Consider the following 112895-nt stretch of genomic DNA (forward strand, 5'->3'; position numbering starts at 1 on the left):
CACCGGAGGCGGCGTCTTCGACGGACGGGCACGATTCAGCCTTGACACCTACGACCAGGTGTGGAGGGACACCTGCCTCGGAGCCACCCAGGCGGTGGACGTCTATGGCGGTGTCCTCTACGCCGCCAGCCACGAGCACGACTGCTCGACCATGAATGAAATGGCTGACGGCGTCCGGCAGCACCTGACGGCACAGAGCGTCAACGCCCCGGCACCCCAATTGGGGTGGAGCCCTGATACCAACGACGGGATTGGTGAAGGCATTGGCCCCAGGGCCATCGTCCACACGAATCGGGGTTCGGGCGACATGCTCTGGGTCGCCGGCGAATTCACCACCACCAACGGCACCGCCCAGCAGGGCCTGACCAGGTTCGGCCCCGGCCCGGGAACTGTGGCACCTTCCTCGCCCAGCAACGTCAGCGCGGAAAGCCTCAAGGCCGGCGAAAACCAGATCCGGTGGCGGGCCAGCCTCGACAACGACGACTCGGAGCTGAGCTACAGCGTCTACCGGAACGGCTCTTCGACCCCGCTGGGAACTGTTAATGCCAGCTCGCTGTGGTGGTCGACAGGCCAGGTGTCCTTCACGGACAAGACAGCCGTACCCGGAACGCAGTACAGCTACCGCGTCCGGGCGACTGACGGCACCAACACCGGTCCGCTCTCGGCCTCGGTGGCCGTCACAACAGCGAGGAACACCGCAGCCTACCCGGCCGCTGTCCTTGGGGCAGGTGCCAGTACGTACTGGCGGCTTGACGGCAACGGTCCGACGGTCGGCGCCGACAGCTCTGCGGGCAACAACCTGGAACTGAGCTATGGCGGACCGGCATTTGCCGGCGACACCGGAGCCATTGCCAATGACACCAGCCGCTCGACGACGTTCAATGGCACGAGCGCATTCGCCTACGGCCAGAATCGGGGCAATGCGCCCACCGTCTACAGCGCGGAGGTGTGGTTCAAGACGAACACGACCCGGGGCGGGAAGATCTTCGGCTTCGGCAGTGGCCAGCCCAACCGGCACGGTACCAATCCCGGACTCAGCAGCAGTTACGACCGGAACCTCTACATGACGAACGCGGGCACGCTGATCTACGGTGTCTACGTCAACGGCACAAGGACGGTTAGCTCGGTTCTGCCCTACAACGACAACGCCTGGCACCACGCCGTGGCGACGCAGGGCAGCGACGGCATGCGGCTTTACGTGGATGGAACCCAGATCGGCGCGCTGCCGAACCAGACTGCAGCGCAGGGCTACTGGGGTTCGTGGAAGATTGGCGGAGACCAGCTGAACAGCTGGCCGTTGCGGCCTTCGAGCAACTACTTCGCCGGCTCCATCGACGAGTTCGCCGTGTACCCGACGGTGCTTTCGGCGGCTCAGGTCACCGACCACTTCAACATCGGCAAGGGAATCGGACAGCCGGTCCCCGACACACAAGCTCCCGCGGCCGTGACAGGAGTTGCGGCCGCGGTACATGCCAGTGATGTGGCCGTTTCCTGGAACGCAACCACCGACAACGTCGGGGTTACGGCATACCAGGTCCACCGTTCCGATACCAGCGGGTTCACCCCGTCAGCAGCCAGCCTCGTCGCCACGGTGAACGGGAGCACGCTCAGCTGGACTGACGCGGGCCGTCCGGCCGGAACGTCCTACTATCAGGTTCTCGCCGCCGACGAGGCCGGCAACATCAGCGGCCCGTCCAACGAAGCATCCGCAACGGTGGTCCCGCTCCCGCAGCCGGTCACGCTCACGCTGACACCGACCGCCGACACCTACGTGAATGCGGGAGCGCCGAATACCGCAACAGGGTCCTTCACGACCCTGGCCACCAGGGGTACGTCGGCTTACATCACCTACATGAGGTTCAATGCGTCCTCGCAGGTTCCTGCGGGCCAGCACCTCGTGTCGGCGACCTTGAAGTTCTCAACTACCGCGGACTCCTTTGCCGGGTCCGCCGATCCACAGCAGACGGTGGCGATGGCCGGTGACTGGTCCGAGGCGACGACGACCTACAACAACCGCCCACAAACCAGCAGCACCTTGCTGGGAACGCTGGCCGGTCCGACGGCACCGAACGCGTCGTACTCAATTTCGCTCGACGCGGCCGCAATCTCGGCAGCGCTCGCAGGTGACATCAACTTCTCGATGCAGAGCGCTGGAACCGACAACATGTGGTTCTTCTCGCGGGAAGCCACTGCTGCCAAACGTCCGGCCCTGGTCCTGAACTTCGAGCCGAATCCCTAGGTAAAAATAGCTCTCGAAAGAAAACATCCCATGTATAACGGTCTCTCGAAATCCCTGGGAATGGTGCTTCTGGCGGCTGCGGTCTTCGCAGCCGCCGGTTGCACCTCCCCCGGAAATCCCAACGCCACGTCCACGTCCGCCAACTCATCCTCCCCGTCCGCCTCAGCTTCTGAGGCTCCGGCCGCTCCTCCGGGGGCTTCCCCCTCGGCTCCCGCCACGGGAGCCAAGACAGCGGCACCTGCTAACACCCCCGCCGCCTCCGGCGAGGCGCAAACCCCGCAGGCTGCACCCAAGCCCACTTTTGCGCCTCCCGAGCAGCGGTATCTCGCTTCACGGGTCCCCCAGGGCACCGACCCGAACGCTGTCCTTCAAGTCGGACAGGAAAGCTGCGCCCAACTGGAAAATGTGAAAGCCACGGACCAGAAGGCCGTGGTGTCCCACTTGATCGAGAAGGTGGACGCGGAGGTGGTCGCTGCCATTAATGATCTCTGTCCCGGGCTCCAGCCCGAGCTCGATGCCGCGCGCCGCGGCTTCACCGACGGCGACTTCACCATCGGTGCGGCAGCGCCCAAGGAAGGCGGTGGTTCAATCTCCGCAGGTAAGTACGAGGCATGGAATCCCTCCTCGAACTGCACACTGGTGGCCTACGATGCAGCAGGCGGGTCGATTGCGCAATCGAACGGTACGTCGGCCTTCACCATCCCGGCCGGCACCGCCCGCGTCGTGTCGGATGGATGCTACACCTGGCTGGCCGCATGAAAACGCGCCGCTTCGCCTGGAATGCTGCAACCACCGCCTGTGAAAGGACCCGCAATGGACGTCCGTGAACAATTGCTTATTTTGCGCCGAAGCTGGCGCCTGATCACTGTCCTGGCGTTGCTGGGAACGATACTCGCGGGCGTGGCATCCTTGCTGACTCCCACGTCCTACACGGCATCGACGAGCCTTTTCGTTTCGACGCAGAACTCGGAAACGTCCGCGGAACTGCAACAGGGCAGTGTCTTCGCATTGGCGCGCGTCCAATCGTATGTGGACGTCACCTCAAAACCGACCGTGCTCCAACCCGTCATCGACAAGCTCAACCTCGGCATGACCCCGGAAGCCTTGGCCGCCAAGATCAAGACATCCACCGCGCGCAATACGGTGATCATCGAAATCGAAGCCAGGGACGGCTCCGCCCAGCGGAGCGCCGACATCGCCAACGCCGTCGCTGCCAGCCTCATCACGGCTGTCGCTGACCTGGAGCGGCCCACGAACGGAACGCCGACCCCGGTCCGGCTCAGCCCGGTGGACCACGCCACCACGCCGACCGAGCCGTCGAGCCCCAACGCGAAGCTGGACCTCGGCCTGGGCCTTTTGTACGGGCTCGCGGCCGGAATCGCGGCGGCCGTATTGCGCCATGTCCTGGACCGCAACATCCGGACGGAATCGGATTTGCGCAAGATGACTGATCTGCCGCTCTTGGCAGGAATCACTGAACAGACTGCCGGCCGTCTGCCAGGGGCCCCTCCCTCGGTCCTGGGCGGTTCGGGCGCGGAGGCGTTCCGCAAGCTTCGAACGAACCTCCAGTTCGCAGGTGTGAACCGGCCGATGCGCTCGATCGTTGTTACTTCCGCGTCAGCGGGGGAGGGGAAGAGCACGGTCGCGCTGAACCTTGCCGTCACGATCGCCAAGGGCGGCCAGAAGGTCATCCTCGTGGATGCGGATCTTCGTCTTCCCTCAGTTGCTTCAGCGACTGGAATCGAGGGGGGCATCGGACTCACCACTGTCCTTGTCGGAACGTCCAGCCTCGACGACAGCATCCAGTACTGGTCCGACGACGGTTTGGCGCTGCTGGCCTCGGGTCCTCTGCCGCCCAATCCCAGTGAACTGCTCGGTTCAGCAGCCATGAGCCGCCTTCTGGAGGAGTTGCAGAAAAAGTTCGACGTGATCATCGTCGATTCCCCGCCCATCCTCCCCGTCACCGACGCCAGTGTGCTGACCAAGAGCACCGACAGCGTGTTGCTGGTGGTCGGAACGAAGAGGGTGAGCCAACACAGCCTGGCCAAGGCAATCGACCAGCTCAATTTTGTCGACGCCAACATTCTCGGCGTCGTCCAAAACAGGATCCCCCGTCGGGGCCCCGACGCCAACACGGCGTACGTTGCCGGATACGGCGCCGAACATCCCGATCGCATCCCTCCCGTCGACAACCGCGACGACGGTTCCTTCCGGCCCGCCCACGTTCGCCGTGGCAAGTTCGCGAGTGTGGAAACCTGATGATGACTGCCGGGTTGTCCGGGCCCTGCCTTTGGCGGGGCCCTTTGGCGGGTCTTCTTTGGCGGGCCCCGCAGGGCGATGAGCGACGACCGCCCTGGGGTGGCCCCGTAACTCTTCGGTAAAGGACCTGGAGCCGCCGCGGTACTGGCGGTCCGGGCGAATATCCTGAATTGGTTAGCTGCAGTGTTGGGGGAAGCGGGCTACGCCCATTGCCGTCCGCCAAGCAAGGATTTTCGTGGCATTCGCAGAGTACGACGTCGTCATCCACCGTGACGCCATGAGCGTGTACAACTTCCTCCTGGACCCGGGCCACCTGCCACTCTGGCGGGAGGGGGTCCGGAGCGTGGAACTACACTCCGGTGCCGCCGGCGCCAAAGGTGCCGTGTACCGGCAGACGGTCGCCGGACCGGGCGGACGACCCGTGGCCGCAGACTTCGAAATTGTCGAAGCCCGGACGGGGGCTGAGATCCAGTACCAGGTCATCGTCGGGCCGGCCCGGCCGCACGGCGGCTACTACCTGAGCACCGAGGGTCCCAGCACCCGCGTCCGATTCGCCCTGAACTACGAGCCCAGGGGGTTCATTGTCCGCCTGACTAAACCCTTCCGCCGGCGGATGAAGGCCGAGGTCGGCCAACTCGAGCGGCTCAAGTCCCTCCTCGAAGATATGCCCGCTACGGAATAGACGCCCTGTTGGAGTAACACTTGGCGGCTGCACCCGTTCATGAAGCCGGGCAGGGCCCCGTGCGGTATTTTTGAACCTGTGCTGATCTCTGACCGCGACATTCGAACCGAAATTGACTCCCAGCGGATTGTCCTCGAACCCTTCGACCCCGACATGGTCCAGCCGTCCTCGGTGGACGTCAGGATCGACAAGTTCTTCCGGCTGTTCGACAACCACAAATACGCCCACATTGACCCGGCCGAGGAACAGCCCGAGCTGACCCGCCTGGTGGAAGTTGAGTCCGGCGAGCCGTTCATCCTGCACCCGGGGGAGTTCGTCCTTGGCTCCACGTACGAGACCGTGACGCTGCCGGATGACATCGCGGCCCGCCTCGAGGGCAAGTCCTCGCTCGGCCGGCTCGGCCTACTGACGCACTCGACGGCGGGTTTCATCGATCCCGGATTCTCCGGCCACGTCACGCTGGAACTGTCCAACATGGCCACGCTGCCCATCAAGCTCTGGCCCGGCATGAAGATCGGCCAGCTGTGCTTCTTCCGGCTGTCCTCGGCCGCGGAGCACCCGTACGGTTCGGGGGAATACGGTAACCGCTACCAGGGCCAGCGCGGGCCCACGGCCAGCCGCAGCCACCTGAATTTCCACCTCACCAACATCTAGGCGGGACGGCTGCCAGGCCGGACGGCCGCGCCGGCCAAGCCAGCCTCCTGGCCGGGCACCCAGTGCGCTGAGTCGCAGGGCGGCAGCGTTACGCCGGGCCCGGGGTCCGGAACGCGGGCCGCCGTGCCGGACGGCGCAGGAGCCGGACCAGCGGCTCCACAAAGCGGGCGGCCAGCGGCCCCACGATCGCCATGATCAGAACGTAGGCGGTGGCGAGGGCTGCCAGATCGGCGGGCACCACGCCGGAGGCAACGGCCAGGCCGGCGATGACAATCGAGAACTCGCCGCGTGCGATCAGGGCCGCGCCCGCGCGGTAGCGGCCGGGAATGCCAATCCCGGCCCGCTTGGCCGCCCAGTACCCGGTGACCACCTTGGTGGCTGCCGTCACCAGGGCCAGCAGCAGGGCCCAGCCCAGGACCGGGGGGATGGACCGGGGGTCGGTGTTGAGGCCAAAAACCACAAAGAAGATGGCTGCGAAGAGGTCACGGAGCGGTTCCAGGACGCGGGTGGCGCTGTGGGCCGTGGCGCCGGAAATCGCGATGCCGAGCATGAAGGCGCCCACTGCTGCGGAAACCTGCATCGCGGCCGCGAGCCCCGCGACCAGAAGTGCAGCGCCCAGCAGGTTGAGCAGGAAAACCTCGGAGTTTTCGCTGTGCACGGCCTTGGACACGTGGTGTCCGTGCCGCAGGGCCACCACCAGGACCAGGCTGACGACGGCCAGGGAGATCCCCACCGTCTGCAGCCCCAGCAGGATGCTGACGCCGGCCAGCGTGGCGGTCAGAACCGGCAGGTACACGGCCATGGCGAGGTCCTCGAACACCAGGATGGACAGGACCACCGGAGTTTCCCGGTTGCCGATCCGGCCAAGATCCGTGATGACCTTGGCGGCGATCCCGGAGGATGAAATGTAGGTGACGCCGCCCATCACCATGGCCCCCACGACGCCCCATCCCAGCATCACCGCGAGCCCGGCACCGGGCAGGAAATTGAGCAGCAGGTCCAGGACGCCGGCCTGCCAGGACCGCCGCAGGCCGGTGACGAGCTCGGACGCCGTATATTCCAGCCCAAGCATAAGCAGCAGGAGAATTACGCCGATCTCGCCGGAAAGGTGCGCGAACTCGTGCATGCCTTCGAGCTTGACCAGGCCCCCGGCCCCGAAGAACAGCCCGCCCACCAGATAGAGCGGGATGGGGGACATGCCGATCCGCCCGGCCAACCTGGCCAGCAGGCCGAGGCAGAAGACGACGGCCCCCAGCTCGATCAGGGTCAGCGCGAGCGGATCCATCCGGCTTATCCGTTGCGCAGGATGCCGGCCGCCGTGTCCAGGCCTTCTTGCGTACCCACCGCAACGAGGAGGTCACCGGGGTGGAGGACGACGTCGGGTCCCGGGGAGGGCACGACCTCGCCTTCGCGCATAATAGCCACGATCGAGACCCCGCTGCGGGTCCGGATGCACGCCTTCCCCATCGGCTGGTTCTGGAAGGGTGACTCAGCGCTGATCGAAAACTGGCGCGTGACAATACCCGGGATTTCCCGGTGGGCTTCCGAGAGCTGCATGGCGATGCGCTGGCCGCCCAGGAGGTTGCCCAGGGCGGCGGCCTCATCCGCAGTCAGCGGGACAGAGGCCTGGCAGGTGTCAGGATCGTCCCAGGTCGAGACGATGAGTTCCGTCTGGCCCTCGCGGTATTCGACAACGCCGATCCGGCGTCCGGAGGCAGTCATGAAGTCCTTGCGCCGGCCGAGGCCGGGGAGGTCCGTCTCATCCACGTTCATACCCTCAGCCTAGTGCGCGAACCGTTGATTCGGCCGCCTCAGGACTCGGGGACCACCGCGATTTCGGTCTGATCGGGGGCCTTGACCGGCAGGAGCACGAGCAGGCCCACGAGCAGCACCACCATGATGCCGAGGATGCCCCAGCGCTGGGCCTCGCCCTCCGCTACGAAGGGTGCGGCGACGGCGATGCACAGCGTGAAGAGCGCGGGGGCGAGGAAGCTTACGGCCCGGCCCGTGGTGGCGTAGAGGCCGAAGAGCTCGCCGGATTCGCCGTGCGGGGCGAGCCTGGCGAGGTAGGCGCGGGAGGACGACTGGGCCGGCCCCACGAAGAGGCACAGCAGCAGGCCGAAGACCCAGAACGTGGTGGTCCCTGCCCAGGCCATGCCAAAGAACTTGTAACTGCCGTTGCCGAGGACCAGGATCGCGGTACCCGCGACCAGCAGGCCGGCCAGAGACGCGATAATCACGGTCTTCGGCCCGATCCTGTCATCCAGGAAGCCGCCGAGGATGGCGCCGGCGGCCGCCACGACATTTCCGAAGATCGCGAAGAAGATGACGTCCTTGAGCTCGAAGCCAAAGGTGCCGGCCGCGATCACCCCGCCGAAGGTGAAGACAGCTGCCAGCCCGTCCCGGAAGATGGCGCTCGCGAGGAGAAAGTAGATGGTGTGCGGGCTGGTCCGGTAGATCGCCTTGATGCGCCGTACGAGCAGGCCGTAGGAGGCGAGGAACCCCAGTCCTGCGCCCCGGTCCGAGCGCGGCAGCTCCGGGACCGCGAACAGCACGGGCAGTGCAAAGACGAGGAACCACAGGGCCGAAAACACCGCCACCAGCCGGATGTTCAGGCTGTCCGCGGTGGAGGCGCCAAACCAGTTCACGCTGGGCTGGACGAAAAGCTGGAGCACAACCAGCAGCGCGACGATGCCGCCGAGATACCCCATTCCCCAGCCGAAGCCGCTCACTTTGCCGATGTTCCGCGGGGTGGAGATCTGGGTGAGCATGGCGTTGTAGTTGACCCCGGCAAACTCGAAGAAGACGTTGCCCAGCGCTATGAGCGTGACGCCCAGGATCAGGAAGTCCGGCCGCGGGAAGACAAAGAAGCACAACCCGGTCAGGACGACGACGGCGGCCGTGTTGACCCCTAGCCACATCTTCCGCCGGCCGCCCGTGTCCGAGCGCTGCCCGGTGACCGGGGCCAGGAGGGCAACGGCCACGCCGGCGACGGCCAGCGCGGCGCCCAGGACTGCCGAGGCCTGGTCCTCCCCGCCGAATGCCTTGGAGGTCAGGTAGACGGTGAAAACGAACGTTGTCATGACGGCATTGAAGGCTGACGAACCCCAGTCCCACGAGGCCCACGCGAGGATCCGGCCACGGTGCGGGACGGGACTTCCCGATTCCAGTTCCGAGGGGCGCATGGCCTCTGGGGCGGCGGCAGTGTTCATAGCCAGAATCGTAGCCGCCCCGGGCGTCCTCCGAGGGGGAGCGGCAGGGGGTTTTGCCAGGCAGGGTTTAGCCCCGGCTTCACATTTGCGTCGAATTGTTCAGTGACCGGTGTCTCGGCCAAAAGAATTTGTACACGCTTGGTAAACTGACGGCACCGAACCTAACAAATGACCCGCCTGCTCCAACTTGCTGACAATCGACTTTCTGACGTTGCGGAGATACCAGTGATCACAGTCCTTGCCGTGCACTTTGCGGTGGCTGCTGTGGCCCCGCTGCTGTTCCGAAAGTTTGGCAGGAATTCGTTCTTCGCCCTGGCCGCGGTCCCCGCGGCCTCCTTTATCTGGCTGCTGCTGCAGCACGACGCAGTCTATTCAGGCACAGTCTATTCAGGTTCTGACGGGGCGATTACCGAAGTCATCCCCTGGATTCCCGGGCTGCAGCTCGAACTCGCGTTCCGGATGGACGCCCTGGCCTGGGTCATGTCCCTGCTGGTGCTGGGGGTGGGCGCGCTGGTGCTGGTCTATTGCGCCCGCTACTTCAAGGACAAGGACGACTACCTCGGCGGTTTCGGCGCCCAGCTCCTGGCCTTCGCCGGGGCGATGTTCGGCCTCGTTACCGCTGATGACCTTCTGCTGCTGTTCATCTTCTGGGAACTGACCACAGTGCTGTCCTACCTGCTGATCGGCTACGCCCGCACCCGGCTGTCCGCGCGGCGCTCGGCGTTGCAGGCACTCGTGGTGACCACCGCCGGCGGCCTGGCCATGCTCGTGGGGCTCATCATGCTCGGTTCGACGGCCGGAACCTACCGGATCCAGGCCATCATGGACCTGGCTCCCACCCTGGTCGCCGGCCCCGCAGGCGGGGTCGTGAACGCCGCCGTCGTCCTCATCCTGATCGGTGCGATCACCAAATCCGCCCTGGTGCCGTTCCACTTCTGGCTCCCCGGCGCAATGGCTGCCCCCACTCCCGTGAGCGCCTACCTGCACGCCGCGGCCATGGTGAAGGCAGGGATCTACCTTGTGGCCCGGCTGGCCCCCGGATTCGCGGACACCGCGGCCTGGCTGCCGATCGTGCTCGGCCTGGGCCTGGCCACCATGCTGGTGGGCGGCTACCGGGCCCTCCGGCAGACAGATATCAAGCTCATCCTCGCCTACGGCACCGTGAGCCAGCTGGGCTTCATGACCATGGTGGTGGGCCTCGGCACTCCCGACGCGGCACTCGCCGGAATAGCCCTGCTCCTGGCGCACGGGCTGTTCAAGGCCACGCTCTTCCTGGTGGTGGGCATCATCGACCACCAGTCCGGGACCCGGGACATCCGCGAGCTCTCCGGCGTCTACGGATCGGCCAGGGCACTGGCGGTCGTCGCGGCGATCGGCGCGGCCTCGATGGCGGGCGTGCCCCCGCTGGCCGGATTCGTCGCCAAGGAATCGGTGTTCGAGGCCTTCCTGCAGTACAAGTCGGAGACCGGGACCGGACCCTGGCTCCTGGCCGGTGTGGTCCTGGGCTCCATCCTGACCTTCGCCTACAGCGCCCGGTTCATGTGGGGAGCCTTCGCCCTCAAGCCCGGCGTGGAGCCCACGGCCTTCAGGCCGGTCAAACCGGCGTTCCTCGCCGCGCCTGCGGTCCTGAGCCTCCTCACAATCCTTTACGGGCTGTGGCCTGCCCCCGTTGACGCCTGGATCCAGCCCTACGCGGAGCTTTTTGTGCACGGCTCCGAGGCACCGCCCGGGCACCTGGCGCTGTGGCACGGCATCACCCCGGCCCTGGGCCTGACAGCAGTGACGTTCGTCCTGGGCCTGGCCATGTTCTACGGCCGCAACGCAGTGGCCCGGCTGCAGGCGCTGGTGCCGGGCTGGATCGACAGCGACCGTGCCTACCAGCAGACGATCGGCGCCCTGGACGACACCGCGGTATGGATCACTGGCCGGACCCAGCGAGGTTCGCTCTTCTTCTACCTGTCCGTCATCCTGACCGTGGCGTTCGTCCTGCCGCTGACGGCGCTGCTGCTGGCCAACAAACCGCTGCCGCCCGGCCTCTATGTCATCGATCCAGGCTCGCCGCTGCAGCTGGTGGCCGGCGCCGGAATCGTGATCGGGGCGCTGGCCGCGGTGCGCGCCAACAAACGGTTCCTGGCCGTCCTGATGGTGTCCGTCACCGGCTACGGGATTGCCATGATGTTCGCCCTGCAGGGAGCCCCGGACCTCGCCCTGACCCAGATGCTGGTCGAAACCATGATCCTGGTGGCGTTCGTGCTGGCCATGCGGAGCCTTCCGCCGGGGCTGCGGGACCGCACCGGCGGCAAGTACCGGGTCATCCGCGTGGTGATCGGCCTGGCATTCGGCGTCACCATGATTTTCGTGGCCATCCACGCCCTCGGCGCCCGGGTGGCACCGCCGGTCTCCCTGCAGTTCCCGCAACTGGCCTATGAGGGCGGCGGCGGACTCAACGTCGTCAACGTGACCCTGGTGGACATCCGGGCCTGGGACACCTTTGGCGAGATCTCGGTCCTGGCCCTGGCCGCCACCGGCGTGGCCAGCCTCATCTTCGTCCGCGGCCGCGGTGACCGCATCCGGACATCCGCGAGCGTCGCGGAAGGGACCGTGGGCCGGCGGACCGGGGCCAGGGGCAGCACCCGGGAAGACGCCGCCCTGGCGATGAACCGGCGGTTCGCTGCCGCCACTCGCGACGCCTGGCTGGTGGCCGGCCGGACCCTGGCACCCGAACGCCGCTCGATCATTTTCGAGGTGGTCACCCGCCTCATCTTCCACTCGATGATCGTGTTCTCCATCTATCTGCTCCTCGCCGGCCATAACCTGCCCGGCGGCGGCTTCGCCGGCGGCCTCACCGCCGGCCTCGCCCTGACCATCCGCTACCTGGCCGGCGGCCGCTTCGAACTGCGCGAAGCGACACCCGTCGGCGCCGGCACCCTGCTGGGGATCGGCCTGGCCACGGCGGCTGCCGCCGGAATGACGCCGCTGCTGCTGGGCGGCGAAGTGTTCCAGAGCGCCATCGTGGAGCTGTGGCTGCCCGTCTTCGGCGACATCAAGTTCGTCACCTCGACCATCTTCGACATCGGTGTCTACGTCGTGGTCGTCGGACTGGCCCTGGACGTGCTGCGCAGCCTCGGCGCGGAGATCGACGAGCACTTCGAAGAACAACCCGAGACGACCGAAGAGGGACCCGCCGAAGACCAGGACAGCGGAGGATTCCCGGGCGGGGTCCCCGCCGAGTCCGCCGACGCGGAAACCACTGCCAAGGGGAGAACATGAGCGTCAACCTGACCCTGCTGACGGTCATGGGCGCCCTCTACGCCTGTGGCATCTACCTGCTCCTCGAACGCAGCCTCACCCGGGTCCTGCTGGGCCTCATGCTGCTGGCCAACGCCACGAACCTGCTGATCCTCGCCACCGGCGGCTACGCCGGGCTGGCGCCGCTCTTCGACAAGGACACCCCGGCGGGGGACTACAACGACCCCCTGCCGCAGGCCCTGATCCTGACCTCGATCGTGATCTCCTTCGCCGTCACGGCGTTCATGCTGGGCATCATCTACCGCACCTGGGTCCTGGCCCGCCAGGATGAAATCCAGGACGACGCCGAGGACCGCCGCGTCGCGGAAACGCCAAGCTTCGATGCCGAGGACGACTCCGTGATCCCGGTCGAGACTTCGGAGTTCCCGCTGGCCACGGTCATGTCCGGTGACCGCCCCGTGCGGGCCGACAAGGCCGCCTCTGAAGAACAGCCCGGTTCCCTCAACGTTGACCCTAGCCCGGAAGGAGGCGGAGAGTGAACATCACCAGCCTTGCCCCGCTCGCCGTCGTACTCCCCATCCTGGGCGCCGCCCTGACCTTTCTGCTCATCCATCACCCCAGGGTCCAGCGCGCGGTCAGCATCGCCGTGCTGACGCTGACACTGCTGCTGGAATGCTGGCTGCTGGCCTCCGTCTGGGATGGCGGCACGGCCGCGGTGAACATCGGCGGCTGGCTGCCGCCGTGGGGCGTCGTGCTGGTGGTGGACCAGTTCTCCTCCCTCATGCTCGTGGTGTCCTCGGCCGTGAGCCTTGCGGTGCTGATCTACGCAACGGGACAGGGCATGGCCGACGGCGACCGCGACGCGCCGGTCTCGATCTTCCACCCGACCTACCTGATCCTCGTGGCCGGGGTGTCCAACGCCTTCCTCACCGGAGACCTCTTCAACCTCTACGTGGGCTTCGAGATCCTGCTGACGGCCAGCTACGTGCTCATCACACTCGGCGGGACAGGCCCGCGCATCCGGGCCGGCGTGACCTACGTGGTGGTCTCCGTCGTGTCCTCGGTGCTGTTCCTGATCGCGATCGCCATGATCTACGGCGCCACCGGAACCATCAACATGGCGGACCTCGCCATCAAGCTCGGCGACCTCGACCAGGGCACCCGGACGCTGCTGCACGTCATGCTGCTGGTGGCCTTCGGCATCAAGGCCGCCGTCTTCCCGCTGTCCTTCTGGCTCCCTGACTCCTACCCCACCGCCCCGGCCCCGGTCACCGCGGTGTTTGCCGGGCTGCTGACCAAGGTGGGCGTCTATGCGATGGTCCGCACGGAAACGCTGCTATTCCCGGGGGATGCGCTCAACGCCCCGCTCATGGTCGCGGCGCTGCTGACCATGGTGGTGGGCATCCTCGGCGCCCTGGCCCAAAGTGACATCAAGAGGCTCCTGTCCTTCACCCTGGTCAGCCATATTGGCTACATGGTGTTCGGCCTGGCCATGTCCACCGTGGCCGGTCTGGGCGCCGCGGTGTTCTACGTGGCCCACCACATCACTGTCCAGACCAGCCTGTTCCTGGTGACCGGCCTGATTGAACGCCGCGGCGGCAGCTCGTCCATGGACCGCGTGGCAGGACTGGCCAAGCTCTCCCCGGTATTGGGGGTCCTGTTCTTCATTCCCGCCATGAACCTCGCCGGAATCCCGCCGTTCTCGGGTTTCCTGGGCAAGCTGGGGCTGCTTCAGGCAGGCGTGGAACTGGGGACGCCGCTGGCCTACGCCCTGGTGATCGGCGGCGTGCTGACGAGCCTGCTGACCCTGCTGGCGATCGCGAGGGTCTGGAACCGGGCGTTCTGGCGCAAGCCCGGGGACGCCGAACACCCCGATCCGGTGCTCCTGGCAGCGCCGGCCGACTCCGCCACGGGTGACCGGGCCGGCAAGACGAATGTGACCCTGCTGCCCCGCACCATGGTGGGCTCCACCTTGGGCCTGGTGGTCTTTGGCGTGGCCCTGACGGTCTTTGCCGGGCCGCTGTTCAGGGTGGCCGACCAGTCCGCCCAGGAGATGCTGGACCGGACCTCCTACATCCAGGCCGTGCTCGGCCCGGACGCGCCCGTGCCGCCGGTGCCCCCGTCGCTCCACCCGGTGCAGGTCCGGGAGGGCGGCGGAAAATGAACCGGAAAAGGATCTCGCTGCGCCAGGAACTGCCGCTGCTGGTCTGGCTCGTCTTTGTCTGGGGCGCGCTCTGGCAGAACTTCAGCCCGGGCAATCTCCTCTTCGGCGCCCTCATCGCGGTGCTCGTGGCGCGCATTTTCTATCTGCCCCCGGTGGAACTCGGCGGCCGCTTCAACGTGCTCCGCGCCGTGCCGTTCGCCCTCATCTTCCTCGGAAAAGTCGTCGCGGCAAGCTTCCAGGTCCTGTACCTGGCCGTGGTCCGCGGCCCCAATGTGGTCAGCGCGGTCGTAGCCGTGCCGCTCCGAAGCCATTCGGACCTCCTGGTCACGGCCACCGGGCACGTGATCTCGCTGATTCCCGGGTCCCTCGTGGTGGAGGTGGACAGGTCGACGTCCACGCTCTACATCCACGGCATCAACGTCCGCAATGCCGAGGACGCGGCCAAGCTGCGCAAAGAGGTCCGGGACACCGAGGCCGGGCTGATCCGGATCATGGGGACCAAAGCCGAACTTTCCGCCCTGACACAGGAGACCGCCGCATGATGCAGACCGTCCTGACGGTGACCGCCGTCGTACTGTCCCTGGCCGCCGCGGGGGCGATCGTCCGGATCGCGCGGGGGCCCTCGCTGCTGGACCGGGTTCTGGCCGCCGACGTGCTGCTGGCCATCTTCGGCGCGGCCCTGTGCATCGACATGGCCGCCAACCGGCACCTGAACAACCTGATGCTGCTCGTTGCGATTTCCCTGATCGGCTTCGTCGGCTCGGTCACCGTGGCCCGGTTCGTGGCCGACAGGCGGGAGGGCGTCCGTGAATCCTGACACAGTGATCGACGCCGTCTCCGCCGTGTTCATGGTGACAGGAGCCCTGATGTCCCTCGCGGCCGCCATCGGGCTGCTGCGATTCCCGGACCTCATGAGCAGGATGCACGCGGCCACCAAACCGCAGGTCCTCGGCCTGTTCCTGCTGCTGGCGGCCCTCGGCCTGCAGATGCGCACCTGGTCGGTGTGGCCCGTCCTGCTGGTGGCCTGGCTCTTCCAGCTGCTCACCGTCCCCGTGTCCGCCCACATGGTGGGCCGGGCCGGCTACCGGACCAAGCACCTGCACCCGGAGCTGCTGAGCTCCGACGAGCTCGAGGCGGTAGTCCAGAAGGCCGCCCAGCAGGCGGCCACGCACGGAGCGGACGACGACGACCGCTGAGCCCCCGTCCGGCCCGGCGGACCCGGCCGGCACGTCGCCCCCGTCCGGCCAGGCGGACCCGGCCGGCACGTCGCCCCCGTCCGGCCAGGCGGACCCGGCCGGGGCCTTCGACTGCCGCGGCGGGCGCCGCGGCCAGTCGCGTCAGGTCAGACGACGTCCTGGGTCTTGGCGAAGCGGGTGATCGCGCGCTGGGTGCCGCGGTTGGCGAGCACCTGGATGATGGCGCTGACCGAGGCGGAGATCAGGGCGAACGTCAGGGCCGAGCGCAGGGTGGTGGGAACGTCGTCCTCCTGGCCCTTGGGCGGCTTGTTGCCCGTGGACTTTTCCCACATGGTGTCCACCAGCTTGGTGCCGGCAAAGCCGGCCAGGAGGCTGACGCCGGTGCCGAGCAGCTTGATGAGGATGTTCATTCTTCGGTCTCCTTGGGACGGGAACGGTTTTCCCCTAGCCTAGCGTTCCGGGGTGAGGACCATCCGCAGGGCCTCGACCACGAGTTCGTGATCCGCCTTCTGGGGCAGGCCGGAGACGGTGACGACGGCGACGGCGCCCGTGCCGCGCACGTAGATGGGAAACGCCCCGCCGTGGGCGGCGAACTCCGACTGATCCCACCAGGCGTTGTCCTCGATCCTTCCGCCGGCAGCGCGGGCCCGGAGGCCCACCAGCAGGGACGGGACCTCGTACCGCAGGGCGGTGCGCTTTTTGGCGTTGATCCAGCGCTCATTGTCCGGTGTGGCGCCGTCCAGCGCGGCGTGGAAGAGCACCTGCTCACCTTTGGTGATGTCGACGGCGATGGGCAGCGAGCGTTGCCTGCCCAGCTCGACAAGGAGGAGCCCGAGGTCCAGGGCGTCATCCTTGCTGAACGACGCGAACTGGAGCGCCTCTATCTCGGCCAGCACGCGGCCAATGAGCGCCGCCAGGGAACCCCGCGGCTGCGGCTCATTGGAGTCGGGATCGTATTCCCCGGAGGGATCTTGGGTGACCGGTGTGTGCGACAAAATATTCCAGCTTTCCGGTGGGTGACGAGGCCGCCCGCTGGCGGGTCCGGGGGTCCGGCACGACGACTCTACCAAGAGGGATTTCCGGGCCGCCGGGACTGCCGCCGTCCGGTCCACGATTGTGACGGCACACCACTGAAAACCCGGCCGTCCGGGTGTAAACTGAGCCAGCCCACAAGGGCGAAAATAATTACGACAGGGGAGCGCCGCCGTCGGGCATCGCCGGAACAATCCGGGGAAACCTTTGGTGGGCGCTGAGAGTGCGGACAGCCGCAGACCCTCGAACCTGATCCGGTTAGTACCGGCGCAAGGGAGTCGAGTTCTCAGGGTGCGCGGAGGGCGGCGGAAGCCGAGACCGGCCGGCGCACCCTCCCCTCCTGTTCCTCAGGAGGACGACATGACAGATATTTCAGCACAGCATGGTTCCGCCAGCCGTTCATCCGCCCGGCGCAACTACAGCTGGCGCGTGGTGGACATTGTGGTGGCCGCGTTGATCGCCGTTGCCGGCGGCGTCATTTTCTGGGCCTGGTCCCAGGGCGCGAACCTGATCTCGACTCCGGTCAACGCGGTCTACCCGCCGTTGAGCGGACTCTACGCCGGCGGCTGGATGATCCCGGCGGTGCTGGGCATGCTCATCATCCGCAAGCCGGGCGCCGCACTCTTCTGCGAAACCGTCGCGGCCACCGGCGAGCTCATCATGGGTTCGCAGTACGGCACCACGGTGCTGATCTCCGGCATCCTGCAGGGCCTCGGCGCCGAACTGGTCTTCGCGGCCTTCCTCTACAAGAAGTTCAACCTGCCCGTCTCCGTGCTGGCCGGCGCCGGCGCTGGCCTCTTCTGCGGCCTGAACGACTCCTTCCTGCCGTGGGGCTGGAACATCGCCTACGAAGCCGGCGACAAGCTCGCCTACATCGTCTTCACCACGATCTCCGGCGCAGTGATTGCCGGCGGACTGGCCTGGCTCGCCACCCGCGGCCTGGCGAAAACCGGAGTGCTGGGCTCCTTTGCCTCCCGCAAGGCCGCCACGGAGCCCGTCTTCTCCTGAGCCCCGTCGCTGAATCCTGCAGAGAATCATGAGATCTTCACCGGGCGTCCGGCCGGCCGCCGTCACGGCCCGCGGCTGGGGCTGGCGGCATGCCGGACGGACCAGGCCCGCCGTCAGCGGCCTTGACCTGGACATCCGGCCGGGGGAGCGCGTGCTCCTGCTGGGGCCCTCCGGCGCCGGCAAGTCGACGCTGCTCCACGCCCTGGCCGGCGTTCTGGGCGACGGCGCGGCCGGCGACTCCGGGGACCCCGGCGACTCCGGCGACGCCGAGAACACAGACGAGACCGGCAGCCTCCTGATCGACGGTGCCGCGCCACGGGCGCAGCGCGGCCGCGCCGGGCTGGTGCAGCAGGACCCGGAAACGCAGGTGGTGCTCTCCCGCCTCGGCGACGACGTCGCCTTCGGGGCGGAGAACCTCGCCGTCCCGGCGGCGGAGATCTGGCCGCGCGTGCGCGAGGCCCTCGACGACGTCGGGCTGGGACAGCTGCCGCTGGACCACCCGACGGCGGCCCTCTCCGGCGGCCAAAAGCAACGGCTCGCGCTCGCCGGGATCCTCGCGATGCGGCCAGGGCTGCTGCTGCTCGACGAGCCGACCGCCAACCTCGACCCCACGGGCGTCCTGGAGGTCCGCGACGCTGTGGGCCGCTGCCTGGACCGGACAGGCGCCACGCTGGTGGTCGTGGAGCACCGGGTGGGGGTCTGGAAAGACCTGGTGGACAGGATCGTGGTGCTGCAGCCAGGGTCCGCCACGGACTCCGCGGTCTTGATTGACGGACCGCCGGACCGGGTCCTGGCCGAGGCGCGGGACATGCTCATCGGTGCGGGCGTCTGGGTGCCGGGCTACGTCCCGGCGACGCGGATGCGCACACCGGCGCGGGGCGCGGGACAGACTCTGCTCGCGGCCGACGCGCTCGCGGTGTCCCGCGAACGGCCGCGGCGGGCCGGGCTGCGCGACGGCTTCCGCACCATCGCGCCGCGTCCGGTCCAGTCCGGGGTCTCGGTCCGGGTCCGCGCCGGCGAGGCGCTGACCATCACCGGACAGAACGGCACAGGGAAGTCCACCCTGGCGCTGACGCTGGCCGGTCTCCTGCGGCCCGTCGCGGGAACAGTCTCGGCCACGGCGGAGCTGAGCAGCCCCGCCACCGGTCACTCCAGCGGTCGCTCCAGTGGCCGCGTACGCGACGGCCGCGTACGCGACGGCGCCGGACCCGATCCCTACCGGTGGAAGGCCCAGCAGCTGATCGCCAGGATCGGAACCGTCTTCCAGGAACCCGAGCACCAGTTCGTTACCGGCAAGGTCCTCGACGAGCTCATGTTCGGCCCGCGCCACCTCGGCTACGGCGAAGACCGCGTGGACGAACTGCTGGAGCGGCTGCGGCTGACGGAGCTTGTGGACGCCAACCCCTACACGCTCTCCGGCGGCGAGAAGCGGCGACTTTCGGTAGCCACTGTGCTGGCGGCGCACCCCCAGGTGCTGGTCCTGGACGAGCCCACCTTCGGCCAGGATGCCAATACCTGGGCCGAACTCGCCTCGTTCCTCTCCGAGCTCCTCGACGCCGGCACCGCCGTCGTGTCCGTGACGCACGACGCCGAATTCAGCGCCGTCCTCGGCGGCGCCGAACTCCGCCTCCGGCCACGGGAAACCGCCGCCGCGGACGCTCCCGGCCCGGATCTCGAGCTGCCGGAGGGGGCCTCGCCATGAGGGACGCGCTGAGCCTGCGCGGCAACCATGCGCTGCTGACCCGAGCCAACCCGCTCGCCAAGTTCACGGCGGTCACCCTGATCACCCTGGTCCTGGCGCTCTCCATTGACTGGGTGTCGGCGTCGGTGGCGATGGCGTTCGAACTGCTGCTCCTGCCGCTGGCGGGCCTGACTGTGGCCTTGCTGTGGCAGCGCGGCTGGCCGCTGATCCTCGCCGCGGCGCTGGGCGGCTGGAGCACGGCCATCCTGGCGGCCGATTCCGGACCCGTCCTGCTCGATGCGGGAATCTGGTCCGTCAGCGCCGGTTCCCTGCAGCTGGGGATCGGCTTCATGCTCCGCGGGCTCGCGATCGCATTGCCCGCGGTGCTGCTGATGAGCTGCACCGACCCCACGGACCTGGCCGACGCCCTGGCCCAGAACGCGAAACTGCCGCACCGGTTCGTCCTGGGCACCCTGGCCGCGATGCGGCTCGTCGGAATCATGGCCGAGCAATGGCAGACCATCGGCATGGCCCGGCGGGCCCGCGGCGTGGGCTCGAGCGGCAACCCCTATCAGCGGTTCCGCGCCACGCTGGGCCAGAGTTTCGGCCTGCTGGTGCAGGCGATCCGGAGCGCCTCGCGGCTCGCGGTAACCATGGAGGCCCGCGGGTTCGGCGGTGCCGCCCGGACCTGGGCCCGGCCCTCCACGTTCAGCGGACTCGATGCCTGGGTGCTGCTGGGCGGGCTCGGCATCGCCGCCGCCGCCGTCGCCGCGGCCCTCGGCGCGGGCACCTGGAACCTCGTCTTCCTCACCCGCCAGTAGACCGGCGCCGCCGGCCGGGCAGCCCGGGCAGCCCGGCGGGGCGGGGCGGCCCGGGAGTTTCGGCGGGGCGGCCCGGGAGTTCCGGTGGCCTGCCGGTTATCGCATGGCGTGGGTATCCGTGTGAGATTGGCGCCATTCCGGCCGGAATTGCCGTGGTTTATAAATCATGCGTGATATTTTCGGGAGCATGACTCAACCGACTGCTGAACACGTAGGCATCCTGCTCCGCGAGGCGCGCGGCGCCAAGGGCTGGACCCAGGGGCAACTCGCCGCCGAGCTGGGCACCAGCCAGAGCGCCATCGCCCGGATGGAACAGGGCAAGCAGAACCTGAGCCTGAAGATGATCCAGCGCCTGGAGGCGATCGTCGGGCACAGCATTGTCAAGGTGGGCCGGCCCCAGATGACCCACCTGCGCGTCGAGGGCGGCCGCACCCTCGCCGGCGCGGTGGACGTCAACAGCAGCAAGAATGCCGGCGTCGCGCTGTTGTGCGCCAGCCTCATCAACCGCGGCACCACCACGCTGCGCAGGCTTGCCCGGATCGAGGAAGTCAACCGGATCGTGGAGGTGCTGACCAGCATCGGCGTCGAGTGCACCTGGCTCAACGCCAACGACCTCCAGATCCGCCGCCCCGCCGTCCTGGACCTGGCCTCCATGGATGTGGAGGCGGCCCGACGGACCCGCAGCGTCATCATGCTCCTGGGCCCGCTGCTGGACGAGGCCGACACCTACCGGCTGCCCTACGCCGGCGGCTGCGACCTCGGCACCCGCACCGTGCAGCCGCACATGCAGGCACTGCGCCAGTTCGGCCTTAGCGTGGAGGCGAAGTCCGGGTTCTACGCGGTGCAGGCGCCGCCGTCGGACGGTCACGACCGCTCCTTCGTGCTCAGCGAACGCGGCGACACCGTCACCGAGAATGCCATCATGGCCGCAGCCCACCGCCGTGGCACCACCATCATCCGCAATGCCAGCCCGAACTACATGGTGCAGGACCTGTGCTTCTACCTGCAGATGCTCGGCGTGGACATCGCCGGGGTTGGCACCACCACGCTGAAGATCACCGGCCGCCCGTCGATCGACGCCGACATCGAATACTTCCCGTCCGAGGACCCCATCGAGGCGATGAGCCTCATCACCGCCGGCATCGTGACGAACTCGGAAGTCACCATCCGCCGCGTCCCGATCGAGTTCATGGAAATCGAACTCGCCACGCTCGAGCAGATGGGCCAGCGGCTCGAGGTTTCCGGGGAGTACTTTGCCCGCAACGGCCGCACCCGCCTGGTGGACGTCACCACCAAGCCTTCGGAGCTGCGGGCGCCGGAGGACAAGATCCACCCCATGCCCTTCCCCGGGCTGAACATCGACAACCTGCCCTTCTTCGCGGTGATCGCCGCCAACGCCCACGGCCAGACAATGATCCATGACTGGGTCTACGAGAACCGGGCCATCTACCTGACCGAGCTCAACAAGCTCGGCGCCCAGGTCCAGCTGCTCGATCCGCACCGCATTTACGTCAACGGGCCCAGCAAGTGGCGAGCGGCCGAGGTGGGCTGCCCGCCTGCCCTCCGCCCCGCCGCCTGCCTGCTGCTGGCCATGCTGGCGGCCCGTGGCGTCTCGGAGCTGCGGAACATCTATGTCATTGAACGCGGCTATGAGGACCTGGCTGAGCGGCTGAACACCATCGGGGCGAAGATCGAGTATTTCCAGGACTGAGCCCCGCGTTGGTGTGGGGCGTTTCGGCGGATCCTGACGCACAATAGATTCATGCGCACCTTCGGCGTGGAGGAAGAACTGCTGATAGTGGACCCCGAATCGGGGATGCTGCTTGCCCTCGCTGACCTCATGCTGCCGAGTCTGGTGCCGCCGCAACAGGAAGCCGCCAGGGTTCTCCCGGCACAGAAACCGGTCCACGAAGGCGCCGACTTCAGCTACGAGCTCAAGCTCGAACAGATCGAGACCCAGACGCATCCGTGCCTGGAATACACGGAACTGCTCCGGCAGCTCAGGCGTGGCCGGTCCCTTGCGGACCAGGCCGCCCGGGCGCACGGCGGCCGGGTCGCGGCCCTGGCCACGTCGCCCCAAGGCTCAGCCACCCACCTGACGCCGAATCCGCGCTATATGACCATGCAGCAGCGCTTCGGGCTCACCGTCCGGAACCAGCTGACCTGCGGCCTCCACGTCCACACCTTTGTGGAGTCTCCGGAGGAGGGCGTGGCGGTAATGGACCGGATCCGCGACAAGCTGGCCGTGCTGATAGCACTCAGCGCGAATTCCCCCTACTGGAACGGGGCCGAGACCGGATTCGAAAGCTACCGCACCCAGGCCTGGAACCGCTGGCCGGGCTCGGGTCCCACGATGATCTTCGGCAGCCTGCCCGTCTACCGCCGCGTGGTCACCCGGCTGGTCGAAAGCGGCGTCCTGATGGATGAGGGGATGGTCTATTTCGACGCGCGGCTGGCCCGGCAGCATCCCACCGTGGAGATCCGGGTCGCGGATGTCTGCCTGCGGGCCGAGGATGCTGCCCTGATTGCCGTACTGGTGCGCGCCCTCGTGGAGTCGGCCGCGCGGGAATGGGACGACGGCGTCGATCCCGCCCCGGTGCCCACGCTGCTGCTGCGGATGGCCGCGTGGCAGGCCAGCAATTGCGGACTGCGCGGGGAGCTCCTGGACTTCGGAACCTTCACCCCGGCCCCGGCCGCGGACGTGGTCAGGGCGCTCGTGGACTTCGTGGCCCCGGTGCTTGAGGAACAGGGCGAGCTGGAACTGGCGCGCGAGGGCGTCGAGCGGATTCTGGCAGAGGGCACCGGTTCGCAGCTGCAGCGCGGCCCGTTCCGGGCCGGCGGCCTGCCCGCCGTCGTCGAGCGGGCCATCGAACTGACCACCGAGGGGCCCGTCGCCGAGGGGCCGGCAGACAATCGTTCGGCCCTGGGCCGGTTGCGCCCGGCCTGACCGGGAGCCCGCAACACTTGCGGGTGCGGGATGCCCTAGACCTGCTTGAGCGCCTGGCCGAGGTCGCGGATCAGGTCCTCGACGTCCTCCAGGCCCACCGAGAGCCGGACCACGCCGTCGCTGAGCCCGATCGCCGCGCGGCCTTCCGGGCCCATCGCGCGGTGCGTGGTGGTGGCCGGGTGCGTGATGAGCGTTTTGGCATCGCCCAGGTTGTTGGAGATGTCGATGATCCGCAGCGCGTCCAGGAGTGCGAACGCGGCCTGCTTCGCCGTGCGCCCGGGGGAGGGCTGCAGTTCCAGGGTGAGCACGGTCCCGCCGGCCTTCATCTGCTGCACTGCGAGCGGGTACTGCGGGTGGGACGGCAGCAGCGGGTACTTTACCCAGCCGACCGCAGGCTGTCCCTCGAGCCATTCGGCCAGCCGCAGCGCGGAGGCCGAGGAATGGTTGACGCGCAGGGCCATGGTCTCCAGGCCCTTGGTGAGCACCCAGGCGTTGAACGCCGAAAGGGCCGGACCGGTGTGCCGCATGAGCTGCTTGACGGGCCCGTCGATGAATTCCTTGGTGCCCAGGATGGCCCCGCCCAGGACGCGGCCCTGGCCGTCGATGTGCTTGGTGCCGGAGTAGACCACCACGTCCGCGCCGAGGTCGCCGCAGCGCTGGAGCAGCGGGGTGGCGAAGACGTTGTCAACCACCACCGTGGCGCCGGCCGCGTGCGCCAGTTTGCTCACGGCGGCGATGTCCACGATTTCCTGCATCGGGTTCGACGGCGACTCGAAGAACACCGCCGTGGTCGGCTCGGACAGCGCGGATTTCCACTGCTCCAGGTCCGGGCCGTCCACGAAGACCGTCTCGACACCCCAGCGCGGCAGGATTTCGTTGAGGATCACGAAGCACGAGCCGAACAGCGAGCGGGCCGCGACCACCCGGTCGCCGGCCGCCAACAGCGCGCCCAGGGCGGTGAAGACGGCGGACATGCCGGACGCCGTCGCGAAACACGCCTCCGTTCCCTCGAGCAGCCGGAGCCGCTCCTGGAAGGTGGCGACGGAGGGGTTGCCGTAGCGGGAGTAGACGAAGCGCTCGTCCTCACCGGTGAAGGCGCGCTCGGCGGCAGCTGCGGACTCGTAGACGAATCCTGAGTTGAGGAAGATCGGCTCGGTGGTTTCCTGGAAGCCGGTGCGGTCAAGGCCGCCACGGACGGCCTGGGTGTCGGCCGCCCAGCCGGCGGCGTCGGGATTGAAAGTCACTTAGATCTTTCCGAGGTTGGTGGGCAGGCCGCGGTTCTTCCAGCCATTGACGGTGCGTTCGCCAAAGCGGTCGGTCTCGCCTTCGAAGCCCTCAAGGACGTTGTACGAGGTGTAGCCGGCGGCCGTCGCGGCCGTCGCGGCCGCGATCGACCGGGCACCGGAACGGCAAAGGAACACCAGTTCGACGGCGGTGTCCTCCGGCGCCTGCTGCCTTAGCTGTTCCACGAAGTGCGGGTTCGGCGTGCCGCCGGCGAGGTTCCACTGGATGAAGAGCGGATCGTTGCGGCTCTCGCCCGCGGCCGCGGTGTCCGGGATGCCGATGTGGGCCCATTCGCCCTCGGTCCGGACATCCACCAGGATGGCTCCGGCCTCCAGCTTGGCCCACGCCTCCTGCGGGCTGAGGTCTCCGGCGTAGCTCATGCGTGGCCCGCGAAGGCCCCGTCGGCGCCAAATTCGTCGGCGTCGAGCTCATCAACCGCATTGGCCACGGCGGCGTCCGCACTGGCAATCGCGGCCGGCAGGACCAGCGCCTGCGCCACGATCACGGTGCTTCCGTTGAAGCTGGCGGCGGGGCTTCCATGCAGCACGTAGCCCTCGGCCAGGGCGGCTGACACCCGCTCGCAAAAGGCGCGGTCATCCGCCCCGGTGAACAGGCGGTAGGCCAGCCTCTCCTCGCCCCCGGGTGCGGTACCGGGTGCTGTGCCGGGTGCGGCTGTTGTGGGTATTGACGTGTCGGTCACGACGGATCTCCTCTTTCACGCTTGCAGCTCGAATTCTCGATTGCCGAGTATTCACCTGAGGCACCCCGCCGCGAAAGGGAGGGTTGCCGACCGGCCAGTCAGGGCTTGGCACCGGTTCTCATTACTCCCCAAAAACGTAACACCTGCGACGCCGGCCCGCACCGCCGCCGTCGTCATGTTCCGTAACCGGACCGCGGCCCGGGCGAGTAGTGGCGGGCTCCAGTTTCGGGTACAGCCCACTCGTGTCTGCCGGGACGTTTCGCCGTTTACTGGGGGGATTAGGTCCGACGAGTCGGCCGGAGCTGCAGGTGATTCGAGCAATGTGTGAATCAAGCAGTCCCGGAATCGACTCGTCTGTCCATCAACAAGCTGTCTGGGAATCGGTGGCTGGAACGGTCGGAGCCGCAGCCGCGGTCCGGCCGGTGACGGCGGAATGGAGCAATCGTGGGCCCGCGCATACTCGTTACCGGGATTACAAGCGCCGCCGGACGGGCCGTCGCGGCCCAGCTCGAAGCCCGGGGCCTCCCGTACCTCGGCTCCGACGCCCGTGCCGACACCCGCCAGGCCGGGGAGGCTCCCGCCGCCGCGGTCAGGCTCCTGCCGGCGACGAACCCGGACATGGTCCTGGACCTGCGCCGGGTGGTGGACCGCGAAGCCATCAACGTCATCATTCCGACCCTCACCGTGGAACTCCCGGTCCTGGCCGCGGCCCGCGCCGGATTCGCCCAGGACGTGCGGATCATCGTGGCCGACCCCGCCGCGGTGGCCCTCGCCAACGACCACCTATTCACCACCTGGGCGCTGCAAGCCGCCGGCATCCCGGTGCCCCGGTTCGCGGTTCCGGGCGACCTCGCCGCCGCGCCGGCTTCCCTCGCCGGCCTCAGCGGCCCCGTGGTGGTCAAGCCGCGGGTCTTCAAAGGCTCCCATGGGATCCACCTGCTGGCCGGAACCGACTCCGTTAGCTGGAAGAACATGCCGGCGGGGCAACTGGTCCAGGAATTTATCCCGGGCGCCGACTATGTGTGCCTGGTGTTCGGCACCCCGGCACGCAACGCGATGGCGCCGGTGGCGGTGGTCCTCGAGAAGACCAGGACTCCGTATGGACGCGCCGGCAGCGACGAGGTCAGCCGCAGGGTGCCGGCGAACCAGGCCGGGGATGTGCGCAAGCTGGGCCTGGCCGCCGTCCGCACGCTCGGGCTGACCGGGCCGGTCCAGGTCCAGATCCGCCGCCGCACCGACGGAACGCCCGTGGTGCTGGGTGTCTGCGCGACCCTGGGGGAGAACAGCACCTGGGCCCCGGAAATGCTCGACGCCGTGCTCGCAACGTTCATGCTCCCGGCGTTCAACCCGGCCTCGTTCCGCCTGTGCCCGGCAGTGCCCGCGGACGCCCTGGGGTGAGCGCAACACCAACGCGGGGTCACTTACGGCCCATCCGGGGACATGGGATGGGCCGTAAGTGACCCCGCGTTGCTATTCGATGGTCGCGAAGAGGGCGTTGAGTTCGGCCGTGAGCTGGCGCCGCAGTTCCGGGGTGCCGATTTCCTGCCCGTCGATGTGGTTCACCGGGGCCAGGAGCCGGATGCTGGAGATCAGCCAGACCGCGTCGGCGTCCAGCAGGTCCTTCGGCTCCAGCGGGCCGTAACCCAGCTCCCAGCCGGCGGCCTTGGCGGCGGTGAACAGGGCGCCCTGTGACGTGCCGGGCAGGATGCCGCTGTCCAGCTGGGGCGTGATGAGCCGCCGGATGGTGCGGACGCCGCCGGCGCCGTCGTCCGAGGTTTCCAGGTGGGCCAGCAAAACGGTCGACGTCGGACCTTCCAGCACCCTGCCGTCCGCGGACGTGAAGATGACGTCGTCGGCGCCCTGCCGGTGGGCGTAGCGCAGCGCCGCCATGTTCACGGCGTAGGAAAGGGTCTTGGCGCCGAGCAGGAGCCACGGGGCGCGCTCGCCGACTTCACTGTCGTAGCCGCGGTCGAGCAGGATGACGTCGATCCCGGTCTCGCGCTGCCGCCGTCCCGCGGCCGCCGGGGCGGAGGCCTGGACCCAGCACGTGGGGGCAGCCGCGCCCTCCGGCCCGCGGGTGACAATCAGCTTCACCACCACCTCGTCCTGCTCCGCGCCGCCCGTTGCAGCCGCGGCGGGTTCCTGCCCCCGGAACTCGCGGATGGCGGTTTCCACCGCCCGCCGCCATGCGTCCTCGGCGGGGATGTCCAGCTCCAGAAGCCGGGCAGAGCCCGCCAGCCGGGTCAGGTGCGCCTGGATCTTGCGGGGCCGGCCGCCGACGGCCAGGAGGGATTCGAAAACACCGTCGCCGCGGGTGGCGCCCAGGTCCGTGGCCATCAGCTGCGGCTGCGACGCGTCGGCAACGCGGCCGCCGTCGAACGCCGGGTCGAGGAAGACCAGAACGGTCGCGGGTGCGGGAACAGGGGCAGGAGTGGTCATGGCTAAAGCTTAGTCTCGGTGGTCCCGGGATAGGATTTGGTCACTGCCCGTTCGGAACTGTTCCGCGTGGCTTGTACGTTGAGGGGTTCGCCTGTGTTTTGGCCATTTCCGCTGGCGGAGACTTTACCGTCCTGGGCGATTCTGATTTTGACCGTGATCGACTTCGCCATCCGAGTGCTGGCACTGGGCATCATCCCCGGAAACCGGCGGCCCACCACCGCGATGGCGTGGCTGCTGGGCATCTTCATCGTGCCGACCATCGGCCTGCTCCTGTTCCTGCTGTTCGGCAACTTCCGGCTCTCCCGCAAGCGCCGCGCGCAGCAGGACGCGGTCAATACCCGAGTGCGCGCCGGGACCTCGGAACTGGCGATGCTGGAAAGCCGCTACGCCGGACCCGAATGGGTGGCTTCCGCCGCGGAACTGAACAAGACGCTGGGCTCGCTGCCGATGGTGGACGGCAACCAAGTGGAGCTGCTGCCCGGCTACCCCGACTCCATCAAGGCGATGGCCGAGGCGGTCCGCGGCGCAAAGTCCTTCGTCAACGCCGAGTTCTACATCATGAGCTCGGACCACGTCACGGACGATCTGCTGACTGCGCTGGAAGAGGCCGCCGAGCGCGGCGTCGAGGTCCGTGTCCTGTTCGATCACCTTGGCACGCTTCGCATCAAGGGCTATCGCAAGCTGATCGCCCGGCTCAAGGCCAGCAAGATCCGCTGGCGGCCCATGCTGCCGCTCAACCCGCTGCAGGGGCAGTGGCGCCGACCGGACCTGCGCAACCACCGCAAGATCATGGTGATCGACGGCGAGATCGCCTTCACCGGATCGCAGAACCTGATCGAGCCCTCCTACAACAACCCCAAGCACCGCAAGATCGGCCGCGAATGGGTCGAGCTGATGGCCTGCCTGCGTGGACCGATCGTCACCACGCTCAACGTCGTCTTCGCCACGGACTGGCTCAGCGAGACCGACGAATCCATTGAGGAACAGCTCGCGCACCGGCCCGAACTGCACGCCGGCAACATCACCGCCCAGGTGGTGCCCAGCGGCCCCGGCTTCATCACCGAAAACAATCTGCGGCTCTTCAACACGCTGATTTACTCGGCTCAGCGCAAGATCTCGATCTGCAGCCCGTACTTCGTCCCTGATGACTCGCTGCTGTATGCGGTGACGACGGCGGCGCAGCGCGGCGTCGACGTCGAACTCTTCGTCTCGGAAAAAGGCGACCAGTTCCTGGTCCACCACGCCCAGCAGTCCTACTATGAGGCGCTGCTTGAAGCCGGGGTGCGGATCTACCTCTACAAGGCCCCCTTCGTGCTGCACGCCAAGCACTTCACGATCGACGACGACGTTGCCGTGCTGGGTTCCAGCAACATGGACATGCGCTCCTTCTCGCTGAACCTGGAGGTCTCGGTGATGCTCCTGGGGGAGGACATCGTGCGGCGGATCAGCGCCGTGGAGGACACCTACCGGGGCATTTCGCGCGAACTTACGCTCGAGGACTGGATGAAACGTCCGATGGGCGTCAAATACGTGGACAACGTCGCGCGGCTGACGGCCACCCTGCAGTAGCCGCGGCCGGCGGGACAGCCGACTCAGCCCGTGGGAAACCCGGCGCCGAGCGTCGAGAGGACGCCGAACGCTTTGGTCCGGATTTCGTCGTACTCCTCCTGCGGGGTCGAGTCGGCGGTGACAGCGCCGCCGACGCCGAGACTCAGTTCCGCGGCACCCTCGCCGAGGGCGCTGACCACGAGGGTCCGGATTGCCACGGCGAGGTCGGCGGCCCCGTTCAGGGAGAAGTAGCCGATCGCCCCGGAGTACACGCCGCGCGGCGCGGCCTCCAGCCGGTCCAGGATGGCCATGGTGCTGACCTTCGGGGCGCCGGTCATCGAACCCGCGGGGAAACAGGCCGCAACCGCCTCGGCCCGCGGCATCCCGGGCCGCAGCCGGGCATCGATGGTGCTCACCATCTGGTGCACGGTGGCGTAGCTCTCGATCGCACACAGCCGGCTGACGGCCACCGAACCCGGGACGGCGAAATGGCTCAAGTCGTTGCGCAACAGGTCCACGATCATGATGTTTTCCGCCCGGTCCTTGGCCGAAGACTCCAGCTCCTGGCGCAGGGCGGCATCCGTGCCTGGATCTGTGTCCCGGCGGCGCGTGCCCTTGATCGGCTCGGCCCGCATCCTGCCGTCCGCGGCAATCTGCAGGAACCGCTCCGGCGACGTGCTCGCAACGGCGAGCCCGCCGAACCGCAGGAAGCTGGCGAACGGGGCCGGGTTCCGGCGCCGCAGGTCCAGGTAGGCCGGCCACGGATCCACGCCGTGAGGCCCCGCGGGCGAGGCGGCCGTGAGCACCGTGGTCAGGCAGACCTCGTAGGTGTTTCCTTCCGCGATCTCACGCTGGGCCTCGGTGACCTTCGCCTTGTAGCCGGCTTCCGTGTCCCGGGCGGCGAAGCGCGGGGCGGTGGTTTGCGGGGCGCTGACACGCTGGGCCGGGGAGGCATGAGCGGCCGCTTGCGCCGACGCGGCCGCGGTGACGGCCGTGCGTGCCGTCTGAAGCCAGTCCCCGGCGTCGGGTGCGTCCAGGGTCAGCAGCCAGGCAGTGCCCTCGGCATGGTCAAGGACCACGGCACGGCCGGCGAAGATCAGGCAGGCGTCCGGGGTGGCGGCGGTGACGTCGTTCCCGCCGGTTTCGCGCTTGAGCTCGTAGCCGAGGTACCCGAGCCAGCCCAGGGTGAACTCGCACGGGTAGGCTTCGGGTGCGCGGAGCGCGCGGCGGCCCCACACGCCGTCGAGCCAGCGGAAGAACGGGCCATCGGTGGTCACGGTGGCCTGGCCCGTGCTGACGCGGGTCCGTCCGGAACTGTGCCGGACGGCCTGGCCGAAGCGGCCGCCGTCGTCGGCCAAAATGCTGAAGCGGCTCCGCTCCGCGGCCCCCGGGGCCAGTCCTGCCGGGTCCAGGGAGGAATCGAGCCATACGGCGTTGGGTGAACCGCCAAAGAGCGCCGCAAACAGCTGCCCGGCCTCGGGCCGGGCCTGGATCCGTTCTGCCAGCAACTGCAGCCCGCGCCGGGCGGCGAGTTCGGGCAGCAGGGCAGGGGCGACGGCGGGAAGGTACTGAAGGGCCTGCAGGACGTCGTCCGGGGCGGTGCCGTCCGCCAGGTTGAGCACGTGCAGATCCGCGCGGGCCGGGACGTCATCGGCCGCCAGCCACTCCGCTTCCTGCGCAGCCCACTGGTCCCAAAACGGTTCGTAGGTGTCGCCGTCCCGGGCCAGCGCCCGGGCCCGGCGGTCCGCGTCGGAGGAGTCCGCCCAGATCACGGCGTCCAGCAGGGGCACTGCGGCCGCCGCGGCGGCACCGACGCCCTCCACCAGGACGATTTCGGCCGGGCGTGTGGTGCGGGCCTCGCCGTCGTAGTGCCGTGCCCAGTCCCAGCTGACCCATTCCGCGTTCTCCCCGCGCCGCAAGGGCGAAAGCACGGTGGTGACGTAGCGCTCGATCCCCGCCGCCAGCCCGTTCCAGCCGGGATAGATGTCCTCGAGGTGGAAGAGCGAGACCTTGTGGTGTTCCCTCAGCCGCGCCGCCAGTTCGATGGCCAGGGTGGTCTTGCCGGAGCCGGAGCGCCCGTCGATTGCGATGATGACGGGTGCGGGGCTCATGAAATAGAGCGTACCGGCTGCTGTGCAGTGGCTTGATCACTGCCGTGATGTTGCCCGTCCTGCCGCCCAAGCTCGGTGCGTACGTGCTGCACAATCCCCGGAAGGGAGGCCCGGATGAGGTTCCAGGTGGTGTCGAAGTCGGTGTGGCCGCCGTACCACGGGTCCTCGATGCCCTGCTCCAGCGGGTCCTTGTCCGCCACGGCGGGGTCGAAGCTGCGGAGCATGCGGATCTTTGCCAGCGAGACCCGGTCCGGTGCTGCCTGCCGGAGCCAGCCGTAGTGGTCGACGTCGAGGGCCAGGATCAGATCCCGGCTCGCGAACCATTCGGGCCGCCATTCGCGCGCCACGTGGCGGTCCGAAGCGATGTTCTGCGCCGTGAGTTTGCGCGCTGCCCGGGGATCGATGGGCCGGCCGGCCTCATACGCGGTGGTGCCGGCGGAATCGACCACGGCCCCCGTGAGGCGCTCGGCCCGGAATGCCTCCGCCAGCATAAGTTCCGCCATCGGGGACCGGCAGATGTTTCCGGTGCAGACCGCGATGATCCGGTACTGGCTCGACATTGAGGTCATAGCTAAGCATGAACGATCCCGGGCCTCTTGGCTAGCTGGCCCCCGCGAAGTATTACAAAAAATGTCAACTGACTTTTAGTTTTTGTCATGCCCGGGCCCGGGTGCGGCCGGCTCCAGCCCGAGGTGCCGGACCAGCGCGTCGAGGACCGGCAGCTGGCCCTTGACCAGCCTGGACCGGGCTGCGGGCTCGGCGGTCCATTCCGCGCGGTCGATCTCGGGGAAGCTGCCGATCGTGCCGGATCCCCTCGGCCACTCCAGCTCGAAGGTGTTGCTCACGATGCGTTCGGGCCGGAAGTCCGCTTCCGCCGTGAAGACCGTGATGATCTTGCCGGAGGGCTGGCGGAAGTCGCCAAGCCGGTGGTAGTCGGCGGCGGGTGCCGGTGTGCCGATTTCCTCCGCGAACTCGCGGTGCGCCGCCGCCAGGGGGTCCTCGTCGGCGAGGTATTCCCCCTTGGGGATGGACCAGCCGCGGGAGTCCTTGCGGGCCCAGAACGGTCCGCCCATGTGGGCTATCCAGAGCTCAAGCTGCGGTGTGCTGCCGGATGGCGGCGCCCCGCCGGGCGGTGATGCACCCCTTAGCCGGTACAGCAGAAGGCCGGCGCTGCGAACGGTCATGGCTCCCTCCTGCCCCAAGGGTATTCCCCCAGTGCTTGAGCGGCCGCGATCAGGCCGCCGGCCCCCACAGCGCCTTGCGGAGCAACCCCTTGAGGGTTGCGATCTCCGGGGCGCTGAGGCCGGCCAGGGCGGCGGATTCCGCGTCCCGCGCCGCGGCCTCGGCCCGCCGGAAGAGGGCTTCCCCCTCCGGGGTCGAGGAAACAATCTTGGCGCGCCGGTCCAGCTTCCCGGGCGCCCGGATCACCAGCCCGCGCTTCTCCAGCTCGTCGATCAGGGCGACAATCTGGCTCGGGTCCAGGCTGAGGAACTCGGCCATCTCCCGCTGCGTTGGTTCCAGCCCGCTGTTGGCCAGGGCCAGCACCGAATAGGAACGCTCCTTGAGATCGAACACGGCCAGGGCGCGGTTGTTCAGGACCGACCCGCCGGCATGCAGCTTGGCCAGCAGGAAACCCGCGTCCAGGCTGATGGTTGCCGCCGTGAGCTTCTCCGCAGGCTCGGTGCCCGGCCCGTCGTCAACTTCGGTCGCCATGCCCAACTCCAATAGTCCAAAAAATAAATCGTTGACTTTTTCAACTATCCATATTTTCATGGATACAGAACAGCATCCCACGCCGCGGGGCCGGATGCACAAGGCAGCTAGCAAAGGAGCGGCAATGAGCCTGTCAGGAAAAGTAGCAATCGTCACCGGAAGCGGACGGGGCCTCGGCCTGGCCTACGCCCGGGAACTGGCCCGCCAGGGCGCCGCCGTCGTCGTCAACGATGTGGACGCCGAGGTCGCCGCCGACGCTGTCCGGACGATTCAGTCCGACGGCGGCCGCGCAGCCGCCGTCGTCGCCCCGGTGGGCAGCTCCGACGCCGCAAAGAAGCTCGTGCAGGCGGCCGTCACGGAGTTCGGCCGGCTGGACATCCTGGTCACCAACGCCGGCATCCTGCGGGACAAGAGCCTGCTGAAGATGACGGACGAGGACTTCGACGCCGTGATCAACGTCCACCTGCGCGGCACCTTCACCTGCGCCCGGGAGGCCTTCGGCTACTTCAAGGAGCACGGCATTCCCGGCCGCATCATCACCATCGGCTCCCCGACGGGCCAGCGCGGCAACTTCGGCCAGACCAACTACGCCGCCGCGAAGGCCGGAATCGTGGGCATGGTGCGCACCTGGGCGCTGGAAATGAAGAAAGCCGGCGTCACCGCCAACGCCGTCATTCCCGTGGCCGCCACCGCCATGACCAAGACCGTCCCGTACTTCCAGAAGGCCGTCGAGGCCGACGAGCGCGGCGAGGCGATGCCGGCCTTCTTCCGCCACGACCTCGGGTTTGGCACGGCCGGCGACGTCGCCGGGCTGGTGGCCTTCCTGGCCTCCGACGCTGCCGCCGGCGTCACCGGCCAGGCAATCGGAGCGGGCGGTGACCGGCTGCAACTCTGGACCCACCCCGAGGCAGCCGCCACCGAATACCGCGAGGGCGGCCGGGGCTACCAGGATCTCGTGGACAACTTCGGCGCACTCTTCGGGGACAAGCTGCAAAGCGTCGGCGAGGACTTCCTGCCCCTGCCGGCGGAACTGCAGCCCGAACCGGCGGAGGTCCGCTGACATGGCTGCCCAGCGCTACGAACCCGGCATCGACGCCGCCTCACTCGATGCGATCGACATGCACGTCCACCTCGAAGTGGACGGCCACGGCCACGAGTCCCTTCCGGCAGCCCTGACCGAGGCCTCCGCCAGGTACTTCAAGGCCGAGGACCGCAGCCCTTCGCTGGACCGGATCGCCGAGGTCTACCGCGAACTGAACATGGCCGCCGTCGTCTTCACCGTCGACGCCCGGACCCAGCTCAAGCACGAGCCCAACAGCATCCCGGACCTCATTGCCGGGGCGGCGCGGAACAACGACGTCCTGATCCCCTTCGGGAGCGTGGACCCCCGCACCGGCGCCGAGGCGATCCAGGGCGCCAAGCACCAGGCAATCGACCTCGGCGCCCGCGGGTTCAAGTTCCACCCGAGCCTGCAGGGCTTCGACCCCTCCAACGAGCAGTTCTACCCGCTCTGGGAAACCCTGCAGGAACTGCGCCTGCCGGCCATCTTCCACACGGGACAGAACGGCATGGGGGCCGGGCTCCCGGGCGGGTACGGCATCAAACTGGCCTACTCCAACCCGCTCCTGCTCGACGCCGTGGCCGCGGACTTCCCGGAGCTGCAAATCATCATGGCCCACCCCTCGGTGCCGTGGCAGGACGAGGCCAACTCGATCGCCACGCACAAGGCCAACGTGTTCATCGACCTCTCCGGCTGGTCCCCGAAGTACTTCCCGGAGTCCCTGGTCCGGATGGCCAACTCGGTCCTGCAGGACAAGGTCCTGTTCGGCACCGACTTCCCGCTCATCACCCCGCAGAAATGGCTGGGCGCCTTCGCGGACCTGCCGCTGAAGGACGAGGTCCGGCCCAAGATCCTCAAGCACAACGCCGTCCGCCTGCTCGGGCTCGGTGGCTGAGGTGTCCGTGGAAACCGCGCCCCAGACAACAGCCCAGGAGCGCCTCTACGGCGTCTGCGACTACTACGACGCCGAATCCCTCCTCGCCGACGGGGAGCGGAAAGTGCTGGGGCGGCTGCGGGAGTTCCTGGACACCCAGGCCCGGCCGCTCCTGGCCGACTACTGGGAGCGCGGCGAGTTCCCGGACCAGCTCGCGCGGCCGCTGATCGATCTGGACCTCATGGAACCGGCGGAACTGACCGGCGCCCCGGGTGCGGGTCAGACGCCGGCCCGGGGCATCTACCAGGGCTTCCGGATCTTCGAACTCGCCCGCACGGACGCCTCGCTGGCCACCTGGTACACGGCCCAGGCCGGGCTGTTCCGGACCGCCATCCGGGTCGGGGCCTCCGCGGAACAGCAGGCCGAATGGATGCCCAGGGTCATCGACTTCTCGCTCAAGGGCGTCTTCTCGCTGACGGAGCCGGAATCCGGCTCCGACATCGCCGGCGGACTCGCGACGACGGCACGCAGGGAAAAGGGGCGTGAGGCCGGCCCGGACGGCGACACCTGGGTCCTGGACGGCGCCAAGCGCTGGATCGGCGGCGCGGCAACGGCCGACGTCCTGGCCGTCTTCGCCCGCGACGTCGCCGACGGCCAGGTCAAGGCTTTCCTCGTGGACCGCGAGGCGGCCGGCGTGACCCTGGAGAAGATCCACGGCAAGACCGCGCTGCGGATGATGCAGAACGCCCACATCACCCTCGACGGCGTCCGCGTCCCCGAGGCCAGGCGGCTCCACAACGTGAACTCGTTCCGGGACGTGGCGGCGATGCTGCGGGCCATGCGCTCGGACGTCGCGTGGATCGCCGCCGGCATCGCGGCAGGAGCTTTCGAAGCCGCGCTGCGCTACGTCTCCGGGCGCCGGCAGTTCGGCCGCCCGCTCGCGTCCTTCCAGCTCGTCCAGGAAAAGCTCGCCCGGATGCTCGGCAACGTCACCTCGGCGCTGTCCCTGGTGGTCCGGCTGACCGAACAGCAGGAGAAGGGCATCTACCGGGACCAGGACTCGGCCCTGGCCAAGATGCAGACCTCCCTGCTGATGCGCGAGACCGTGGCGCTGGCCCGCGAAGTGGTGGGCGGCAACGGCATCACGCTCGCGGCCGACGTCGCACGGTTCCATGCCGATGCCGAGGCCGTCTACTCCTATGAGGGGACCCACGAGATCAATGCCCTGATCGTCGGCCGGGCCCTCACCGGCCACAGCGCCTTCACCCACTGACGCTCTTTACCCGCTGACGGTGTTCCGCCGTCGTCGCGTCCCGCCCCCTCGTTCAACTTATCCAAACCATCACAGGAGCAAAAGATGCCCAACCTCGTCGTCGACTTCGACAAACTCCTCACCCTCGCCGGCACCGACCTCGGCGTCACCGACTACCGCGAAATCACCCAGGAACAGATCAACAAGTTCGCCGACGCCACGGGCGACGACCAGTGGATCCATGTGGACCCGGAACGCGCCAAGGACGGCCCGTTCGGCGCCCCGATCGCCCACGGCTTCCTCACCCTCTCGCTCATCATCCCGTTCTGGGGCGAGCTGTTCGACGTCGACGGCGTCACCACCAAGGTCAACTACGGCCTCGATAAGGTCCGCTTCACCTCTCCCGTCAAGGTGGGTTCGCGCATCCGCATGCGGGCCACCATCGCGGAAGTCACCGAGGTCAAGGGCGGCGCCCAGATCAAGGTCGCCAACACGATCGAGATCGAAGGCCAGGAACGCCCGGCCGTCGTGGCCGAGTTCCTCGCCCGCTTCTACAAGTAAACCGCCACACCCCTTCACCATCCCCTCTGCCATAAGGAACAACGATGTCCCAAATTTCGCAGTTGCAGGCCATGGACGCGGGTACGCGTCGCCGTGAAGCACGGACCGTCATTGCCTCCAGCTATCTCGGCAGCACCATCGAGTACTACGACTTCCTGCTCTATGCCACGGCCGCCGCGGTGGTCTTTCCCAAGGTGTTCTTCTCCGGCGCGGACGAATGGGTGGGGGTGGTGGCCGCGTACGGGACGTTCGCCGCCGGCTACGTGGCACGGCCCCTCGGCGGCATCATCTTCGGCCACTTCGGCGACCGGCTGGGACGCAAGAACATGCTGATTGTCTCGATGCTGGTCATGGGCATCGCCTCCACCCTGATAGGGCTGGTGCCCGGCGCCGCGGTGGCCGGAGCCTGGGGTGCCGTGATGCTCGTGATCCTCCGGGTCTGCCAGGGCATTGCCGTCGGCGGGGAGTGGGGCGGCGCCGCCCTCATGGCGCTTGAACACTCGGAATCGGGCAAACGCGGCTTCGCGGCCTCGTTCGTCAACGCCGGCGCCCCCACCGGCGCGGTGCTGGGCACCCTGGTGATGGGCGCGTTCGCGGCCCTGCCCAACGAGCAGTTCCTGGCCTGGGGCTGGCGCGTGCCGTTCCTGCTGTCCTTCGTCCTGCTCGGCATCGGCATGTTCGTCCGGCTCAAGGTCTCCGAAAGCCCCATCTTCAAGGCGGCAATGGAACAAGAGAAAGCCGAACGGGAACAGGCCGAACGGGACAACACCCAGCGGACGGTGCCGGGCAGCGCGCCGGTGCGCCGCGAGATTCCCCTCCTGCAGGTCCTGCGACGGCCCAAGACCCTGATCTTCACCATGCTGGCCGGCGCGGCCGGGTTTGCGCTCCAGGTGGTGCTGGCCACGTTCTCCGTGACCTACGCCGTGTCCAAGGGTGCGGACCGGCAGGGCGTTCTCTACGCCTTCGCGGCCGCCTCCTTCGTGTCCATCGCCTTCGTGATCATGGGCGGCCGGCTCTCCGACAAGCTGGGACGGCGGCCCGTCATGATCGGCGGCCTGGTGCTCTTCATCCTTTACCTCACGCCGATGTTCCAGCTCCTGTCCTCCAACAACATCGGGCTGATCTTCGTGGCCTTCGCCGTTGGCCTCATGATCCATTCCACCCTGTTCGGCCCGCTCGCGGCGTTCGTGTCCGAGCAGTTCGGAACCACATCGCGCTACACCGGCGCCTCGCTGGGCTACCAGCTCGCCACGCTCCTCGGCGCGGGATTCACGCCGGGCATCGTGGCGCAGATCTTCAAGGATTCCGGACAGGACACCGCCGCCGTGGTCTGGTACCTGGCCATCATGTCCGTCGTGTCGATCGTCTTCATCCTGCTGACGCGAGAGCCCAAGAACAACGATCTGCAGACTGTCCGGTCCTAACCAGGCCCGCTGGCGCTACCGTCTAACTAGAAAGGATTTTCCGTGGAGAATTTTGGCATCGGCTCGTGGCTGCAACGGCGCCGCCCGAAGTCGGGCACCAAGACCGCAATCATCGCCGGGGAACGCAGTCTCAGCTACAGCGAGCTCGCGGATCGTTCCACCCGGCTCGCCAACGCCCTTCGGGACCGCGGCGTAGTAAAAGGCGACAGGGTGGCCTACCTGGGCGAAAACGATCCCTCCTTCCTGGAGACCCTCTTCGCCGCCGGCCTGGCCGGGGCGGTCTTCGTCCCGCTGAACACCCGGCTCGCCCCGCCCGAGATCCAGTTCCAGCTCCGGGACAGCGGCGCTGTCGTGCTGGTCCACTCGGAGGCGCTCGCGGTGCTCGCGGAACGCGGCTCGGCGGAGACCGCCGTGGGTTCGCGGATCGTCGTCGACGAGTCAACAGTGCCAGCCGAAACGCTGCCCGATTCAACGCTGCCCGATTCAACGCTGCCCGACGGCGGCGCTGGCCGGGGAACCGCCGTGGAGGCGTATGAGGCCGTCATCGCGTCCGGTGCGGCGCTGGCGCCGGACGAGCCCGTGGGCCTGGACGACGCCGCCATGATCCTCTACACCTCCGGAACCACCGGAAACCCCAAAGGCGCGCTCCTGACCCACGGCAACATCACGTGGAACTGCATCAACGTGCTGGTCGATTTCGACTTTGCCTCCACCGACGTGGCTCTCATGATCTCCCCGATGTTCCACGTCGCCTCCCTGGACATGGGCGTCCTGCCCACGCTCCTCAAAGGTGGCACCGTGATATTGGAGGCCAAGTTCGATCCCCGCCGGACGCTCGAGCTGATCCAGCAGCACCGCGCAACGACTATCAGCGGGGTGCCCACGACCTACCAGATGCTGTGCGAGCACCCGGACTGGGACGCCACGGACCTCAGTTCGCTGAACAAACTGACCTGCGGCGGATCCGCGGTGCCGATGCGGGTCCTGGAAGCCTACGAGCGGAGGGGGCTGCGCTTCTCCAACGGCTACGGCATGACCGAGACGGCACCGGGCGCCACTACGCTGCCGGCGGCGAGGTCCCGGGACAAGGCCGGGTCCTCCGGACTGCCGCATTTCTTCACCGATGTCCGGGTGGCCGATCCCGTCGACCCGGCGTCCGGGCCCGCTGCGCCCGGAATGGTGGGGGAGATCCAGATCAAGGGTCCCAACGTCATCCACCAGTACTGGAACCGGCCCGAGGCCTCGTCGGACTCCTACACAGGGGACGGCTGGTTCAAGTCCGGCGACATGGGCTACAAGGACCCGGACGGTTTCGTGTTCATCTCCGACCGGCTCAAGGACATGATCATCTCCGGCGGGGAGAACATCTATCCCGCCGAGGTGGAGCAGGCGATCGCCGAGCTCGACGCCGTCGGAAGCGTCGCGGTGATCGGGGTGCCGGACGAGAAATGGGGCGAGGTGCCGCGGGCCGTGGTGCTGTTGCGGGAGGGCGCCCGGCTCACGGAAGAACAGCTGCGCTCCCACCTGGAGGGCCGGCTGGCGAGGTACAAGATCCCCAAATCCGTCGTCTTCGTGGACGAGATGCCCCGGACAGCGAGCGGCAAGAGCCGGAAAGCGGACCTTCGGAAGCTGGCGCCCGGCCACGTCTGACGGTGGCCCCCGGTCCCGGACGGTGAGCCGGCCGCCGGTGCCGGGACGCCGGCGGCCGCGGTGCCTAGTGGATTGCGGCCAGCAGGACGCCGACGCCGACGAAGAGCCCGCCGAACGTCCGGTTCAGGACCTTTTGTCCGCGGGCGTCGCGGGTGAAGCGCTGGAAGGACCGGGCCGCAGCCGCGAAGAAGAACCACATGACCGCCACGTCGATCACGATCACAGTAGCGGCCAGGACCACGTACTGAGGCAGCAGCGGCTGCTCCGGCCGGATGAACTGCGGCATGAAGGCCAGGAAGAAGACCACGGCTTTGGGGTTGAGCAGATTGACCCAGAGGCCACGGCGGAACATGGACAGGCCCGGCTCGTTGCGCAGGGCCGCGGCCTTCTCCTGGTCCAGGTCCGGCTTGTGCAGGAACTGCCGGATGCCCAGGTAGACCAGGTAGGCGGCGCCGGCGTAGCGGATCACGTTGAAGGCAACCGGTGAGCTCGCCACGAGCACCCCGACGCCGAGGGCCACGATCAGGATGTGCACAACGAGGGCGGCCTGCTGGCCCAGGATGCCCCAAAGGGACCGGCGGAATCCCGAGTTCAGGGAGTTGCTCATGGTGTTGATGGCGCCCGCGCCGGGAGTGAAGCTGATCAGGACGCCGGCGCCGGCCAGGGCCAGCCAAAGGGAGGGTTGCACCAGGTAAGTTTACGGTCCCGGCCGTGGCGGGTCCGATTGATGACGGGAGTCAGTCGCGGCTGAGGCCGTAGCTGAGAATCATGTTGCCTTTGCTGGTCTGCTGGGACGACTGCAGCTCCAGCCGGGTGAGGGCATCGCCGTCGTTGAACAGCCGCCGCCCGCTGCCGGCGATCACGGGATGGACGATCAGCATCAAGGTGTCGAGCAGCCCGGCGAACAGTAACTGGTGGACCAGCGAAATGCTGCTGAAGATCCCGATTTCACCGCCGTCGCTGTTCTTCAGGGCCGCGACGAAGTCTTCCAGCGGGCCCTCGATCAGGCGTGAATTTTGCCAATCCAGCTCGCCTGTCAGGGTCCTGGACGCGACAAATTTCGGCAGCGGATTGATGAATCCGGCAAAGTCCGCGTCGCTTTCGGCGTTGGGCCAGTATTCTGCCCATTGCTGGTAGCCCACGCGGCCGAGGAGCGCAGTGTCGATCCGGCCCATCATCTCGCCCATCCCGGCACCGAGCTCTTCGTCGAAGCTGTCGAATTGCCACTTGAACGGGTCTTCAACCACGCCGTCCACAGAGCAGAAAAGGCCGGCCGTCAATTTGCGCATGGGTTTCTCCTTGCCGTGGGTCTCCAGTCCAGATATCTAATGCACCCTATCCGCAGACCCGGAAGCAGGGAATGGCTGCCGGCAACTCGACGGCGAACGCCCCGGAGGCCGGCCGTGCCGCCAGCATCGCGGGTCTTGGGCGTGCAAGGAGCGCGCCCAAGACCCGCTAAGGGTTAGCCGTTGGACGTGTAGCCATCCGTGGCGGTGTCCCCGGGGCCGCCATGGCCGCCGCCGGGGCCGCCCTGGCCTTCCTGGGTTGCGGTCACCGTGAAGTTCGCATCCAGCAGGACAGTGGCGCGCGTGCCGTCCGCCTTCGTGATGTGGGCTTCGTAGGTGGCGCCGTCGGCGTCAGTCTCCATCCGCTCGATCGCCGCATCCGGCTGGGCGGCCTTTACCGCCGCTTCGACCTTCGTGGCGGTGTCGCCGGTGAGGACCTCCTCCGTCTTTCCGTTGGCCTGGTGCGGGCCGCGCTGGCCCCCGATGCCGTAGCCGTCGGTGGCCTGGGTCGAGGACGAGCTGCCGGTGGAATCGGCAGCCATCGCGGGGATGGCCGATGCGCCGATGGCGCCGCCGCCGATCACCGCAGCGAGCATGATGCCCGCGGTGGTCTTGTTGATCTTTGCCATGGTGAAACTCCTTTGCTGGGGCCCGGGCTTCCGGGCCGGCCGAGGATTCGGCCTGTACCCAGCCTCAGGCGCGGAGTTATGGCTGCACTTTCGGCGGCCTGTGCCGGTGCTGTGACCACGGCCGCCGCTCACGCCCGGGCGATGACCTCGCCGTTGGGAATCAGGAACCAGCCGTCGTCGGTGGAGCCCCACCGGTGCCAGCCCGCGGAAATCCGGGCCAGGTCCGCCTCGCTGGCCAGGCCGTACTCGAGCGCCTGGTCGGCAAAGGACGAATGCAGCACCCGCTCGCCCCACACCCGGGCCTGCCAGCGCCGCTCATGCCCAGTGGCGTAGAGCCAGTTGCTGCTGGACGGCGCCACATCCGTGAAGCCGGCGGCCTGCGCCCAGGACACGAGCCGGCGGCCGGCGTCGGGCTCGGCGCCATTGCGGCGGGCGATCCGCTGGTAGAGCTCCATCCAGTCGTCGAGTTCGGGGATGGCCGGGTACCAGCTCATGCCGTGGAAGTCGGCGTCGCGCACCGCCACTATCCCGCCTGCCTTGGCCGCCCGCCGCATCTCCCGCAGCGCCGCGACGGGGTCCGTGAGGTGCTGGAGGACCTGATGGGCGTGGACGACGTCGAAGGATTCGTCCGGGAAATCGAGGTCGTAGATGTTGCCGGCGGCAAAGCCGACATTGTCCACGCCGCGCTCGACGGCGAGGGCCGCGGCCTGGGCGATGATGTCGGGGGAGCGGTCCAAGCCTGTGACCCTGCCCGGCGCCACCAGCTCCGCGAAGTCGCAGGTGATGCTGCCAGGCCCACAGCCGACGTCGAGGACGGAGGTCCCGGGCATCAGATGCGGGAGCACGAACGCTGCCGAGTTTTCCGCCGTGCGGGAGGCATGGGCACGGACCACCGACTCGTGGTGGCCGTGCGTGTACACATCGTCAGGCTGCTGCGCACTCATAATGGAACGCTACCCTCCCTCGCCCGGAAAAGGGTGGACCTCCAACTGCGGGTCAGCAAGCGCGCGCCGCAGGCAGTTTTTTGCGGGTGGCCGTCAGTTTTGCCGCTTCCGGCGCCGGCGATTCTACGGATGAATGGAGGAGTGAAGATCAGCAACAGCAACAGCAACAGCAACAGCAACAGCAACAGCAACAGCAAAAGCGGCAGCGGCGCCGGCAACGGACTGGGCCTGTTCCGGGCCACCGGAATCTATGTCGGCGCGATCCTGGGCTCGGGTGTCCTGGTGCTTCCCGCCATCGCAGCCAAGGAGGCAGGCCCGGCGTCGCTCCTGGCCTGGGCTGTCCTGCTGGTGTTCTGCATTCCCGTTGCCTTCAGCTTCGCCGAAATGAGCCGCCAGCAGCCCGACGCCGGAGGGATCGCCCACTTCGTCAAGCGTGCCTTTGGTCGCCGCGCCTCGGTGGTGGCCGGGTACCTCTTCTACTTTTCGATCCCCTTCGGTGCCCCGGCAACGGCCGTGATCGGCGGCAACTACATCGCCCACGCCGTCGGCGGCGGCCGGGACACCGCAGTCCTCGCGGCGGCGGTGATCCTGCTGGCCGCCTTCGCGAGCAACGCCGTCGGCATCAGGGTTTCCAGCCGCATGCAACTGGTGCTCATGGTGCTGCTGGTGGCACTGCTCGCGCTCGCCGTCGTCCTCGCGGTACCGCACGCCAAAGCGGAAAATTTCCAGCCCTTCGCCCCGCACGGCTACTGGGCGGTCGGCGGTGCCGCGAGCCTGCTGTTCTTCTGCTTCGCCGGCTGGGAAGCCGTCTCGCACCTGGCCGGTGAGTTCCGGAACCCCGGGCGCGATCTCCGGCGGGCCACGTGGCTCACGCTGATTGTGGTGGGCGCGGTCTACATTGGCGTTGTCGCCGCCTCGGTGGCCGTCCTCGGCCCGGAACTGCCCGCTACGGCGGTGCCCGTCGCGGCGTTGCTGGAGAAAGGGCTGGGTTCATTGGCGGCCCCGCTCACCGCGGTTGCGGCGGCGGTTTTGACGTTCGGCCCCATCAACACCTTCGTGGCCGGGGCCAGCCGGCTCGGGGCCGCCCTGGCATCCGACGGCGTGCTGCCGCCCGCCCTTGCACGCGGTGCCGGGCGGGGGCAGGTACCCGCCGGAAGCCTGGCAACTCTGGCCGTCCTGACGTTGCTGTCCTTCGCTGCCGCCGTCGCCGGACTCACCGACATGCAGTTCCAGATCGGCGCCGCCTCGGCGTGTTTCACGGCCGTCACCGCGTTTGGGCTGGCGGCCGGCATCCGGCTGCTGCAGCCGCGGACCGTTGCCTGGTACGGCGTGATCGTGGCGGCCGGGGTCATGGTGGCCGTCCTGATCTTCAGCGGCTGGGCGCTGGGGGTTCCGCTGGCACTGGCAGCGGCCGCCGTCGGCGTCGGCAGGCGTTTTGGCGGGACCCAAGAACAGGAAACGGCGCCTTCTGCACTGGCGGAGGCGCTCCCCGGTGGCCGGCCGGAAACCGCCGCCCATCCGTGACGCAGCAGGCCGCGAGTCAGCCGGGGCGCTGCCCCGGCGCTTGCTCCGGCCCGGGGCCGCGGGCCGCTTCCTCACCGGCCCGGACAGTGGCATCGATCATGGAGTTCATGAAGCGGGTGGCGATCTCCAGTTCTTCGGGCGTGAAGGTCGCCATGGCTGCACCCATGTGGCGGGCCAGCGGCAGGAACATTGCGCCGCCGTCCCGGTACGCCTTGGGCGTCATGCGCAGCTGCACCTGGCGGCGGTCCGCGCCCTCGCGCTCACGGACCACGTGGCCGGAACTGTGGAGCCGGTCGATCAGTGCGGTGGTGGCCGGGGAGCTGAGGTTCAGCTCTTTCCTCAGCACCCCTGGAGTGACAATCTGGTCCCGCGCCGCGTGCCGCATGATGACGGCGAGGGCGTTGAGGTCCGTGCGGTGCATGTCGTTGCGGCCGCCGGCGGAGTCCACATAACGGTTGGCTTCGAGGGTGAATTCCTGCAGGAGCCGGACGAGGGGCGGCGGACCGGCGGCTTCGGGCGGGACTGTGTTCTTGGGCGAGACCGCGTCTTCGGATAGGCCCGGGGATTCGGCTGACACGGCGGACCTCCTTCGTCCCTTGATCCTGCCCCGGCGGTCTGACCGCGGCAGGTCGGCGCTGTCGACGGCGCCTTCGGGAGTCTACTGCAGGGTCTGCGGAGCGGCCTGACGCCGGCTGTCTTTCCATTCTCCTCCGGTGCCCCCGGCAAATGGGTTATCTCTATGATGGAGATAGTCTACTATGGAGTTGATCTCTGCTCCCACTCCGAGGCGCACCCTGGAAGGAAACATGAAAACGACTTCGTCCGCGGCGACCCGTGTCCCGTTCTGGCTGCGCTGGCTGGTCCCCGCAGTGCTCGTCCTGGCCTGGCTGGCGATCGCCGGCGTCGGCGGCCCTACATTCGGCCGCCTGAGCGAGGTGTCATCGAATGACCAGGCATCGTTCCTTCCCGCCGGGGCCGAGGCCACCGAGGCTGCGGACTGGCAGGCCAAGTTCAGGGACTCCAAGGAGATCCCGGCAGTGATCGTGGTTGAGAGCGACTCCGCCTTCACCCCGGCCCAGCTCCGCGAGACCGCGGCCCTCAAGGGCAAGCTGGAGGCCCTGCAGGCCGGGAGCACGGTTATCGGTCCCATCCCTTCCGAGGACGCCAAGGCAGTCCAGTTCGTGGTGCCCATTGCTTCCTCGGCGGAAGTGAAAACGGTCGTCAAGGAACTGCGCAACGAGGTCCGGGCGTCCGCGCCGGCCGGAATGCAGACATTCGTCACCGGACCGGCCGGCCTCACCGCGGACCTTGTGAGTGCCTTTGCCGGCATTGACGGCATCTTGCTGCTCGTGGCCCTGGGCGCCGTGTTCCTGATCCTGCTGATTGTCTACCGTTCCCTGCTGCTGCCCGTCATGGTGCTGTTCACCTCGGTCTTCGCGCTGTGCGCCGCGATCCTGCTGGTGTTTGGCATGGCCAAGGCCGGCTGGATCCAATTGAACGGCCAGAGCCAGGGCATCCTGTCCATCCTGGTGATCGGCGCAGCCACCGACTACGCCCTGCTGTATGTGGCCCGGTTCCGCGAAGCCCTGACCCACACCACCAACCGGACGGCCGCCGCCGTCACCGCATGGAAGGCGGCCTGGGAACCGATCCTGGCCTCCGGCGCCACCGTAATCATCGCGCTGCTCTGCCTGCTGTTCTCCGACCTCAACTCCAACAAGGCCCTCGGCCCGGTGGCGGCGGCGGGCATCCTCTGCGCGCTCTTCGCCGCCCTGACCCTGCTGCCGGCCCTGATGGCACTGCTGGGCCGGGCAGCGTTCTGGCCGTTCCGGCCCAAACTGCTCCCGGAAACCGACCGGGAACCGGAACTGGTCACCGGCCTCGAGGGCCAGAAGGGACTCTGGCGGGCCACCGGTTCGCTCGTATCCCGCCGGCCGCGCACGGTCTGGGTCGCCTCGGTGCTGCTGCTCCTCGTAGCCGCCACCGGCCTCCTGCAGCTTAAAGCCAACGGCGTCGCCCAGACCGACGTCATCCTCACCTCCTCCAATGCCGTCGACGGGCAGGATGCCCTGGGCCGGCACTTCGACGCCGGGTCCGGCAGCCCCGCGGTGATCGTGGCCGACGAGGCAAACGCCCAGGACGTTCTGGCGAAGCTGCAGACCAGCGACGGCGTCGGAGACGCCTATCTGCTGGCCGAAGGCGGCGCCCCGGTCATCACCGGCGCCCCGGGCGCGCCGGCTGCCCCCGCAATCAGGGACGGGAAGGTCCTGATCAACGCGACGCTGAACCACGCCGCGGACTCCGCCGAGGCCGAAAACGCCGTGGTGTCGCTCCGCCAGGACCTGAAGAAGATAGACAGCGGTGTGCTGGTCGGCGGTGTGACGGCCACGGCGCTGGATACCAACACCACTGCCCAGCGCGACCTCGTCACCATCATCCCGGTGGTCCTGGGCGTCATCCTGGTCATCCTCATGCTGCTGCTGCGCTCGGTGCTCGCGCCGGTCCTGCTGGTCGCCTCCGTGGTCCTGTCCTATGCCGCGGCGATGGGCGTCTCCGCCTTCGTGTTCAACAATGTCTTCGGCTTCCCGGGCGCGGACGCGACGGTGCCCCTGTTCGGCTTCGTCTTCCTCGTGGCACTGGGCGTCGACTACAACATCTTCCTGATGAGCCGGGTCCGGGAGGAATCCCTCAAGCACGGCACCCGGGCCGGCATCCTGCGCGGCCTCGTAGTGACAGGCGGGGTCATCACCTCTGCCGGGGTGGTCCTGGCGGCCACCTTCGCGGCCCTCGGCGTCATCCCGATCATGTTCCTGGTCCAGCTCGCCTTCATCGTCGCGTTCGGCGTCCTGCTGGACACGGTGCTGGTCCGCTCCCTGCTGGTGCCCGCGCTGGCCTACGACATCGGCCCGCGGCTTTGGTGGCCCGGCAAGCTCGGCCGGCCAGGGAGCGGGGCTGTGGCCCGCGACGGCGCCCGGGCCACGCTGTCCGCCGAAAATCCGAAGGCAGATCCGGCTGAAAACGAGGAGGCCGGGGTCCGCTAGGCGGAACCGAAAACCGCAGCCGCCGTCACTGTCCCTGGTCCCCCCACCAGGCGACGGTGGCGGCGGCTGCCTCGTGCAGCGGGGTCGGTGTCAGCCCCAGCGCGGCCTGGCTCGCCGTGGAATCCATGACGAAGGGGTGCTCGAACTGGTACAGGGTCTCGGCCAGGTCCCGCATATCCGGAGAAAACACTCCCATTGCCCTCACCGCCCACCCGGGAACGCCGGTGACACGCGGTGCCCGGGTGCCGGCCGCCTTGGCGAATGCCCCCGCGATCTCGCGCTGGGTCAGTGCAGGTCCGGTGGGCGCATGCCATACCCGGTTCCACACCTGAGGCCTGCCAGCCGCCGCAATCATGGCGGCCGCGAGGTCCGGGACGTACGTGAAGGAATGCGGCCGGTCCGCCCGCCCGATCACCTGCATTGGCTTGCCGGCCGCGACGGGCCGGACCATGCGCTCGCCGGCGTGCGAGTTGCGGACCCGCGGCCCGAAGAAATCGCCGGCCACCATGCTCACGGTGGCGGTGGGGGAGGCCGCCCGGGCCGCGAGCAGTGCGGTCCGGACTCCGCGCTTGCCGCCCTGCGCCTGCCGGGGGCTGTCCTCGGTCATGATGTTTTCCGGGGTGCTGTAGGAGTACAGGCTTTCCGGGAAGACCACGACGGCGCCCGCCGAGCCCGCCGCGGCGAGCACATTCAGCTCGGCGGCCGGGAGTTCCCTGGCCCACACCTCGGCGTTGTAGCGCGAGCCGTGGATGCAGTGAAAAACGGCCGCGGCGCCCTGGACGGCCTCGCCGAGCCGGGCGGGCTCGGACACGTCGATCGACACTCGTTCCACCAGCGGGTGGGCGGGTCCGCTGCCGGACCTCGTCAGGAGGCGCACCCGGTGGCCCGCCGCTGCCAACTGTTCGGCGACGGTCCAGCCCACCGGGCCGGCCCCTGTGACGACATAGAGCCTGGGCGGTTGGTGCCCGGAGGCTGCAGGTTGGGACATTCCGATCTCCTTTTGAAATAACGAGAGCAGTGCTCTCCCATTCAGGACGCGACGCCGTGGCCGGCAAGTCAAGAGCGGTGCTCACATTTGTTGACAGTGCTCTTGGATGTGGAATGCTGGACTCATGCCAGAGGACAGGATTGCGGGCGCGATAGACGCCGGCGTTGCGGCAGGCCCGGCAGGCCCGGCCGGAGCGGCCCCGGCGGCGGTGCGGCTGCGCACCCCGCGCGAGCGTGCCCGGGCCCAGACGGTGGCCGATATCGTCCGGCTGGGCCGGGAGCATCTGGCGCTGCACGGTGCCGCCGCACTGTCCCTCCGCGCCGTGGCCCGTGATCTCGGGGTCGTCTCTTCGGCGGTCTACCGCTACGTGGAGAGCCGCGAGGAGCTGCTGACCCTTCTGCTGATTGATGCGTACAACGAACTTGGCGATGCGGTGGATGCTGCCGTCGGGGCAGTGCCGGAGGAAGACTTCGGCGGGCGCTTCACGGCGCTGGGCCGCGCGGTGCGGGACTGGGCGCTGCACGAGCCCTCCCGCTACGCCCTGCTCTTCGGCAGTCCGGTGCCCGGTTACCAGGCCCCGGCGGAGCGGACCACCGGCCCCGGGACGAGGGTGATTACGGCCCTCATGGGAATCCTCGACGGCGCCTTCCGGGCCGGGCGGCTCGCCGCGACCGGCCAGCGGAGTCCTGCCGTGGCCGCCGGGCTGGCGGGGGACCTGGCGAAAATCCGCGCCGAGTTCGGCCTGGCGGTGCCGGATGACCTCCTGGCCCGCGGCGCACTGGCCTGGACCTCGCTCTTCGGTGCCGTCAGTTTCGAGGTTTTCGGCCAGTATGGCGAAGACACGTTCACAGCCCGGGAGGAGCTCTTCGGCCACCACCTCGCGGTGCTGGCCGACGTCGCGGGTCTGCCGGCGGCCGGCGCTGCCCGGTAAACCAGGTTCCCCTGTTGCCTTGCCGTGGCGCTCGATAGACTGCCCCTGCGCCCGCACGGGCGCGCCAGATGCGTCCAGGAAGGATCCATCCATGTCTGAAGAGACCAGGCCTGAAGAGAACAGGCCTGCAGAGAACACGCCTGAAGAGAATGTCCCCGGAAAAGCGGCGCCGCGGAACGTCGGTGCCGTTCCTGCGGAAGAGGAGGCAGAGGCCGCGGCACCTGAGGGGCAATACGCTGAGGGCGACTACGGCTCCGCCGGCACGGCAGGCCAAGTCCCGCCCACCGCCGTCGAGGGGGAGTACGCCGCGGGGGACTACGGCGAGGCCGGCGTGGCCGGAGCCGCCGTCGTCGGCGACGTGGAAGGCGACTATCCCGAGGGCGACTACGGCGAGGGCGGGGTCTCCGGTGAGCCCGCCGGCGTCGCCGAGGAAGGTGAATACCCCGAAGGTGACTACGGGAGCGCCGGTACGTCCCGTCCCGAGCGATCCGCCCGGCCGGCAACGGGAGGGCCTGCCGACGGCGACGCCGCTCGGGGCGACAACTAGCGGGATCAAAGCTGGCGGGACCAGCCGGCGCGGGCGCCGGCTGGTCCCCTGCCCAGGTCTGCGCCCCTGCGCCCAGCGGGCAGGTTCGCGCAGGGCGAAACGCCGCCCGGGACGCGCCGGAAGGGCTGGATTGAGGGGAATTTAGGCGGCGAGGAGCTGCCGCGGGCGGGACGGGAAAGCAAAGTTGAGTCGAATTCGCTCAACTTTAAATTGACTTATGCCCCCCTCTGGGTAAAGTTGAGTGTAGATCGCTCAATAACGGTCGGACCCGCTGCGGTTAGAGCAATTGCGGTTAGAGCCACAGTCACTGTGGTTGGAGCCACTGCGGGTCCGCGGCCATCTCCGCAAGATTCCAAGGAAGTAAGGAAACAATCCATGTCACGTGCAGTAGGTATTGACCTCGGAACCACTAACTCCGTCGTCTCCGTTCTCGAAGGTGGCGAGCCCACCGTCATTGCCAACGCCGAGGGTGGCCGCACCACGCCGTCGGTTGTTGCCTTCTCCAAGTCCGGCGAGGTCCTGGTCGGCGAGATCGCCAAGCGCCAGGCCGTCAACAACATTGACCGCACCATCGCGTCCGTCAAGCGCCACATGGGCACTGACTGGACCGTCGCCATTGACGACAAGAAGTACACGGCGCAGGAAATTTCCGCCCGTATCCTCATGAAGCTTAAGAACGACGCCGAGTCCTACCTCGGTGAAAAGGTCACCGACGCCGTCGTCACCGTGCCGGCCTACTTCAACGACGCCCAGCGCCAGGCCACCAAGGAGGCCGGAGAAATCGCCGGCCTGAACGTCCTGCGCATCGTCAACGAGCCCACAGCGGCCGCCCTGGCCTACGGCCTGGACAAGGGCAAGGAAGACGAACTCATCCTGGTCTTCGACCTCGGCGGCGGAACCTTCGACGTCTCCCTTCTGGAGGTCGGCAAGGATGAGGACAACTTCTCCACCATCCAGGTCCGCGCCACCGCCGGTGACAACCACCTCGGCGGCGACGACTGGGACCAGCGCGTCGTTGAATACCTGCTGAACCAGCTCAAGGTCAAGGGCATCGACCTCACGAAGGACAAGATTGCCCTGCAGCGTCTCCGCGAAGCCGCGGAGCAGGCCAAGAAGGAACTCTCTTCCTCCTCCAGCACCAACGTTTCCCTCCAGTACCTGTCCGTCACCCCCGACGGCCCGGTCCACCTGGACGAGCAGCTGACCCGCGCCAAGTTCCAGGACCTCACCAAGGACCTGCTGGACCGCACCAAGAAGCCGTTCCAGGACGTCATCAAGGAAGCCGGCATCAAGCTCTCCGAGATCGACCACATCGTGCTCGTCGGCGGCTCCACCCGCATGCCGGCCGTCTACGACCTCGTCAAGGAACTGGCCGGCGGCAAGGAGCCCAACAAGGGCGTCAACCCCGATGAGGTCGTCGCCGTCGGCGCCGCCCTGCAGGCCGGTGTCCTCAAGGGCGAGCGCAAGGACGTGCTGCTGATCGACGTCACCCCGTTGTCCCTTGGCATCGAAACCAAGGGCGGCATCATGACGCACCTGATCGAGCGCAACACCGCCATCCCGACCAAGCGGAGCGAAACCTTCACCACCGCGGATGACAACCAGCCGTCCGTGGCCATCCAGGTCTTCCAGGGCGAGCGTGAGTTCACCCGCGACAACAAGCCGCTGGGCACGTTCGAGCTGACCGGCATCGCGCCGGCCCCCCGCGGCGTTCCGCAGGTCGAGGTCACCTTCGACATCGACGCCAACGGCATCGTGCACGTTTCGGCGAAGGACAAGGGCACCGGCAAGGAACAGTCCATGACCATCACCGGCGGCACCGCGCTGTCCAAGGAAGACATCGACCGCATGGTCCACGACGCCGAAGAGCACGCAGCCGAGGACAAGGCCCGCCGCGAGGCAACCGACACCCGCAACACGGCCGAGCAGCTCGCCTACTCCGTGGACAAGCTGATCGCCGACAACGCCGACAAGCTGCCCGAAGAGGTCAAGACCGAGGTCAAGGCCGATGTCGACGCCCTCAAGAAGGCCCTCGAAGGCACCGATGACGCCGCCGTGAAGACCGCGTTCGAGAAGCTGCAGGCTTCCCAGACCAAGCTCGGCGAAGCCATCTACGCCCAGGCCGGTTCCCCCGACGGCCACGCCGGTGCGCAGGGTGCCCCCGCAGGCGAGCCGGCAGCCGGCTCCGACGAGGACATCGTCGACGCCGAAATCGTTGACGAAGACGAGAAGAAGTAATCATGCCGCATCACGGTAACGAAGAAGAGCACGGTTCTTCCGAGAGCCGGCGCGACGCGGAACAGCAGGAGAACGAGCCGCAGAAGCCGGTGATCCACGACAACCGCAAGGTTGATCCGAAGACCGGCCAGGCCCGCCACCCCGGCCAGGAGCCCGCAGCTGCCGCGGCAGACTCCGGAGACGCACTGTCCCAGGCGGAGGACATCCTCAACAGTGTTGAAGTGCCCGCCGCGGAATCTGTGGCCCAGGGCGCGCCCGCTGCCGAGGCGGAGGAGCTCAGGAATGACCTCCGCCGCCTGCAGGCCGAGTACGTCAACTACCGCAAGCGGGTCGAGCGCGACCGGGCCGTGGCGGGCGAGATGGCCGTCATCGGCGTCCTGAACGCGCTGCTGCCGGTACTGGACGACGTCGACGCCGCCCGCCAGCACGGCGACCTCGCGGACGGCCCTTTCGCCGCGATCGCCGCCAAACTGGAGGCTGCGCTGAAGACGTACGGACTGGTCCGCATCGACGAGACCGGCGTGGAGTTCGACCCGACCATCCACGAGGCCCTCATCCAGCAGCCCGGCACGGATATCGAAATCGACACCGTCAGCCAGGTGCTGCGCTCGGGCTACAAGTCCGGCGATCGCGTCCTCCGCGCGGCCCAGGTGATCGTGGCGGTACCGGCGTAGTCACCTATCGCGAAGCGAGACAAGGGGCCCCGCCCCTACGCGTGGCGGCCTAGGGTCCTGCGGACCCAAGCCGCCACGCTCCGATAGGCCCGATGCCACTCCCGGGCCCCTTGTCTCGCTCCGCTCAGCGGTTGTCTCGCCTAAGGTGAGATGAACGCAGCGCAGCTGGATAGGGGGCCGCGGCGTGGTGGGCACCGCGAAGCGGGCACGGCCCCCTATCCAGCGGAGCTCGAACCGCAATACAGACTTTGAAAGGAAACGCCATTGGCTAGCCAGGACTGGGTGGACAAGGACTTCTACAAGATCCTTGGTGTCGCCAAGGACGCTTCCGACGCCGACATCAAGAAGGCCTACCGCAAACTTGCCCGGCAGCACCACCCGGACACCAATGCGGGGAACGTCGCGTCGGAGAAGAAGTTCAAGGACATCTCCGAGGCCTATTCCGTGCTCTCGGATCCCGATGAGCGCCAGCAGTACGACGCCATCCGGGCCATGGGCGGCGGCGCACGCTTTGCCCCCGGCGGAAGCGGCGGGGCCGGCGGCGGAGCTGGCTTCGAGGACCTCTTCGGCGGGCTCTTTACCGGCGGCGGCGGCCGCCACTCCGGCGGCTACAGCACGGCCGGCGGCATGCCGCCCGAGTTCGCAGATCTCTTCGGCGGCGGCGGATTCGGCGGCGGGGGCCAGTCCTTCCAGCGGGCTCCGCAGAAGGGCTCGGACCGCACCGCGTCGACCTCGATCTCATTCGGCGGGTCCATCCGCGGCACCACGATCGGCCTGCGTGAACCGGACGGTGAGGTCATCGACGTCCGCATCCCGGCCGGCATCAAGGACGGACAAAAGGTCCGCGTCCGCGGCAAGGGGCAGTACGCCCCCGCCGGCAACGGCGACCTCATGGTCACCGTCTCGGTAAAGCCGCACGAATTCTACGTCCGCGACGGCGACAACCTCCGGATCCACGTCCCGGTCTCCTTCCCGGAGGCGGCCCTGGGCGCAGACATCGAGGTTCCGACGGTCGACGGCGACACGGTCAAGGTCAGGGTTCCGGCCGGGACGCCCTCGGGCAGGACCCTGCGCGTCAAGGGCCGCGGAGTCAAGCACGCCAAAGCCACCGGCGATCTGCTGGTGACGATCGACGTCGCTGTTCCGCGGAAGCTGAACAAGGAAGCGGAGGAGGCCGTGAAGGCCTTCGCCGCGGCCACCGCCAATGAGGACGTCCGCGCGGGCCTGGCAGCCAAGGCCCGGCTCTAGGAACGGGATCCAGCCATGGCCATCGACTTCGACCAGCCGATCTTCGTCATCTCCGTTGCCGCGGAACTGGCGGACATGCACCCGCAGACGCTGCGCCAGTACGACCGGCTGGGCATCGTCTCGCCCAGCCGTGCCCCGGGCAAGTCGCGGCGTTACTCGCAGCGGGATGTGAATATGCTCCGCGAGGTCCAGCGGCTCTCCCAGGAGGGGGTCTCGCTGGAGGGCATCAAGCGGATCCTGCAGCTGGAGAACCAGGTGGCCGCCCTGCAGCGCCGGGTCGGAGAACTGACTGAGGAGCTGGGCCGGCGCCGCCAAGGGGCCGATTCGCGGATCTTCGCCGCAGGAACTGCCGGCGACGTCGTCAGCCTGGCCCGCGGCAAGCGTCCGCAGGCGCGGTCGCAGGCGCTGGTGGTGTGGCGGCCGAGGGGCATGGGCTAGGGCTCATCTCGCGGTTTCTCCAGGTTTCCCTAGTGACCAGGGCGGCGATGACACGGCCGCGGAGAATGTGTCAACCATCACGTTTTTCGGTTACGTCGCAATGCCGGGGCAAGTAGCGGCAGGAGCAAACCGAGTACACCGGAACGCAATCAGGTACCCGACCATCCGATAGTCGGGTACCTCATTTGCGTGACTTCATGCCCATTCCGCGCGTTGAATTGGAGTGTCAGAAAAGGCTGGCATGACACGCCTACAGCTCCTGCGGGAAGCCCGGGCGCGGAGCCAGCGCAGGAGCAGCGTAGACGCCGGGGGGCATCGCATGCATGATTCAACCGAGTTTGATCAGTCCAGGTGTGATTCGCGCCGGTTTGATTCGCCCCTTCGGGGCGGGTCCCGGCTGCGGCCAGCTGCGTTGACGGGCACGCCGTGAGCCCGGGGCTCCAGGCGGCCGTCCTGTTTGCCGGTTCCCTGCCGGGGCACATCCTGATGTCCCTGGGGCAGGCCCTGGTGGTCGTCTGCCTGTGCTTCGACTTCGTCCGCGCGGTCTCCGTGCCGCGATCCCGCAGCCGGTTCGTCGCCAACACGTGGTTCCGGACACTTGCACTGCCTTCCATCGTGGTCATGGCGTTCAGCGTGCTCCTCGATGCCGCCTCCGGCTCTTGGCCCGAGGTCGCCGCCGGAGTGTTCGTCATGGTCGCCGTGATCTTCAGGTGGCACCATGGCAGCGACGAGGACAGCTGGTGGACGGGCAAAGGCAAGGCCGTGGGCCGTTGGCTCCGGAACCGGGCAGCCTCCGGGTCCCTGGTTGCTCCGGCCACGGCCTGAAAAACTACGGCCTGAAAAAGACCTTGCTGTCCGGGCGTCCCAGGGTGTCCAATCCTTAACACAAGGCCCTGCAGGGCACGAGTGGATGCGACGCCGGGAGGTTCTCATGCCGTCGAAAGGCGCCAAGACGCCGTCAAGAGGACCGGTCCGGGGTACGTCTGACCTCCGGCGGGCAGACGCCAACGGCGTCGCGCCGCCGGAACAGCCGGACAAGGTCCGCAATGTGGCACTCGTGGGGCATTCCGGTTCCGGAAAAACGATGCTCACGGAGGCACTGCTTGCCGCCACCGGAGCCATCACCCGCAAGGGCTCGATCGCCGAGGGCACTACGGTGAGCGACTCGGATCCTTCCGCCATCGCGCAGCAGCGCTCCGTGGCGCTCGCGGTGGTGCCGGTGATGGTGGGGGACATCAAGGTCAACCTGCTGGACACTCCGGGCTATACGGATTTCATCGGCGAGCTGAGGGCAGGGCTCCGGGCGGCGGATGCGGTGCTGTTCGTCGTCTCGGCCACCGACGATGTCGACGCAGCGACCACGGCGCTTTGGAGCGAGTGCCAGCGGCTCGGGATGCCGCGGGCCGTGGTCATCAGCCGCCTGGACCATCCGCGTGCGGACTTCGACGCCGCCATCGCCCGCTGCCGCCTGGCATTCGGCGACTCCATCCTTCCGCTCTACCTGCCGGTCCCCGCGGACGGTCCCGTCACCGGGCTGCTGGGACTGCTGACCGGCACGGTCTCCGACTACAGTGATGCGGAACCGGCGCCGGCCACCCGGGCCGCGACCGGCGTCGAACTCGCCGCCGCGGAGTCCGCACGGGGCGCGCTGATCGAAGGGATCATTGCCGAGAGCGAAGACGAGACGCTCATGGACCGCTATCTCGGAGGCGAGGAAATCGCCCCCGACGTCCTGATCACCGATCTTGAGACGGCCGTGGCCCGCGGGTCCTTCCACCCGGTGCTGCCGGCGTCGGCGGAGTCGGGGCTCGGCCTGGCGGAACTGCTCGAGGTCCTGGTGCGTGCATTTCCGACGCCGGCGGAGCGCGGCGTCCCCGCAGCGACCGACCTCGACGGGGTGCCCGCCGGCGCGCTCGGCTGCGACCCCGACGGTCCGCTGCTCGGTGAAGTGGTCCGTACGACGATCGACCCGTTCCTTGGCCGCGTCTGCCTGGTGCGCGTTTTCTCCGGCGTGGTGCGGGAGGACGCCGCCATCCATGTGGGCGGCCGCGGAATGGCCGACCGCGGCCACGAGGACCACGACAGCGACGAGCGGGTCACCCACCTGTACTCGCCACTGGGATCAGGTCTGCGGCCAGTGCCGTTCTGCGTCGCGGGGGATATCTGCGCGTTGACCAAGCTGGGCACCGCCGAGACCGGCGACACGATTTCGGCCAAGGAGCTGCCGCTGCTGGTGGCCGCCTGGGACATGCCGGACCCGCTCATGCCGGTCGCCATCGAAGCCGCCACGCACGGCGACGAGGACGCCCTGGCCAGGAACCTGGGGAAGGTCACTGCCGGGGACCCGACGCTGCGGGTGGAACGCAACTCCGAAACCCACCAGCTGATCCTGTGGTGCATGGGCGAGGCGCACGCCGACGTCGTCCTGGGCAGGCTGCGGGACCAAGGGGTGAACCTGCAGAGCGTCCCGGTCATCACGCCGCTGCGGGAGACGTTTGCCGCGCCGGCCGCCGGGCACGGGCGCTATGTCAAACAATCCGGCGGCCACGGCCAGTACGCGGTGTGCGACATCGAGGTGGAACCGCTTGACCGCGGCGGCGGGTTCGAGTTTGTCGACAAGACCGTTGGCGGCGTGATTCCCGGGCCATTCATTACCTCGGTGGAAAAGGGCGTGCGGGCCCAGATGCAGAAAGGCGTCTCGGCCGGGTTCCCGGTAGTGGATATCAAGGTAACGCTGATCGGCGGCAAGACGCACAGCGTGGATTCCTCCGATGCTGCCTTCCAGGCGGCCGGGGCGTTGGCCCTCCGGGAGGCGGCCGGGGCAACCCGCATCCAGTTCCTGGAGCCGGTCTCGTCCGTGACCATCAGTGTTTCGGAGGACCACGTGGGCGCCGTGATGAGCGACTTGTCCTCCCGGCGGGCACGCCTGACCGGAACCACCTCCGCCGGCGCCGACGGCACCGAGATCAGCGCCGAGGTGCCGGACCAGGAACTGTTGCGGTACGCGGTGGAGTTGCGGGCCCTGACCGCCGGCAGCGGCCGGTTCCGGCGCAGCTACCTGCGGCACGAACCCGTGCCGCAGGCGCTGCGCTGATGGCCCCTGCTAAGCGCAGCGTCAGCCGTTGATGACCTGCGGAACGCCGAGGGCCTTGAGGCCTTCGACACCGAATTCGAGTCCGTAGCCGGATTGCTTCGCGCCACCGAACGGGATGCGGGGGTCCACGGCCCCGTGCTTGTTGATCCAGACGGTGCCGGCCTCGAGCCGGGCCGCCACCTTGCGGGCTTCGGCGGGGTCGGAGGACCAGACCGAGGCGCCGAGTCCGACGTCGACGGCGTTGGCCATGGCGATGGCCTCGTCCACGGTGCCGTAGCGGATGATCGGCAGGGCGGGGCCGAACTGCTCCTCGGCGACCAGCGGGTTGCTGTTGGCGATGTCCGCGACGAGGGTGGTGGGGTAGAAGTTCCCGGGCTGGTCGTTCTCCGGGTTGCCGCCGAGCAGGATCCTGGCGCCGGAGTCGCGGGCTGCCTCGACGAGCCTGGCGACGATGTCGAACTGCTGGCGGTTCTGGAGCGGGCCCAGGACGTTGGCCTCATCGAGTCCGTTGCCCATGGGCATGGCACGGGCCACGCTGGCGAGTTCCTCGCAGACGGCGTCGTAAATGGCGTCGTGGACGTAGAGGCGCTTGAGCGCCGCGCAGGTCTGGCCGGTGTTGATGAAGGCGCCCCAGAACAGGCCCTCGGCGATCCCCTTGGGGTCGGCGTCGGGCAGGACGATGCCGGCGTCGTTGCCGCCGAGCTCCAGGGTGAGGCGCTTGACGGTGTCGGCGGAGGATCTGATGATGGCCTTGCCGGTGGCGGTGGAGCCGGTGAACATGATCTTGCCGACCGCGGGGTGTCCGGCCAGGGCCTCGCCGACGTCGCGGCCGCCGGAGACCGCCGTGAGGAGGCCTTCGGGGAGTTCCTGGTTGAGGATTTCGACGAGGGCAAGGACGGACAGCGGGGTGTATTCGGACGGCTTGATGACGACGGCGTTGCCCATGCGCAGGGCTGGGGCGAGCTGCCAGACGGTGATCATCATGGGCCAGTTCCAGGGGCCGATCGCGCCGACGACGCCGATGGGCCGGTAGTGCAGTTCGGCGCGGGTTTCGCCGTCGTCCACCACGGTTTCGGGGTCCAAGGGCGTGCCGGCGGCGACGCGGAGCCAGGCGGCGCAGGCGCCGACCTCAAAGCGGGCGTTCGGGCCGTTCAGCGGTTTGCCCTGCTCGCGGGAGAGCAGGCGGGCGAGTTCCTCGGCGGAGCGTTCGACGGCGTCGGCGGCCCTGAGCAGCGCGGCGGACCGGGCGTCGTGGCCCAGTGCAGCCCAGGCCGGCTGCGCGGCGGCTGCGGCGGAGATGGCGGCTTCGAGGTCCTGAACGGTGTGGACCGGTGCTTCGCCGACCGGCTGTCCGGTGGCCGGGTCACAGATCGTGCGGGTTTCCCCGGACACCGGGGTGATCGAGGCGAGCAGGGCGTCGTAGGTTTCCATGGGGGTACTCCACATCGAGTAGGTCAGAGAACGCGGCCGGTGCGGCCTAAGAGTGCTGTTTCAAGCGTGCTCCGGCGAGGGGCCGAGGGGCTTGTCTATCCGCGAAGAGCTGTTGTGCGGGAGCGAACGGAACACCGAAAGCTATTTCCTGAGGCTGCGGACCCGAAGCCGTCCGGCCCGCCGTGCGGCCGGCGCAGGGCCTGGTGCTGACTACGCTCAGGAACAACAACCGGTCGCTAATCGACAAAAGCGTGACGGGCGCCACCTGCCATGCTGGATTTCACGGTGCAACGCACCCCATCTCCCAGACTCATGACCGTTAAGAAGGATCCGATGAGTATTTCAAATTCAGATTCCCGGACCGCAGAATCCAGCCACCGCACGGAGCACTCCACCGCGCTGCGTGCCGGCAGCGTCGGCGTCATGGGCATTCTCTTCTTTGTTTTGTCAGCCCAGGCGCCGTTGACCGGAATCGTCGGGGCATCACCCCTGGCCGCAGCGCTCGGCAACGGCGCCGGCGCCCCCGGCGCGTATCTGGTGGTGGGCATCGTCATCGTGATCTTCGCGGTCGGCTTCGTGGCCATGAGCCGGAAGATCCAGGCCAACGGCGCCTTCTACGCCTATGTCACCGCCGCCTTCGGACGGAAGGTCGGCGCGGGAGCGGCGTGGCTCGCGCTCCTCGCGTACAGCACGGTCCAGGCCGCGATGTATGGGCTGTACGGCGCGGCATTCTCGGGCCTCCTCGGATCTGCCGGGATGGTGGTCCCTTGGTGGCTTCTGGCCGCCATCACCATGGCGGGCGTGCAAGTGCTGGGCTCCCTCAACATCGAACTGGGGGCGCGGGTCCTGGCGGTGCTCGTGGGTCTGGAGGTCGCCATCCTGCTCATGTTCGGCTTCACCGTGCTGTTGCGGGGCGGCGGGCCGGAGGGGATCAGCCTGGCGGCGTCCTTCTCTCCCGCGGCGATCGGCGCAGGCGCCCCGGGCGTTGCCATCATGTTCGCCGTCGCCTCCATGTTCGGCTTCGAATCAACGGCCATCTACTCGGCCGAGGCCAAGGACGCCCACCGCACGGTCGCCCGGGCCACGTACCTTTCGGTAGTCGTCATCGCGGTCTTCTTCTCCTTCATTTCCTGGATGCTGGTCAGCTACTACGGACCCTCGCATGTCATCGACGCCGCGGGCGCGGCCCTCGAATCGGGCGATTCCACCGCGTTCGTGCTGACGCCGATGGTGGAGCTGTTCGGGCCGTGGGCCGGAACGGTCACCGGCATGCTGCTCGTGACCTCCCTGCTGGCCGGCATCATCGCCTTCCACAACGGCATCAACCGCTACCTCCATTCGCTGGCCCTGCGCGGGTCGATGCCCCGCGGAGTGGCCCGGACCAACCGGCACAAGGCGCCCGCCGTCGCTGCGCGGATCCAGACCGTGGTCGCCTTCCTGCTCGTGGCGCCGTTCGCGGTGCTGTCCCTGGATCCTGTCCTCACCCTCTTTTCCTGGTTCAGCGGGCTGGCCGTGGCCGCGCTCCTGGTGCTGTACATGCTCTGCTCGCTGGCCGTCGTCGCCTACTTCCGGCGGGAAAGGGTGTCCGGCCAGCTCTGGCAGACCGCGGTGGCACCGGTGCTCGCCACCCTGCTGCTTGGCTGGGTCCTGTCCCTCGTCATCATCAACTTCACCGCTCTGATCGGCGGCAGTGCCGAAACGGCCGTGGGCCTGCTGCTGACCGTACCCATTGTGTTTACCGCCGGTGTGCTGGTGGAAATTGCCGTGGAGCGCAGGGCCGCGCGCGCAGGGGTCACTGCCTAACGATCAGCCTTGGGCACAGAGTTGCGGTATCGCGTTTCTGGACTGCAGAGAGGCTCCGCCCGGCTTCCCCGGCGGAGCCTCTCCCGTCTCTTAGTGTCAGTCTCAGAGCCCTCGACGTCGGGCTGGCACAGATAGTCCAGGCCCTGATTAGGGGCTCGCCGTCCATTTCCAGTCCACGGTCGAGTCGGTCAAATTTACCCGGCAGAATTTCGTGGCGGTTTTGGAATCATCGTGTCCGATCTTGTAGACGAATTCGACGCCGAGTTCGTAACCGGAGGCACTGTCCGGAAGCGAGATCTGTTTGATCTCTCCAAGATATTTGACGCTCACCAGCGTGACTTTCGGGGCGGGGCGCAGCTGGCCCGGCGCGGGGGTTGCACCGGAGGCCTGGGCCTTGAGTTGATCCATGCACAGATTCTTGACCCGCTGTTGCGCGCCCGCATCGACGGTTCCCACGGACGACGCAGCCGGGTCGGCGGACGCGGATGGATTTGCGGATGCGGCTGCACCAGCGGGTGCTGCCGTCTCCGCTGAAGAGAGTCGCGTCTCCGGCGGGCCGCAGGCCACCAAAGCCAGACAGGTAAACAGCACGGCGCAAATCATTGACTTGGCAGATCGATTCATAGCGCCCCCGTTGGTCGTCACCTGTTCCCTGACATCAGCCCTGGTAAGGCCATGCCTTGCGTACCGAACCTGGCTTGGACGTGTTCGCATAGTGGGAGCCGCGAACGCCGTCCGAGCACCTCGTATTGTCCGGAATAGCCCTTGGAAAAAACTGGACTGAGATGTTGTGGCTGGCGTCAACCGGCATGACCCGGTCCCGCCCGGCCGAAGGCGGGACGGCATGAGGACGAATCGCGCACTGACGACCGCTATTGATGACGGGGCGCCTCTGAGTCCCGGCTGGCGGGTGCTGACGACGGCAGGTGCTCTCGGCAGGGGGTGAAGGCCAGGCTCAGGCGCCGCGCCGCCAGTCGCTGGGGGACTCACCGAAGGCATCACGGAAGGAGCGGCTGAAATGGGCCGCATCCAGGAAGCCCCAGCGCGCGGCCACGGCTCCGACCGGCATTCCGGCCAGGAGCGGATCGCGCAGTTCGCGGCGCGCCCCCTCCAGCCGCTGGGTCCGGATCCAGCTCGCCACGGTGGTCCCGGATTCATGGAAGACGTTGTGCAGGTGCCGGGTGGAGATGAAATGGGCCGCCGCGATGGACGCCGGTGACAGCATTGGATCGGCCAGGTGGGCATCGATGTACTCGCGGACGGATGCCGCCAACAGGGCCTGGGGCCTCATACGGTCGGGGGACATGTCCAGTTCCGAATGCAGCATCGTGGAGACGAGATCAAGGGCGTTGGTGGCCAGCCGCGATCCGCTGGGGCCGCTCAGCGCCTCCAGGTTCTCGGCGAGATGGGCGATGAAGGGACCGACGATCGCGGCGAGGCCCCCGTCGGCGGCCATCCGCAGCGCCGAAAGCTGCGCGATGCAGTCCGGCGGCAGGGACAGCGCGTCCCCGGGAAACATCAGCACCATGAGCCGGGCGTCGCCCTCGAAGGCAAGCGTGTACGGGCGGCTGGTGTCATAGATGGAGAGATCCCCCGGATGCAGGACTGCCTCGCGGTTGTCCTGGATGAGGAGCCCGGTGCCCTGCAGCTGGAGATTGAGCTTGAAATAGCGCTGGTTGGACTGCGCAATCAGCGCCGGCGTGCGGTGGACCTCATGGCTCGAGGAGGAGACCTCGACGAGTGCCACCCGGTCCAGCCTGCGGGCCCGCATGCGGCCGCGGAAGTTGTCCGCATCGGCGCTCGAGGCGGCCAGGGGAACGAAGGACTCCGCGACCAGGTGCCTCCAGTGGTCGAAAGATTCTGCTGTGCTGGTGAGGACATGCTGTCCGGCGGGGCTGGCCACTGGGCGGGTTGCAACTGCAGTCATCGAAGATCCTGACGCCGTCGTAATTCTTGGAATGTGTCATGGGACACAGTCCTTTCAGGGTAGCGGCGCGGCCCGCCGATGTCATCTTTTTTCGACGCTCGGCGAATAAAGATTGCCTGGGGCCTAGCAGGCCAGCAGGGTCAGGAAGCCCTCCAGCTGCTCGTTCAGCCCGAGTTCCACCTGGCCTTCCGGGGTGAGTGCCGCCGTAATCTGCGCGCCGAGAAGGAGGTTAAGCAGTTGCCCGGCCAGGGCGGCGTCGTCGACGGCGGTGGTGACGGCGCCGGCCTGCCGCGCCTCGGCAAGGTACCGCCGCATCGCCGCAAGCCACTGCTCCATCGAATCCCGGTGGATCCGGGCCTTGCCAGGGTCATTGATGGCCTTCTGCCAGAACGGGATGACAATCCGGGCCTCGTTGATCCGCTCCTCATCCAGCGGCAGCACCTCGACGCAAAACGACCGCAGGGCCGCCAGCCCGGCCTGCCCCGCGGTGACTCCAGCGATGCGCTGGTTGGTGCGGTTGAAGACGTGCCCGAACGCGAAGGTCAGCAGGTCATCCTTGGTGGGGAAGTAGGGCTTGAGGGCGCCGTTCGCGAAGCCTGCCTCGAGGGCAATTTCCCGCATGGTGGCACTTTCAATCCCGAGCCGGGCGATGATCCGCCACGTGGCGTCGACGAGTTCAAGCCGCCGCTGGTCGTGGTCGACAATCTTTGGCACCGGACAGCTCCCCAAATATTTTGCGTCGGACTCTTGTGGCACAGCTTACATTTCCGTATTCTCTACAACTATAGAAAATAAAGTTCTGACCCGCCAGGGTCACCGAACGAAGGCCGTCATGATGACCGCACAAACTGACACCCGCACCCCTTACAGCCCCTACAGCCTGGCCACGGGCGCCGAAATCACCGCGGTCCAGGGCATCCTGCGTGCCGCGGGACTGCTGGGCGGGACCCGGCGCATCGCGTACCTCGGTCTGCTGGACCCCGCCCGGAACGCGCCGGCCGAAAGTGAGGACCGCCGGTTCCGGGTCTTCCTGCACGATGCCGCAGGGGGAAGGCCGGCCGATGTGACCGTTTCGGTCTCCAGCGGCACGGTGGTTTCCGCCGTCGAGCTGGACACGGCGGCAACCGGCGAGCTCCCGGTGCTCGAGGAGGAATTCGAAGTCGTCGAACAGCTCCTGGCCACGGACGAGCGCTGGCTCAAGGCCCTCGCCAGCCGCGGTCTGGACGTCAGCAAGGTCCGCGTTGCCCCGCTGTCCGCCGGCGTCTTCGAGTACCCGGAGGAAAGGGGCCGGCGGATCCTGCGAGGCCTGGCCTTCGTGCAGGACTTCCCCGAGGACAGCGCCTGGGCGCACCCGGTGGACGGACTCGTGGCCTATGTCGACGTCGTGAGCCAGGAAGTGACGCAGGTGCTGGACACCGGCGCCGTCCCGATTCCCGCGGAGCACGGCAACTACACCGATCCGGAGCTCACCGGCCCGCTGCGCACCACGCAGAAGCCCATCAACATCACGCAGCCGGACGGGCCCAGCTTCACGGTCACCGGCGGCAACCACGTCGAATGGGAAAAATGGAGCCTCGACGTCGGCTTCGACGTCCGCGAGGGGGTGGTGCTGCACAACCTTGCCTTCCAGGACGGCGACCGCCTGCGGCCCATCATCAACCGCGCATCGATCGCCGAAATGGTGGTCCCGTACGGGGACCCGTCGCCGATCCGGTCGTGGCAGAACTACTTCGACACCGGCGAATACCTCGTGGGCCAGTACGCCAACTCCCTGGAACTGGGCTGCGACTGCCTCGGCGAGATCACCTACCTCAGCCCCGTCATCAGCGACGCCTTCGGCAACCCCCGCGAGATCCGCAACGGCATCTGCATGCACGAGGAAGACTGGGGGATCCTGGCCAAGCACAGCGACCTCTGGACGGGCATCAACTACACCCGCCGCAACCGCCGCCTGGTGATCTCGTTCTTCACCACCATCGGTAACTACGACTACGGCTTCTACTGGTACCTCTACCTCGACGGCACCATCGAGTTCGAGGCCAAGGCCACCGGCGTGGTCTTCACCTCCGCCTACCCCGAAGGCGGCTCGGCCAATATCTCCCAACTGGCTCCGGGCCTGGGCGCCCCGTACCACCAGCACCTGTTCAGCGCGCGGCTGGACATGGCGGTCGACGGCCTCACCAACCGGGTCGAGGAAGAGGATGTGGTCCGCCAGGGAATGGGCGAGGGCAACGAACGCGGCAACGCGTTCTCACGGAAGCGGACTGTCCTGGCGCGCGAGTCGGAAGCCGTCCGGGAAGCCGACGCGCGCAGCGGCCGGACCTGGATCATTTCCAACCCGGAATCACGCAACCGCTTGGGCGATCCCGTGGGCTACAAGCTGCATGCCCAGGGCCAGCCCACTCTCCTGGCAGACCCGGAGTCCTCCATCGCCCGGCGCGCCGCCTTTGCCACGAAGGACCTGTGGGTCACGCGGTTCGCGGAGGAGGAGCGGTACCCCACGGGCGACTTCGTCAACCAGCACGCCGGGGGAGCAGGCCTGCCGGCCTACATTGCCCAGGACCGCGACATCGACGGCCAGGACATCGTGGTGTGGCACACCTTCGGCCTGACCCACTTCCCGCGTCCGGAGGACTGGCCCATCATGCCAGTGGACACGGTCGGCTTCAAGCTCCGGCCCGAGGGCTTCTTCGACCGCAGCCCCGTGCTGGACGTGCCGGCCAACGCTCAACAGTCCTCTGGCTGCCATGGCGATGGCGACGCCGGCGCACACTGCCACAGCTAGGCCGACGCCGTGAGTGTCGCAGCCAGCTTGGGCCGCCGGGCCGGCCCCGCCGGCGTCGTCTTCCATTCCCGGATCTGCGCCGCCGTGACCGCGGCGTCGTGCCTCGCGCATCTGTGGCTGGCCGCCGGGAACCAGCACGGGGCCTGGCTGAACGTGCTCATGCTCGCCATGGGGGCAGTGTGCCTGCCGTGCGCCGTGCACATCTGGCGCCACGGCAGGCTCAGGGCCCTTCGCCAGGTGATGGCCGCGGCGCTGGCCATGACCGCGGTTCACGCGGTCCTGCTCCTCGGCACGGGAGCCGGCGGCACGGGCCACAGTCACCATGGAACCGCCGCAGTGGCCGCAGGGGCCGGCGGCGCCGGTGCGGCGCCGTCGGGCTCCGGGGCGCTGCTGGCAGTCATCGCGCTGGAAATGACGACGGCGCTAATCGCCGCGACGCTGCTGGCCCGGCTGCGGGCGGACCCCGGTCGGCCGTATCTTGGTTGAAGCGCAGCTGAAGCGCTGCTTCCGGGTTGGTCAGCGTCAGTCGTTGAACAGCCCCGCCAGGTCCTCCGCCGTCAGGGCGCCGCCGGTGAGTGCGTCGCCTTCCATGACGTCGGCGAAGAGCTGGGATTTTTTCGCCTTGAGCGCCATGACCTTCTCCTCGATCGTGTCCTTGGCGACCAGCCGGTAGACCATGACGTTCCGGGCCTGGCCGATCCGGTGGGTCCGGTCCACGGCCTGGGCCTCCGATGCCGGGTTCCACCACGGGTCCAGCAGGAACACGTAGTCGGCCTCGGTGAGGTTCAGGCCGAAGCCGCCGGCCTTGAGGCTGATGAGGAACACCGGCGCGGCGCCGTTCTTGAACTCGTTCACGACGTCGGTGCGGTTGCGTGTGCCGCCGTCCAGATAGCAGAACTCGATGTTCTCCTCGACCAGGCGCTCCCGGACCTTGCCCAGGAAACCGGTGAACTGGCTGAAGATCAGGGCCCGGTGCCCTTCGGCCACCAGGTCCGCGAGCTGCTCGAACAGGACATCGAGCTTGCTGGAGCGCACCCCGGACAGGGAGGGATCGATCAGCGAGGGATCCAGGCTCAGCTGCCGGAGCAGGGTCAGCGACTGGAAGATGGTGAACCGGTTCTTGTTGACGTCCTCAATCAGGCCCAGGATCTTTTGGCGCTCCCGCTGCAGGTGGGTCTGGTAGACCTTCTGGTGCCGCGGGTTCAGCACGACTTCCAGGATCTGCTCCTGCTTGGGCGGCAGGTCACTGATGACCTGTTCCTTGGTGCGCCGCATCATGAGCGGCCGGACGCGCCGCCGGAGCTTGTCCAGCTGCCCCTTGTCACCGTTCTTCTCCACCGGCTTCTGGTAATACTCGGCGAACCGTTTGGGGCTGGAAAAGAGCCCGGGAGCCACGATCGAGGTCAGTGCCCAGAACTCCATCAGGTTGTTCTCCAGCGGCGTGCCGGTGATGGCGAGTTTGAAGGCGGCGGGCAGTTTGCGGGCGCACTGGTAGGCCTTGGACTGGTGGTTCTTGACGAACTGCGCCTCGTCCAGGACCAGCCCGGCCCAGGTCTGGGAGGCGTAGGCCTCGTAGTCGATCCGGAACAGGGCGTAGGAGGTGATGATGATGTCCGCTCCGGCCATCGCCTCGGCCGGGTGCGAGCCGCTCTTGGCGAAGGTTTCGCCGATGGCGCGCACGCTGAGCCCGGGCGCGAACCGTGCCGTTTCCGCCTCCCAGTTGCCCACCACGGAAGTGGGGGCGACGACGAGGAACGGGGCGGCCCCGGACCCGGGCCCGGCTTCATCGCCTGCGGCGGCGTCTTTTGCGGCGCAGATCAGTGCGAGGGCCTGGACGGTCTTGCCCAGGCCCATGTCGTCGGCCAGCACGCCGCCGAGGCCGTGGCGGTACAGGAAGCTCAGCCAGTTGAAGCCCTCCAACTGGTACGGGCGCAGCTCGGCGTTCAGCGACCCGGGCAGCGGAAGGCCCTTGATGCCACCTTCGAGGAGACCGCCCACGGACTCGCGCCACGCCGCGGCCTGTTCATCCACGATGCCCAGGTGTGCGAGCTCGTCCCACAGCCCGGCCTGGAAGCGGCTGATCTGCAACGGGGCGTCCTTGTCGCCGGGGTTGTCCTGCAGGGAGCGGGCCTCGTCGATCAGGGCCCGCAGCTGGTGCAGCTCCGGCAGATCCAGCGCGAAGTACGCCCCGCTGGGGAGCAGCATGCGGGTCTGGCCGGCGGCGAGGGCGGAAAACAGTGCCGCGAAGGAAACCGGCTGGCCCTCCAGGGTGATGACGATGCCCAGATCGAACCAGTCGCGGCTGTCCGTCGCCTTTGTGGAGATCGCCACCACCGGGGCTTCGTCGGCTTCGCGGTAGTCCGCAATCTCGCCGGAGGTATCCACGGAGACGTCGGGGAGGTCCCGGAGCCGGGGGAGCACGTCCTCGGTGAAGGCGAGGGTGTCCAGTCCGGTCAGCTCTGCCGTTGCAGCCAGGCGCGGCGTGCCCCAGCCGCCGGTCGCGGATTCGCCCAGGGCCGGCACGACGTCCCAGGGCTGCCCGACCGCCTCGAGGATGCGAGCCTCGGCCGGGTCGTCCCGGTAGCCGTGATCGCCCGGGTGCCGCCACAGCGGCTGCGCCGTGACGAGGTTTCCGGACGTGTAGTGCCATTCCCAATGCAGCCGGACCCGGTGGTCGGCCCCGTAATTGGCCAGCAGGGACAGGGTGGGGACGGCGAGCGTGGGCAGTTCCACCGACTCGTCGGAGGCGGTAACCCGGGCGGTTTGCTTGAGCTTGGGGTAAAACCCGGTCAGGAAGCGGCTTTCGTCCCGTGCGGGGATGTGCAGGGTGGTCCCGCCCGTGACGAAGGTCAGCAGTTCCTCGCTGAGACCGCTTTCCAGCGGGGCGAGGGTGATGACGGGGTCGGCGGGGGCGGTACCGGGCAGGGCGCCGCCGCCGGACGCCAGGAAGATTCCGTGCGCCGGGCGGCCGATGGTCCCGACCGACGCCGGATCCACCACCTCACCTTCGACCGTGATGGTCGGCGCGAGCTCGAGACCGCCGTCGTCCCCGCCGGTGCCGATCCGTGCCAGGTTCAGCCCGACGGCGGCAGGCTGCTCGACCAGGCGCACCGGCTCCGTGCCGCGGCTGTGCACCAGGGCGACGCCGATTTTCTGGGCCTGGGACAGCAGGCTCCACAGGTTCTTGCCGGCGTAGGTGTTCAGTCCCAGCCACAGTCCGGTGCCGGAGTGCTGGCGGTTTGCCACAGCGGTGTGCGAGGCGAGGAATTCCTGCATCCACTCGACGTGCGCCTCGTTGCATTCGCGCCGGTAGTTCAGGTAGCTCAGTGTGCTCCAGGAGACGTCGCCGCGGATCCACTTGCCCTTGGCGCCCATGATGACGGGGCGTGCCTTGAGCTGGCGGACGCTGCGGAGCGGGTCGCGGCGGCCCGTGTAGGAAAAGTGCGGGGCGGGTTCCTCGACGTCAAACTGGAGCGCCAGCGGGGTGCCGTTGGCGGACGGCGTGATCCCCGGGTGGGCGATCAGGGGGCTAAGGGCCTGCTCCCAGTCGGCCATTTCCGGTGGCGCGCTTTGGCGGGACAGCCGCGTGCCCTCGGCGGGGGCCAGCAGCTGCATCCTGGTGGCGGGGTTGTCTTCGGCCGCGAAGAGCAGGGCCGCCACGTGCTTGCAGTCCTTGCGGACCGGGCAGCTGCAGACGCCCACCGTGCAGCTCCAGCCGCCCGCCTTCCGGACCAGCTTCGCCGTCGTGGAATAGGGCACGTCGGAACCGCCCCGCACCTTGCCCAGCAGCAGGCCTGTGGCGGCGTCGAAGGAGATCCCGGAAACGCGGCTCCCCATGGCGTAGGCGAGCCCGGCCGCGAGGGAGCGGTCGTTGATCGCGGGAGTCTGTATTGCCAGTGCCGCACTCTCGTCCGGATGGGATGGCATGTGCGCGCTACTTTCGGCAGGTGGTCATCTGATCCATCTTACCGAGCCGGTCGGGACCCCGGAACTTCGCCGCCGCCAGCACAAGCGCCGCTTAAACTTCGCCTGACGTTCAACCGGGGCTCGGCCGCCGGCCGTGACGACGGACCTACCGTGGAGAGGTCCGGAGTATCAGCAGCGCCAGCAGTAAGGATTCCGCATGACCCACAGTGAGCCCACCATCCAGTCCGCCCACAGCTACCCCACCGTGCTGACCACCGAAAGCCTCAAAGGCGGAAACGAGGACGTTGTCGACGCGAACGTCAACGTGGTCAACGCCATGTTCGAGGAGTTGCTGGACACGGAAGAGATCTCCCCGGCCGCGCTGCGCAGTTACTACGTGGACTTCTACCTCACGCAGGCGCTGGCCGGCGGCTTCGCGCAGTACGTGTTCACCGCGCCCGAACGCGAGGAAGTCGACCCCTACGTCCGGGAAGGCCTGGAGGCCATGGGTGCCGCCGCGCACCTGGAGCTCTTCAACCGCACGGTGGCCGCCTTCGGCGCCCTGACCGACACCGACGTCGACAGCTACCTCGACGGCGGCAGCGGCTGGGCCGCCGGAAGCACAGAGGAAGACGAACCGGGCGACGGGGTCTCCGACGCCGTTCGGCGCATCGAAGAACTGGACGGGGAATTCGAGTCGATCCTCGCAACAGAGGACATCGCTGCGCTGAATGCCGCGTGGCTGCGCGGCCAGGAGGACTTGCTGGTCCTTTCCGACGACGACCTCGACGCCCACATTGCCGGGCGGGTGGCCCGGCTTTCCGACCTCGCGGAGCGCCAGGCGGCAGCCGCGGAGGAGGCGCTCCTGGACGCGCCGGAGTTCGAGCAGATCATCCGCGAGCTGTGCGCCCTCGCGGGCCACAGCCTGGTGCGGATCACCATGGGCGATCCGAATTATGAGCACAACGGGGAGACCACCCTGGCCTGGCACTTCACCACGGAACAGGGCGAATTCCTCATGCTGGAGGACGACGACGAGGCCTTCATGCTCAATCCGCGGACCCAGGAAATCCTCGCGGCTGTGGAGTTCGAAGAGGCTGTTGACTTCGAAGGGGCTGTTGAGTTCGCAGGGTCAGCGGAGTTCGAAAAGGCCCGCCCGTAGGCGGCCTTCCGCGACAGTTTTCCGGTACGGCCGGCGTCTGCCCCCAAATGCAGGCGCCGGCCGTGCCGTGTTGAGCAACCCGTGCCGACTAACTCTGGCCCGGCCGTGCCGGGTTTAGTTTTCCTGCCCGGCGGACCGGCCGCGGATCCGCGGCCGGTGAGCCTACCCGGCCGGCGGTGCCGTGATCATTTCCCCGGAGGGTGACACGAGGAACCAGACCCCGCCGACGCCCTGGCCGTTGATGTCCCCCGCGGCCTGGTCCTTGGAGTAGTAGTAGATCGGCATCCCGTTGATGGTCACCTGCATCTTTCCGTCAGCCGTGGGAATGGTTCCGACCTTGCCGGTGACGCCGTTAACTGTGGGAGTCGCCGTCGTCGACGTGACAGCGGGCCACGACGTCAGGCACGCGCCGGTGCAGACGCTGTTCCCGGAATCCTTCGTGTTCTTGGTGAAGAAATAGACGCTCAGTCCCTGGTCGGCCACCACGATCTGGCCCGCCTTGGAGTCGCCTACCGAGAGCTCCGCCGCGGCCATGGACGACGGCGCGGAACTCGCCGGCGCGCTGGACTCTGCGGGAGCCGACGTGGCCGGTGCCGCCGACGTCGGCGTCGTGGTCGTTCCGCCGCCGCAGCCGGACAGGAGGGCGGCCAGAGCGAACGCGGACAAGCCAATGCTGAGATGCTTCTTCATTTGCTGCTCCTAGACTCGAGCCAGCCCAACTCGGAGGCCGGCGCTACGAGATACGACGCCATGGAGAGCGGAATGGTTCATGGCGGAACCGACATGTTCGTGTCGGGCTGTCCTGGGGCACACTGAACTATTGGGCCTGCCCGTACGTCGTAGAGGGGCAGAGCACGAATTTCCGGGAGGTGGGCAATGCCGCTGGACGAAGACGTCGTAGCTGCGATTTACCGCGACCACGGAACGGCCCTGAAACGCTTTGTCCTCAGCGTCTCCCGGGATCCTCAGCTCGCCGACGACGTCGTCCAGGAGACGGTGCTGCGGGTCTGGCAGCAGGCGCCGCAGATCACAGGCAGCCTGCGCAGCTACCTGTTCCGGACGGCCCGCAACATCATGATCGACAATTACCGCAAGGCCCAAAGGCGGCCGCAGGAAGCCGGCGACCGCGATGTCCAGGCCCTCCCGGAAGGCGGCGTCGGCGCCGGGCGCATTGACGAGCTGCTCAACAAGGTGCTGATGGAAGAGGCGTTGCTGCGGCTCAGCGCGGAACACCGCGAAGTCCTTGTTGCGCTCCACTACCGCCGCTACACAGTCCAGGAGGCATCCGCCCAATTGAAGATCCCCAGCGGCACGGTGAAGTCCCGGGCGTTCTACGCCGTCCGGGCCCTACGGACGATCCTCGACGAAATGGGGGTGCAGCAGTGAACGGGACCGAGTTGCATCACTTCCTCGGCGCGTACCTGCTCGGCGGCCTGGAGCCGGCCGAAGCCGCGGCCTTCGAGCAGCATCTTGCGGTGTGCGCCCACTGCCGCCAGGAGCTGGACGAACTTGCCAGCCTCCCCGCGCTGCTGGACGCGATCCCGGTGTCCGACGCCGTCGCGCTCACCGCCGCGGCGGCGGCCGCCCGGGACCGCGCGCTGATCCCGCCGGAACGCGAACCTGTCCCAAACCGGCTCCTGGACGAGCTCGCCGCCCGACGCCGGAAGGTGCGGCGCCGGTGGACGTCGGCGGTGGCCGCGGCGGCCGCCGCATGCCTGGGGCTGGGGATCCTGGCTGGTCCGGTGCTGAACCAACCCGCCAAACCGGACGCGAGCTATTCCGTTGCGGCCAGCAGCGGGTTGGAGGTCACGGTGGGGCTCGTCAAGAAAACCTGGGGCACCGAACTGGCGGTGGACGGCCGCAGCCTGCCCGTCGCCGGGACCCTCTCACTCTGGGTAAAGGACCGTGACGGCGGAGTGGACCGCGCCTGCGCGTGGACGGCGACGCCCACCGGCAGAGTCCGGATCACCGGGGCGACGCCCGTGCAGCTGGCCAGGATCGCCAGTGTCGAGATGCGCGATGAGCAGCAGCAGACCGTAGCTGTCATCGCCGTGCCCCAGGGGTAGCCCACTGGTGGGGCGCGGCGGTCCGTCCGGTCCGGGACATGGAAACCGACGCGGGCCTACATCTTCGCGAGCTTGGCCCGCACTGCCATGTAGATGCCGTAACAGATCAGGCCTACGCCCACTGCGGCCAGCAAGTACACGCCGAACGGCTGCTCCCGCAGGGCCTTCAGGCTGCCGTCGAGCCCGGTTGACTCTTCGGGGTGTGCCTTCACCGTGGCGATGATGATGAGTAGGCCCACCAGCAGCAGGGCAAAGCCTTTGGCAACGTAGCCCACCATGCCGATCACCGTCACTGCGGTGCGCGCCTGCGGCTGGGACGGCATCCGCAGGTACTTGACGAAGGACTTCTTGAAGCCGCGGATCGCGTAGACGATCCCGGTGACGGCTACCGCGGCGCCGATGATCACCAGGAGTGCGACGCCTCCCGGTGCCTTCATGAGGTTTACGGTCATATCGGACGTCGACTCGCGGTTGTCGGAGCCGGCCCCGGTGGCGACCGACGCGAGCGTCAGGGCGAACGCGGTGTACACCACGGCCTGCAGGGCCGCCTTGAGTTTCTTGCCGACCTTTTTCTTGGTCGGCAGGTGCCCGAAATCGAAAATGGCGTCGGACGCCTGCCAGATGGCCAGCGCCACGCAGGCGGCAAACGACGTCCAGAGCAGCAACGGCCCCGCTGGCTGCCCGGCGAGCTCTTCCACCGCGCCGCTGACATCGGCCTGGCCCTGGCCGCCCATGGCAAGCCGGATCGCGACCAGCCCGATGAGGAAGTGCAGCAACCCCGACACGGCGAACCCGGCCCGCGCTGCGATTTCGAGGGGCTTCGAATTGGTGACGTCCTCGGCGACGTCAGCAGCGTCGTTCAATTCTCGTTTGATGATCGTTTCCTTAGTACTACCCAGCGTGGTTCGTTCCGTAATCGTGCCACGCGAAGCCGCTCAACAAAAGGTACCCGCGCGCCGTGGTGCCTAAATCCGGCGGTAGCTGAGGTCGAAGATCAGGCGGCCGGCTTCGTGCGCCTTGTTTTCGAAACTGGTCAGAATACGGCCCTCAAACCGCGGCGCCCACCCGCCGGTCCCGTCGACGCCCTCGTTGGGTCCGGTGTGCTCGGTGCTGACCGGCGCCCGGCCTTCCTTGACCGGTGCTCCGCCCACGCGGGACTCGACGCCGGATTCCCACACCTGGGTCAGGGGGCTGTCCGCGCCGGCGCGCTCGCCCTCGTGCAGGTTCTCGAACTCCGCCGAGCCCGCCATGACCTCGCGGACGTGAACGGCGTAGTTGGACCAGTCGGTCGCGATCCGGAAGATGCCGCCGGGCCTGATGGCCCGGGCTGCGAGATCAGCGAACGCCGGTTGAATGAGGCGGCGCTTGTGATGCCGGGACTTGTGCCATGGATCCGGGAAGAACACCCATAGTTCCGTGACGGAGCCAGCCGGGAGCATGGTTGCGAGCACCTCAGGGGCGTTCGCCTCGACCACCCGCACGTTGCTCAGACCGCGGCTGTTGATTTTGATCAAGGTGTTGGCCAAGCCGGGGGTGTAAACCTCCACGGCCAGGAAGTCCTTGTCCGGGTTTTGTTCCGCGGCGTGGCAAACGGCGTCGCCCAGCCCGGAGCCGATCTCGACAACCAGCGGAGCCGTGCGGCCGAATTCGGCCTCTGCGTCGAACACATAGTCCGGGTGGACGGAGGTGTTGGCGACATGGCGGGGGACCTCAACCGCCCAACGGTCTGCGTGTTCCTCCCAGGCCGCCTGGCGTCGGCCCTGAAGGCGCGTGCCGCGGCGCACGAAGCTGACCGGGCGGCCCCCATAGGTGCCGAACGAGGCCTGGCTGCCGGGGGTCACGGGGCGCGGCAACTGGCTCTGGTCCGGGACGCCGGACTCCGGGTTTGCCTGCAGGCCGGGGGATTCTGGGGATTCGCTCATCCCTTCCAGAATAGTTGAGTTCGCCGGGCCGGGCCGCCCGGGGATCCCGCGGCCGCCCCGGCGGGCCGGCCGCGGAGAAGGGGCCGGCCACGGAGGAAGGATTGAAGGGAAGGGGTGAAGACGCGGGCCTGCAAGAATGGGGCGGGTGACCTCAGCTGGGAAAACTGACGAGTTGGACCATTCGGCCGGCGCCGTTCTCCGGGACGGCCCCGTCGGGCCGCCGCGCGCTGCCGGCCGCCGGCAGCTCGCGTATTTGGGGATCTGCCTGGTCCTGATCGGGCTGAACCTCCGCACAGTGTTTTCGAGCTTCGCTGCGGTACTGCCGGAGGTGACGGCCGACGCCGGGCTTCCGGCCTGGGCGGTCATGGTGCTCACCACCGTCCCGGTGACGCTGCTCGGGGTGTTCGCTCCGCTCGCCCCTGGGCTGGCACGCCGGTTCGGGGCCGAACGGGTGCTGCTCGGTGCCATGGCGGTGCTCACCGCCGGGCTGCTGCTGCGGCCCCTGGAGCTGCCGGCGGCCGGCCACCTTCCGGCTCTGCTCGCCGGGACCGCCGCGTGCGGGGCCGCGATTTCACTGTGCAACGTGCTGCTGCCGGGCGTGGTCAAGCGTGACTTTCCGCATCGCCTGGGCCTCATGGGCGGCCTCTACACCACGGCGATCTGTGCCTCGGCCGCGCTCGGTGCCGGCTTCACGTTCCCGGTCTTCCGCGCGAGCGGGGAATGGACGGCGGCGCTCTGGTTCTGGGCGTTGCCGGCCGGCGTCGTCCTTCTGCTGTTCCTGCCGCCGGCGCTCCGGGCCCGTCCCGGCGGGGCGGCGCGGCCGGCCGGAGGCGTCAACGTCTGGCGTTCCGCCGTGGCCTGGCAGGTGACCGGGTTCATGGTCCTGCAGGCCATGATGTCCTTCAGCGTCTTCGCCTGGCTGGCGCCGATCCTGCGCGAACGGGGGGTGGACGGCGGCACGGCCGGCCTGATCGTCTCGGCCTCGATTGCGCTGCAGATGCTGGGCTCGCTGTTCGCGCCGGCGCTGGCCACCAGGTTCCGGGACCAGCGTGCTCTCAACACGGTGGTGGCGCTCATGACCGGCGGTGGCTTCGCGCTGAGCATCTTCGGGCCTGTGGAACTCCTGTGGCTGTGGACCGGGCTGCTCGGCCTGGGGCAGGGAAGCCTGACCGCCGCCGCGCTGACGCTGATCATGGTCCGCACCCGGGACGGGCACACCGCGGCCCACCTTTCCGGGATGATGCAGGGCGTGGGCTACGGGATTGGCTCCAGCGGCACGCTCCTGGTCGGCCAGCTGCACCAGTCCACCGGATCCTTTGCAGCGGCGGGTGTGCTGTTCATGCTGGTGGGCTCTCTCGCAGCGGTGTTCGGGTACCGGGCCGGGCGCGACCGCTACATCGGCGACTGATGTTTTAAATGCGATGAGCTATCAGTTGTGGCTGTCCTGAACCCTCCAGAACAGCCACAGCTGATAGCTCAACCGGGCGGGACCGGATCAGAGCGTAAGGTCTTTGCCCTTGGTTTCCGGGATGGTGAAGATGCAGGCCGCGGAGATGGCGAGCAGCAGCACGGCGTACACATTGAACAGCTGCGGCATCTGCACGGTGGTGCCGAGCCACTGCTGCAGATAGGGCGCGGTTCCGCCGAACACGGCCACGCAGATCGAGTAGGGCACTCCGACGCCCACGGTGCGGATGCTGGTGGGGAACAGCTCGGCGTAGACGGCCGGGACGATCGCCGCGCTGGCGGCGATGAAGATCAGCATGACGGACATGCTGACGGCCAGCTGCCAGGCGGAATCCTTGAGCAGGGCGGTCATCGGGAAGTGCATGATGCCGGCGCCGATCGCACCGGCCCACAGCACTTTCTTGCGTCCGATCCGGTCCGCCAGCTTGCCCCAGAAGGGCAGCGCCGCGATGAACACGATGTTGCCGATCACGCCGGCCCACAGGGCCTCGCCCCGGTCGATCTTCAGGGCGGTGGTGGCGTAGCTGGGGGCGACGACACCCCAGATGTAGTAGATCACGGTCAGGCCGACCGTCAGGCCGATCACCTGGAGGGCCTGCTTGCGGTGGCGGACAATCTGCGGCCAGATCGGAGCGCGCTTCTCCGTCGCGGCCTCCCCCTCGAAGACGTCCGTTTCGTGCAGCCGGGACCGCATGATCAGCGCGTAGAGACCCATGGCCGCGCCGATCAGGAACGGGATGCGCCAGCCCCACGCGTTCATGAGTTCGGTGCTCAGCGTCATGTTCAGTACGGCACCGAGCAGGGTTCCGAACAGGATGCCCACGGTGCCGGAGGTGTAGATCAGGGTGGCCCAGAAGCCGCGGTGTTCCTTCGGCGCCATTTCGGACAGGTACGTCTGCGACGACGGCAGCTCGCCGCCGTGGGCCAGGCCCTGGATCAGGCGCGCCACCAGGAGCGTGAGCGATGCCCAGACGCCGACGGCCGCGAACGTCGGCGCGATGCCGATCATCAGGCTGCCCACCGACGCCAGCCCCACGGCCAGGGTCATGGAAGCCTTCCGGCCGATCCGGTCACCGATCCAACCGAACAGGAAGCCGCCGAAAGGGCGGGCAACGAAGCCGACGGCGAAAATCGCCAGGGTGGACAGCACCGCGGACGCAGGATCCGACTTGCTGAAAAGCTGGCTGGCGATGAACGGCGTGAACGTGGCGTAGATGGCCCAGTCATACCATTCGACGGCATTGCCGATGCCGGTGCCGACGAGCGTCTTGCGGGTGGATGTTCGGGTTGCCGCCGGCGTGATCGTGGCTGCAGTCATGGTCTTCTCCCTCGGGGTGCGGGTTAGGAAAGGGCGGAGGCGGCGGCAACCGTGTTGGCCGCGGCAGGAGCGTCGGCGGCCGCGAGTGCGGCCAGCCTTGAGATGGCGAGCTCGGCGTAGAGTGCGGCGCCGTCAGCCAGCACGCCGTCGTCGAACGTGGCGTACGGGGAGTGGTTGAACGCGGAGGTGGCATGGTCGGTGTCCCGGGGGACGGCGCTCAGCCCGATGAACGTGCCGGGGACCTCGGCCAGAACCCTCGAGAAGTCTTCGGAGCCGCTCAGCGGGGTGGCCCAGCGGGAGAGCCGGGAGTCGCCGAACAGGCCCGCAATGACGTTCTCCGCGGTGTGCGTTTCGTCCTCGTCCGTGATGGTCAGCGGATACTCCTGCTGGTAGTCGACGTCGACGTCCAGGCCGTGTGCCGCCGCGATTCCCTTCAGCAGCCGCGGCACGGCGTCCATCATTTTCTGCCGGGCTTCCTCGGAGAAGGTCCTGATGGTGGCCTCGATGCGCGCGGTTTCCGGGATGATGTTGCGCTTGGTGCCGGCCTGGAGGACCCCCACGGAGAGGACTACGGGGTCGAACATGTTGAACTGGCGGGTGATCATGACCTGGAGGGCAGTGACCATCTCGGCGGCCGCCGTGACGGGGTCCTTGGCCGAGTGCGGGGCCGAGCCGTGACCGCCGGCGCCGAGCACGGTGACCACCAGGCCGTCGGAGGAACTCAGCATGACGCCGGGCTTGGTGCAGAACGTGCCGTGCGGTTCGAGGGCGGAAAACACGTGCATGCCGTAGGCGGCGTCCACACGCCGGCCGGCGGCATCCAGCACGCCTTCGCGGATCATGTGGCTCGCGCCGTCGAAGCCTTCCTCGCCGGGCTGGAACATCAGGACGACGTCGCCGGCCAGCTGGTGCCGGCGTTCGGCCAGGAGGGTGGCGGCCCCTGCCAGCATGGAGGTGTGCAGGTCGTGGCCGCAGGCGTGCATGGCGCCGTCGATCCTGGACGTGTAGTCCACGCCCGTCTTCTCCTGCACCGGCAGGCCGTCCATGTCAGCGCGCAGCAGCACCGCCGGGCGCGAGCCCCCTTCGGTCCCGGGCCCCTGGCCCCGCAGTACTGCGGTGACCGACGTCGTCTCCTGGCCCAGGGTGATCTCGTAGGGAAGCCCGTCCAGGGCCTTGAGCACCTTCTCCTGGGTGCGGGGCAGCGCCAGGCCGATCTCGGGTTCCCGGTGCAGTTCGTGGCGGAGCCGGGCAAGGTCCGTCTGCATTTCCCGGGCATCTGCGGTGATCGGCACGTGTTCTCCTTGTTTGTCGTTTGTCGTTTGTCGAAAATCGCCTGGCTGGCGACTGGCTTGTTTTTCGAAGTTCCTTGGTTCACGTCCGGCGGGGACGTCCTGCGTCTATTCTCAAGTGACACAGTTCACACCCGCCCGAAGGGCAGAAAAAATGCACGAATAGACTGTTGCCGCAGGTTTCGTGCATGGATGAAGGGATAAATGATGGAACTCAGCGAGGACGATCTCGCCCTGATCAACGTCCTGCAGATTGCCCCGCGGCTGAGCTGGGCGGATGCGGCCCAGGTGCTGGGCGTGCACGCCACCACCCTGGCCGCCCGGTGGGAGCGGCTGCTGGACTCTGGCGTGTCCTGGATCACCGCCCACCTGATCGGTGACCCCCAGCAAATGTGCCTGGCATTCGTCGCCGTGGATTGCGAAATGCACCGGCGCGAGGAGGTCACCGCCAGGCTCGCCGAGATGCCGGAAATCGTCACGGTGGAGGAGGCGGCCAGCCACCGGGACCTCATGCTGACCGTCATTACGCCCTCGCTGGACGATTTCAGCCTGAAAGTCATCTCCCGGCTGAAGGAGATTGACGGCCTCCTCAAATATCAGACCGCCCTGTGCACCAGGCTGCACGCGAGCGGCGGCTCCTGGCGGCTGAACGTGTTGAGCCGCGCGCAGCAGGCCGCCGTGCGGGCGTTGGCCGGCCCCGAGGCCACCGGGGTTGCCCAGGCTGCCGCCCGGGAGGCGCTGCCGGACAGCCATCTGGCGCTCCTGCCGTTCCTGGCCAGGGACGGGCGGGCCACGGCGGCGGACATTGCCCGCGGCCTCGGCAGGCACCCGGCCACCGTCCAGCGCCAGCTCAACCGTGTGCTCGCCAGCGGCATCCTGTCATTCCGGTGCGAGGTGGCCCAGAAACTCTCCGCTTTCCCCGTGACCTGCCAATGGTTCGTCAACGTCCCCGCCGGGCGGCACGAGGCAGCCGCCGCCGAGCTGAGGACCATGCGGAACGTCCGGCTCAGCGCCTCCACCACGGGGCCCACGAATTTCGTGATTATCATGTGGCTGCAGTCCCTGGCGGACGTCATGAACATCGAGGTGGCGCTGCAGCAAAAAGTGCCCGGGATCGAGCTCGTGGAAAGCGTCGTCATGCTGAGCACCGTCAAGCGTGTGGGCTGGATGCTGAACCCGGACTCCAGGGCCAGTGGCGCCGTCGTGGTTCCTGCCCAGGGGTTCGACGAGGCGTGCTGACGGCGGCGGACCGGCAGCTGATGGGCCCACCGGCCAGCTGATAGGCCCACAGGCGGGCGGGCTGTGAGGGTCCGGTTGTAAGCTGTGGCACGTGCCCCAGACCGACCCGCCCCATCACCAGGAATCCCGTCCGAAAGCCGTCCCGGAATCGGCCGGCATCTTCCACCGCAGCTACCTGCTGGTGACCCTCGGCGCCTGCGCGCTTGTGTTCCTGGCGGCCTTCGAGTCCCTGGCGGTGACCACCATCATGCCGCTCGTCAGCCGGGAACTGGACGGTGCGGGACTCTACGCCTTGGCCTTCGCCGGGCCGCTTGCCACCGGGGTGATCGGCATGGTGGCCGCGGGCAGCTGGTCGGACCGCAAGGGGCCGGTGGCGCCGCTCCTGGCCGCAGTGGGCATGTTCGTGCTCGGCCTGCTCATCGCCGGTACAGCCGGAACCATGCCGGTCCTCGTGTCCGGACGGCTGGTGCAGGGACTCGGCGGGGGCGGGCTTACCGTGGCCCTCTACGTGGTGATTGCCCGGGTCTACCCGCCGGTCCTGCATCCGAAAATTTTCGCAGCCTTCTCCGCGGCCTGGGTCATCCCGTCCCTCGTGGGACCGTTCGCGGCCGGCGCCGTGGCCCAACTGGCCGGCTGGCAGTGGGTCTTTCTCGGTGTGGTCGGACTGGTGGTGCCGGCCCTGCTCCTGACGGCCCCGGCCCTGCGCGGCCTGAACGGCAGCACGGGCGCCGACGGAGATTCCCCGGCCGCTGAGCCAGGGTCCCGCGGCCGGCCGGGAGGCCTTGCCAAGTTGGCGCTGGCGGCGCTGGCAGCGCTCGCCGTGCTGGGCCTGAACCTGTCCGCCGCGGTACCGGTCGCCGGCGGGGTGCTGGCGGCGGCCGCCGTCGCCGTCGCGCTCCTGGCCGTCCGTCCCCTCATGCCGCGCGGAACGCTGACCGCCCGGCGCGGCCTGCCGAGCGTGATCCTGACCCGCGGCCTGGCATCCGCGGCGTTTTTCGGCGCCGAGGTCTACCTGCCGTACCTGCTCGTGGAACGCTACGCCTTCGCCCCGACGTTTGCTGGCCTCACGCTCACCGGCGGCGCCATCGCCTGGGCTGCTGCGTCGGCCATCCAGGGCCGGCTGGGGACCCGGCTGGAGCACAGGAGGGCGGTGCGGATCGGATCGGCCCTGGTCCTTGGCGCCGTCGTCCTGGCCCTCGTGACCACGGTGCTGGCCTGGCCGGCCGCGGTCGCGATCGCGGGATGGATCTTCGCCGGGGGCGGCATGGGCCTGATGTATCCGCGGCTGAGCGTCATGACCCTGGCACTCTCCACCAAGGACACCGAGGGTTTCAACAGTTCGGCGATGTCCATTTCGGATTCCCTCGGCGGCGCCCTGGCCCTCGCCGGCACCGGGATCGTGTTCGCAGCGTTCGCGACGGCGGCGCCGTCGGCGTCGTTTGCCGGAGTGTTCGCGCTGACGGCGGTGATCGGGACCGCCGCCGTGGCCGTCGCGCCGCGCGTCGCCGTCGCCCCGGCCGCCGTCACCAAACGCGCGTAGCGGCACTGCACCTTAGCGGCACTGCACCTTAGCGGCGCTGCACCATGACGCGCACTGCACCATAACAAGCACTGCACAGGAGCCCCGGCCGGATGATCCGGCCGGGGCTCCTGTGCGTCAGCGCTCCTTTGTTTCAGCGCTCGCTTGTTTCCGCGCGGGGATCAGGCAGCCGCGCGGGCTTCCTCCTGCGAGCGGACGGCCTTCCATTCCACAATCCGGGCCTGCTGCAGCGGGGACTTGCGGTTGAAGTGCCAGGCCGCGCCCAGCAGCAGGAACCACACGGGCGCCACGAAGAGTGCCAGCCGGGTGTCGTCGGCCTGCCCCAGGGCCACCAGCATGAACACGAAGAACGCGAGCACGACGTACGGCATGAAGGCGGAGCCGGGCATCTTGAAGGACGAAGCCTCGTGCAGGGCCGGCCGGCGGCGGCGGAAGACGATGTAGCTGACCAGGATCATGGACCACACAAACATGGTCAGCACGGACGCCACGGAAGTGACCACCGTGAACGCGCCGATCACGGAGTCGCCGGAATAGAGCAGGACCAGGCCGGCCAGCAGGAAGATGCAGGAGAACAGCAGCGCGTTCTGCGGTACTTTGCGGACGCTGAGCTTTCCGAACGCTTTGGGCGCGTTCCCGTCCTGGGCGAGGCCGTAGACCATCCGGGAGGTTGAGTAGATTCCGGAGTTGGCGCTGGAGGCGGCGGAGGTCAGGACCACAAGGTTGATGACCACCGCGGCGATCCCCAGCCCGGCGAGGGTGAACATGCCGATGAACGGGCTGCTGGCGGGGTCGATGGTGCGCCACGGATTGACGGCCATGATGACCACCAGAGCGCCCACGTAGAAGAGGAGGACGCGGACCGGGATGGAGTTGATGGCGCGCGGCAGGTTCTTCTCCGGGTCCTTGGTTTCGGCGGCGGCGGTGCCCACCAGTTCGATTCCGGCGAAAGCGAAGATGGCGATCTGGAAGCCGAGGACGAAGCCGAACATGCCGTGCGGGAACATGCCGCCGTCGTTCCACATGTTGGCGAGGTTGGCTTCTGCGCCGTTCGGGGACGTGAAGTGGGTGGCGATCATGACCGCGCCGGTGACGATCAGGGCCACGATGGCGACCACCTTGATGATGGCAAACCAGAACTCCGCTTCACCGAACGCCTTCACGGTGGGGAGGTTCAGGAGGATCAAGACCACGGGCGTGAGCAGCGCGGGGATCCACAGGGGCGTGCCGGGAGCGAGCTTGTCCACGTAGCCGGAAATGGCGACGATGTCCGCCACCCCGGTGACCACCCAGAAGAACCAGTAGGACCATCCGGTGAAGAAGCCGGCCCACGGCCCCAGGAGGTCACCGGCGAAGTCGCTGAAGGACTTGTAGTTCAGGTTGGAGAGCAGGATCTCGCCCATGGCACGCATCACGAAGAACAGCATGAAGCCGATGATCATGTAGACGAAGATGACGGAGGGGCCGGCGAGCGAGATGGTCTTCCCGGATCCCATGAACAGGCCGGTGCCAATCGCGCCGCCGATGGCGAGCAGCTGGATGTGGCGGTTGCCGAGGGCCCGGGCGAGGTGCGGTTCGCGGTTCCCGGAGTCACCGTTGGCGGAGGCGGCAGTTCCAGTTTGGGCAATGTCAGATTCTGCAGTGGCCGGAGCGGCCGTGGTGGTGCGTTCAGACATGAGGCTTCTTCCTTGTCACAGGCGGTCGCCGGCGGGGGTTCCACAGTGCGGGCCGCACGGATCCGTCAGAGTGTGACGGAGGTAACAGTTTTGGCGGGTAGATCAAGGTTAGGGCCGGTATTTCGTGGTCCCTGTTGTCACGTCGGTCCGCGTAGGTGGACCGTCTGGTCGGTGGAGTGCCGCCGCGCTCCCGGCGGGACGAAGCTCCCGGAAGGCGCGGGAGCCGGTCCGGGACCCTCATCTTTCGCCGGGCCCTAGGGAAAATTGCGACGCGGGCACGCCCGCCCGCTGCGGGCTCCGAATCGCATTGGCGCAGATCACCCGCCCGTGGGCGGGTTCGACAGCTGTCGATCATCTTAGCTTCAGTTGTCGTCCGCTGTCTTTTGTCATATTTTGCGCGGCGGGGCTTCTGAAACCTGGTCGATGCCGATCTGGACGATGCCAACGTGGACATTCACAGGGTGCGGGCTGAAGTGCCGCCGCACCGCCGCGGCCACGGCCCGGGCCACCTCCGGGGCCGGGTACGCCCCGCTCACGCCGATGCGCGTCCTCACGGTCGAAGGTGTCGCGCCGGCACCGGAATCGATGACGTCAACAGCCGGCGGCGCTTCTCCGGTCACGGCCGACCGGGCCGCGCCCGCGATCGTTTGCCAGAGCGGTCGCGCCGGATACACCGCCGTCACGCCGTGAACGGCCTCGATGACCGCCCGCAGCTCGGCCGGCAGCGCAGCGTCGGGCAGCTCGGCCGGCAGCGCGGCGTCGGGCAGTGCCGCAGGTGTGCCGTGCCCGGGAGGCAAGGGCTGGGTCATGGCGTCTCCTCTGGGTCTGGATTGCCGGGCTCCAAAACGTCGGTGATCGTGACATCGATCGCCGTGATGTTCAGTTCTGTCTGCAGGGCCAGGGTCGTGGCCAACTTCCAGCGAAGCGCGGTGGCGCGCTGTTCCAAGGGATGCCCGTAGACGACGGCGAGGTCGACGCCGATGGTGATGGGGGCCCCCGGCTCGGTGACGTCCCCGTACAGGCGGCATTTTCCGGCAGCGGTGCCGGGCAGGGAATCCGCAACAGAGCGGATCAGCGCCGATATGGCGCCCTCTGTCTCGGTGAGGAGGTCGCCGGGTGTGTCGGCGCGCAGGGGAATGTTCCTGCCCGGCCGCAGTTCCAGGTGCAGGTTGTCCAGAATGGTCTTCATCCAGTCGTCGCTGCCGTTGCCGGCCGCGGCGGTGTCGGCGTCGAGCAGTTCATTGCCGAGGGCCGCGAGCCTGCGCAGCGAGGCCAGCCCGGACTGGCATTCGGGACAGTCCTCAAGGTGGCCGGGATCGCCGATCCGTCCGGTGTCCAGGTATTCGCTCAGGTCTGCCAGGTTGTGCCCGCAGCCGAGAGTCTCGCCAGGGGTGCTCATCGCCAGTCCTCCATTTCGCGGGCCAGAGTGATGCGTGCCCGGGAAAGGCGGCCGCGGACGCTGGCAGTGCTGATGTTCAAGGTTTGCGCAATTTCCTCATAGCTCTGGTCATTGAACGCCTTCAGCACCCAGCAGCGGCGTTGTTCCTCGGGCAGGGCGGCCAGCGCGGTCTTGAGCGCGTCCATCCGGGAACCGCTCAGGGCGGCGTGTTCGGGGTGGTCCCTGTGAGCGGCGCCCGCACCAGCCTCCAGCCCGTGGTGGAGATCGCCGAGGTCCGAATGGTTTCTTCGCCGGCGCAGGTGGTCGATGCTGCGGCTGCCGGTAATACGCAGCAGCCAGCCCTTCACGGCGTCCCCATCGCGCAGGGTGTCGAGCTGCTTCCAGGCCTGCATCAGCGATTCCTGCACTACGTCGTCGGCATCGGCGAGGGAGCCGGTCAGGCGGCGGGCGCAGGCCCGCATAACGGGGCCATGCCGTCGGGCCAGCGCCTCGAAAGCGGCGGTGTCGCCGTCGGTGGCCCGACCCACCAGCAGGGCGTCCGGTACGAGGTCCAGTTGATGCGGCGCCGAAGGTGAACCAGTCACGCGCTTATCTCTGCTTTCATCGCGGGCATATCGGGGTGCGGGCTACTCCTTGCTGAAGCCTTCCTTGAGCTTCCGCGCGGCGTCCTTGATGTTCTCTCCGATATCGGCCGCGGCGTCCTTGACCCGGTCGCCGGCCTCCTGCAGTTTTGCCTGGGCCTGCTCGTGCTGGCCTTCCCGCTTGAGGCCCTGGTCGCCTGTCATGCTGCCGACGCCTTCTTTGGCCGCACCGATGTGGTGGATGACTGTGTAGTTGACTTTGTCGTCGATTCCCATGATGTTTCCTCTGCTGTCATTACGGCGTGGTGCGGTGTTGCGGTACATCTTCCGGCCGGCTAGCGGGCGCGATCCGGTGCGGCCGCCCAGGTTTTGGTGCCGCTGGTGATTCGGACCAGAACCGGGAGCGGATGGCCGAGCAATGTGTCGATCCCCTGGACCAGGACGTCGGCGGTGTCCGCGATCTCCCTTGGAGATGCGCCCTGCCGCGCCTGGAGCCGCAGCCGGAGTCCCGTTGTGCCTCTGTTGTCCCATGCCGATACCGAGGTGCCGAGTACCAGGCGGTTGCCGGCGAGGGCCTGTTTGACGGCCGCCGAGACAAACCCGGTTTCGACGACGGTGGTGCCGCGGCCGCCGTCAGATTCCCGGCCCACGCGAGGTGTCCGGCCGCCACCCTGCGATGCGATCCAGGCGATACTGAGCCCGGCGGCCGTGGCCAGCGCGGCGAGCCCGGCCATGGCCCACCAGCTGCGGGCGGGGCCCGGGAGCGGTGCCGAGGCGAGGAGTGTTCCGGCCTGGTCCAGGAGGGAGGATCCTGTGGCCGCCCATGCGGCCGCAACGTCCGGCAGGATCCCGGCGGCAGCCGTTGCAGCGCCGGCCGCGAGCAGCACGAGCCCGGCCAGGGCCAGCAGGATCCGGTTCAATGCCCTGTTGGTCCGACTCATTGCCCCAGCGCCCCTTCCCTCATGATGTGGATTGTCGGTGCGATCCGGCGGCCAAGGGAGTACCCGGCCAGCTCGTCGTCGACCGCGGCGCTGATCGCGTCCCGGTCCACGGAAACGCCCGACGTCGGACGGACCTGGACGCGTACAGCCCGCTTGCCCACCGTGGTGATGATCTGCCCGGGAGCCAGCCCCGCGGTGAGGCGCGCCCGCCGGGATACTGCCGAGGCGATCACCTCGCCATCGACCACCACGGCGCTCCGGCCGCTGTGCACGGCGTGCCGGGACCGGCGGCCGGGCATGGTTGCGGCTGCGAGCAGCGCCAGACCGGGAACCGCCAGGCCGGCGCCGGCGGCCACCAACCCGGCCGGGAGCGTGGTGGCCGGCACGCCGGTGAGCCATCGGCCCAGCCGGTCGGGGCTGCCAAGGAGCGGGCTCTCCTGGAGGAGGGCCAGGACGGTCTCGAGGGCAAGCCAGAGGAAGACGGCGGCAAGGACGCTAGCGGTCAGGATGGACGCCGTGGCCCGGGAAGAGTGGGTCTCCCTGCGAACGAGGCGCCGAATGGCTCGATCCTGGCTCATGCGATTTTCCTTTCCTTGTGGTTCCGGTCCTTGTGGTTCCGGCGTGGCGCTCCGGATGGCGCGTCGACCCTGGCAGTGCCGGAGTGCTGTGCGGCCCCGCTGAGCCGGATATCTACGCTGCTGAGCGTCCGGCCGGTGAGGTCCAGGCCGCGGGCAATGATGGCTGTCCGGGCCGCCCGGGAGCGGTCGAAGACGGTGCCGCCGTCGGGCCCCCGGCGCGGGCCCAGGAGCGGCGGGAGCGCCAGCTTCACGGAGACTCTCGCGGCGAGCCGGCCCGAATCGTCATCCAGCACCGCGGCGACGTCGGATCTCGGAACGCTGAAGGCGTGGGCCGCGATCGTCTCGATGGTGTGCCTGAGGGCTGCCGGGGTGATCCGGGTGTGCCCCGCCCGCTTCACGAGGAGGAGCGCTTGCCGCGCAGGGCGTCCAGCACTCCGCCAAGATCCAGCCGCCCCTCGGCCGCGCGGCCCAGCACGGCCCCTGCCCCCATGAAGAGCGCGGTGAGCAGGAAACCCCAGAATCCGAACGCCAGGGACGCTGCGGCCAGGACGGCTCCGATGGCCAGGCCGGCCAGCGTGGGGCTCAAGCCACCCTCGGCTCGGTCCGTGCGTCCTCGGTGTCCTCGTCATCGGAGGGCACATGGATGTCCGTGATGGTGATGTTCACTTCCGTCACCTCCATGCCGACGAGGTCCTCGATGGCCGTATACACAGCGTCGCGGGCCTTGTCCGCGACAAGCTGGAGCGGGTGCGGGTACTCGACCACCAGGGTGATGTCGACGGCTACCTGCGTTTGTCCGACTTCCACGCTGACGCCCTGGGTGAGGTCCTTTTGGCCGACCCTTTCACGCAGGGTTCCCAGCGCACGGGCTGCTCCGCCGCCGAGGGCGTGCACTCCTTCGATTTCCTGGATCGCGATGCCGGCGATCTTTGCCACAACGCCGTCTGCGACAGTGGTCGCACCGCGGCCGTCGATGCCTGGGGCCGGTGCGGGCGCGCCCAGCGTGGGGGACTTCGCGGCGGGCGCCTTCGCTGCGGGGGCCTTCGCTTCGGTTGCCGGGCCGGCTTGTCCCTGGACGTCTGCCGGGGTGTGCGTCTGGGTGGTCTGCGTTTGGGTGGTCAAGGCAATCACTCCTGATCGGTTGAGGAAGACGCTCTGTGGCGCCGTCATAGATAAGACGGGCCGCGAACGGAAATCCTCACGGTCGAATCGGAGTGAGCTGCATCACATGCGGTCCTGGACATCCCGGGGCCGCCTGAGGCAGCGGCCCCGCAGGCCATCCAGACAATGGCCCGACAGGCCGTTGGGCCGTCTACTGGGCGGCCAGGCGCGTGGCCCGCAGCACGGCATCCGTAAGGGACACTGCCTCGCCGTCGGGCCCGACGGCGCTGCGACGCCGGCTGTCCAGGACCTCGGCACGCCACATCGGCTCCTCGATCCGGAGTTCCCGGGCAAGGTCCTCGGCCGTGAAGAACTTCTCCGGAGTATGGTGCGCGCCCCACGGAGGCAGCCCGTCGGGGTGATGGCCGACGATCAGCAGCGTTCCGCCGGTCCGCACCGCGGCCGCGGCGAGCTGCAACGCCTGCTGCCACGGCATCTGGGTGGAATGCAGGAACTGGGCCGTGACGAGGTCGAACAACCGGTCCGGGACCCATGTGGCAAGATCCTGCTGCACCCACTCGATGGTGGCGTCCTGGCCCCGTTCCCGGGCGTGGGCGGCCGCACGCTCCAGGGCGACGGCGGAAACGTCCAGGCCCGTCACGCTCCAACCGCGGGCAGCGAGCCATATCGCGTCCGCGCCCTCGCCGCACCCCAGGTCCAGGGCCTCGCCGGCAGGAAGGTCCGCCACCTCGGCGACGAGTTGCGGATTCGGCTCCCCGCTCCACATCCTGGACCGGCTGCTGTACTTTTCATCCCACATCCGGGCTGCGGAACCGGGCGCCGCATCCTCGACCGCCGCGTGTTCGGCGGCGACATGCTCGTGGCTGTGGCTGCGTTTTGTCATGGTTTCCCCTCATCACGGCGGCTCGCCGGGTTTCGCTGTTTGTTTTCAGGCACGACGGCGGTGACGAACCCTCCCGGCGCGGACCGCCGTCGGGTCTCCCTGCCGAAATTCCTGTGCTCCTCAAGGACCAGTCCGAAGCACCCAACAAAGTCCGCGGCGCTCTTCCTGGCCGGGGGAGTGTTGTCGATCCCAAAGGTCAGGGGCTCGCCGACGAATCTCGCGGCAGCCCGCGCATACCGCATGTAGGGCGATCCCGAGGTGATCGTTTCCCTGGAAAAGTAGTCGAAGGCCACGATGCTGCCCGGGGCGGTGCCGGCGATCCTGCGCAGCGTCGCCTCGACGGAGGCGCGGTCCAGGTACATGGTCACCGCTTCCCAGAGGAACAGTGCTGGCCGGTTCGGGTCGAAACCGGCTGCGAGCAGCTTCTCCATCCAGTCCTCGGTCTCGAAATCGGCGGGTACGTACGTGGCCAGGCGCGTAGAGAGGCCCGCTTTTTCGAGCATCGCGAGTTTGAAAGCCTGGGTCCGGGGCAGGTCGAGTTCAAAGCAGCGCACGCGGTCTCCGGGCGCCAGCCGGAACGCCCGGGTGTCGAATCCCGCCCCGAGGATCACGAGCTGGTCGATGCCCCCGCGATGCCGTTGAACGGCCGCGTCATAGAGGCTGGTCCGTGCCGTCGGCTGGTGGCGCATCGGTGCCGGCCCCGGGTACGGATAGCGGTAGAGCCTGGGCACGTAGCCCGTGATCAGGTGGGCGGCGAGCGTGGGGGCGGTCTCCATCTGGATGCCAGTCGCGGACACGTTCGGCAGAGCGGCCATGAGCCGGGCCGCGGGGACATCCGGCCGTGTCCCCAGGCGGTGCTGCATCCAGCGCGTGTAGAGGGATGCGAGCAGCGTGGCCGACGTGCCGGTGCGCCGGCTGTAGGCGAGCATCCCGGGGACGGACGTGATGTAGCCGGCCGCACTCAAGGGAAACAACGCCAGCTGGATGACCCGAAACAGGCCAGCGGAGACTATTCCCGGCATTGCGTCCGACTCCCCTCACGGGCCGCCCCTCGTGCGGCCCTTCCCGCCCACCATGGTCCTCCCGGACGTAAGGGCGGTCAATACGCCGTCCGGGCTTCCGTCCGGGCGCCGCGCAGGCGGACGGACACGTGGAAATCACGCTCCGGAAACCAATCTGAAACCTGCGTCATGAATGCTGGGCACAAGACATTGAACGCTGGGGAAGGGCAATGACCATGGACGTTGACGAAGCACGGCAGATCCGCAGCTCGGCCGAGTTGAACGTGGGGGACGAGATTGAGGCGTGGCACAACGGGAAGCTCTTCCACCGGGGCCCGGTGACCCAGACCGTCACAGGCGTGGACCTGTTCTGGATCCTCGATGCCCGGACGGGGACCCGCCGCCTCATCGACGCCGAGGCGCTCGTGATCCTGCGGCCAGCCGACCGGGGACCGGCCAAAACGCCGTCACGGGCGGCCGTCAACACATCCGCTCATGCATCCGCCCAGTTATCCCACATTCCGCTGTTCCAAGCCCCCAGCATGGCGGGCTAGGGGCCGTCTCCAAAAAACTGGGCTGGTTGTTCGGGATGCCTCGTACTTCTGTTTTGACTGATGGTTAGTGGGCTCGCATTCAGCCGTTGCTGCCGGCTTTTGATGGCCGCCGGGGTCGTCCGTTCCGGGATGACCGGCGTGTGGTGGAGGGCATCTTTTACCGGTACCGGTGCGGGATCGCCTGGCGGGATGTGCCGGCCGAGTTCGGTCCGTAGCAGACGTTCGGAAGCGTCACCGCCGCTACAGCCGTGACGGTACTTGGGACAGGATCCTCGCTGGCCTGCTGACGGTCGCGGACTCTCAGGGTGAAGATCAACCGCCCTGGTCCGGTCAGCCCTCGCACCCGCCCGGACCGTGTCCGCGGCGACAAGGCCTACTCATCCCGGGCGATCCGGACTCACCTGCGCGACCGCGGCATCGTCGCTGTCATCCCGCAGCCATCCGACCAGATCGGCCACCGGAAACGACGCGGATCCACCGGCGGCAGGCCTCCGGCCTTCGACAAAGAAGACTACAAAGGCCGCAACGTCGTCGAACGGAACTTCAACATCTTCAAACAGTGGCGGGCCCTGGCAACCCGGTACGACAAACTCGCACTCACCTATCGCGGCGGAGCCGTTCTCCGGGCAATCAGCATCTGGCTGACAGCTTTAGGAGACACGCCCTAGGCGAGGATTTCGCCGGTGCCATACTCGACGGCGGCGCCGTCGGCGTCCCGGATGAGCAGGACGATGCGTTTGTGCTCGTGGGCGCGGCCGATGCCGAGATGCCTGAGGCGTCCGGCGTGGCGGAGAGTGACCTTGCCGTGGCCGTCGGGATGCATCCAGAACCATTCTGATGGGATCGGGTGCCTCCCGGTCTATCAGGTGGCCCAAGACAACCTAAACCGCGTGATCAGAGGCACGACTAAAACGGATACTTGCCAGAGAGGATTCCAACGGGCATGGCTTAAATCCACGGATCCTTGGAACTCTGCCGTTCGGCGCCGTCATGCGCCCAGACGCCCTGCAATGGACCGCGGCAGCGTCTTCAGTGCGGATATTGAAGGCTTACCGGGAGATGACCGGCAATAACCGCCGAACAACACAAGAGCCCATCAAGTCCTCTAGGCATGGGTGGGCTCTTGGGTCGTAGGTGTCACGCCGACATCGGGTTCTCGTATTCCATGAACCACGCGGCATCCTCATCGGCCGCCAAGAGTTCGGTTCCCCACAACTCAACGATGAGGTCCCGCTGCACATCACTCAACTGCGGAAGACGCCGACGGTGAAGCCCAAACATCGCAACCCTATCGACCCGCGCAGACTCAAGCAGCGCCAAAAAATCGCTGGACCGGCGCGGGTACTTAGTGAACAGTGTCACCGCCATCTTGTCGCTATGCTCGTACAGCCCCTCCTGGCCCGTTGCAAATAAATAGGCCCAGTAAAGGAAGAACTCGGTAGCCGTAGACAGCTCAACCTCAAAAATATCCCCAAAAGCCTTACCAGCATGCCTGGACTCGAGGTCCGACATCATCTTCCGAACGGTGCCCGTGTCCATGAGGTAAGGAGTGACGGTAGGCATCGCGGCCTCTGAGAGCTCCGAAGCACGATCCGCTGCCCCGAACAATGCGAAAGAACCTTCTATCCAGGCACGTTGAACCTTGGGAGCGGGGCGTCGGAAAGTCTTGATCGCGGTTTCGGTAAAGAAATCACTGACTAGGGTGCGGTGTAGGAAGTGGTTTTTAGCGTCCAGCACAAGGTAATAACGGGAGGCCAGATTGGCCGCCACTACCAGCTTCAGGAGTTGCTGACCGCGCCAGCCCTGAGGGTCGTTATTGGGCAGCAGGTTGACTGCTGCCACATACTCGATCTTCGCCGCAAGCTGGGGTGAGATCTTGGTCTCAACGTTCGATCTTAAGAACGTTTCGACCGCAGCGTTGTCCTGACCGTTTAAGACTACGATGTACCGGCCAATATTCTCGTAGTCCAGAAGACGGTCCACCGAAAGAATCTGAAGGACAGCAAGCCGCGCATCGCCCTCGAACGTCACGGTCACAAGGTCGACATCACTGGGTTCAAGGTGCACCGCCAAAGAGTAACAGAAACTAATCCGCCTATTCCGGGGTACGGCGAGGCGAGGCCTTCCCATTCGAGGTGGGCGGCGATGGTCTCGACGCCGGCGTCGAGGTCTTCTGCAGTCAGCTCGGTGCGGAGGGCAAGGATGCGGGCCTGCACGGGCCCGGCCGTGGCCTGCGGGTTGGTGCGGGAGCGGCACGATGACCTTGTTCTTCGACATGGCCCATCGTTGACGGCCCGGCTGTCGCCGATGTCGCGGGACACGCCGAAGAGCGTCGCCGACGTCCCGGCACATGTGTCGCCTATGTCCTCAGGTCACACAGTTCGGAGAAGAGTGCGCCCGACGCCGGATAAGGCCAGCGGGCCGCTGTCCTCCTGACGGGCGCCGCCCATCGGGGCGGTCCACAGTCAGGCCTGATCCTCGCCAGCGTCGGAGGCGGCGACGTCGTCCCCACCGCCCACGAGTCCGCGGTACCAAGTAGGCACTCGCGCGCGCCCACGTAGCGGTCAAGTAGTGCCACGGACCAAGCACAGGCAGCCCCCTCAAAGTCGAGTAGGCACCACTCGGGTGCCCCTGGACCCCCGCTCTTACGCTCCTGAGTACTGGGTTAATCAAATCAATGTACTGATCAGAAACGGGTCTCAGCCATGCGTGATCAAACAAAACCACGGGGTTTCTACGCCCATTTTCTGGGCCGTCGGCGCCGTCTACGTATGGCTGGGGCGGCTCGTCTCCGGCACCACCGGTCTGCCAACATCCCCATAACTTCGTCCCCGCAACGCCTGCGGTCGCGGTGCGCCTGGGCAGCCTTAATAACAATGTCCCTCGCATTCGCAGGGCTGTCCACCAGCGGGATTGCCGCAGCCGATGTGGGCACGATCGCCAACGACTCCCTGCGGACGGGCTGGGATCGCGACGAGCCCGGTCTCTCGCCGTCATCTGTGGCATCCTCGAACTTCGGTCGGCTATTCGCCGCCACCGTGGACGGGCAGGTTTACGCTCAGCCGTTGGTGGTCGGCGGCACAGTGGTTGCCGCGACTGAGAACAACGCGGTTTACGGGCTGGACAGCGAGACAGGTGCGGCCAAGTGGACGCGCAAGCTCGGGCCGGCGTGGCCTGCGTCGACCGTGAACTGCGGTGACCTTACGCCCAATATCGGAGTTACTTCCACCCCCATCTATGACTCGGCATCGAAGAGCATCTTCCTGCTGGCGAAGACGAATGACGGGGCCAGTAAGCAGTTCCCGCACTGGTACATGCACAAACTGGATGTGGCGACCGGCGCGGAGAGGCCCGGGTTCCCCGTCACAATCCAAGGCTCCCCGACAAATGACCCCGGCCATCCGTTCAACCCGATGACGGCGATGCAGCGCCCGGGGTTGCTGCTCCTGGACGGCGTGGTTTATGCAGGGTTCGCCAGCCACTGCGACTACACCCCCTTCGTCGGCTATGTCGTCGGCGTATCGACAGTCGGCAAGCAGACGACGATGTGGGCGACAGAGTCAGGGAACGCCAACGCGGAGGGCGGCATTTGGCAGTCCGGCGGGGGACTCGTCTCCGACGGCCCCGGCCAGATCCTGCTGGCGACCGGCAACGGTATCTCCCCGAGTCCCGGCCCGGGCTCGAAGCCTCCCACCACCCTGGCCGAGGCTGTGGTCCGGCTCCGGGTGGGCACCGACGGCAACCTGAAGCCAACGGACTTCTTCAGTCCGGCCGACAACGCCAGGCTGAACCGCAACGACGCCGACCTGGGAGCCGGAGCCCCCCTCGCGATTCCCGACGGCTACGGCACAGCGAAGCACCCCCATCTGATGGCGCAAGTCGGGAAAGACGGCCGGGTCTACCTGTTGGACCGGGACAACCTGGGCGGCATGGCGCAGGGGCCCGGCGGAACCGATGCCGTTCTCGACATAGCCGGTCCGTACAACGGGGTGTGGGGCAAGCCTGCGTTCTTTGGGAGCAGTAGCGGTGGCTATATCTACGTCGTAGAGAGCAACGGATACCTTCGCGCGTTCAAGTTGGTGACTAGCGCTGCGGGTGGCGTCAGCCTCGCCGCCGTCGGGACCTCCGCCGGAACATTCGGGTTCAGCTCCGGTTCGCCTGCGGTGACGTCATCCGGCAATGACGGGTCCTCCGCCCTTGTCTGGGTGGTCTATGTCAGCGGAGGAACCGGCGCGGGTGCGGAATTGCGGGCCTACAAGGCACTTCCGGACGGCACTGGTCAGCTCAAAGAGGTTTTCAGCGCCCCCCTGGGGATCGGCGCCAAGTTCTCCTCGGTGGCAACCGATAAAGGCCGTGTGTACGTCGGCACCCGCGACGGGCACGTGCTCGGGTTCGGCGCCCCAACAACTTCGGCAGTAGGAGCTAAGAACACCGATCTGGGCAACGCCAAGGTGGGTACCGCTGCGGCCGGAAGCATTACCGTCACCGCATCCCGGACCGTGACGATTAGTTCCATCACCACAGGTGCACCGTTCAAGATTGGAACCTCGCTGACGCTGCCTCGGAAGGTGTCTAAAGGCGGAAATCTCGCGGTCCCCGTGACGTTCTCGCCCGCGGCTGCCGGCCAGGTTGACGGAACGCTGACCGTCAAGACCACGGACGGCGAGACCGTCCTCCTCGGCGTCCACGCCGTAGGTACGAAGGACGGCCTGGGCGCGACCCCGGCCCTGATCCAGTACACCGATGTGCCAACGAAGACAACTAGCCGGCGGACGATCAACATCGTCAACACCGGCACAACCGCCGTCAAGCTCACCCGCGTCACGCCACCAGTCAACGCGGCGCTGAAAGTGGATGCAGGCACGGCGCCGGTCGTGGGCCAGACGATCCAACCCCTCGGGTCAGTGCCGGTGTCCCTGACCTTCAGCCCCACCACGGCTAAGCCGGTGACCGACTCGCTGTCGGTCGTCAGCGACCGCGGTGGGGTGACCGTCAAGATTACCGCGACGGCCATCTCCGGAACAGCGCACCTGGAGTTGCCGCGCACTCTGGACTTTGGTGACGTCCCCGCCGGTACGTCGGTTACCCGGGTTTTTCCGATCAAGAACACCGGAAACATCCCGATGACCATAACGAAGGCGAAAGCGCCGCAGGGGGTCTTCTCCACGGCAACTCCCATTTCCGAGGGCTTAAAGATCCCTGCCGGTGAGACTGCCTACCAGACAGTGACCTTTGCGCCGTCGGCCGTTGGGCAAGCCGGGACGACTGAGACCTTTTACCTGGTCACCGCCGATGACGGCCAAGCCGCCCAGAAGGTCATGCTCACAGGGAGGGGCACCGACGACCCCATCGCCGCCTACGGGTGGAAGATCAATGCCGGCCGCCCGGGGACGATCCTGGGCCGGATGCTGACCTCCGAGTACGCCGTGGCGGGAGGGAAGTGCCAGGACTACAACGGGGGCATGATCTGCTGGTCAGCCAAGACCGGGGCCCATGCGGTGCTCGGTGAGATCAGCAAACGCTACAGGGCCGCCGGCGGTCCGGCCGGCATCCTGGGCTTCCCTATTTCCGACCAGAAAGCTTCACCGGACAAAGTGGGTCGCTACAGTGACTTCGCCGGCTCGGGCGGATCTTCGATCTACTACTCCCCGACCACCGGAGCGCATTTTGTCCTGGGCTCGATCCGGTCCAAATGGATGGCACTGGGTGCGGAGACCGGGCCGCTGGGGTATCCAATCACGGATGAGAAGCGCGCGCCCGACGGGAGGGGACGGTACAACCACTTTTCCGGTGCCGGCGGGGCATCGATCTACTGGACGCCAACTACGAAGGCGCACTCGGTGACAGGGGCGGTCCGAACCAAGTGGGCGTCGCTGGGCTGGGAGACGGGCCTGGGCTATCCGACCACCGACACGACGACTTCGGCCGACAAGGTAGGGAAGTACAACCACTTCTCAGGCCAAGATGGAAGCTCGATCTTCTGGTCACCTATGACCGGCGCGCACTCCGTCATGGGTTCAATACGAGCCAAGTGGGCGGCGCTGGGCTGGGAGACAGGTCCGCTGGGTTATCCGATCACGGATGAGAAGCGCGCGCCCGACGGGCGGGGGCGGTACAACCATTTCTCCGGAGCCGGTGGGGCATCGATCTACTGGTCGAACGGTACCGGGGCGCACTCGGTGTATGGTGCGATCCGTTCGAAGTGGGCGTCGCTCGGCTGGGAGACGAGTCGGCTGGGTTACCCCACGAGGGACTCGTACACGGTATCCGTCGGCCGGGCAACGGATTTTCAGCATGGACGGCTGACGTGGCATGCCGCTGCCAGGAAAGTCACCGGGTAGGGGAAGCCATCGTCGGATGGCAAAGGGCGCACGTGGATCGGGTGCGCGCGGCCCTTTGCTGCTTGCCGGATAACGGCCTTCAGAGGAGGATGATCGGCACATCCACGGGAGGTCCGCCATGACCCAGCTCGGCAAGTTTGAGAAGTACCTGATTGAGGAATTCTTCGACGATTATCGCGCCGGCGCCATGAGCCACCGCGCGTTCACCCTCTGGGTGGCATTCATTACGGGCAGCATGGCGGCGGCGGCCGCCGCCATGACGCTCGTGGGCTGCACGCCCGAAGAAGTTCCCCGCAGCAGGTACCTCGCCGGCGGGGTCGGTGCCGGGGGCAAAGAGTCCGCTGTCCGTCCCCGAGGGGGGCGGCGGGACTCACGACGGCGACGGTGCGGTTCCCTGCGGGCGGCACCGATATCAGCGGGTACCTTGCCCGGCCCGGGAACGGCGCTGCCGCCCCCGCGGTGTTGATCTGCCACGAGAACCGCGGCCTGACGCCGCACATCCAGGACGTGGCACGCCGTTACGCCAGGGCCGGGTACGCGGCGCTGGCCCTGGACCTGCTGTGCCGGGAGGGCGGGACAGCCGGCATGGACCCGGATGCCGTGCCGGGGGCGTTGACCCAGGCGGGCGTCCAGCGCCACGTCTCCGACTTCGCTGCCGCCTTCGATTACCTGAACGTCCAGGACTTTGTTGACCAGGGACGGATCGCCATGAACGGCTTCTGCTTTGGCGGCGGGATCACCTGGCAGGCGGCGACGGCAATCCCGGGGCTGAAGGCCACTTCGGCGTTCTATGGACCTTCACCTGACCTGGACAAGGTGCCGGCCATCATGGCGGCCGTTTTGGCGTCTACGCCGAGCTTGACCAGCGGATTACCGGTGCCAGGCCGGCACTCCGGGATGCGCTGGCCAAGACCACCGTGCCGCACGAACTGAAGGTTTATCCGGGCGTGGACCACGCGTTCCACAATGACACAGGGGAGCGGTACAACCAGGAGCTCGCACTCACCTATCGCGGCGGAGTCGTTCTCCGGGCAATCGGCATCTGGCTGACAGCTTTAGGAGACACACCTTAGGGGCCGGCCGTCACGGATACGGGACCCGGGCCTGCCGGGTGGTAGGCTAGTGGAACTTGATGTGCAGTGATGCCCACTTTTGATTTGGTTGACCGGCTTCGGTCCATCAGCCGGATCCCTGCCGGATTCCTTCGGGAATCCGCACGCAGGCAGTGGGATTTTTTCATGTGAGAGGCACATCCTGCGTCGATGAACGCGTTCCATTTGGTCCCGGCGGCCGCTTGCTGAAGTTTGGCAACAGCCCGGTTGATCACCTGACTTTTCTTCGGCGAACCCTTGAGCCAACCGGCATCGGGGGCCGATATCCGCACGGATACCGCCTGAAAGACTTTGAAACACATGACTACATTTGCTGCCCTCGGCACGCCCAAAGCACTTGCCGACACCCTGACCGCACAGGGGATCGTGGAGCCCTTCCCGATCCAGGTCAAGACCCTTCCCGACACCCTGTCCGGACGCGACGTCCTGGGCCGCGGCCGCACCGGCTCCGGCAAGACCATCGCATTCGCCATCCCGCTGGTGGCACGACTCGCCGCGCGCGAAGCCAAGCACTTCCGCAAGCCCGGCCGCCCGATGGGCCTGGTCCTGGCTCCCACCCGCGAGCTGGCCACGCAGATCAACGCGACCATCGAGCCGATGGCCAAGGCCATGGGCCTGACCACCACCGTGATCTACGGCGGCATCTCCCAGGCCCGCCAGGAAAAGGCACTGCGCGCCGGCGTCGACATCGTCATCGCCTGCCCGGGCCGCCTGGAGGACCTGATCCGCCAGCGCATCCTGACCCTCGAAGCCGTCGAGATCACCGTCCTGGACGAGGCCGACCACATGGCCGACCTTGGCTTCCTCCCGGTGGTCAAAAAGCTCATGGACATGACCCCCACCCAGGGCCAGCGCCTGCTGTTCTCCGCCACCCTGGACAACGGCGTGGACAAGATCGTCCAGCGCTACCTGTCCAACCCGCTGACCCACTCCGTGGACGACCCGCAGGCCGCGGTGACCACCATGGAACACCACGTGCTGGTGGTCAACGACCAGACCGTCAAGAAGCAGCTGATCGTCGAGCTCGCCTCCGGCGCCGGCCGCCGCGTGCTCTTCATGCGCACCAAGCACCACGCCCGCAAGCTGGCCAAGACCCTGACCGACGCCGGCATCCCCGCCGTCGATCTGCACGGCAACCTCTCGCAGAACGCCCGTGACCGCAACCTGGCCGAGTTCTCCTCCGGCGATGTCCGCGTCCTGGTGGCCACCGACGTCGCGGCCCGCGGCGTCCACGTCGACGACGTCGAACTGGTCATCCACGTGGATCCGCCCACGGAGCACAAGGCGTACCTGCACCGCTCAGGCCGTACGGCCCGCGCCGGTTCCGACGGCACCGTGGTCACGCTGACCCTGCCCGAGCAGCAGTCCGACGTCAAGAAGCTGATGAAGGCCGCCGGCGTCGAGGTCAACTTCGAGCGCGTCACCGCCAACTCCCCGCTGGTTGCTGAACTGGTCGGCGAAATGGCCGACAAGATCGATCCCCGCACCCGTGCCGCCCTGCTGGCCGCCAAAGCCGCCCAGCACGGTGGCGGCACCTCCACCGGTGCCAACGCCGAGCGCAAGCGCGCCCGCCGCACCACCCAGGCTGCACCCACCGCGGGTGGCCGTGGTGGCCGTGGCGGACGCGGACGGGTGTCCGCCGAGGCGCCGCGGACCGACCTGCCGCGCGCCGAGCGCCGCGCCGTCGCCTACGAAGGCAAGGCTGCTGCCCGCAACGCCGCCGACCGTGTCGCCGAGCAGAACCAGGACCGCGCAGATGCCGAGCGCGCCGAACGCCGGAATGCGCGTGGCCGCGGCCGCACCACCGCCTATGCGCACCACAACGATGTTCCGGCCGCCGGCGGCCGTGCCGCAGCCGGCCGCGGTTCGGACGGACGCGCCGCAGACGGACGCAGCGACGCCCGGGGCGCTTCGGCTCCCCGCAGCGGAGCACCCCGCACAGGTGGCGCTCCCCGCACCGGCAATTCGACCGGCGGCCAGCGCAGCGGACGCCCGGCAACCGGCCAGCGTGCAGCTGCCGGCACCAAGTCCGCCGGCAGCAAATCCGGAGGCAGCGCGGCTGTCTGGTCCTCCAACACCGGTGGCACCTCGGGCGGATCCTACGCCGGCGGCGGCAACGGCCGTTCCGGTGAAGGACGTCCGGCCCGCGGCTCCGGCCCCCGCCGCGCGTCGGCTCCGGCCTCGAACGAACGCCGCAGCCGCTAAGGTTCCGGTTCTCAGCTACGCAAACTAGCTGGCGCTGCACAAACGGACGGCCGCTACGGGAATCCCCGTAGCGGCCGTCCGAAAGCGCAGCGGTTGTCCAAGAACGCCGCGAAAAGCTGAAGCTACCAGCCGCGGGCGCGCCACTCTTCCAGGTGCGGCCGTTCCGCGCCGAGGGTGGTGGGCTGGCCGTGTCCCGGGTGCACCACGGTGTCATCCGGATACACATCGAACAGCCGCTCGCTCACATCGGTGATCAGCTGGGCAAAGCGCGCCGGATTCTTCTGTGTGTTGCCTACCCCGCCGGGGAAAAGCGAGTCGCCGGAAAAGATGTGGGCCGGGCCTTCGGGGTCCTGGTACACAAGGGCGATCGAACCCGGTGTGTGGCCGCGCAGATGTACAGCCGTCACGTCGAAGCCGTCGAAGTTGCCGACGTCCCCGTGATCCAGCAGTACATCCACCGGCACCGGCAGCTCCGGGGCATCCTCTGTCCCGGCCGCCGTTTTCACACCGGTGGCTTCCACCAGGCCCGGCAGCGCCCGGACATGGTCCCAGTGCTGGTGGGTGGTGGCAACCAGCGCCAGCTTCGGCGTCGCGGAAGTATCCGCGGCGGCGTCCGCGAGCAGCCCCTGGATGGCGGCCAGATCATCGGCCGCATCGATCAGGAGCTGCGCGCCGGAGGCCTTGGCCGTGAGCAGGTAAACATTGTTGTCCATCTCGCCGACCGAAATCCGGCGGATGGTGATGTCACGTAAAGAGTGAATGAGCGAGTCCATGGGCATCAGTCTACGGAGCCGCTATTCACGGCCCTGGGACACCCAGTTGGGGTCCGCGGCGCGGGAACCGACGACGGCGTCCGCGGCGGACTCGAGCGTCCTCAGTTGCGCTGCGGTGAAGTCGAGGGCCAGGGCGCCCAGGTTTTCGTCGATCCGGTCCGCCTTGCGGGTGCCGGGAATGGGGACCACGGGCAGTCCCAGCTGGCGGCCCTGCGCAAGCAGCCAGGCCAGCGCCACCTGGGCAGGAGTTGCAGCCTGCCCGGCAACGCTCAGTTCCGCAGCGACCGCCTGCACGGCCGCCACCACGCCCTTGTTGGCGCTGGCAGCGTCCGCGGCGAAACGCGGGATGTTGCGGCGGAAGTCGTTGCTGCCCAGCGTCGAGGCGTCCACGGTGCCGGTGAGGAATCCCCGGCCCAGCGGCGAATACGGCACAAAGCCCACCCCGAGTTCGGCGGCGGCGGGCACTACGTTGCGTTCCACGTCGCGGCTCCAGATGGACCATTCGCTCTGGACCGCGGCGATCGGGTGGACGCGGCTGGCCTCGCGCAGCTCCTCGGCCGTCACCTCTGACAGGCCCAGATGCCGCACCTTGCCGGCCTGTACCAGCCCCGCCATGGCCTCCACGGTTTCCACTATCGGAACGCGGAGGTCACGGCGGTGCAGGTAGTACAGGTCAATGGTGTCGGTGCCCAGCCGTTGCAGGCTGCGGTCCACGGCCTGCCGCACGTAGCCGGCGTCGCCGCGGATGTCCGTGTAGCCGGCCGACGGTGTGCCCACGAGGCCGAACTTGGTGGCCAGCTGGACTTCGCCGCGGCGTTCCTTGAGCAGACGCGCGATCAGCTCCTCGTTGCTGCCGCCGCCGTAAATGTCCGCCGTGTCGATGAAGCTGACGCCGGCGTCCACCGCGTGATGCAGGGTCCGCAGGGCCTCGGCCGGGTCCACCTCGCCGTAGACAGGGGTCAGGGCCATGCCGCCGAACCCCAGGGGGCTGACCATCAGGCCGTCGCCGAGCCGGACTGTTGCTGCCGTCATCTTGGTCTCCATTCGCGCACTGAATAGTTCCGTAGGACTTCCGTCACTGCCAAGAACCCCGGGATGCGCGCGGCTATTCCGGCAGCTATTCCGGCCCTGCTATCGGCCGGGCAGACGATTCTCCCCACCTTTGACCCTTGCGCGGCCGGCACAACGGCGCGCCGCAGGGGACACGCCGTCGTACTGCCCTAAACGTGGGGAATTTCCGCAGGGGAGGCCGGCCGGACAGCGCCTTGTGCCGGTTCCTCTGAGTCCGCCGTTGGCGGGAGGAGCTTCAGGCCCGCCGCGCATCCGACGATTCCGGCGATGAACAGCAGCTTGAGCGGACTGGCCGGTTCGACGCCGGTGGCCATCGCCCAGCCGACCGTCAGTGCAGCGCCGATCCCCACCCAGATGGCGTAGGCGGTGCCGAGCGGAATGCGCTTCACGGCCAAGCCGAGCCCCACCATGCTGAGGGTGGCCGTCACGGCGAACACGAGGGTCGGCAACGGGCGGGAGAACCCGTCGGACAGGCCCAGTGCCGTGGCCCAGACCGCCTCCAGCACAGCGGAAGCGAGCAGAATCATCCATGACATTGCAGCTGGTTTCACCATGGTCACGCCACCAGCTTCAGGCCGGCGACGCTCGCGGCAATCCCGCTAAGAAGCAGGATCCGTGCCGCCGTCGGGCGCTCAACCTTGGCGGCCATCGCGTAGCCGGACGTCAGGACGACGCCGACCCCCACCCACACGGCGTAGGCCGTTCCGGTAGGGATGGACTGCATGGCGACGGCGAGCCCGCCGGTGCTGGCGAGGACGGAAACGAGGAAAACGAGGGCCGGGACCAGCCGGCGGCGGCCCCTGGCCTGGGCGGTCCGGTGCAGGGCGGCGGCCCAAACGGCCTCCAGCGCCCCGGAAAGAATGAGTATTAGCCACGACATGACAGCTCCTGTGGCCAGTCTTGTCGCGTGCCGGGTACTGAACCGTCGTCCGGAGGCCCGGAAGAGGGGCCCTGGCCTCCAAGTCTAGCAAATCGGCATCAGAGCCCGACGGCGTCGCTGCAAAGAGTGAACGTGCGCCCCACGGGGTACTGCGCGCACGGCTCGTTCGGCGCGGTAAGGTCGCCGGCGTCGATATCGTATGCCGCCGACACGATGGCCCGGCCGTCGGCATTGGCCAGGGTGGCCCGGCCGCCGAGCCGCCGCAGCGCCGCCATGGCTCCGCGTTCCAGGCGCTGAACTGTCACGTCGATGCCCACGATTCCCGCGACCGGGCCGTCCGGGCGGGTAAACACCGGGTGCGTGAAGGTCAGGACGTACTCGTCGGTGCAGAGGAAATCCACGTAGGGCCCGGTGACGTGGGCCCGTCCTGTTTCCACGGGGATCCGGAACCACTCGGCCTTGACGTAGCGGCTGATGGAGTTGGGACTGAAGTTGGCCAGCGCGTCGACGTGCTCCAGATCCGGGCCCTGCCACCAGGCGATGTAGCTGCGCCCGGGCCCGAGCAACCCGGCGTTGGCGATGAACCCCGCTCCGGCCGCGTAGCCGCCGGGCAGCTGCACCAGTTCCTCGACCACCGGACGGATGAGCTTGTCCACGGCCGTGCCGGTGACTTTGCCGGACATGGCGGCCAGGGCGGCCCCGGTGTCAGCGGCCCACTCCGTCAGGCAGTGCTCGATGCCGGCGATGGTGGCGTCGAGTTCGGCTGCGGCCAGCTGGGCCGCCTTCTCAACAGCGCCGGGTTCGGCCGGCGCTGCCATGGACGCTGCGGTGGGGCCTGCGGTGGAGGTGGTTTCGGACATCGGTGCTGCCTTAGCTCGAAGGTGCCGGACATTTGCGGTCAAAGATGGCCACGATCGTGGCTCCGGGATGCGGGTGCGGTCAATAGCTCTTGGCCTGCTCGGTCAGCAGCCAGTCGGTGGTGGCGGAGATGAGGGCCTTGACCCCCGTTTCGGCGGCCCCGGGGTCGTGGGTCTCGATGGCGGCCGCCACGTCCCCGAGGATCACGGCGGTGCGTCCGCGGTAGCCGGTGTCGGCGCAGGGCAGCAGCGTGAGGGTGCCGAGATCTGCCTGCAGCCGGATGAGCTCCCGGGCAAGCCGGGCCGAGCGGGCAATGGCCGCGACTTCCAGCAGGAACTCCGAGAGGGCCAGACGCCAGCTCAGGGAGTCATCGTCCGCTGCGGGGATGAATGAGCGCAGCGTGGCGATGTCGGCGGCGTCGGAGCGGCGGGCCGCCACGCCCGCGCAGGCCGCGGCGATCGCCTGGTAATGCAGCGCGAGGTCCCTGATCTGCAGCCGGCTCAGCTCATGCAGTTGCGCCAGGGCCCGTTCCCGGGAGGGCAGCACGTCGTCGGCGATGAAGCTTCCGCCGCTGCGGCCGCGCGCGGTCCGGATGATTCCCGAGGCGCGCAGCTGGGAGAGTGCCTCCCGTGCCGTTACCGCGGACACTCCAAGGGCCGCGGCCAGCTCGGTTTCGTTCGGCAGCCGCTGGCCGCTGGTGAGCAGCCCGGTCTCCACGGCCTGTTCGATCCGGCCGCACACTTCATCCACAAGCCCGCGTGATTTGATCGGCGTGAACACCGCCGCCAGGCTCCGGGAGGCGCCCGTGGGCGACAACACCATTCGGGCCTCCCTTCCCTCCGGCGGTATCCGCCCCGCCCCGGCCGTGCATCCCTGCGGCTTCCGCGGTGCCGCCGCGCGTCGCCCGGGCTGATGACATCCTAATCCGGGCTTTGCCGGAGGGTCTATACACAAAACCTATGGAGTAATAGCATTTGGCCCAGCAGCCCAGTGCGGACTGGATCACATTCGGTTGCGTGGTTCCTGTGGACGATCCGGCAACGGAGTAAGGCGCACCCCATGACCGAAACACTGGCCGCCGGCACCTCGACCGGAAAGGAAGAGGTTCCGGCGATCCGTCTGCGTAAGCTCACCAAGGTCTTCGGGGACACCGTCGCGGTAAATGGCGTGGACCTGGACATCCGCCACGGGGAATTCTTCTCCATGCTTGGCCCGTCCGGCTCCGGCAAGACGACGGTCCTGCGCCTGATCGCCGGCTTCGAGCTGCCGACGTCCGGGAGTATCGAACTCGAGGGCAAGGACGTCACGGCCATGGCGCCCTTCCAGCGGGACGTCAACACCGTATTTCAGGACTACGCGCTGTTCCCGCACATGTCCCTGGTGGACAACGTCGCCTATGGGCTGCGGGTGCGCGGTATGCCCGGGAAGCAGCGGCGGGAGCGGGCCAGGGAAGCCTTGGACCGCGTCCAGCTCGAGAAGTTCCTCGGCCGCAAACCCGCCCAGCTCTCCGGCGGCCAGCGGCAGCGCGTTGCCCTGGCCCGCGCGCTGGTGGTCGAGCCCAAGGTCCTCCTCCTGGACGAGCCGCTCGGTGCCCTGGACCTCAAGCTCCGGCAGCAGATGCAGGTCGAACTCAAGGAACTGCAGCGCTCGCTGGGTATCACCTTCATCTTCGTCACCCACGACCAGGAGGAGGCCCTGACCATGAGCGACAGGATCGGCGTGTTCAACAACGGCGGCATCGAACAGATCGGCACCGCGCACGAAATCTACGAGCGCCCGGGCGGCATCTTCGTGGCCAACTTCGTCGGCACCTCCAACATATTCGACGCCGGCCAGGCCCAGACGATCTATGGCCGGCCGGAGCCGCTGTGCATCCGTCCCGAGCGGCTGCGCGTCGCCTGGGCCGGCGAACCGGAGCGCCGTTCCGGCACCACCTCCCGGCCCGGGACAGTGACGTCGTTCGTTTACGTCGGGCACGCTACCCAGGTGCGGGTGCAGCTCGACGGCGGACCCGCCGTCGTCGCGCTCGTTCCGGAAAAGCTGCCCGGCAGCGACACCGATCTGGTAAACGGGCCCGTCACAGTCAGCTGGGACGACGACGCCGTCGTTTGGCTTCCGGTCCCCGGCACTACCTGACGCCGGGCCATGCCGGGCGGGGTTGCCGTCCGTGCCGCGGCGCAGCGTTCCAGTCCAGAGTTTTTCTCCACAGCGAAAGGTACGGATCATGGCACCAAGAACTAAGGCCTCCCTCGTAGTCGGGGTGGTTGCGGCCGCAGCCCTCGCGCTGTCGGCCTGCGGAACCAGCGGCGGATCGGGTTCTGCACAGTCGGCGCAGCCGGTCAAAACCGAGATCGGCACCGGTGAAGGCCAGGTGTCCATCCTCGGATGGCCCGGCTACGTCGAGGATGGCAGCAACGACCCGGCCGTCGACTGGGTGCATCCGTTCGAACAGGAAACCCAGTGCAAGGTCAGCTTCAAGCCGTTCGGCACCTCGGACGAGGCCGTGACGCTCATGCGCACGGGACAGTACGACGTTATCTCGGCCTCCGGGGATGCGTCGCTGCGCCTGATCGCCGGCCAGGACGTGCAACCGGTCAACATGAGCCTGCTGAAGAACTACCCGGACATCTACCCGTTCCTGAAGGACAAAGCCTGGAACACCGTCAACGGCGTCAACTACGGAATGCCCCACGGCTGGGGCGCCAACCTGCTGATGTACTCCACGGACAAGGTCGCCCCGGCGCCCGCCTCCTGGAGCGCTGTGTTTGACGACGCCGCCAAGAACACCGGCAAGGTCACGGCCTACGACTCGCCCATCTACATCGCCGATGCCGCCATGTACCTCATGGCCCATAAGCCGGACCTCGGCATCAAGAACCCCTATGCCCTCGACAAGGACCAGCTGGCCGCGGCCGTCGACCTGCTCAAGCAGCAGCGCACCCACATCGGCGAGTACTGGAGCGACGTCGTCAAGGAGGTCCAGGCCTTTACGTCCGGGAGCACCGTGGTTGGCACCACCTGGCAGGTGGGGGCCAACATCGCGACGGCAGACGGCGCCAAGGTCGCAACCCTGGTCCCGGACGAGGGCGCCACCGGCTGGTCGGACACCTGGATGATCGGCTCCAAGACCAAGAACCCGAACTGCGCCTACAAGTGGCTCGACTACATCGCCAGCCCCAAGCCGAACGCCCAGGTGGCGGAGTACTTTGGCGAATCGCCGGCCAACGCGAAAGCCTGCGAGCTGACCAAGGATCCCAACCACTGCCAGACGTACCATTCAGGTGATGCGGCCTACGCCGACAGGATCTGGTTCTGGACCACACCGGTGGCCGAGTGCCTCGATGGCCGCAAGGACGTCAAGTGCACCGACTATTCGGAATGGACCAAGGCCTGGACGGAAATCAAGGGCTGATTCCGGCTCCGCCGCACCAAACCCTTACGAACGAGCCGGCCCCGGGGGCCGGCAGAGATTAAGGCGAGATGGCACTTCATACGCAACAGCTGCCGCCCGGGGCGCCCGGTGCTGCCGGGGCCGTGCCACGGGCGAAAACCAACGCCTTTTCGGCGTTGCTGCACCGCTCGCCCCGGCTGAGGCTGGCGGCCCTGCTCACCGCCCCGGCGGGCTGGCTGGTGCTGGTGTACATCGCCGCTTTGGCGGCACTGCTCATCACCGCGTTCTGGACCGTGGATACCTTCACCGGGGAGGTGTCCACGGTCTGGACCACGGAAAACATCGTCACCGTCCTGACCGATCCGGTGTATCAGCGGATCACCCTGCGGACATTGTGGATCGCCGTGGCGGTCACCGTGATTGACATGATCCTGGCACTGCCCATCGCCTTCTTCATCGCCAAGGTCGCTCCCGCCCGCTGGGAGAAACTGCTCGTGGTGGCCGTGCTCATGCCGCTGTGGGCAAGCTACCTGGTCAAGGCCTACGCCTGGCGGAATGTGCTGTCCGAGGGTGGGCTGCTGGAGTGGCTGGGGACCCCAATCGGCCTGTCCTCGCCGGGCTACGGCGAAACCGCCGTCATCCTGACCCTGTCCTACATCTGGCTGCCGTACATGATCCTGCCGATCTACGCGGGCTTTGACCGGGTGCCCGACTCCCTGCTGGAGGCCTCCGGGGATCTGGGCGCGAAGCCGCTCACCACCATGCGCCTGGTCATGCTTCCGCTGCTGGTCCCCTCCATCATCGCGGGCACGATCTTCACGTTCTCCCTGTCGCTGGGCGACTACATCACTGCGCAGATCGTCGGCGGGACCACCCAGATGCTGGGCACCGTGATTTACGCCAACGTCGGAGCGGCCAACAATCTGCCGTTCGCCGCCGCGGTATCGCTGGTGCCGATCGCCATCATCATGTTCTACCTTTTCGTCGTCCGCCGCACCGGCGCCCTGAACAGCCTGTAGTGCGAGGAGCATCATGAGACTTTCCCGTAGCGCCAAGGTGGTCCTGGGCATTGTCACGGCGCTGGTGTTTTTGTTCATCTACACACCGCTGCTGCTGGTGGTGGTGAACTCGTTCAACGCAGACCGGACTTTCGGCTGGCCGCCCAAGGGCTTCACGCTGGAATGGTGGGGCAAGGCCTTTGACTCGCCCGGCGTCAGGGAGGCCGTCGTGTCCTCCCTGTGGGTGGCAGTCGTATCGACCATCATTTCGCTGGTGCTGGGGACGCTGCTGGCGATCTCATTGCAGCGCTATGAGTTCTTCGGCCGTGACGTCATCAACCTCCTGGTCATCCTGCCCATCGCGTTGCCCGGGGTTGTCACGGGCATCGCGCTGAACAACATGTTCACCACGATCCTGGGCGTCCCGCTGAGCCTGTGGACGGTGGTGATCGCCCACGCCACGTTCTGCATGGTGACGGTGTTCAATAACGCCATTGCTCGGCTCCGCCGCACCAGCGCCGGCCTCGAGGAAGCCTCCGCCGACCTCGGCGCCGGTGTTTTCACCACATTTGGCCTGGTGACCTTCCCGCAGCTCCGCTCCGCCCTGCTGGCCGGCGGCCTGCTGGCCTTCGCGCTGAGCTTCGACGAGATCATCGTTACCACGTTCACGATCGGGGCCGGCGAGACCACGCTGCCGATCTGGATCCTGCAGAACCTCTTCCGTCCGAACCAGGCGCCCGTGGTCAATGTCGTGGCGGTCGTGCTGATCGTGGTCTCGATCGTCCCGATCTGGCTCGCGCAGCGGCTGTCCGGGGACTCGGTGCGTGTCGGCGGCGCCCGGGTGTAGGCGGACAGCGCTATACGGTGCCGGGTTCCGCAGGGTCGATCGAGATGACAGCCAGGAATCCGCGGCCCACGATTTCCGGCGTCGCGGTATCGGCGCCGACGACGGCGTCGTAACGGTTCAGCTCAAGTCGCTCCGGCTCCGGGGCGGCGACGGCGGCCGGCCCGACGGGAAGGCTGCCGGCAGTCCCGGGGCTGACGGTCCCCTGCCCCTGCAGGAGGATGCCGAGTTGGCCTGCGAACACCGGATGGGCACGCTTCTTGGACAGCTCGACGATCGAGGTGTAGCCCTTGAAGGCGCCGTTGCGGGTGATGACGTTCAGATCCCGGATGTCGCCGGTGGGCAGTGCCCCCGCCGAGTCCGCGTCGCCGGAGAACCGGAACGGCCGGTACTTCTCCAGCGGATGTTCGGCCCCGTCCACGCTCAGCAGCAGCAAGTCGCCGTCAATCACTGTCAGTACACGGTCCATCCCGGCGTACGCGGAGAAGGGGCCCGCCTTGGAGACTTCGGCAATGCTGACGCGCCAGTCCCAGGCGCTGTCCTGCCCTGTATCTTGCGGGGCGGTCCGCAGGGACGGGGTCCTTGGATGGCGCGCCACTTCGCGCGTCACCCCGCCGCCGTTGCGCCAGGGGTGGGCTTTGAGCTCGGCATAGCGGATGATCTCCATGGCCTCAGCCTATCGGCCCGTTTCCGGGGACGGCGCTCGCGCCGACGCGCCGGGACGCCGGCGGGGACTGCGCACGCCCGTGCCGACGCAAAGTCGGCGGCCGGGGCCCGGCCTTGCTAACGTCGGAGGCAGGAAGCGCCCAGAAGGAGCCCGAATGTTTGTCAAAGTGTGCGGCCTGAGCACCCCGGATGCGGTCCGCCTCGCGGCAGGCGCCGGCGCGGACGCCGTCGGCTTCGTCCTGACCCGCAGCCCCCGGGAGGTCACGCCGGAACAGGTCAGGAACCTCCTCGCCCACGTCCCGGACGGGGTGCCCGCGGTGGGGGTGTTCCGGCACGAACCGGCCGCCGACGCCGTCGCCCTCGCCCGTGAGGCTGGCCTGGTCTGGGTCCAGCTCCACGGCGACCGCTCACCCGCCGACGTCCGGACAGTGCACGACGCCGGGATGAAACTGATCAGGGCCGTCACCATGGCCGCCGCGCCGGAGGCCTTCAGCGACTGGGACGAGGATTTGCTCCTGATCGACGCCGCCGTGCCAGGCTCAGGCGAGGCCTGGGACTACGGCTCGGTCCGGGCCAAGGCCCTGACCGGACGCAAGTGGCTGCTCGCCGGCGGTCTCGATCCCGCCAACGTGGCCCGGGCAGCGGCGGAGGCCGGGGCGTGGGGTGTCGATGTGTCCTCCGGCGTCGAGTCGGCGCGCGGCATCAAGGACTTGGCCAAGATCGGGGATTTCGTGCGGGCGGCCAAGGCGCCTGAATGAGGCTGGGCCGCCCGCGGACCATCTGAGGGGCTAGGAGCGTTTGATGACGACGTCATCGATGTATTCGTCGCCCTTTTGCCGGTTGTGCTCGGCCCCGAGCTGTACTTTGCTTAGGCTGCTCCCGAGCATTTGGACGCTCGAGCTGCTGTAGCGCTGCACGCCGTCGAACCATACCTGGATTGTTGACGAATTGCCGTTGGCGGTCACCCGCATGGACACATGGTGCCAGGCGCTCAGAGAGATGCTGCTGGAGATCAGCTTCGTGTAGACAAAGCTGCCACTCGGTGACGTGACCCGGAGCCACAGCTGCCCGTTGCTGTTGTAGCGGTAGATGTCCGCGACTCGGGTGGAGCCGGAGAAGAAACGGAAGTACGGGACGTCATTGCCGGAAACGCCGGCAACAGTGATATTGAACCAGCCGTCTGCGTACGAGGTCTTGGTCCCCGAGGAAAACGAAGGCGAGGAGAGGTTTGCGAGCGAGCCGGAATCGGTGGTCACGTGCAGCTTGGTCGCATGCGTCCCGGTGTGGGGCCGCGAAGTGGACATCGTTGCGGTGCCGGTGCCGGACACTTTGGGGACGAGGCCGCAAAAGCCGCCCGCCTCAAAACTGGTGGCGAGCACAACGGTGCCCGGATAGGAATTTGTCGGTGCCGGGCTGCAGGTTGCGGCGGTGGCAGCCTGGGCGGAACCGAAGACAAGGGAACCGGCTACGAGCATTCCGAGCGTCCCAACCATGCTGAGTGTTCTAAGTTTTCTCATTGAAAATACTTTCCGTGATTGGTTCGACTTGTTGGTGTCCGCCCGGTGCCGCGGCCCCGGGCGGACGGTTTCTGTCATGCCAGCTGCGCCAGATGCACCAATTGCATGACCACCGCGACGCCGACTATGGCCAGCAGGGCTGCCGTGGTGATCACCACGGCGCGCGGGAGTGCCTTGTCCGGCTGCAACACGCGAAGCACATCGCAGCTCACGAGGGCCGTCATGGTGGCCAGTCCTGTCAGGAAGATGATCATTTCGCACGCACCAGGGCACGCTTTGGCCGCTTGAGCTCAAGACCCAGGAATACGAGGGTCAGGGCCGACAGGAGGCATACGGCCGCCGGCGGTGACCAGAGACGTGCGTAGATCATCGCCGTCGCCACGAGGGTGGACATCGCGAGGCTGAAGGCGATTGCGATGGCGATGCTGAGGGGAAGCGCACCAGTTGCCTGGGCTGAGCGCGGGGGGTCGAAGCGGAGGAGCAGCACCAGCGCCGTTCCAGGCCCGGCCAGCATCAGCAGGCCTATCACCGCCAGGCGCAGGCCCTCGGGGCCGACAAACGAGAGCGGTATGGCTGCTACGGCGACGGCTGCCGTCGCATAGCTCACGTAGCTGCGTTCAGTTGCCATTGCTAACTCCTTCGATGTGAAAAATCACGCCGCCTGCGTTTTCAAAAACCTTTGTCCAGCCCGGACTCGTGGCGCATGTGGCGGTAAAACGTTGAAGGTCGCCGGTGGGAGTCGAACCGCGAAGTTCGGCTGCCTCCTGCTGGCTTTCGGTAACGATGAGGTACGCGCCCGCTTTGTGGGCGATCTGGTTGGCCGCGTCACAACTGAGCGGCGCGGCGTTGGGAATGGGCTCGGCAGCAACGAGCGCCCGGTAGTCGTAGTCCGCGTAGTGCTGGTATCTCCACGGGGTGTTGCGAACTGCCTCAATGAGGACGGAACCGGTGGGCGCTGTCGCATAGAGGTGGTTCACTAAGGCGATTTCGTCGTCGTTGAAGCTTTCCATGCCGTCATTTCCGTAACGGGAGACGACAGTGGCTGTAGCGAGCACCGCGCCCATCAGCAGCAGCGCAAGGGCCCGGCGCAGGCTCAGCCCCGCGGCACTGTCTGACATCAGTGGCAGCACCGCCAGGCAGACGGCGAACGGAAGGCTGAAGAGATACAGGCGCAGAAGCAGTTCACCGCCATAGGGCTGGAGGGGAATGAGGACCAGCGGCGCCAGCGCCGCGGCCGCGGCCGCCAGCCACGGTGCCTTCCGCCGGTAGCCCACTATGGCGCCGGCAACGGCGAGCACCCAGACCAGCGCAACCTCGGCCATGCGCGTGTAGACCACGAACATGTGGGCGTCGCTGCCTGAGACCCTGCTGCTCAGCGCGCCGAGGCTGTTCGCACCGATGTCACCGAGCGAGCCGAGCAGCTGGCCGAAATGCCCCTCCACGAATGTGGAAGCCGCAAAGAGCAGCCAGCCGACGGGCAGGACCACGGCCAGGGCCGGCAAGAAGCGCAGCCGGAGACGTCCGGTCAGCAGGAGCGCGGCCAGGATGGGGATCGCGGCGAAGGGGCTGAGCTGGTGTGAAGCCGTCATGGCAAGCAGGATCAGTGCGCAGACCACCACGAGAATCGCCGTGTCCGCCCGGTGCGGTTCCGCGGCGCCATACCGCGGGACCGAGCTGTCCAGTTTGCTGACACTGCGGGCAAGCCACCGGGAGAAGCGGGTGCGCTCCGTTGGCCAGGCCCAACCGCCGAAGACGCTGAGCAGGCAGGCAATCAGTGTGAGCAGGAGGAGGAACGAATAGGCCTGTGGTGACAGGTAGTCCTGTCCAATCCAGCTGGCCACGTAAAAGATCCAGACAGCCGCCCAGGCCTGGCGCGGATTTGCCGTCAACCGCCGGGCCAGGGCCAGCAGTGGTGCGAGCAGGAGGATGTTGATGCCCACCGGCGCCCACGTTGCGATCCCGAAAAGATCCTTGGCGCCCGTCGCCCCGGAGAGCATTCCCAGCACGTTGAAGAATCCTGGCCAGTTGAAGTAGGCGTCCAGGGTCGGATCCAGCTGGCCCGATTGGCTAATGGTGTCCGCAATGCCCAGATGCCGGAAGCTGGCCTCGAGCCGGGGCAGGCCATGAATGATGGGGTCAGCACCGTCGAGGAGAACCACTGTGACCAGGAGCTGCCAGGTCAGAAGCGCCGGAACCAGACGGCGGAGGCTCAGCGACGCAACAAATCCGGCGAGGCTGAGCGCGAGCGCAACGAAATAGGCCGGCGGGAGGGCATCAATCAGCCCGGCCCCGCCGATCTGAAAAGGA

The 112895-nt window shown here is 67.7% G+C and carries 107 protein-coding genes, 2 pseudogenes and 3 riboswitches (2 of these 112 cut by a window edge); of the genes and pseudogenes, 54 read left to right on the forward strand and 55 right to left on the reverse strand.

The window, feature by feature from the left end:
- The 5 genes from AC1DNG_RS07945 to dcd form a co-directional block, all read left to right on the forward strand.
- Positions 1-2239, forward strand: the 3' portion of a protein-coding gene (locus AC1DNG_RS07945; protein ID WP_476873826.1) for a CBM96 family carbohydrate-binding protein. The gene continues 686 nt to the left of window position 1, outside the view; the window shows 2239 of its 2925 coding nt (coding positions 687-2925); the start codon falls outside the window, past its left edge; its stop codon occupies positions 2237-2239.
- 30 nt (positions 2240-2269) lie between these two features.
- The gene (locus tag AC1DNG_RS07950) at positions 2270-2998 is read left to right on the forward strand and encodes a hypothetical protein (RefSeq protein WP_476873827.1); all 729 of its coding nucleotides are present in this window, start codon (positions 2270-2272) and stop codon (positions 2996-2998) included.
- 54 nt (positions 2999-3052) lie between these two features.
- Entirely contained in the window at positions 3053-4498 is a 1446-nt protein-coding gene (locus AC1DNG_RS07955; protein ID WP_476873828.1) for a tyrosine-protein kinase domain-containing protein, read from the forward strand.
- A gap of 235 nt (positions 4499-4733) precedes the next feature.
- Positions 4734-5180: an SRPBCC family protein gene (locus AC1DNG_RS07960; RefSeq protein ID WP_476887086.1), complete on the forward strand. Its 447-nt coding sequence runs from the start codon at positions 4734-4736 to the stop codon at positions 5178-5180.
- A 78-nt stretch (positions 5181-5258) separates the two neighbouring features.
- Positions 5259-5834: a dCTP deaminase gene (gene dcd, locus AC1DNG_RS07965; RefSeq protein WP_026538211.1), complete on the forward strand. Its 576-nt coding sequence runs from the start codon at positions 5259-5261 to the stop codon at positions 5832-5834.
- An 88-nt stretch (positions 5835-5922) separates the two neighbouring features.
- On the opposite strand, the gene AC1DNG_RS07970 is transcribed toward dcd, so the two are convergent.
- From AC1DNG_RS07970 to AC1DNG_RS07980, 3 genes are read right to left on the reverse strand one after another with little or no spacing between them, the layout of a single operon-like run.
- The gene (locus tag AC1DNG_RS07970) at positions 5923-7119 is read right to left on the reverse strand and encodes a cation:proton antiporter (RefSeq protein WP_476887087.1); all 1197 of its coding nucleotides are present in this window, start codon (positions 7117-7119) and stop codon (positions 5923-5925) included.
- Positions 7120-7124: 5 nt separating this feature from the next.
- Entirely contained in the window at positions 7125-7607 is a 483-nt protein-coding gene (locus AC1DNG_RS07975; protein ID WP_028275382.1) for a cation:proton antiporter regulatory subunit, read from the reverse strand.
- Between the two features lie 38 nt (positions 7608-7645).
- The gene (locus tag AC1DNG_RS07980; protein ID WP_476887088.1) at positions 7646-9046 is read right to left on the reverse strand and encodes an MFS transporter; all 1401 of its coding nucleotides are present in this window, start codon (positions 9044-9046) and stop codon (positions 7646-7648) included.
- 225 nt (positions 9047-9271) lie between these two features.
- On the opposite strand from AC1DNG_RS07980, the gene AC1DNG_RS07985 reads away from it, so the two are divergent.
- From AC1DNG_RS07985 to mnhG, 6 genes are read left to right on the forward strand one after another with little or no spacing between them, the layout of a single operon-like run.
- Positions 9272-12316, forward strand: coding sequence for a Na+/H+ antiporter subunit A (locus AC1DNG_RS07985; protein ID WP_476887089.1), 3045 nt, complete (start codon positions 9272-9274; stop codon positions 12314-12316).
- Positions 12313-12834 (forward strand): Na(+)/H(+) antiporter subunit C, encoded by a 522-nt coding sequence (locus AC1DNG_RS07990; RefSeq protein ID WP_230009245.1) that lies wholly within the window; start codon positions 12313-12315, stop codon positions 12832-12834. The genes AC1DNG_RS07985 and AC1DNG_RS07990 overlap by 4 nt, the downstream gene beginning before the upstream one ends.
- On the forward strand, positions 12831-14459 hold the full coding sequence (locus AC1DNG_RS07995; protein ID WP_476850770.1) for a Na+/H+ antiporter subunit D: 1629 nt from the start codon (positions 12831-12833) through the stop codon (positions 14457-14459). Before AC1DNG_RS07990 ends, AC1DNG_RS07995 begins: the two co-directional genes overlap by 4 nt.
- A complete protein-coding gene (locus AC1DNG_RS08000; RefSeq protein WP_028275387.1) occupies positions 14456-15001 on the forward strand; it encodes a Na+/H+ antiporter subunit E in 546 nt (181 codons plus the stop codon). The genes AC1DNG_RS07995 and AC1DNG_RS08000 overlap by 4 nt, the downstream gene beginning before the upstream one ends.
- Positions 14998-15276, forward strand: coding sequence for an MrpF/PhaF family protein (locus AC1DNG_RS08005; protein ID WP_018774043.1), 279 nt, complete (start codon positions 14998-15000; stop codon positions 15274-15276). The genes AC1DNG_RS08000 and AC1DNG_RS08005 overlap by 4 nt, the downstream gene beginning before the upstream one ends.
- Before the next feature lie 31 nt (positions 15277-15307).
- On the forward strand, positions 15308-15655 hold the full coding sequence (gene mnhG, locus AC1DNG_RS08010) for a monovalent cation/H(+) antiporter subunit G (protein WP_043434548.1): 348 nt from the start codon (positions 15308-15310) through the stop codon (positions 15653-15655).
- A 146-nt stretch (positions 15656-15801) separates the two neighbouring features.
- Here the strand turns inward: mnhG and AC1DNG_RS08015 are convergent, their stop codons facing one another.
- Positions 15802-16065 carry a DUF4235 domain-containing protein gene (locus AC1DNG_RS08015; RefSeq protein ID WP_223915203.1) on the reverse strand — a complete coding sequence of 88 codons (264 nt, stop codon included), beginning with the start codon at positions 16063-16065 and terminating at the stop codon, positions 15802-15804.
- A 39-nt stretch (positions 16066-16104) separates the two neighbouring features.
- The gene (locus tag AC1DNG_RS08020) at positions 16105-16650 is read right to left on the reverse strand and encodes a heme-degrading domain-containing protein (protein WP_476871744.1); all 546 of its coding nucleotides are present in this window, start codon (positions 16648-16650) and stop codon (positions 16105-16107) included.
- Positions 16651-16837: 187 nt separating this feature from the next.
- Positions 16838-16981: riboswitch (TPP riboswitch) on the forward strand.
- Positions 16982-17047: 66 nt separating this feature from the next.
- Between AC1DNG_RS08020 and AC1DNG_RS08025 the strand changes: the two genes are divergently transcribed.
- From AC1DNG_RS08025 to AC1DNG_RS08045, 5 genes are all read left to right on the forward strand, one after another.
- Positions 17048-17695 (forward strand): ECF transporter S component, encoded by a 648-nt coding sequence (locus tag AC1DNG_RS08025; protein ID WP_028275391.1) that lies wholly within the window; start codon positions 17048-17050, stop codon positions 17693-17695.
- A 28-nt stretch (positions 17696-17723) separates the two neighbouring features.
- On the forward strand, positions 17724-19397 hold the full coding sequence (locus AC1DNG_RS08030) for an ABC transporter ATP-binding protein (protein ID WP_476887090.1): 1674 nt from the start codon (positions 17724-17726) through the stop codon (positions 19395-19397).
- Positions 19394-20197 (forward strand): energy-coupling factor transporter transmembrane component T family protein, encoded by an 804-nt coding sequence (locus AC1DNG_RS08035; protein WP_476887091.1) that lies wholly within the window; start codon positions 19394-19396, stop codon positions 20195-20197. Before AC1DNG_RS08030 ends, AC1DNG_RS08035 begins: the two co-directional genes overlap by 4 nt.
- 187 nt (positions 20198-20384) lie before the next feature.
- Positions 20385-21908 (forward strand): UDP-N-acetylglucosamine 1-carboxyvinyltransferase, encoded by a 1524-nt coding sequence (locus AC1DNG_RS08040; RefSeq protein ID WP_028275394.1) that lies wholly within the window; start codon positions 20385-20387, stop codon positions 21906-21908.
- A 51-nt stretch (positions 21909-21959) separates the two neighbouring features.
- Positions 21960-23144, forward strand: a complete 1185-nt coding sequence (locus AC1DNG_RS08045) for a glutamate--cysteine ligase 2 (protein ID WP_476857325.1) — start codon at positions 21960-21962, stop codon at positions 23142-23144.
- A 35-nt stretch (positions 23145-23179) separates the two neighbouring features.
- On the opposite strand, the gene AC1DNG_RS08050 is transcribed toward AC1DNG_RS08045, so the two are convergent.
- From AC1DNG_RS08050 to AC1DNG_RS08060, 3 genes are read right to left on the reverse strand one after another with little or no spacing between them, the layout of a single operon-like run.
- A complete protein-coding gene (locus AC1DNG_RS08050; protein ID WP_230008211.1) occupies positions 23180-24388 on the reverse strand; it encodes an O-succinylhomoserine sulfhydrylase in 1209 nt (402 codons plus the stop codon).
- Entirely contained in the window at positions 24389-24808 is a 420-nt protein-coding gene (locus AC1DNG_RS08055) for a rhodanese-like domain-containing protein (protein WP_476850764.1), read from the reverse strand.
- Positions 24805-25113 carry a DUF1737 domain-containing protein gene (locus AC1DNG_RS08060; RefSeq protein WP_230008543.1) on the reverse strand — a complete coding sequence of 103 codons (309 nt, stop codon included), beginning with the start codon at positions 25111-25113 and terminating at the stop codon, positions 24805-24807. Before AC1DNG_RS08060 ends, AC1DNG_RS08055 begins: the two co-directional genes overlap by 4 nt.
- Before the next feature lie 27 nt (positions 25114-25140).
- A riboswitch (SAM riboswitch) is annotated at positions 25141-25254 on the reverse strand.
- A gap of 318 nt (positions 25255-25572) precedes the next feature.
- Here AC1DNG_RS08060 and AC1DNG_RS08065 point away from each other — a divergent pair.
- Positions 25573-26526, forward strand: a complete 954-nt coding sequence (locus tag AC1DNG_RS08065) for an ATP-grasp domain-containing protein (RefSeq protein ID WP_230008542.1) — start codon at positions 25573-25575, stop codon at positions 26524-26526.
- A gap of 72 nt (positions 26527-26598) precedes the next feature.
- Here AC1DNG_RS08065 and AC1DNG_RS08070 read toward each other — a convergent pair whose 3' ends face one another.
- A complete protein-coding gene (locus tag AC1DNG_RS08070) occupies positions 26599-27567 on the reverse strand; it encodes an aminodeoxychorismate lyase (RefSeq protein ID WP_476850762.1) in 969 nt (322 codons plus the stop codon).
- Between the two features lie 93 nt (positions 27568-27660).
- Between AC1DNG_RS08070 and cls the strand changes: the two genes are divergently transcribed.
- On the forward strand, positions 27661-29136 hold the full coding sequence (gene cls, locus AC1DNG_RS08075; RefSeq protein WP_374706716.1) for a cardiolipin synthase: 1476 nt from the start codon (positions 27661-27663) through the stop codon (positions 29134-29136).
- Between the two features lie 23 nt (positions 29137-29159).
- On the opposite strand, the gene pabB is transcribed toward cls, so the two are convergent.
- The 4 genes from pabB to AC1DNG_RS08095 all read right to left on the reverse strand — a co-directional run bounded on the left by pabB (position 29160) and on the right by AC1DNG_RS08095 (position 32939).
- Positions 29160-31226 (reverse strand): aminodeoxychorismate synthase component I, encoded by a 2067-nt coding sequence (gene pabB / locus AC1DNG_RS08080; RefSeq protein WP_476887092.1) that lies wholly within the window; start codon positions 31224-31226, stop codon positions 29160-29162.
- A complete protein-coding gene (locus AC1DNG_RS08085; RefSeq protein ID WP_230008328.1) occupies positions 31223-31795 on the reverse strand; it encodes a low molecular weight protein-tyrosine-phosphatase in 573 nt (190 codons plus the stop codon). The genes pabB and AC1DNG_RS08085 overlap by 4 nt, the downstream gene beginning before the upstream one ends.
- Positions 31796-31870: 75 nt before the next feature.
- The gene (locus tag AC1DNG_RS08090; protein WP_476887093.1) at positions 31871-32410 is read right to left on the reverse strand and encodes an NUDIX hydrolase; all 540 of its coding nucleotides are present in this window, start codon (positions 32408-32410) and stop codon (positions 31871-31873) included.
- A 49-nt stretch (positions 32411-32459) separates the two neighbouring features.
- Complete coding sequence (locus AC1DNG_RS08095) at positions 32460-32939, reverse strand: MarR family winged helix-turn-helix transcriptional regulator (RefSeq protein WP_476887094.1); 480 nt, start codon at positions 32937-32939, stop codon at positions 32460-32462.
- A gap of 124 nt (positions 32940-33063) precedes the next feature.
- Between AC1DNG_RS08095 and AC1DNG_RS08100 the strand changes: the two genes are divergently transcribed.
- The 6 genes from AC1DNG_RS08100 (at position 33064) to AC1DNG_RS08125 (ending at position 39760) form a co-directional block, all read left to right on the forward strand.
- Positions 33064-33999, forward strand: coding sequence for an SDR family NAD(P)-dependent oxidoreductase (locus AC1DNG_RS08100; RefSeq protein ID WP_476887095.1), 936 nt, complete (start codon positions 33064-33066; stop codon positions 33997-33999).
- 1 nt (position 34000) lies between these two features.
- Positions 34001-34894, forward strand: a complete 894-nt coding sequence (locus AC1DNG_RS08105) for an amidohydrolase family protein (protein ID WP_476887096.1) — start codon at positions 34001-34003, stop codon at positions 34892-34894.
- 7 nt (positions 34895-34901) lie between these two features.
- Entirely contained in the window at positions 34902-36146 is a 1245-nt protein-coding gene (locus tag AC1DNG_RS08110; protein WP_476871732.1) for an acyl-CoA dehydrogenase family protein, read from the forward strand.
- Between the two features lie 84 nt (positions 36147-36230).
- A complete protein-coding gene (locus tag AC1DNG_RS08115; protein WP_018774069.1) occupies positions 36231-36686 on the forward strand; it encodes a MaoC family dehydratase in 456 nt (151 codons plus the stop codon).
- Positions 36687-36730: 44 nt separating this feature from the next.
- Positions 36731-38110, forward strand: a complete 1380-nt coding sequence (locus AC1DNG_RS08120; RefSeq protein ID WP_476887097.1) for an MFS transporter — start codon at positions 36731-36733, stop codon at positions 38108-38110.
- Between the two features lie 42 nt (positions 38111-38152).
- Positions 38153-39760: an acyl-CoA synthetase gene (locus tag AC1DNG_RS08125; protein WP_476887098.1), complete on the forward strand. Its 1608-nt coding sequence runs from the start codon at positions 38153-38155 to the stop codon at positions 39758-39760.
- Positions 39761-39824: 64 nt separating this feature from the next.
- On the opposite strand, the gene AC1DNG_RS08130 is transcribed toward AC1DNG_RS08125, so the two are convergent.
- The 4 genes from AC1DNG_RS08130 to AC1DNG_RS08145 form a co-directional block, all read right to left on the reverse strand.
- Positions 39825-40448, reverse strand: a complete 624-nt coding sequence (locus AC1DNG_RS08130) for a LysE family transporter (protein ID WP_230008202.1) — start codon at positions 40446-40448, stop codon at positions 39825-39827.
- A gap of 49 nt (positions 40449-40497) precedes the next feature.
- Positions 40498-41049, reverse strand: coding sequence for a dihydrofolate reductase family protein (locus AC1DNG_RS08135; RefSeq protein ID WP_476857339.1), 552 nt, complete (start codon positions 41047-41049; stop codon positions 40498-40500).
- Between the two features lie 173 nt (positions 41050-41222).
- Positions 41223-41675, reverse strand: coding sequence for a hypothetical protein (locus tag AC1DNG_RS08140; protein ID WP_476857340.1), 453 nt, complete (start codon positions 41673-41675; stop codon positions 41223-41225).
- 128 nt (positions 41676-41803) lie between these two features.
- Positions 41804-42619 (reverse strand): methyltransferase domain-containing protein, encoded by an 816-nt coding sequence (locus tag AC1DNG_RS08145; protein WP_243180592.1) that lies wholly within the window; start codon positions 42617-42619, stop codon positions 41804-41806.
- A gap of 141 nt (positions 42620-42760) precedes the next feature.
- Between AC1DNG_RS08145 and AC1DNG_RS08150 the strand changes: the two genes are divergently transcribed.
- Positions 42761-44143 (forward strand): APC family permease, encoded by a 1383-nt coding sequence (locus tag AC1DNG_RS08150; protein ID WP_476887099.1) that lies wholly within the window; start codon positions 42761-42763, stop codon positions 44141-44143.
- A 16-nt stretch (positions 44144-44159) separates the two neighbouring features.
- Here the strand turns inward: AC1DNG_RS08150 and AC1DNG_RS08155 are convergent, their stop codons facing one another.
- On the reverse strand, positions 44160-44720 hold the full coding sequence (locus AC1DNG_RS08155; protein WP_230010948.1) for a MarR family winged helix-turn-helix transcriptional regulator: 561 nt from the start codon (positions 44718-44720) through the stop codon (positions 44160-44162).
- A 229-nt stretch (positions 44721-44949) separates the two neighbouring features.
- On the opposite strand from AC1DNG_RS08155, the gene AC1DNG_RS08160 reads away from it, so the two are divergent.
- Positions 44950-47184, forward strand: a complete 2235-nt coding sequence (locus AC1DNG_RS08160) for an MMPL family transporter (protein ID WP_476887100.1) — start codon at positions 44950-44952, stop codon at positions 47182-47184.
- Positions 47185-47209: 25 nt separating this feature from the next.
- On the opposite strand, the gene AC1DNG_RS08165 is transcribed toward AC1DNG_RS08160, so the two are convergent.
- Positions 47210-48172: an NAD-dependent epimerase/dehydratase family protein gene (locus AC1DNG_RS08165; RefSeq protein ID WP_476887101.1), complete on the reverse strand. Its 963-nt coding sequence runs from the start codon at positions 48170-48172 to the stop codon at positions 47210-47212.
- 124 nt (positions 48173-48296) lie between these two features.
- Here AC1DNG_RS08165 and AC1DNG_RS08170 point away from each other — a divergent pair, with 124 nt between their 5' ends.
- From AC1DNG_RS08170 to AC1DNG_RS08205, 8 genes are all read left to right on the forward strand, one after another.
- Positions 48297-49103 carry a TetR/AcrR family transcriptional regulator gene (locus AC1DNG_RS08170; RefSeq protein WP_476887102.1) on the forward strand — a complete coding sequence of 269 codons (807 nt, stop codon included), beginning with the start codon at positions 48297-48299 and terminating at the stop codon, positions 49101-49103.
- 91 nt (positions 49104-49194) lie between these two features.
- Positions 49195-49650 carry a hypothetical protein gene (locus AC1DNG_RS08175; protein ID WP_476887103.1) on the forward strand — a complete coding sequence of 152 codons (456 nt, stop codon included), beginning with the start codon at positions 49195-49197 and terminating at the stop codon, positions 49648-49650.
- Positions 49651-50025: 375 nt separating this feature from the next.
- Complete coding sequence (gene dnaK, locus AC1DNG_RS08180; protein ID WP_079550752.1) at positions 50026-51888, forward strand: molecular chaperone DnaK; 1863 nt, start codon at positions 50026-50028, stop codon at positions 51886-51888.
- Between the two features lie 2 nt (positions 51889-51890).
- On the forward strand, positions 51891-52562 hold the full coding sequence (locus AC1DNG_RS08185; protein ID WP_476887104.1) for a nucleotide exchange factor GrpE: 672 nt from the start codon (positions 51891-51893) through the stop codon (positions 52560-52562).
- A gap of 264 nt (positions 52563-52826) precedes the next feature.
- Positions 52827-53810, forward strand: a complete 984-nt coding sequence (locus tag AC1DNG_RS08190; protein ID WP_476850743.1) for a DnaJ C-terminal domain-containing protein — start codon at positions 52827-52829, stop codon at positions 53808-53810.
- 15 nt (positions 53811-53825) lie between these two features.
- Complete coding sequence (locus AC1DNG_RS08195) at positions 53826-54248, forward strand: heat shock protein transcriptional repressor HspR (RefSeq protein ID WP_028275425.1); 423 nt, start codon at positions 53826-53828, stop codon at positions 54246-54248.
- Between the two features lie 426 nt (positions 54249-54674).
- Complete coding sequence (locus AC1DNG_RS08200; protein WP_476871791.1) at positions 54675-55073, forward strand: hypothetical protein; 399 nt, start codon at positions 54675-54677, stop codon at positions 55071-55073.
- Between the two features lie 106 nt (positions 55074-55179).
- Entirely contained in the window at positions 55180-57342 is a 2163-nt protein-coding gene (locus tag AC1DNG_RS08205; RefSeq protein WP_476850741.1) for an elongation factor G-like protein EF-G2, read from the forward strand.
- Positions 57343-57363: 21 nt separating this feature from the next.
- Here AC1DNG_RS08205 and AC1DNG_RS08210 read toward each other — a convergent pair whose 3' ends face one another.
- Positions 57364-58773: an aldehyde dehydrogenase family protein gene (locus AC1DNG_RS08210; protein ID WP_476887105.1), complete on the reverse strand. Its 1410-nt coding sequence runs from the start codon at positions 58771-58773 to the stop codon at positions 57364-57366.
- Positions 58774-59106: 333 nt separating this feature from the next.
- On the opposite strand from AC1DNG_RS08210, the gene AC1DNG_RS08215 reads away from it, so the two are divergent.
- Positions 59107-60576 carry an APC family permease gene (locus AC1DNG_RS08215; RefSeq protein WP_476887106.1) on the forward strand — a complete coding sequence of 490 codons (1470 nt, stop codon included), beginning with the start codon at positions 59107-59109 and terminating at the stop codon, positions 60574-60576.
- Positions 60577-60723: 147 nt separating this feature from the next.
- On the opposite strand, the gene AC1DNG_RS08220 is transcribed toward AC1DNG_RS08215, so the two are convergent.
- From AC1DNG_RS08220 to AC1DNG_RS08230, 3 genes are all read right to left on the reverse strand, one after another.
- Positions 60724-60984 (reverse strand): hypothetical protein, encoded by a 261-nt coding sequence (locus AC1DNG_RS08220; protein ID WP_476887107.1) that lies wholly within the window; start codon positions 60982-60984, stop codon positions 60724-60726.
- Positions 60985-61531: 547 nt separating this feature from the next.
- Complete coding sequence (locus AC1DNG_RS08225; protein WP_476857021.1) at positions 61532-62503, reverse strand: AraC-like ligand-binding domain-containing protein; 972 nt, start codon at positions 62501-62503, stop codon at positions 61532-61534.
- Positions 62504-62626: 123 nt separating this feature from the next.
- Positions 62627-63217, reverse strand: a complete 591-nt coding sequence (locus tag AC1DNG_RS08230; protein ID WP_476887108.1) for a TetR/AcrR family transcriptional regulator — start codon at positions 63215-63217, stop codon at positions 62627-62629.
- A 118-nt stretch (positions 63218-63335) separates the two neighbouring features.
- On the opposite strand from AC1DNG_RS08230, the gene AC1DNG_RS08235 reads away from it, so the two are divergent.
- A complete protein-coding gene (locus AC1DNG_RS08235; protein WP_476857020.1) occupies positions 63336-65288 on the forward strand; it encodes a primary-amine oxidase in 1953 nt (650 codons plus the stop codon).
- Between the two features lie 9 nt (positions 65289-65297).
- Positions 65298-65774, forward strand: coding sequence for a hypothetical protein (locus AC1DNG_RS08240; RefSeq protein ID WP_476887109.1), 477 nt, complete (start codon positions 65298-65300; stop codon positions 65772-65774).
- Between the two features lie 36 nt (positions 65775-65810).
- Here AC1DNG_RS08240 and AC1DNG_RS08245 read toward each other — a convergent pair whose 3' ends face one another.
- On the reverse strand, positions 65811-69215 hold the full coding sequence (locus tag AC1DNG_RS08245) for a DEAD/DEAH box helicase (protein ID WP_476857018.1): 3405 nt from the start codon (positions 69213-69215) through the stop codon (positions 65811-65813).
- Positions 69216-69411: 196 nt separating this feature from the next.
- Here AC1DNG_RS08245 and AC1DNG_RS08250 point away from each other — a divergent pair, with 196 nt between their 5' ends.
- Positions 69412-70356: a DMP19 family protein gene (locus AC1DNG_RS08250; protein ID WP_476857017.1), complete on the forward strand. Its 945-nt coding sequence runs from the start codon at positions 69412-69414 to the stop codon at positions 70354-70356.
- A 162-nt stretch (positions 70357-70518) separates the two neighbouring features.
- Here the strand turns inward: AC1DNG_RS08250 and AC1DNG_RS08255 are convergent, their stop codons facing one another.
- Positions 70519-71046 (reverse strand): COG4315 family predicted lipoprotein, encoded by a 528-nt coding sequence (locus AC1DNG_RS08255; protein WP_476857016.1) that lies wholly within the window; start codon positions 71044-71046, stop codon positions 70519-70521.
- Positions 71047-71232: 186 nt separating this feature from the next.
- Here AC1DNG_RS08255 and AC1DNG_RS08260 point away from each other — a divergent pair, with 186 nt between their 5' ends.
- Together AC1DNG_RS08260 and AC1DNG_RS08265 are read left to right on the forward strand one after the other, a co-directional pair.
- Positions 71233-71742 (forward strand): sigma-70 family RNA polymerase sigma factor, encoded by a 510-nt coding sequence (locus AC1DNG_RS08260; RefSeq protein WP_026538160.1) that lies wholly within the window; start codon positions 71233-71235, stop codon positions 71740-71742.
- On the forward strand, positions 71739-72422 hold the full coding sequence (locus AC1DNG_RS08265; protein ID WP_476857014.1) for an anti-sigma factor family protein: 684 nt from the start codon (positions 71739-71741) through the stop codon (positions 72420-72422). Before AC1DNG_RS08260 ends, AC1DNG_RS08265 begins: the two co-directional genes overlap by 4 nt.
- Positions 72423-72478: 56 nt before the next feature.
- On the opposite strand, the gene AC1DNG_RS08270 is transcribed toward AC1DNG_RS08265, so the two are convergent.
- On the reverse strand, positions 72479-73285 hold the full coding sequence (locus tag AC1DNG_RS08270) for a DUF1206 domain-containing protein (RefSeq protein ID WP_476857013.1): 807 nt from the start codon (positions 73283-73285) through the stop codon (positions 72479-72481).
- A gap of 102 nt (positions 73286-73387) precedes the next feature.
- Positions 73388-74344: a tRNA (guanosine(46)-N7)-methyltransferase TrmB gene (gene trmB, locus AC1DNG_RS08275; protein ID WP_476857012.1), complete on the reverse strand. Its 957-nt coding sequence runs from the start codon at positions 74342-74344 to the stop codon at positions 73388-73390.
- A gap of 172 nt (positions 74345-74516) precedes the next feature.
- Between trmB and AC1DNG_RS08280 the strand changes: the two genes are divergently transcribed.
- Positions 74517-75752, forward strand: a complete 1236-nt coding sequence (locus tag AC1DNG_RS08280) for an MFS transporter (protein WP_476871858.1) — start codon at positions 74517-74519, stop codon at positions 75750-75752.
- 87 nt (positions 75753-75839) lie between these two features.
- Here the strand turns inward: AC1DNG_RS08280 and AC1DNG_RS08285 are convergent, their stop codons facing one another.
- Together AC1DNG_RS08285 and AC1DNG_RS08290 are read right to left on the reverse strand one after the other, a co-directional pair.
- Positions 75840-77129: an MFS transporter gene (locus AC1DNG_RS08285; RefSeq protein ID WP_476887110.1), complete on the reverse strand. Its 1290-nt coding sequence runs from the start codon at positions 77127-77129 to the stop codon at positions 75840-75842.
- Between the two features lie 23 nt (positions 77130-77152).
- The gene (locus AC1DNG_RS08290; protein WP_476857010.1) at positions 77153-78421 is read right to left on the reverse strand and encodes a M20 metallopeptidase family protein; all 1269 of its coding nucleotides are present in this window, start codon (positions 78419-78421) and stop codon (positions 77153-77155) included.
- Between the two features lie 204 nt (positions 78422-78625).
- Between AC1DNG_RS08290 and AC1DNG_RS08295 the strand changes: the two genes are divergently transcribed.
- Complete coding sequence (locus tag AC1DNG_RS08295; RefSeq protein WP_476887158.1) at positions 78626-79657, forward strand: Lrp/AsnC family transcriptional regulator; 1032 nt, start codon at positions 78626-78628, stop codon at positions 79655-79657.
- A 91-nt stretch (positions 79658-79748) separates the two neighbouring features.
- Positions 79749-81197, forward strand: a complete 1449-nt coding sequence (locus AC1DNG_RS08300) for an MFS transporter (protein ID WP_476849810.1) — start codon at positions 79749-79751, stop codon at positions 81195-81197.
- A 161-nt stretch (positions 81198-81358) separates the two neighbouring features.
- Here the strand turns inward: AC1DNG_RS08300 and cycA are convergent, their stop codons facing one another.
- The 12 genes from cycA to AC1DNG_RS08360 form a co-directional block, all read right to left on the reverse strand.
- Positions 81359-82873: a D-serine/D-alanine/glycine transporter gene (gene cycA, locus AC1DNG_RS08305; RefSeq protein ID WP_476857008.1), complete on the reverse strand. Its 1515-nt coding sequence runs from the start codon at positions 82871-82873 to the stop codon at positions 81359-81361.
- 386 nt (positions 82874-83259) lie between these two features.
- Complete coding sequence (locus tag AC1DNG_RS08310; protein WP_476887111.1) at positions 83260-83682, reverse strand: hypothetical protein; 423 nt, start codon at positions 83680-83682, stop codon at positions 83260-83262.
- On the reverse strand, positions 83679-84272 hold the full coding sequence (locus tag AC1DNG_RS08315; RefSeq protein ID WP_230008642.1) for an anti-sigma factor: 594 nt from the start codon (positions 84270-84272) through the stop codon (positions 83679-83681). The genes AC1DNG_RS08310 and AC1DNG_RS08315 overlap by 4 nt, the downstream gene beginning before the upstream one ends.
- Positions 84269-84856: an RNA polymerase sigma factor gene (locus AC1DNG_RS08320; RefSeq protein ID WP_476887112.1), complete on the reverse strand. Its 588-nt coding sequence runs from the start codon at positions 84854-84856 to the stop codon at positions 84269-84271. Before AC1DNG_RS08320 ends, AC1DNG_RS08315 begins: the two co-directional genes overlap by 4 nt.
- Positions 84857-84898: 42 nt before the next feature.
- Complete coding sequence (locus AC1DNG_RS08325) at positions 84899-85129, reverse strand: CsbD family protein (protein ID WP_476849806.1); 231 nt, start codon at positions 85127-85129, stop codon at positions 84899-84901.
- Between the two features lie 59 nt (positions 85130-85188).
- Positions 85189-85794 (reverse strand): hypothetical protein, encoded by a 606-nt coding sequence (locus AC1DNG_RS08330; protein ID WP_476857005.1) that lies wholly within the window; start codon positions 85792-85794, stop codon positions 85189-85191.
- Positions 85791-86372, reverse strand: a complete 582-nt coding sequence (locus tag AC1DNG_RS08335; protein WP_476887113.1) for a hypothetical protein — start codon at positions 86370-86372, stop codon at positions 85791-85793. Before AC1DNG_RS08335 ends, AC1DNG_RS08330 begins: the two co-directional genes overlap by 4 nt.
- Positions 86369-86770, reverse strand: coding sequence for a hypothetical protein (locus AC1DNG_RS08340; RefSeq protein WP_476887114.1), 402 nt, complete (start codon positions 86768-86770; stop codon positions 86369-86371). Before AC1DNG_RS08340 ends, AC1DNG_RS08335 begins: the two co-directional genes overlap by 4 nt.
- Positions 86767-86958, reverse strand: coding sequence for a hypothetical protein (locus AC1DNG_RS08345; RefSeq protein WP_223917174.1), 192 nt, complete (start codon positions 86956-86958; stop codon positions 86767-86769). Before AC1DNG_RS08345 ends, AC1DNG_RS08340 begins: the two co-directional genes overlap by 4 nt.
- Positions 86955-87374 carry an Asp23/Gls24 family envelope stress response protein gene (locus AC1DNG_RS08350; RefSeq protein WP_476860238.1) on the reverse strand — a complete coding sequence of 140 codons (420 nt, stop codon included), beginning with the start codon at positions 87372-87374 and terminating at the stop codon, positions 86955-86957. The genes AC1DNG_RS08345 and AC1DNG_RS08350 overlap by 4 nt, the downstream gene beginning before the upstream one ends.
- Before the next feature lie 310 nt (positions 87375-87684).
- Positions 87685-88377, reverse strand: coding sequence for an SAM-dependent methyltransferase (locus AC1DNG_RS08355; RefSeq protein ID WP_476860215.1), 693 nt, complete (start codon positions 88375-88377; stop codon positions 87685-87687).
- Entirely contained in the window at positions 88374-89399 is a 1026-nt protein-coding gene (locus tag AC1DNG_RS08360) for a class I SAM-dependent methyltransferase (RefSeq protein ID WP_476887115.1), read from the reverse strand. The genes AC1DNG_RS08355 and AC1DNG_RS08360 overlap by 4 nt, the downstream gene beginning before the upstream one ends.
- Before the next feature lie 215 nt (positions 89400-89614).
- Between AC1DNG_RS08360 and AC1DNG_RS08365 the strand changes: the two genes are divergently transcribed.
- On the forward strand, positions 89615-89932 hold the full coding sequence (locus tag AC1DNG_RS08365) for a hypothetical protein (RefSeq protein ID WP_476863722.1): 318 nt from the start codon (positions 89615-89617) through the stop codon (positions 89930-89932).
- A gap of 77 nt (positions 89933-90009) precedes the next feature.
- Positions 90010-90600: pseudogene (locus AC1DNG_RS08370) on the forward strand (transposase).
- Here AC1DNG_RS08370 and AC1DNG_RS08375 read toward each other — a convergent pair.
- From AC1DNG_RS08375 to AC1DNG_RS08385, 3 genes are all read right to left on the reverse strand, one after another.
- Positions 90597-90755, reverse strand: coding sequence for a hypothetical protein (locus tag AC1DNG_RS08375; protein WP_476873654.1), 159 nt, complete (start codon positions 90753-90755; stop codon positions 90597-90599). The pseudogene AC1DNG_RS08370 and the gene AC1DNG_RS08375 sit on opposite strands and share 4 nt — an antisense overlap.
- 314 nt (positions 90756-91069) lie before the next feature.
- The gene (locus AC1DNG_RS08380; protein ID WP_476887116.1) at positions 91070-91999 is read right to left on the reverse strand and encodes a DUF6492 family protein; all 930 of its coding nucleotides are present in this window, start codon (positions 91997-91999) and stop codon (positions 91070-91072) included.
- Complete coding sequence (locus AC1DNG_RS08385; protein WP_476887117.1) at positions 91966-92253, reverse strand: hypothetical protein; 288 nt, start codon at positions 92251-92253, stop codon at positions 91966-91968. Before AC1DNG_RS08385 ends, AC1DNG_RS08380 begins: the two co-directional genes overlap by 34 nt.
- A 555-nt stretch (positions 92254-92808) precedes the next feature.
- Here AC1DNG_RS08385 and AC1DNG_RS08390 point away from each other — a divergent pair.
- From AC1DNG_RS08390 to AC1DNG_RS08405, 4 genes and pseudogenes are all read left to right on the forward strand, one after another.
- Positions 92809-96273: an Ig-like domain-containing protein gene (locus AC1DNG_RS08390; RefSeq protein ID WP_476887118.1), complete on the forward strand. Its 3465-nt coding sequence runs from the start codon at positions 92809-92811 to the stop codon at positions 96271-96273.
- Between the two features lie 118 nt (positions 96274-96391).
- Positions 96392-96739 carry a hypothetical protein gene (locus tag AC1DNG_RS08395; RefSeq protein ID WP_476887119.1) on the forward strand — a complete coding sequence of 116 codons (348 nt, stop codon included), beginning with the start codon at positions 96392-96394 and terminating at the stop codon, positions 96737-96739.
- Positions 96733-97346: pseudogene (locus AC1DNG_RS08400) on the forward strand (dienelactone hydrolase family protein). Before AC1DNG_RS08395 ends, AC1DNG_RS08400 begins: the two are co-directional and overlap by 7 nt.
- A 339-nt stretch (positions 97347-97685) precedes the next feature.
- Complete coding sequence (locus AC1DNG_RS08405) at positions 97686-99590, forward strand: DEAD/DEAH box helicase (RefSeq protein WP_476887120.1); 1905 nt, start codon at positions 97686-97688, stop codon at positions 99588-99590.
- Positions 99591-99712: 122 nt separating this feature from the next.
- Here the strand turns inward: AC1DNG_RS08405 and AC1DNG_RS08410 are convergent, their stop codons facing one another.
- The 6 genes from AC1DNG_RS08410 to AC1DNG_RS08435 form a co-directional block, all read right to left on the reverse strand.
- Positions 99713-100363, reverse strand: a complete 651-nt coding sequence (locus AC1DNG_RS08410) for an MBL fold metallo-hydrolase (protein WP_476887121.1) — start codon at positions 100361-100363, stop codon at positions 99713-99715.
- 21 nt (positions 100364-100384) lie between these two features.
- Positions 100385-101395, reverse strand: a complete 1011-nt coding sequence (locus AC1DNG_RS08415; RefSeq protein WP_476887122.1) for an aldo/keto reductase — start codon at positions 101393-101395, stop codon at positions 100385-100387.
- A gap of 188 nt (positions 101396-101583) precedes the next feature.
- A complete protein-coding gene (locus tag AC1DNG_RS08420) occupies positions 101584-101970 on the reverse strand; it encodes a DMT family transporter (RefSeq protein WP_476871813.1) in 387 nt (128 codons plus the stop codon).
- A 20-nt stretch (positions 101971-101990) separates the two neighbouring features.
- Positions 101991-102314, reverse strand: a complete 324-nt coding sequence (locus AC1DNG_RS08425) for a DMT family transporter (protein WP_476887123.1) — start codon at positions 102312-102314, stop codon at positions 101991-101993.
- 9 nt (positions 102315-102323) lie between these two features.
- Positions 102324-102389, reverse strand: a riboswitch (guanidine-III (ykkC-III) riboswitch).
- A gap of 23 nt (positions 102390-102412) precedes the next feature.
- Entirely contained in the window at positions 102413-103174 is a 762-nt protein-coding gene (locus AC1DNG_RS08430) for a cache domain-containing protein (protein WP_476856997.1), read from the reverse strand.
- A 79-nt stretch (positions 103175-103253) separates the two neighbouring features.
- Positions 103254-103994, reverse strand: coding sequence for a FadR/GntR family transcriptional regulator (locus AC1DNG_RS08435; protein ID WP_230009582.1), 741 nt, complete (start codon positions 103992-103994; stop codon positions 103254-103256).
- A gap of 237 nt (positions 103995-104231) precedes the next feature.
- Between AC1DNG_RS08435 and AC1DNG_RS08440 the strand changes: the two genes are divergently transcribed.
- From AC1DNG_RS08440 to AC1DNG_RS08455, 4 genes are all read left to right on the forward strand, one after another.
- Positions 104232-105308 (forward strand): ABC transporter ATP-binding protein, encoded by a 1077-nt coding sequence (locus AC1DNG_RS08440; RefSeq protein WP_476887124.1) that lies wholly within the window; start codon positions 104232-104234, stop codon positions 105306-105308.
- A gap of 88 nt (positions 105309-105396) precedes the next feature.
- Positions 105397-106584: an ABC transporter substrate-binding protein gene (locus AC1DNG_RS08445; RefSeq protein WP_230009677.1), complete on the forward strand. Its 1188-nt coding sequence runs from the start codon at positions 105397-105399 to the stop codon at positions 106582-106584.
- Positions 106585-106652: 68 nt separating this feature from the next.
- Positions 106653-107582: an ABC transporter permease gene (locus tag AC1DNG_RS08450; protein ID WP_476873664.1), complete on the forward strand. Its 930-nt coding sequence runs from the start codon at positions 106653-106655 to the stop codon at positions 107580-107582.
- Between the two features lie 13 nt (positions 107583-107595).
- Positions 107596-108408, forward strand: coding sequence for an ABC transporter permease (locus tag AC1DNG_RS08455; RefSeq protein ID WP_476849794.1), 813 nt, complete (start codon positions 107596-107598; stop codon positions 108406-108408).
- A 10-nt stretch (positions 108409-108418) separates the two neighbouring features.
- Here AC1DNG_RS08455 and AC1DNG_RS08460 read toward each other — a convergent pair whose 3' ends face one another.
- Positions 108419-109072 (reverse strand): HutD/Ves family protein, encoded by a 654-nt coding sequence (locus tag AC1DNG_RS08460; protein WP_476887125.1) that lies wholly within the window; start codon positions 109070-109072, stop codon positions 108419-108421.
- 154 nt (positions 109073-109226) lie between these two features.
- Between AC1DNG_RS08460 and AC1DNG_RS08465 the strand changes: the two genes are divergently transcribed.
- Positions 109227-109829, forward strand: coding sequence for a phosphoribosylanthranilate isomerase (locus tag AC1DNG_RS08465; RefSeq protein WP_476887126.1), 603 nt, complete (start codon positions 109227-109229; stop codon positions 109827-109829).
- Positions 109830-109859: 30 nt separating this feature from the next.
- Here AC1DNG_RS08465 and AC1DNG_RS08470 read toward each other — a convergent pair whose 3' ends face one another.
- The 4 genes from AC1DNG_RS08470 to AC1DNG_RS08485 all read right to left on the reverse strand — a co-directional run.
- A complete protein-coding gene (locus tag AC1DNG_RS08470; protein ID WP_476873667.1) occupies positions 109860-110564 on the reverse strand; it encodes a hypothetical protein in 705 nt (234 codons plus the stop codon).
- Between the two features lie 98 nt (positions 110565-110662).
- Positions 110663-110842 (reverse strand): hypothetical protein, encoded by a 180-nt coding sequence (locus tag AC1DNG_RS08475; protein WP_026538140.1) that lies wholly within the window; start codon positions 110840-110842, stop codon positions 110663-110665.
- Positions 110839-111216: a hypothetical protein gene (locus AC1DNG_RS08480; RefSeq protein WP_476887127.1), complete on the reverse strand. Its 378-nt coding sequence runs from the start codon at positions 111214-111216 to the stop codon at positions 110839-110841. Before AC1DNG_RS08480 ends, AC1DNG_RS08475 begins: the two co-directional genes overlap by 4 nt.
- Positions 111206-112895: the 3' portion of a hypothetical protein gene (locus AC1DNG_RS08485; protein WP_476887128.1), read on the reverse strand. The gene runs 194 nt beyond the window's last position; the window shows 1690 of its 1884 coding nt (coding positions 195-1884); its start codon lies off the right edge, out of view — the gene reads right to left on this strand; the stop codon is at positions 111206-111208. Before AC1DNG_RS08485 ends, AC1DNG_RS08480 begins: the two co-directional genes overlap by 11 nt.

It is taken from the genome of Arthrobacter sp. 01T425 (assembly GCF_056398725.1).

Coding starts and splice junctions, on each gene's coding strand:
- AC1DNG_RS07980 (WP_476887088.1), bottom strand. CDS start 9,046: ATGAACACTGCCGCCGCCCCAGAGGCCATGCGCCCCTCGGAACTGGAA.
- AC1DNG_RS08120 (WP_476887097.1), top strand. CDS start 36,731: ATGTCCCAAATTTCGCAGTTGCAGGCCATGGACGCGGGTACGCGTCGC.
- AC1DNG_RS08195 (WP_028275425.1), top strand. CDS start 53,826: ATGGCCATCGACTTCGACCAGCCGATCTTCGTCATCTCCGTTGCCGCG.
- AC1DNG_RS08025 (WP_028275391.1), top strand. CDS start 17,048: ATGACAGATATTTCAGCACAGCATGGTTCCGCCAGCCGTTCATCCGCC.
- AC1DNG_RS08085 (WP_230008328.1), bottom strand. CDS start 31,795: ATGACCTCAATGTCGAGCCAGTACCGGATCATCGCGGTCTGCACCGGA.
- AC1DNG_RS08430 (WP_476856997.1), bottom strand. CDS start 103,174: ATGTCCGAAACCACCTCCACCGCAGGCCCCACCGCAGCGTCCATGGCA.
- AC1DNG_RS08365 (WP_476863722.1), top strand. CDS start 89,615: ATGGACGTTGACGAAGCACGGCAGATCCGCAGCTCGGCCGAGTTGAAC.
- AC1DNG_RS08335 (WP_476887113.1), bottom strand. CDS start 86,372: ATGAGCCAGGATCGAGCCATTCGGCGCCTCGTTCGCAGGGAGACCCAC.
- AC1DNG_RS07955 (WP_476873828.1), top strand. CDS start 3,053: ATGGACGTCCGTGAACAATTGCTTATTTTGCGCCGAAGCTGGCGCCTG.
- AC1DNG_RS07970 (WP_476887087.1), bottom strand. CDS start 7,119: ATGGATCCGCTCGCGCTGACCCTGATCGAGCTGGGGGCCGTCGTCTTC.
- AC1DNG_RS08260 (WP_026538160.1), top strand. CDS start 71,233: ATGCCGCTGGACGAAGACGTCGTAGCTGCGATTTACCGCGACCACGGA.
- AC1DNG_RS08465 (WP_476887126.1), top strand. CDS start 109,227: ATGTTTGTCAAAGTGTGCGGCCTGAGCACCCCGGATGCGGTCCGCCTC.
- AC1DNG_RS08455 (WP_476849794.1), top strand. CDS start 107,596: ATGAGACTTTCCCGTAGCGCCAAGGTGGTCCTGGGCATTGTCACGGCG.
- mnhG (WP_043434548.1), top strand. CDS start 15,308: ATGGTGACAGGAGCCCTGATGTCCCTCGCGGCCGCCATCGGGCTGCTG.
- AC1DNG_RS08440 (WP_476887124.1), top strand. CDS start 104,232: ATGACCGAAACACTGGCCGCCGGCACCTCGACCGGAAAGGAAGAGGTT.
- AC1DNG_RS08235 (WP_476857020.1), top strand. CDS start 63,336: ATGATGACCGCACAAACTGACACCCGCACCCCTTACAGCCCCTACAGC.
- AC1DNG_RS08445 (WP_230009677.1), top strand. CDS start 105,397: ATGGCACCAAGAACTAAGGCCTCCCTCGTAGTCGGGGTGGTTGCGGCC.
- AC1DNG_RS08325 (WP_476849806.1), bottom strand. CDS start 85,129: ATGGGAATCGACGACAAAGTCAACTACACAGTCATCCACCACATCGGT.
- AC1DNG_RS08355 (WP_476860215.1), bottom strand. CDS start 88,377: ATGACAAAACGCAGCCACAGCCACGAGCATGTCGCCGCCGAACACGCG.
- AC1DNG_RS08160 (WP_476887100.1), top strand. CDS start 44,950: ATGAAAACGACTTCGTCCGCGGCGACCCGTGTCCCGTTCTGGCTGCGC.
- AC1DNG_RS08140 (WP_476857340.1), bottom strand. CDS start 41,675: ATGGCAAAGATCAACAAGACCACCGCGGGCATCATGCTCGCTGCGGTG.
- AC1DNG_RS08000 (WP_028275387.1), top strand. CDS start 14,456: ATGAACCGGAAAAGGATCTCGCTGCGCCAGGAACTGCCGCTGCTGGTC.
- AC1DNG_RS08375 (WP_476873654.1), bottom strand. CDS start 90,755: ATGCATCCCGACGGCCACGGCAAGGTCACTCTCCGCCACGCCGGACGC.
- AC1DNG_RS08135 (WP_476857339.1), bottom strand. CDS start 41,049: ATGCGCAAATTGACGGCCGGCCTTTTCTGCTCTGTGGACGGCGTGGTT.
- AC1DNG_RS08040 (WP_028275394.1), top strand. CDS start 20,385: ATGACTCAACCGACTGCTGAACACGTAGGCATCCTGCTCCGCGAGGCG.
- AC1DNG_RS08295 (WP_476887158.1), top strand. CDS start 78,626: ATGGAACTCAGCGAGGACGATCTCGCCCTGATCAACGTCCTGCAGATT.
- AC1DNG_RS08390 (WP_476887118.1), top strand. CDS start 92,809: ATGTCCCTCGCATTCGCAGGGCTGTCCACCAGCGGGATTGCCGCAGCC.
- AC1DNG_RS08115 (WP_018774069.1), top strand. CDS start 36,231: ATGCCCAACCTCGTCGTCGACTTCGACAAACTCCTCACCCTCGCCGGC.
- AC1DNG_RS08070 (WP_476850762.1), bottom strand. CDS start 27,567: ATGACCACTCCTGCCCCTGTTCCCGCACCCGCGACCGTTCTGGTCTTC.
- AC1DNG_RS08105 (WP_476887096.1), top strand. CDS start 34,001: ATGGCTGCCCAGCGCTACGAACCCGGCATCGACGCCGCCTCACTCGAT.
- trmB (WP_476857012.1), bottom strand. CDS start 74,344: ATGAGCGAATCCCCAGAATCCCCCGGCCTGCAGGCAAACCCGGAGTCC.
- AC1DNG_RS08215 (WP_476887106.1), top strand. CDS start 59,107: ATGAGTATTTCAAATTCAGATTCCCGGACCGCAGAATCCAGCCACCGC.
- AC1DNG_RS08220 (WP_476887107.1), bottom strand. CDS start 60,984: ATGGATCAACTCAAGGCCCAGGCCTCCGGTGCAACCCCCGCGCCGGGC.
- AC1DNG_RS07950 (WP_476873827.1), top strand. CDS start 2,270: ATGTATAACGGTCTCTCGAAATCCCTGGGAATGGTGCTTCTGGCGGCT.
- AC1DNG_RS08145 (WP_243180592.1), bottom strand. CDS start 42,619: ATGAGTGCGCAGCAGCCTGACGATGTGTACACGCACGGCCACCACGAG.
- AC1DNG_RS08450 (WP_476873664.1), top strand. CDS start 106,653: ATGGCACTTCATACGCAACAGCTGCCGCCCGGGGCGCCCGGTGCTGCC.
- pabB (WP_476887092.1), bottom strand. CDS start 31,226: ATGAGCCCCGCACCCGTCATCATCGCAATCGACGGGCGCTCCGGCTCC.
- cycA (WP_476857008.1), bottom strand. CDS start 82,873: ATGTCTGAACGCACCACCACGGCCGCTCCGGCCACTGCAGAATCTGAC.
- AC1DNG_RS07990 (WP_230009245.1), top strand. CDS start 12,313: ATGAGCGTCAACCTGACCCTGCTGACGGTCATGGGCGCCCTCTACGCC.
- AC1DNG_RS08360 (WP_476887115.1), bottom strand. CDS start 89,399: ATGCCGGGAATAGTCTCCGCTGGCCTGTTTCGGGTCATCCAGCTGGCG.
- AC1DNG_RS08285 (WP_476887110.1), bottom strand. CDS start 77,129: ATGACTGCAGCCACGATCACGCCGGCGGCAACCCGAACATCCACCCGC.
- AC1DNG_RS08255 (WP_476857016.1), bottom strand. CDS start 71,046: ATGAAGAAGCATCTCAGCATTGGCTTGTCCGCGTTCGCTCTGGCCGCC.
- AC1DNG_RS08015 (WP_223915203.1), bottom strand. CDS start 16,065: ATGAACATCCTCATCAAGCTGCTCGGCACCGGCGTCAGCCTCCTGGCC.
- AC1DNG_RS08205 (WP_476850741.1), top strand. CDS start 55,180: ATGCCGTCGAAAGGCGCCAAGACGCCGTCAAGAGGACCGGTCCGGGGT.
- AC1DNG_RS08035 (WP_476887091.1), top strand. CDS start 19,394: ATGAGGGACGCGCTGAGCCTGCGCGGCAACCATGCGCTGCTGACCCGA.
- AC1DNG_RS08045 (WP_476857325.1), top strand. CDS start 21,960: ATGCGCACCTTCGGCGTGGAGGAAGAACTGCTGATAGTGGACCCCGAA.
- AC1DNG_RS08420 (WP_476871813.1), bottom strand. CDS start 101,970: ATGTCATGGATGATTCTGCTCGCTTCCGCTGTGCTGGAGGCGGTCTGG.
- AC1DNG_RS08310 (WP_476887111.1), bottom strand. CDS start 83,682: ATGACCCAGCCCTTGCCTCCCGGGCACGGCACACCTGCGGCACTGCCC.
- AC1DNG_RS08395 (WP_476887119.1), top strand. CDS start 96,392: ATGACCCAGCTCGGCAAGTTTGAGAAGTACCTGATTGAGGAATTCTTC.
- AC1DNG_RS08005 (WP_018774043.1), top strand. CDS start 14,998: ATGATGCAGACCGTCCTGACGGTGACCGCCGTCGTACTGTCCCTGGCC.
- AC1DNG_RS08165 (WP_476887101.1), bottom strand. CDS start 48,172: ATGTCCCAACCTGCAGCCTCCGGGCACCAACCGCCCAGGCTCTATGTC.
- AC1DNG_RS08175 (WP_476887103.1), top strand. CDS start 49,195: ATGTCTGAAGAGACCAGGCCTGAAGAGAACAGGCCTGCAGAGAACACG.
- AC1DNG_RS08185 (WP_476887104.1), top strand. CDS start 51,891: ATGCCGCATCACGGTAACGAAGAAGAGCACGGTTCTTCCGAGAGCCGG.
- AC1DNG_RS08425 (WP_476887123.1), bottom strand. CDS start 102,314: ATGTCGTGGCTAATACTCATTCTTTCCGGGGCGCTGGAGGCCGTTTGG.
- AC1DNG_RS08100 (WP_476887095.1), top strand. CDS start 33,064: ATGAGCCTGTCAGGAAAAGTAGCAATCGTCACCGGAAGCGGACGGGGC.
- AC1DNG_RS08435 (WP_230009582.1), bottom strand. CDS start 103,994: ATGGTGTTGTCGCCCACGGGCGCCTCCCGGAGCCTGGCGGCGGTGTTC.
- AC1DNG_RS08055 (WP_476850764.1), bottom strand. CDS start 24,808: ATGAGCTACGCCGGAGACCTCAGCCCGCAGGAGGCGTGGGCCAAGCTG.
- AC1DNG_RS08410 (WP_476887121.1), bottom strand. CDS start 100,363: ATGGACTCGCTCATTCACTCTTTACGTGACATCACCATCCGCCGGATT.
- AC1DNG_RS08250 (WP_476857017.1), top strand. CDS start 69,412: ATGACCCACAGTGAGCCCACCATCCAGTCCGCCCACAGCTACCCCACC.
- AC1DNG_RS08210 (WP_476887105.1), bottom strand. CDS start 58,773: ATGGAAACCTACGACGCCCTGCTCGCCTCGATCACCCCGGTGTCCGGG.
- AC1DNG_RS08170 (WP_476887102.1), top strand. CDS start 48,297: ATGCCAGAGGACAGGATTGCGGGCGCGATAGACGCCGGCGTTGCGGCA.
- AC1DNG_RS08030 (WP_476887090.1), top strand. CDS start 17,724: ATGAGATCTTCACCGGGCGTCCGGCCGGCCGCCGTCACGGCCCGCGGC.
- dnaK (WP_079550752.1), top strand. CDS start 50,026: ATGTCACGTGCAGTAGGTATTGACCTCGGAACCACTAACTCCGTCGTC.
- AC1DNG_RS07975 (WP_028275382.1), bottom strand. CDS start 7,607: ATGAACGTGGATGAGACGGACCTCCCCGGCCTCGGCCGGCGCAAGGAC.
- AC1DNG_RS08225 (WP_476857021.1), bottom strand. CDS start 62,503: ATGACTGCAGTTGCAACCCGCCCAGTGGCCAGCCCCGCCGGACAGCAT.
- AC1DNG_RS08095 (WP_476887094.1), bottom strand. CDS start 32,939: ATGGCGACCGAAGTTGACGACGGGCCGGGCACCGAGCCTGCGGAGAAG.
- AC1DNG_RS08090 (WP_476887093.1), bottom strand. CDS start 32,410: ATGACCGTTCGCAGCGCCGGCCTTCTGCTGTACCGGCTAAGGGGTGCA.
- AC1DNG_RS08315 (WP_230008642.1), bottom strand. CDS start 84,272: ATGAGCACCCCTGGCGAGACTCTCGGCTGCGGGCACAACCTGGCAGAC.
- AC1DNG_RS08330 (WP_476857005.1), bottom strand. CDS start 85,794: ATGAGTCGGACCAACAGGGCATTGAACCGGATCCTGCTGGCCCTGGCC.
- AC1DNG_RS08415 (WP_476887122.1), bottom strand. CDS start 101,395: ATGACGGCAGCAACAGTCCGGCTCGGCGACGGCCTGATGGTCAGCCCC.
- AC1DNG_RS08245 (WP_476857018.1), bottom strand. CDS start 69,215: ATGCCATCCCATCCGGACGAGAGTGCGGCACTGGCAATACAGACTCCC.
- AC1DNG_RS08405 (WP_476887120.1), top strand. CDS start 97,686: ATGACTACATTTGCTGCCCTCGGCACGCCCAAAGCACTTGCCGACACC.
- AC1DNG_RS08475 (WP_026538140.1), bottom strand. CDS start 110,842: ATGATCATCTTCCTGACAGGACTGGCCACCATGACGGCCCTCGTGAGC.
- AC1DNG_RS08470 (WP_476873667.1), bottom strand. CDS start 110,564: ATGGTTGGGACGCTCGGAATGCTCGTAGCCGGTTCCCTTGTCTTCGGT.
- AC1DNG_RS08460 (WP_476887125.1), bottom strand. CDS start 109,072: ATGGAGATCATCCGCTATGCCGAGCTCAAAGCCCACCCCTGGCGCAAC.
- AC1DNG_RS08480 (WP_476887127.1), bottom strand. CDS start 111,216: ATGGCAACTGAACGCAGCTACGTGAGCTATGCGACGGCAGCCGTCGCC.